We start from the raw sequence: 112,734 nt of genomic DNA, 5'->3' as shown, positions 1-112,734 counted from the left end.
GTCAGCCGCAACGGATGGGCCGCATCGATGCCCGCCGCCTTGAGCAAGCCAGCCGCCATGGCCTCACGGCTGGCGGCACTGGCCTGCTCGTCAGGGGAGGCGGCATAGCCAGGCATGTCCGGCAGCAGGCGCCAGGCGGGCAGCTCCCCCTGGCCGCTCACCTCCTCGGTCAGCCGCTGGCGATCGACGGCCATGCTCAGGGCCTGGCGCACCCGCACGTCCCGCAGCTCGGGCTTGCCCAGATTGAAACTGTAGAGATAGGTACCCAGCAGGGGCTGGCCCCAGAGCCGCTCGGGATGGCTGCTCCTGATGCTGTCATAGTACTCCTGGGAGACCCGATTGCTGAGCTGGAGCGTCCCCGCCTCGTAGCGCTGACGCTCCGCCTGCTGGGAGGCAAGGGGCAGGTAGCTGACCCTGTCTATCCGGCTGTGGACATCGTTCCAGTAGGCGGGATTGCGTGCGAGCTCCAGCCGCTCCTGGGGTCGCCACGCCATGAGCCGGTAGGCGCCGTTGCTCACCAGATGGCCGGGTTGGGTCCAGCCCTTGCCATATTCGGCAATCACTTGCCGCGGAACGGGCACGAAGGGGCGCTGGCTGATGAGCCGCAAGAAATAGGGCACGGGCCGCTCCAGGGTCACCTTGAGGGTCTGATCCCCCTCGGCCATCACCCCCAGGCTCTCCATCTCCAGGGCCCCGGCATAGATGGCGCCGGCATTGTTGATCCCGGCGGCCAGCAGCAGGCCCGCCGAGGGAGACGCCAGGGCGGGATCGAGCAGGCGACGCCAGGCGTAGACGAAGTCCTCGGCCTTGAGGGGCGCCCCGTTGGACCAGCGCAGATCGGGGCGCAGGAAGAAGCGCCATTCCAGGCCGTCCTGGCTCTGCTCCCACCTCAGCGCCTGGGCGGGCACTATCTTGCCCTCTCCGTCTTCGCTCACCAGCCCCTCGAACAGGTCGGTCAGGATCACTTCCCCGGGAAAGCCGCTGCGGATCAGGGCCGGATCCAGAGACTCAGGTTCGGCCCCGTTGCCCCTGGTGAGGGTCTGGGGCACGCTCGGCGCCGGGCCGGGCGGCAGCGGCTCGGCGAGGGCGTCCTGACTGAGGCTGGTGCCCAGCAACAGGCCGCACAACAGGGAGGAGACCCGGCGCCATGGCGCCGGGCGGGCAAGGGGGTGACACATACGACTGACCTCTTTTCACAATGCACAACCAACTGGAGGGGAAGGCCGACGGCGCGCCTGATGACGAATGCATGATGCCGTCCTTGTTATCCCCGAAAACGCCCCGTATTGTATCGGGCTTGCCCCGCGGAGGGAGTCCTGCGGGCTGTTTTTTTGGGAGTTTTTATGGGTTACGAATGGCTGGCACTGGCCGCCGCCAGTTTGTGGGCGATCGCGGCCCTGATTTCGGTCAAACCGGCCCGCCACCTGGGTGCCTTTGCCTACAGCCGCTGGCGCATGTTCCTGGTCAGCCTGATGCTGGGAGGCGCCAGCCTGGCGACCGGCGGCTGGCAGAGTCTCGACGCAGGCGCCGTGCCGCTGCTCATCCTCTCGGGCCTCATCGGCATCTTCATCGGCGATACCGCCCTGTTCGCCTGCATGAACCGGATGGGCCCCAGGCGCAGCGGCCTGCTCTTCTCCTGTCATGCGCTTTTTTCCGCCCTGCTCGGGCTCTGGCTGTTTGACGAAACCCTGACCGGCTGGCGCCTGGTCGGCGCCCTGCTGGTGTTCGGCGGCGTCATGCTGGCCATCCTGTTTGGCCGCCGCGGCCAGTCCCACGACTGGGAACAGGTGCGCGGCCCCATCGCCATCGGCATCGGGCTCGGCCTGACCGCGGCCCTGTGCCAGAGCCTGGGGGCCATCATCGCCAAGCCGGTGATGACGGGCGGCGCCGTGGATCCCGTCAGCGCCTCCGGGGTGCGCATGGCCAGCGCCCTGCTGGCCCACTGCGTGCTGCGCCTGCTGCGTCTGCCCCTCGCCATGCCGCTCAACCCCATCAACCGCCCCATCCTTGCCATGATAGGGGTCAACGGTTTCCTGGCCATGGCCCTGGGCATGACCCTCATCCTGGTCGCCCTGCGCCAGGGGGATGTGGGCATGGTGGCCATCCTCTCCTCCACCACCCCTGTGGTCTTGCTGCCGCTGCTGTGGTGGCATTCGGGCCAGCGCCCCAGCCTGCCCGCCTGGGCCGGGGCCCTGCTCGCCACCCTGGGCACCATACTGGTGCTGGGCATGAGTGGCAGCCATTAGGCCTCTGCCCCAAGTACCAGCAAAAACGGCGGGGCCTGCCAGGCCCCGCCGTGTTGCATCCGTTCGCCCCAATCCATCAGAACAGGGCTATCTCCTCGGCGGTCAGCTCGCGGTATTCGCCGGGAGCCAGCGTCTCGTCCAGGGCCAGGGCGCCTATCTGCTCGCGATGCAGCCCCACCACCTTGTTGCCGATGGAGGCAAACATCCGCTTGACCTGATGGTACTTGCCCTCGTGGATGGTGAGGCGCGCCTCGCACTCCCCCAGCAGCTCGAGCTGGGCGGGGCGGGTCTTGTCGGTCTCGTTGCGCAGGAAGACGCCGTCGGCAAACAGGGAGATGGCGTCCGGATGCACGGGGTCGGCCAGCCAGACCCGATAGGTCTTGGCGCACTCGTGACGGGGCGAGGTGATGCGATGGGACCACTGGCCATCGTCGGTCACCAGCACCAGGCCCGTGGTGTCGAGGTCGAGGCGACCCACCACATGGAGCTTGCCCATGGCCGGCTCGTCCAGCAGCTGGAACACGGTGGCGTGATCCGGATCCTCGTTGGAGCAGACGTAGCCTTCCGGCTTGTGCAGCATGAAGTAGCGATTGCCCTGGCTCAGGGTCAGCAGGACGCCGTCAAATTCCACCTGGCTCTGCTCGTTGATGTGAAAGGCGGGCTGCTTGACCACGATGCCGTCCACCACCACCTCACCCTGCCGGATCAGCTTGCCTGCCAAAGAGCGGGTCAAATCGGAACAATCGCACAGAAACTTGTCGAGCCGCATTCACTACCTCAATTGCCATCGGGAAAAGGGCGACATTATATCGGCCAAGCGTGACAACTCCAGCAATAACGCCCCATGGGCCTGTGATGGCGCCCGATCCGGGTGCTAGACTGGCGCCCATCTCGCTTCGAGTATCACGCAAGCCGGTACCCTATGTCTTCAACCTCCGCCCATCCCGTCATCGCCGTCGACGCGCTCACGCCCGGCATGTTTGTGGTCGCCATCGTCAGCCAGCGTGCCGGCCTGGAGATAGCCCAGAGCGGCCTGATCCACACCCGGCAGCAGATAGCCACCCTGAAGGCCCGTGGCGTGCTGACGGTGCGTATCGACCCCCATCGCAGCCAGGCCCCGAGCAGACCGGCGCCAGCGAGATCCCAGGCCAGCCCCCCGGTGCGGGCCGGTCAGCTCCCCCGCGCTCATGACGAGGGACGCGCCCCCAAGATCCGCCGCCTGTATCAGGAGGCCCGCGAGCTGCAAGGCAAGTTCATCCGCCACCTCAAGGCCGGGGAGCCCATCGATATCACGCCCCTGGCGGCGGTGGCCGAGGAGATGGTGGACACCATGTTCAGCCATGGCGACGCCATGCTCTGCCTGGCCCGCATTCGTGCCAAGGATGCCTACCTGATGGAGCACTCCATGAACGTGGCCATACTGCTGGCCAACTTCGGCCGCTACCTCGGCCTGGCGCGCAGCGTGCTCAAGGAGCTGACCCTGGGGGGCCTGCTCCATGATGTGGGCAAGATCATGACCCCCAATGAGGTGCTCAACAAGCCGGGCAAGCTGACCGATGAGGAGTTCGCCATCATGCGCGAGCATGTGGTGCACAGCCATGACATCCTCAACGCCACCAGCGGCATCACCCCCACCATGCTGGAAGTGGCCACCAACCACCACGAGCGGCTCGACGGCTCAGGCTACCCCCGCCGGCTCAAGGGGGACCAGCTCTCCCTCTATACCCGCATGAGCGCCATCGTCGATGTCTACGATGCGGTGACGGCAGACAGGGTCTACAAGCAGGGGATGCCGCCGACCCAGGCGTTTCGCATCCTGCTCAAGGGCGCCGCCAGCCACTTCGACGAGGGGCTGGTGACGCGCTTTATCAAATGCATGGGGGTCTATCCGGTGGGAACTCTGGTGCAGCTATCCAACCAGCGGCTGGCCATCGTCATGCAACGCAACGAGCAGCAACCGCTCAAGCCGCTGGTCAAGGTGATCTATCACGCCGGCCTGCGCCACTATCTCGATATCCAGTGGCTGGATCTGGCCAAGCCAGGTACCCAGGAGCGCATAGAGAGTACGGTGGATCCCAAGGACTACGGCATCAACCTCGCCAACTTCGTGTGAACCTCTGCCGTCGCCTGCGAGCGAAGGCGCCCGTGCGCCACTCTCTGGTGCCTCCTGCGGGCTCATATCGGCTCATCGGGATGCCTGTCTGGCCTGGCCCAGTGGCGCATCAGGAACTCCCCATCGAGGGGGGAGAGATCGAAGCGCAGACAGGCCTCCTCGATGGCATGGGGGTCGTTGGCGTGCCCCTGTGCCAGCCAGCGCACCGCCCGGCGCAGATCCTCACCATGGGGTAACAGGGCATGATCGCTCATTGGGAGCCTCCACTCGCGGCATGGCCCGCCGACTCGGGCCGATACGAATAGTTTAGCCCGCAGCCTCCTGATCAGCGCCCTGGCCTCGAGGCCCTTTGCCGGGAGCGAACACCCCATCCAGCAACCGCTCCCGATTGACGCCTGCCCCCCATTGGAGGTTATGCTCGGGGCCTGATCCCCTCGCCCGGGCACCCCAGGCCCCCATCTCGCACAAGGAAACCCAATGCAAACCAAGGACAAGTGTCTGGCCGCCCTGGTCATTCTCTGCTGGGGGCTCAACTTCGTGGCCATCAAATGGGGGCTGGAGGGCATACCGCCGCTGCTGCTGGGGGCGCTGCGCTTCGTCGGCGTGGTCTTCCCCGCCGTCTTGCTGGTGCCCAGACCCGCCATGCCCTGGCGCTGGCTGCTGGCCTATGGCGGCGCCATCAGCCTAGGACAATTTGCCTTTCTGTTTTGCGCCATGAAGTTCGGCATGCCGGCGGGCATGGCCTCCCTGGTGCTGCAATCCCAGGTGGTGTTCACCCTGCTGTTCGCCATGATCTGGCTGGGGGAGCGCTGGCAGCCCCACCACTGGGTGGCCCTGCCCCTGGCGGGAGCGGGTCTCTATCTCATCGCCACCCATGGCGAGGGCAACCTGACCCTGCTCGGTTTCGTGCTGACCCTGTGCGCCGCCGCCTGCTGGGGCCTTGGCAACGTCATCAACCGCCAGATTGGCCTGCGCTATCACACCTCCTTGCCGAGCCTGATCGCCTGGGGCGGCCTGGTACCGATATTACCGTTTTTCGCCCTCTCCTGGCTGTTCGAAGGGCCAGAGCTGATGGCCAGCAGCCTGCTCCACATCAGCTGGCAGGGGATCTTGTGCGTGCTCTACCTCTCCCTGGTCGCCACCTGGCTCGGTTATGGCCTGTGGGGACGGCTGCTGATGCGCTACCCGGTTGCCCAGGTGGCGCCGCTCTCCCTGCTGGTGCCCTGCGTCGGCATGGTGGCCGCCGCCCTGCTGCTCGACGAGCATCCCACCACCTTGCAGTGGCTGGGGGCGGGCCTGGTGCTGCTCGGCTTCGTGGTTCATCTGCTGGGTGGAAAAATGAGGTTGTTCAAGGCACAAGCCGAACATTGACCTCGATGGGGAAACTTCCCATCATGGGCCAAGCCCACTCGGGCCCCACATGTTGACCCGGCAGGACGCCCATCATCAGGAGAGCAAGGACATGCTGCACAATTCCCCCTCGGTCATCCCCTCTTTAGCGCGAGCCATGCGGGTCGCGGCCATGGTGCTCCCCCTCTGCTGGAGCGCCTTTGGCTGGAGCGCCACCCTGCCCCCCGATCTCGCCTGGGAGAGCAACGACACCGACCCCGTCTATGCCGATCCGGCCGCCAGGCGAGGCGGCACCTTTCACACCTTCATGACCAGTTTTCCCCTGACCCTGCGGCTGTACGGGCCCGACTCCAACGGCGGCTTCGCCGGCTATGTCAGGGAGACCAATCTGCCGCTGCTCAGCACCCACCCCCTCACCGGCAACCCCATGCCGATGCTGGCAAACCAGTGGGCCTTCGGCAGCGATCACAAGACCCTCTATTTTCGCCTCAACCCCAAGGCTCGCTGGTCGGACGGCAAGCCGGTGACCGTCGATGATTTCCTGTTCACCCTCAAGATGCTGCGCAGCAAGGAGATAAGCGACCCCTGGTACAACAACTACTACAGCACCCAGATCACCGAGGTCACCAAGTTCGATGAGCGCACCCTCGCCATCACCAGCGGCAGCGAGAAGAGCCGGCAGGACCTGCTGGAATCCCTGCCCTTTACGCCCGTCCCCAGCCACGCCATCAAGCTGACGGCCAACTGGGTCAAGGAGTACAACTGGAAGGTGCTGCCGGTCAGCGGCCCCTATCAGATTGGCGAGGTGAAGAAGGGCAAATCCATCACCTTCAAACGGGTCAAGAATTGGTGGGGAGACGGGGAGCGCTACTTCCAGCACCGCTTCAACCCGGATCGGATCGACGTCAAGGTGCTCAGGGATCAGAACATCGCCTGGCAGCACTTCCTGCGCGGCGAGCTGGATACCTTCGGCCTGGTCATGCCCAACTGGTGGCACGACAAGACCAGGACGGCGGAGTTTGAAAAGGGCTATATCGAGCGGCGCTGGTTCTACAACCAGACCCCGCAGTCCCCCATGGGGCTCTACCTCAATACCGCCGATCCCCTGCTAAAGGATCGCAATGTGCGGCTCGGCATCCAGCACGCCCTCCATCTCGACAAGATGCTCGCTACCCTGCTGCGGGGAGATTATCAGCGCCTTCACAGCTATGGCTCGGGCCAGGATGACTTTACCAATACCGAGATCAGGGCGCGCCCGTTCGATCCCAAGCTGGCACGGGACTACTTCGCCAAGGCCGGCTTCACCCAGGCGGGCCCCAACGGCATATTGCAAAACGGGCAGGGTCGCCCCCTCTCCCTCAGCATCACCTACACCACGGCGGAGCATGCCCAGCGCCTCACCCTGCTGCGGGAAGAGGCGAAGAAGGCGGGGCTCAATCTGGAGCTGAACCTGATGGATGCCTCCGCCGGTTTCAAATCCATGCTGGAGAAGAAACACCAGAGTGCCTGGATGGCCTGGAGCGGCGGCCGCTATCCCGCCTACTGGGAGTTCTTCCACAAAGTCAATGCCAACAAGCCCCAGACCAACAACATCATGAACATAGATGATGACGCCATCATGGCCCTGGTGGAGCAATACGACAAGGAATTCGATTTTGCCAAAAAGGCGGCGCTGTCACGGCAGATCCAGCAGCGCCTCTATGACCTCGCCAGTTTCGTGCCCGCCTATCAGGTGCCCTACACCCGGGAAGCGGCCTGGCGCTGGATAAAGCTGCCCAAGGTACCCGCCACCCCCAAGAGCGACCTGCTCTACTGGCCCCTGGACGGGGGCAACAGCGGCTACAGCTATGGCGGCCTGCTCTGGATTGACCAGGAGGCAAAAGCGCAGACGAAAGCCGCCATCAAGGCTGGCCAGGCCTTCCCGGCGGTCACCCTGACCGATACCACCTATCAGCACCAGTGAGGCGCCCCTGCGGGGCATCTGCACTACCGGCAAAACAAAAGACCCCGCCTGCTGGCGGGGTCTGTCGTTGCAACCTGAAGCGGGGCAATCAGCCGCGCTTGGCCTGCTTCTGGGCGATGGCATCGGCCACGTCGGCGGGCTCGAGCACTATGCCTTCCTGATCCGGGGTCGGGAACACGGCGACGCACAGCTCATCTTGCTCCATGCCGTCGACCCAGCGCTCCAGCCACACCTTGAGGGTGATGGACTGGGGCTTGCAATCGGCCCACTCCCCTTCGGCCCACGCCTTGGCGTATTCGGGGTGCGGCCAGACCGGGATGCAGTCTTCGTCTTCGGTGGTCAGCATCATGACGCCGTGCTCGTCGGTCAGGACAAACAGCTCTTCGTGCTCGACCAGCTTGCTGATGAAGTGATCAAAGCGGTAGTCGGCATTCAGTTGCAGCGCGGCATTGCGCTCGGTATCGGTCAGTTCATAGCTCATGATCAAGCCTCTTGTGGGTACTGGTGGGCGTGGCAGTGAGTCAATCGAGGACAGCAAAGACCCGGATCGGCGCCGCTCGCGCAATAAAGGGCGCCATGTTCACATCTTGCCGCTGTCTTGTCCAGTGACAGGGGGGATCCCGCCGCCTGGCGGCTCGGTCCCCCTCGCACCTTGCCCATCCACCCGAGCCTGGCGGGGGAGTTACTCAGCCAGCGCCGGGGTCAGCACCTCCACCCCTTCCTGCTCGCTCAGGCGCTGGCGCAGCCAGTAAGCCGATTCGACCTCGACGAAACAGAGCAGATCCCCTCCCTTGGCCGCCGCCATCAACTGGCTCAGTCTCAGCGCTTGTTGCTGCTCCCAGGCCGCCGCCAGCTTGGCGCCATGGGCCTCGTCCACCACCTCCCGGCGCAGCTCGAACAGGTTATCGGTGATCGGGTGATTGATCTTGGCGGGATGGCGCCAGTAGAGCTGCAGGTTCTCCTGCATCTCTTCGTCATAGCTGGCCAGGGCGTCCAGCTCGGGCGTGTCACCGCCGCCCGTGGCAAATTCGCACCAGCCGGGGGCCAGCGAGGCGAGCTCGCGCAGCATCCGGGAGGGGATGACCGCCTTCAGGGCCAACACATCCGCACTGACCAGAGGCGGCAACCACACCTCCCCCTCATGGTCCCGGATCAGCGGCACGAGTTGCGCCACCGGATAGATGGGGAAGCGGGGGGCGAGCTGATGAAGCAAGGAGATCAGGGTGATGCGGGTCATGATGGCTACCTTGGAAAGGAGATGATGGAACCAGGCTGGTGAGGCGCTATCCTACCACGGCGTGGAACAATGCTCATCTGTGCCAGCTGTTTGAAAAAACGCCATTCAACTTGCCCGCTTGCCGTAATGGCCAATAGTTTGACCCAGCGCCCACTAAACTCCCCTGGGGAGTGCTAATTTGCATACATCATTAGCGTAAGGAGCCTGTCCATGATTGGGATCGACCAGATTTCCGAAGAGTTTGTTCACGAGCTGAAAATACTGGCCTGCTTTGATCCGGCGAATATGAGCGTGGGGATCAAGTTACGCAGTGATATGAGCGATGCCCTGTGCCAGGCGGCACAACGCCTGCACAGCCAAGGCCTGATCAGTGCCATCGACGGCGGTTACCTGACCCCCTTTGGCATGACGATGGTGGAACACCTGCAACACCTGCTGGTCGCCCTCAAGCCGACGGCTTAGCCACCCAGAGCGCGAAGTCGAGCAACTCCCAACGCGCCCCCTGGCGCAGATGGCACGCAAACAGCAAAGGACCCTCGGGTCCTTTTACATTGCCGCCCACCCACCATTGCCCAACCTGAGCGGGTACGGGGCGGATCTCGATGCTGATGGGGTCTGTCTCAACGCCGAGGCGAACATGGACGAAGCGCAGGCAGGTCATCCTGGCTTGTTCGGCGCCAGCCAGATCAGGGTTGGCGGCGGTGCTCGGCTCAGGTGCCCTGAGTTCAGGTGCAGTGAGTGATGAAGGTGAAGCCTGGGCCGTCACGAGCACCAGACTTGCGGCCAACCAGGCTCCTCTCTTCACAGGCTCGCGCAAACGATCGCTCTCCTCTTCATCCCCCATGACATGGGGAGAGACGCGCCCGAGCTGGCGGGAGACACCTTGTTTTCCATCGCACTCTCCATCGCACTATAGAAAACCTGGAACCGGCTGCCTCCATCGCCCGCCAACGTGGCGAACCACACCATGGCGGCCGCCTGGATGCCAGGCAAACAAAAAGCCGTGATACCTGAGGCACCACGGCTTTCTTAAATTCTGTAACAATTACAGAGCGGTTACGTTCTCAGCCTGCGGGCCTTTCTGACCTTGGGTCACGGAGAACTGTACGCGCTGACCTTCAGCCAGGGTACGGAAGCCGTTACCTTGAATGGCGCTGAAGTGTACGAACACATCCGGGCCGTTTTCTTGCTGGATGAAGCCGAAGCCTTTGGTTTCGTTGAAGAATTTAACGGTACCGGTGATCATGTTAGACATATCTATAAACCTGTATTCAAAAATTACTCGTGCCTTGAAAGGCGGACAAAGCTTCGAAAGAGGGAGTGACTTATGAACAACAGGAAAAGATGCAAAACATCGTATTCATTGACATAAACATCGCCTTTTTCAAGCTCGATTGATTATACGTGGCTTTGCTCATTACGCAAACATATTTGTGCCCCGCCAACGCGGGGCACACCCACTAGCAACTCGCCGCCTCCAGCGCCTGCACCAACGCCTTGAGAAAGCGCGCCGCCTCACCGCCGGTGCAGGCCCTGTGGTCAAACGTCATCGACAATGGCAGCGCCCTTACCGGCCGCGCCTCTCCCTGCACGAACACCACCTTCTCGAACAGGGTGCCGGCCCCTATGATGGCGACCTGAGGCGGGGTCACGATCGGGCTGGCATAGCGACCGGCAATGGCACCGAAATTGGTGAGGGTGATGGTGGCTCCCTGCAGCATCTCCCTCGGCACGGCCCGCGCCTTGACGTCCGCTATCATGCGATCCAGCCCCTGGCGAATGTCGGCAGGCTCGCGCTCGACCACATTCTCCATCACGGGGACATAGAGCCCATGACGCGAATCCACCGCGATCGCCACATTGACCTCGTCAAACAGGCGCCGTGACAGGGTCTCGCCATCGAACCAGGCATTCATCGAAGGCTCGGCGCGGCAGGCGACCCCGATGGCCTTGATGAGACGCACGGTCACATCTTCATCGGCTCGCCAGGCACGCAGGTCGACCTCGTCCGTGATGCTGACCGGCACCACGGTGCGGTGGGAGTGTTCCATTGCCTTGGCCATGGCCCGGCGCGCCCCCTTGAGAAATTCGTTGCCGCTGCCTTGCTGGGCCTCGAACGCCTGCTGCACGTCCTGCTCCAGCACCAGACCACCGGCACCGCTGCCCTTGAGGCTGTTGATCTCCACCCCCAGCTGCTGAGCCAGCAGACGCACCGCAGGCATCGCCTGTACCAGCTGTCCGCCGGACGCCAGCACCCCGGCCACAAAGTGATCCTCCATGTGCTGCTGAGTGCTGCTCACCTTGCCGACCACTGTGCCGTCGTCCTCGCCACCCTCAAACTCCACCAGGGGGGCGCCGATATGCAATATGTCTCCCTCCTGGCCGCAGAGCCGGGCGATGACACCATTGACCGGGGAAGGCACATCCACCAGCGCCTTGGCGGTTTCCACCGAGAGCAGCACCTGATCCACCTCGACCTCATCACCGGCGGCCACCTTCCACTCCACGATCTCCGCCTCGGCCAGTCCTTCGCCAAGATCCGGCAATTTGAAATATTTCATGACCCGTTCTCCATCCACTGGGACATCACCACACGCTGAACACCCTCATGGCGCTTTGTTGACGGGCGGCCAGAGCGCCACACTGTGAAACATGTCATCGCCATTTGTTCTCCATCAGCTGGTGTGCCGCCTGGGCAATATCCTGTTCCGTGATGAGGTAGTGCTCCTCATTGCGGTAATAAGGCACGGCGGCATCGACGCCGGTCAGGCGCCTGGGGGGCGCCTTGAGACTGGGGAGCGCCTCCTCCGTGACCCTGGCCACTATCTCGGCGCCGACCCCAAAGCTGCCGCACGCCTCATGGACCACCAGCAAGCGACCCGTCTTGCGTACCGAGGCAAGGATGCTCGCCATGTCCAGGGGCTTGATGGTGGCCAGATCCAGCACCTCGCACTGGATACCCTCCTCACTGAGGATCTGGCTCGCCTTCATCACCTCCAGGAGGCAAGCACCCCAGGCCACCACCGTCAGATCATGACCGGATCGCAGGGTAAAACAGACGTCCAGCGGCAGGCCCACACCGTCGTCCACCACGTCGGATTTCATGGCGCGATAGATGCGATCCGGCTCGAAGAACATCACGGGATCCGGGCAGCGGATGGCCGACAGCAACAGGCCATAAGCCCGTTTGGGACTTGACGGTATCACCACCCTCAACCCGGGAATATGGGCAAATAGCGCCTCGACGCTCTCGCTGTGGTGTTCGGGCGAGTGGATGCCGGCCCCATAGGGGGAGCGATAGACGATGGGGCAGCTCAGGCGCCCCCGGGTGCGATTGCGCATGCGCGCCGCCTGACAGACGATCTGCTCCATGCCGGGGAAGACGAACCCCTGAAACTGGAACTCGGCCACCGGCTTGAGTCCCTGGGTCGCCATGCCGACCGCCACCCCGGCGATCAGGCCTTCCGCCAGGGGGGTGTCTATCACCCGCTTGAAACCAAATTTGTCACGCAGGCCGACGGTGGCACGAAATACGCCGCCGTTGACCCCCACATCTTCCCCCAGCACCACCACGTCCGGGTCGTGCTCCATCTCGTGATGCAGGGCCAGGTTGACTGCCTCGAGCAGGGTCATGTCACTCATGGCAGGCCTCCTCTTCGAGTTCGATGCGAGACGACGAGTCCATACCCAGGGCGAGCAGAGGGATGCCTGCCTGTGTCCTCGGCTTATTCATGAGATCGCCCTCCCTGCCTGGCCATGGCCTTGTCGATGATGCGCTGGCGCTGGCCGAGATAATCCCGGGGCAGCGCGGCAAACTGGTAATCGATGAGCGATTCCGGCGGCTGGGCCGTCATGGCCTCATAGGAGGCCACCGCCTGCTCCACCTGGCTGGCGGCCTCGCTCAGCAGGGCCTGCTCCCGGGACTCGTCCCACCAGCCGCGCTCGACCATGAACTGACGCAGCCGCTTGACCGGCTCCTTCGCCCAGGCCGCTTCGACTTCGGCGGCGTCGCGATAGCGGGTCGCATCGTCCGCCGTGGTGTGGTCACCGAGCCGGTAGCTGATGGCCTCGATCAGGGTGGGCCCCTTGCCGGCGCGAGCACGCTCCACCGCCGTCAGGGTGGCATCGTAGACGGCGAGCACGTCGTTGCCATCGACCTGGATGCTGGGCACCCCGGCACCAATGCCTTTCTGGGCCAAGGTGGGCGCACTCGATTGCAGCTTGCGCGGCACCGAGATGGCCCACTGGTTGTTGTTGATCACCATCACCATGGGCAGGTGCCAGACGCCGGCGCAATTGAGCCCCTCGAGGAAGTCCCCCTTGGAGGTGCCGCCATCGCCGATGGTGACCACGGCCACCCTGGGTTGATGGCGCAGCTTGAAGGCGGCCGCCACCCCGCAGGCATGGGTCACCTGTGTCGCGATGGGCACGCAGATGGGCAGATCTTCGGAGGGGGTGCCGTCTGGCTTGTTGAAGACGCTGCCCCGCTCATCGCCGCCCCAGTACTGGAGATTTTTTTCCATGGGCACGCCGCGCACGAACAGGGTCGGCATGTCACGGTAGTAAGGCACATAGACGTCCTGGGCCTGCATGGCGAGACCGACGCCAATCCCGACCGCCTCGGCCCCCAGGTGGGAGGGGAAGGTCCCCAGCTTGCCGGTACGTTGCAGCGCGATGGCTTTCTTGTCATAGCTGCGCACCATCACCATGTTGCGGTAGAAGGTGTGCAGCAGCTCCTTGTCCAGCCAGGTCGGTAGTGTGGCGACCGGGCGCCCTTCCTCATCGAGGTAACGAAGGAAAGGGATGTCGACATGGGTCATAACTGGCTCCTTGCCGTGGTTACGTCACCACCAGAGGTGACCCTTAAAATGTAAACAAGATGTTAACTAAAGCGCAATGTGGCAAAAGCAAATAACCCCAGCGATATCCTCTGTATTTTGGTTGAAAAGCAGCTAGTTGGTCTGACGAACGGCCAACAAAAAAGGAGCCCCTCCCGGCTCCTTTTTGCATCATGTGGCCGCAAGGCCGCTCCCCGCCAAGGGGAGCGCCCCCGGGGGATCAGGCATCCCACAACCGGGTCGGCACCACCAGCAGCACGGTGCGCTGGCCGATGGCGACATTGGCATTGGGGAAGACCACGGCCTCCCGCTCCTGCTCCACCACGTGGCGCAGTTCTCCATCTTCCGCCAGCACGAAGCCTTGCGGAAATTCGGTGAAATTGTCGACATCACTGGCAAACAGGAAGCGAAAATCCGCGGTGCGCTTGTTGATCACCCGATCGATGGTGAAGATGTTGAAATCCTCCGGTCGCCAGGGTTCCAGCCGGACACGCTCTTCGCAGACCAGCTCCTGCAACGCCTGTCTGGCCTCGATGAAGCGGGTCATGTCATTCTCGCCGAAGGGACGCACCTTGCCGAGCTCCACCGTGAAGCCATGGGCGCCATGCTGGTGGGCGCTGTAATAGCTGAAGGTGGTGGTGGGGCCGTTCGAGAGCAAGATGGTACGCACCCCGCAGGCGCCGAGGAAGCGGATCTGCTCCTGGCTGTAGGGGCGTTCGTGGGGGAAGGGGTAGACGGCGAACTTCTCGTGACGGGAGCCGCGGATGGCGGTGTGCAGATCATAATGCAGCCGCTCGGCCCCTGAGTCGGTGTAGAAGCGGGACACATACTGTTCGAGACGCATGGCGCGGATCCGCTCCCGGTTGCACAGCCCCTCCCCCTTGCTGTGGGCGCCGCTGAACAGCCGGTTCATGTTCTCCTCGACCTCCCGCCCCCCCAGGTTCATGGCCGCCGGGTTGCCAAACAGGAACAATACCCGGTGACGGGCGCTCAGCTCCCCGCCGAGCAGCTTGCCAAGCAGCTGGTTGCACAGCTCGATGGGCGCCGTCTCGTTACCATGAATGCCGCAGGAGAGCACTATCTCCTTGCCAGGGTCCGCGCGCAGGCCGTCGGCCGGCTCGATGCAGATCACCCCGGTATCCCACACCTGCGCCAGGGCGCCATCGGCCAGGGAAAAAGAGAAGGGATCGAGCTGCCATTCGTGGCGACGACTCAGCGCCAGGAAGTCATGTTGAGGGATCATCCGTTTCACCATCTTGTCACTGTCGATGGCGCAGATTATACGGCAGCACCCTGCCTTAAAAACAATTTTTTAAACAAATTCAATCATTAGCATAACAATGCAAGGGGAGATGACAGGCATGCAGTTACCAGACTGCGGGGCAGAGCAGGGAGGAAACGAGGGAGGATTCAGGGGAGCAGCCGGTTGGCCGGGGGCCGTCCAAGCGAGGAGAGAAACGAGGCATCCATGCCAGGTCAATCAACCACGCCAGAACGGCTTGCTGGTTTCCTGATAGCGATCGGCTTCGTTCAGGCCGATATCCTTGAGCAGATAGGCGGGCAGCTCGGAGAGCTGGCGACGGCTGCGGCTGCGTTCCAGCCAGGTCAGGAAGGTCTGTTTGGCGCGAGTCGCCAGGTTCAGCTCGCTGGACTGCTGGTAACCGGCTTGGGTGTAGGTCATGTTGGCCATGGTGCGGCTCCTCTCATTTAGTTGCCGCAAGCTTAGGAGCTGCCTCCCCCTGTCTCAATTGACGAATTTTGATACAACACATTAGGAAAACTAATAGCGAGAGCGTGGCGGAATTTAAATTTAACTAGTTGAATTTAAATGGTAAATAAAAATATGACCGCCCATTTCGGCGCAAACAGCAGATTGTGCTCTCCGACCCCGGGCTAACTATGCACTTTATATTGGCGCTTATGCAACCGCCGCGATCCGGACCGGATAGGGGGTGCCCAGAGCGCCGCCAACATGCTGCCAGCTTGATCGTAAACTGTTGCCAAATATCAACAAATGTACCATTTGATTACATATCAGGGCTCGCCCAAGCCGGTGTCATTTGACCCGCAGCTTATCCCTGTCTCCCTCGGCCCGCACCGCCCCTTGCTGACCATGATGGGCTTCATCATCCCAGGCCACAGCCCGCCGACATCCCCTGAGGCTGGCAATCCCGCCAGGCAAGTAACAAGACGCCTGCACAGTGTCGCAAAGCGGCGCCAGGGGCAGAGCGCAGTGACGGCCGCGCAGATGCCCCCTATCCCCATGAGGTTGAGCCCAGATGCACGCCACTGGCTGGCCACCCCGGCACTGGGCCGATCCCGACTCGGGTTGACACCAACCACTGTCTATTTATACAGTTAAGTGCAAACGCGCGCCGCATCGAGTGCGCCCTCTTCCCCTTTACCGAGAGTCGAACCATGGCCACCTTTACCCCGCAAGCCGCCCTGCGCCAGCAGATGAGCGAGCTGGAGAGCCTGCTGGCCGAGCTGGCGAACCGGATCGTCCGCCTCCCCCTGCTGGAGGCTCAGGTCTATCCCCTGCCTCCCGTGTTGCAGGGACAAGAGCATGATCCCATCAGCCAGATAGAGGTGGGGCTGCTCGAGGGAGAGGCGGCCCGGGAGGCCGCGCTCGCCGCCTATCGGCATCATGGCGCCCGCCCCGGCTGCTCGACCAAATCCACCCAGCGCCTGCCTGGCTGGCTGCGACTGCCGGCCGAGGCCGCTCCCCTGCTTGAGCCGCTGATCGAAGAGATAAACCGCTGCAAGCTGGCCTTCAAGGCGCTGGTACAGCAGGCGGGAGGCCGAGACGAGAAGTTCGAGCTGGTCCACGGCGCCCTGCCCGGGGTCATCACCTTGCAGATCTACCGTCAGCTCACCCTGCTGGCGGGGGATCTCCACTCCCTCGGCTTCACCTGGGCAGACAAGCAGACCATCAGCCGCCTCAGCCGGGAGCAGGTGATCGCCATGCTCGAGCGCAGTCGTCGCTATGTGCCCGCCCTCTCCCATCCAGAGCAGTGGCAGCAGATGGTGGACAAGGAGATCTACGATATCCGCCGCCTGCCCGCCGACAGCGAGCTGCGCATCCGGCGTCCGGTCAAGACCCACCCCATGATCAACCTGCTCTGGCGGGACAGGGAGCCGAGAAAGCAGCAGATCAAGGCGAGCCTCCCCCTGCTGCTGTGCGCCGACGCCTCCCCCGCCATCAAGCCCCTGGGCCACTATCCCCCCAAGCTGCGCCAGCCGAGGCGGGATCGCAAGATAGGGGAGCGCCCCCTCATAGAGCGGCTCCATCTCTATCTGTACGAGCGCCTCGACTGAGGCGGTGAGCATTCGCTACCGCGGCTGGACAACGCCCTTGCTGAAAGCGCAGACGTGAACAGAGCCGGGCAGTGGCGTCAGGAGTCAGCCTCCTGTCATCGCCACCCACCTGGGGAGCCGCGACCCGCTGGCGCCGGGCAAGGCAGCAGATGCAAAACGGCCCCCGCTGCCGCCACGCCGGGGGCGCAGGGCATCGGGGGCCGCACGGCCTTGCCATCACCCCATCAAGAGGGCGCGCAGGCTCTCCACATCCAGTCCCTTCACCTCGGACTGGCCGCTCAGCAAGCCATCGGCCAGGGCCCGCTTCTCGTCGTGCAGGGCCACTATCTTCTCCTCCACCGTCTGCTCGCACACCAGGCGATAGACGGTCACCGGCTGGGTCTGCCCCATGCGGTGGGCCCGATCGCTGGCCTGATCTTCCACCGCCGGGTTCCACCAGGGATCCAGGTGCAGCACCGTATCGGCCTGGGTCAGGTTGAGCCCTGTCCCCCCCGCCTTCAGGCTGATCAGAAACAGCGGCACCGGCTCGTTGCGAAAACGCAGAATAGACTCCTGACGGGACTTGGCGGAGCAGCCACCGTCCAGGTAGCAGTAATCCCAGCCCCGCTTGGCGATGCGATCCCGCAGCAGGCTGAGCAAGTCGACGAACTGGCTGAACACCAGCACCCGATGACCGCCGTCGATGGCCTCGTCCAGCAGGGCCATGGCCTCGTCCAGCTTGCTGTTGCTATGGGCCCAGGTCGGCATGATGAGGGAGGGAGAGCAGCAGAGCCGGCGCAGCCGGGTCAGGCCGCTCAACACATGCATCAGGGCGCGGCCGTCGGCACTTTGCACCTGCTGCACCACCTCGCGCCGGGTCGCCTCGTAGAGTTGACGCTCCTCGGCGGAGAGGCTGATGTGGTGCACTATCTCCGTCTTGTCCGGCAGCTCGGTCAGCACCTGCTGCTTGAGGCGACGCAGGATGAAGGGGCTGATCACGGCCCGCAGCAGCGCCATGTGTTCGGGATCCTTCACCGCCTTGCCAAAGCGGCGCTTGAACTCCCCGAGGCTGCCGAGCAGGCCGGGGTTGATAAAGGTGAACAGGCTCCACAGCTCCCCCAGGTGGTTCTCTATGGGGGTGCCGGAGAGGGCGAGGCGAAAATCGCCGTCGAGCTGGAACAGCAGCTTGGCACGCTGGGTGCCGGCATTCTTGATCTGCTGGGCTTCATCCAGCACCATGCTTGCCCAGTGACGCCCCTTGAGCGCCGCGGCCAAGCCCCCCAGCATGCCGTAGTTGACCAGCACCAGCTGGCCCGCCCTGGCGTTGGCAATCTGCCCCTCCCTATCCACCCCGGGCTCGAAGGTGATCACCTCCAGCTCGGGGGCGAAACGGGCCACCTCCTCCTGCCAGTTGGTGACCACTGACTTGGGCACCACCACCAGGGCCGGGCCCAGCTGCTGACGCATGCGCAGCACGATGAGCGCCTGCAGCGTCTTGCCAAGGCCCATGTCATCGGCGAGGCAGGCGCCAAAGCCGTGATGGGCCAGGGTCGCCAGCCAGCGCACCCCCTCCTTCTGATAATCCCGCAGCGGGGTGAGCAGCTCGGGGGGGCAGTCCACCTCCTGCTGCCACTCGGCCTGCAGCGCCTGCCAGGCGCTGTCCCCCTGGGTGCTGATCACCGAGAGCAATCGGGTCAGGGGATAGGCGAGCCGGGTGTTGACCCTCTGCTCCTCGTCGAGCATGGCCCCCAGCATGGTGAGCCGCTCCACCAGCTTGTCGCTCAGCACCAGACTGGTCTGCTCGTCGAGCTGGACGGTGCGCTGACCCGGGGTGAGCTGGCGCAGGATGAGGCGCAGATCCAGCACCTCGTGCTCATCCAGGCTGAGGGCCCCCTCGACCTGGAACCAGTCCTGGCGCCGTTCGATGCGCAGGCTCAGGGCCGCCTCGTCCAGGCTCTTGAGCCGGGCACTGTCCTGATGCCAGTGGATGCGCACCTGCCGCTCCACCAGTTCGGGCAGAGCATTGACCAGAGTGAGCGCCTGCTCCCCCTGCAGCAGCCATTCGGTGCCGGGCAAGTCCATGGGCAGCTGGTTGCGCAGCCACTGTGCCTCCCGCTTCTCCTCGGCCAGATCCCGCGCCCAGTAGAGGGACTCCTTCACCCCCTGGCGCACCACCGCCTCCCCCTTGCCAAGGGCCAGGGCGGAGACATCATCGAGCCGGGTGACCAGGCGAACCGCGAGCTGCCCCTCCTGCCAGTCCAGCTCCACCGAGGCCAACCCGGGCCAGGGCTTTAGCTCGGCATTGCCCTCGAGCCCAGGCACCTCGCTGTGCCAGGGCAAGCCCTGGATGCCATTGAGGGTCTGCTGCAAGGTGGCGAGCCCCTCCCCCGGCAGGGGCGGGATCGCCGACAGGGCGGGCAGCAGGGGCAGCAGACCGGGCGGCGTCAGCATCAGCTGCCACAAGTCCTGGGCCAGGGGCACAATGTGGGCCCCCTTGCCGGCCTGGGCCGGGCTGAGCACGCCGCGCATGCCGTCCCCCTCGGCCACTATCTGCAACAGGGGGGCGCTCAGGGCCAGTTGCAGCTTCTGCCCCTTGGCATTGAGCAGGCGGGGATGGGTGGCGAGCACGGGCCAGACCTCGTCCGGCAGCCGGTTCATGGTGCGCGGCAGCAACCGCACCAGGGCCCAGTCCGCCTCATCGAGCAGGGCCGCATACTGGCTGGAGAGCAGGGCGGGATCGACCCTGCGTCCCGCGGTCCACTCCCCCTTGGTGCTCTGCTTCTGGATCTTGCACTCGAGCTCGGGTCCCTCGGCATGGAGCAGCCACACCAGCTGCTCCTTGTTCTTGCGCACTCCGCTGGCGCGACCCAGTCCCTGCAGCCAGTTGAGCCAGCTCGCCGATGCGGCCCCCTTGCCTTCGTCCTCCTCCTCGTCCCCCTCCTGCGGGTCAGGTGGCAGGCGATCGAGGGGCCCCAGCCGGGCCTTTTTGCCCAGCAGCTGGCGCAACAAGTCCAGGCAAAAGCCCATCAATCGATGGCGGGGCGCGCTGGCGAGCAGCGCCTCCAGGTCCCACTTGTGCAGGATGGCCACCTGAGGGCTCTGACTGCCGTGACGGGCCAGGGCGCAGAGATCGAGCCAGAGGTAGCCCCAGTGCAGCTCCTCGGCGGGCAGTTGCAGGGTGTCAAACAGTCCCACCGCCTGGCCATGGCGCTCTCCCGCCCACTGGGCGATGAGATCCTGCAACAGGGCCTGTTGCGGCCCTAGGCTTTTCTGCCACTGCTTGCGTTCGGCATTGGCCAGCTCGGGATCGGCCTGTTGCAGCCAGCCGAGCCAGAGCAGGGTCAGGAAGTTCGCCGGATAACGCCCCTTGCCATGGCGCCCCTGCCACAGGCCGAGGGCGCTCATCAGGCTCTGCGCCAAGGGGGCATCACCGCCGGCAGCGGTCAGGGCCATCAGCTCGGGCCAGTGATGGGGATCATCGGGCAGATCGGTGAAGGGAGCCGCCGACCCCTGCTCCTCGCACAGCCAATGCCACTGGGCGGCCAGCTGGCGATGGGCGGTGGCCAGCTCGGGGGCGAGCGCCGCCCCGGCCAGGGGCCAGGGGCCGGGGGAGGCATCGAGGCTGGCCTGCAGGGCCAGGTGGTCGAGCAGCAGCCGCTGCCACTGGGGACTGGCCTCCGCCAGCAGGGCCTGGGCCTCGGGCAGCTCGAGCAGGGCCAGCAGATCGGCGCCATTGACATAGCCGGGCACCTCCCCCTCCCGACCCAGGCAGAGGGAGCGCACCAGGGCCTGACCCGGATCCTGACCGGTGAGGGAGGAGACCCGCGACCAGTCCGGCATGGGGCAGCGTCCCTGGCGCACCCCCAGAATCAACGCCAGGCAGCCCTCGGCACTCAGGCTCCAGAGCTGCTCGCCACGCTGCCGAATGAGGCCAAGGTCATGGAGTGCCGTCAACCTGTCGATCAATACCTGACCCAGCGGCAGCTGTTCCTGCAGATAGCGGGTACTGGCGGCGCGCTGCAACTGCAGCTCGCCGAGCAAGGCATAACAATCTGGAGACAAGGTTGGTGCAGACATCAAGACTCACGCGAAGGAGCAAAAGCGGAATTTTAACGGGAAAGCGCCGCCGGCTCGACCCTTAACCATGAAATAACGCAAATTAAATGCCTTGCGCTTCGAGTCGGCAGCATGGGAATGGCCCCAAGGCGCGGCGCCGGGTCAAGCGGGAGCTGGGGGGCGTCCGAGGGGCGCAAGGGCGGGAACAGCCCGACCGCCAGAGCGGGGCGAGAGAACTCATATGGTCCTCTCGCCAGAGAGGCGATCAGGCTCAGGCGCTGAGCGCATCCAGGCGCGCCGTCAGGGCCGCCACCTGATCCCGCAGCAGGCTCACCTCCTCTTCCAGAGAGCTCAGGCGCTCATGGAGGGGGGAGCCCTGGGTCGCCCCCTCGGGCTGGGCACGGACATCCAGCCCCTGCTCCAGGGCCGCACCTGTCACCTCGCCGCTGAACAGATGGGCGAAGCGGGACTCGCGTTTGCCGGGCTCGCGGGCCAGCTTGACCACATAGGGCCCCTGCTCGATGAGCCCGTTCAGGACGGCATCGACCTGGGTCACATCGTCGAACTGGCAGAGCCGGTTGGTGCGCGAGCGCAGCTCACCCGGTGTCTGGGGACCGCGCAGCAGCAGCTCGCAGACCACTCCCAGCTCCTGGGCATTGAACTTGAGATCGCCAAATTCGGTGTTGCAGAACCTGTGCTGATAACGGGGCACCCGGGCGTTGAAACCGGCGGTGTTGACCACCAGCCGCTTGCGGACCAGCTCGTCCACCACGGCGCGGATCTCCAGCTCGCCGAGCTCGAGCACAGGATCTCTGTTGCTCTTCTGGTTGCAGGCGTTGACCAGGGCGTTGAGGGACAAGGGGTATTGATCCGGTGTGCTGATCTCCTTCTCGATGAGGCAACCAATCACCCGGGCTTCTAATGGGCCTAATACCAACTCCATTGCAGACTCCCTTTATAAACAAGACATTAGCATTTGGCCCCTATCTTATCGCGGCCGCTCCCGGGATCCAGCCCGGCACCCCGATTTTGCGATAAGACCATGGCCTTGGCGAAACAAGCAGCATTGGGCCAGCGGCAGCGACGAGGGAAAGGCTTCTTATGGCGCCATGTTGAGGGGCGAGCGCGCCGGTGAAGCGCCGGGCGGGGCGGCCCGCTTCTCCAGCGCCCTGGCCACCGAGACCGACTTGCCCCGCAGCAGGGCATCGGTCGGATAAAGCACCAAGGCCTGCTGGCGCAGGGACTCGGCCTCCTCGCGCCGCCCCAGGGCCTCGAGGGCCACTATCATGTTGGCGTAGATGTTGGCGCGGGGGGTGTGGCGCACGAACGCCTCCCCCCAGGACAGATAGGCCGCCAGCTCCTGCCGGTTGCCCCCCTGCAACCCCACCGCCAGCCGCACCGAGTTGACGTCGAACTCGACCCGGGTGAGCCAGGCCATGGGGTTGATCACCTTCAGCAACAGGGCCGGCTCCTTGTAGCCTCCTCGCTCGTACTGGGTCACCACCCAGGCGGTGTGGATGGCGGTCAGCATGAAAGGCACCACCAGCAGGGGGATGCCGATGGCCAGAAAGCGCAGCAGCAGCCAGGGGCGATAGACACTCTGATGCCAGCCGGGGCTGGGGGCCTTCTCCTCTATCTCGCTGTCGATCTGGTAGATGATCAGCAGCAGCACCCACCAGTGGACGATGGCGTGGTAGAAGGGGTATTCGGTCTGGCTGTGCAGCAGTATAGGCAGGGCCAGGGCCAGCAGGGCCAGCCCCTGACGCCAGCGACTCTGGCCGAGACGCCACAGCAGGGCCGCCCCCATCAGCAGCATGCCCAGCATGGGGGCGATCCCCCCCTCCACCGCCCAGTAGAGAAACTCGTTATGGGGGTGATCCAGGTTGTATTCGATCTGCACCATCTCTGGTGCCAATGCCTTGTCGACCATGTATTGGTGCAGAAAGACGGACTCGAAGCTGCCATAACCCCATCCCGTCCAGGGGGAGTGCATGATGAGTTTGATGGCATAAGGCCAGTAGACGGAGCGCATGCCGCCGGACTGATAGACCTCGACCCCCCGCTTAGCCCCGGCAATCAGGTACTGGGATGCCAACCCGAACAGGAGACCGAGGGCGACCAGCAGCAGGACCCTGGCCGCCAGCTTGCGCTCTCGCAACATGGGCAGCAGGAGCAGCAGCCCCAGCAGGGCACCGAGCTGCCCCACCCGGGATTGCAGCACCACCAGCAGCAAGGGACAGGCCAGCAGCAGACCCTGGCGCAAGGCCCGCAACCCGCGCCCGGCGAGCCTCCCCTCCCCCTCCAGCCAACCAGCCAACACCAGACCGGTGGCCATGAAGCTCGCCATCACGTTGGGCTGCTGGAAGATGCCATAGGGGCGATTGGCCCGGGTGTCGTACCCGAGCCAGTTGCCCGGGGTCAGCAGATAGTATTCGACCAGGCCGAGCAGCGCCTCGATGGCGACTGCGCCGAGCACCAGATAGAGCAGACGCTCGCGGCGCTGGCCCGCTGGCGGCCATTGATAGAGGCAGGTGAGAAACAGCAGGCCGGCAAAGAGCCCGAGCAGCCTGGGGATGGCATAATCCTTGAGCGCAAAGCCGGGGTAGGCCATGGGCAGCAACAACAGCAAGCCGCCGACCCAGAGCCAAAGCAGCAGCGGTGACCAGACCAGACGCTGGTTCAGGGTGACTTGCCAGAGCCCGGCGCCGATGGCAAGGCTGGCAAACACCCAGCCCCAGGCGTTGAAGGGCAGATAGAGCCCGGCCCCCCCCGGGTTGTGCATGAAAAAATGCATCCCCAGCAGCAGATAGAGCGCGAAGAGCCCAAAAAATCCTTTTTCCAGCATCCGGCCAGTCCCCAGAGATTGTCTATCCACCCAGCATAACCCTTTGTCGCAAAAATAAAAAAGGAGGCTTGCGCCCCCTCGTATCATCACTAGCTTCGATTACTTGGCGCCGCCTTGCTCGCGAAAGGCGAAACGGACCAGCACTATGCCCATCCCCAGCATGCCGCCGAGCAGGGTGGCCAGCACCACCACCAGGGAACGCTTGGGTTTGTCCCGAGAGAGGGGCTCGCTCGGCGAGGCCTGATAGGCGAAGGAGTGGAACGGCAGCGCCTCCAGCTGGATGGCCTGCAGGCTGCTCAGCTGCAGACGCAGATCGCCGATGTTCGGATTCATGAACTCGGGGTTCTTGATCTCCTTGAGCACCTTGAGCTTCTCGGCCAGGGCCCGTGACCCCAGATCGATGGCGAAGCTGTCCTTGTTTTGCAAATTCTGCACCGGCGTCTCTATGCCCGCCGCCTGGCTGATGCGCAGGCTGTATTCGGTGCGCAGGATGTCATCTTGCAGCTGCTTGAGGGTATCGGCCCTGGCGCTCTCATACTGACTCTGCAGCGTCTTGATGCGGTTGCGCCAGAGGGTGTCCAGCTCCTTGCCCTTGGCGGCAGACTCCAGGCTCTGGATGAAGGCGATGTACTGCTCCAGCCGCGCCTTGGCCTCCTCAGCCGTGCCCGCGGCGAAGGAGAGGACGACATCCTCCTTCAGCTTGTCCGGCGCCTTGGCATCTATCCCCTCGGCCATCTTCTTGAGCAGCAGCCGCTTGCCCTTGCTATCCGTGACGTCGTGCTTGGCCGCTTCGGCATCCAGATAGCCCCTCTCCAGCAAGAATTGACGCTTGTTGTTGAAGCTGTTGAAGTTGTTGACGAAATCATGGTAGAGCGCCTTCTTCTCGAAGGCGGTGAAGGCACTCACCGGCACCTGAGCATTCATCAACTGGTTGATGTTAAGCTCAAGGGACTCGACCTCCTTGAGGGTGGGCTGCTTGATCTCGGCTTGGCTGACCCACACCTGGGGCGCCGTCAGCGCATAGGCGATGCCAGCCGCCGCAAACAGACCGGCAACGCAGAGGATCAGCAGCTTGCTGCGCCAGAGCGTCAGGATCAGCTCGCGCAAGTCGATCTCGTCGCTGGATCTGGCCGGCACCCAGCCTTGGGGCAGATCGGGCTGGGACTGGGTCAAGGTAGGTTCTTGATTGCTCATATTGTTATATTTCTCTTATTGGAAACTGGGTGGACGGGCCCGCCGCCAGGGTCGCGACGGGCCAGTCGGGGTCAGGCTTGCCGATAATAGTCACGATACCAGTCGACAAAGGTTTTCACACCCGCCGCCACTGTCATTTGCGGCTGGTAACCGACGGCATCGAACAGCCCCCGGGTATCGGCCCAGGTGGCATGTACGTCGCCCGGCTGCATCGGCATCATGTGCTTGATGGCGGGCTGGCCGATGGCCTGCTCCAGCGCCTCGATAAAGTCCAGCAGCCGCACCGGACTGCCATTGCCGATGTTGAACAGGCGATAGGGCGCCGAGCTCATGTCGGTGCGCCCCTGGCTCGGGGTCCAGCCCGGGCTGGCCTCCGGTACCTGATCCGCCACCCTCACTATCCCCTCGACGATGTCATCCACATGGGTGAAGTCCCGGGACAGCTGCCCCTGGTTGTAGACATCGATGGGTTCCCCCGCCAGGATCGCCCTGGTAAACTTGAACAACGCCATGTCGGGGCGACCCCAGGGGCCATAGACGGTGAAAAAGCGCAGGCCAGTGGTGGGAATGCCATAGAGATGGGCATAGCTGTGAGCCATCAGCTCGTTGGCCTTCTTGGTGGCGGCATAGAGGGAGATGGGGTGATCCACTGTGTCCGTGGTGGCAAACGGCATCTTGTCATTGAGGCCGTACACCGAGCTGGAAGAGGCATAGACCAGATGCCCCACCCCATGGTGGCGACACCCTTCCAGCACCGTCAGCTGGCCCACCAAGTTGCTGTCGGCGTAGGCGAACGGGTTGTCCAGGGAGTAGCGCACCCCGGCCTGGGCGGCCAGATGCACCACCCGATCGAAGCCCTGCTCGGCAAACAGCCGGGCCATGCCGGGGCGATCGGCCAGATCCAGCCTGATGAAACGAAACCCCGCCAGGGGGGCAAGCCGGGCCAGGCGCGCCTCCTTGAGGCTCACCTCGTAGTAGTCGTTGAGGTTGTCGATGCCGACCACCTCATGACCGTCAGCGCACAGGCGCTGCACCAGATGGAATCCGATGAACCCGGCGGCGCCGGTGACCAGATACTTCATAACACTGTCCTTCAAGACGGCGCATGGGGCGTCTGCAGGCGCCCCGTACACGGGTTAGTCGCTGCCAAACAGATCGCGGGTATAGACCTTGTCCGCCACATCGGCCAGCTCGCTGGCCATGCGATTGGAGAGGATCACATCGGAGATCTGCTTGAACTCCGCCAGATCGGTGATGACCCGGGAGTTGAAGAAGCTCTGCTCCTTGAGGGCAGGTTCAAACACCACCACCTCTATGCCCTTGGCCTTGATGCGCTTCATCACCCCCTGAATGGCGGAGGCGCGGAAGTTGTCTGAGCCCGACTTCATGATCAGGCGATAGACCCCGACCACCCTGGGGCGACGACGAATGATGGAGTCGGCGATGAAGTCCTTGCGGGTGGTGTTGGCATCGACGATGGCCCGCACCAGGTTGTTGGGCACATCGTCGTAGTTGGCCAGCAGCTGCTTGGTGTCCTTGGGCAGGCAATAGCCGCCATAGCCGAAGGAGGGGTTGTTGTAGTGAGTGCCGATCCGTGGATCCAGCCCCACCCCTTCGATGATCTGGCGACTGTCCAGGCCATGGGTCTGGGCATAGGTGTCCAGCTCGTTGAAATAGGCGACCCGCATGGCGAGATAGGTATTGGCAAACAGCTTGATCGCTTCGGCTTCCGTGCTGTCGGTCAAGAGCAGCGGCACATCCTGCTTGATGGCTCCCCCTTGCAAGAGGGCGGCGAAACGCTCGGCTCGCTCGGAACGCTCACCCACTATGATGCGCGAGGGGTGCAAGTTGTCATAAAGCGCCCGCCCCTCTCGCAAGAACTCGGGAGAGAAGATGAGGTTGTCGCACCCCAGCTCCTCGCGTATCGCCTTGGTGTAGCCCACGGGCACGGTGGACTTGATCACCATGACGGCCGTCGGATTGATGGCCATCACATCCCGGATCACCGCCTCCACCGAGCGGGTGTTGAAGTAGTGGGTGTCGGCATCGTAGTCGGTCGGCGTCGCTATGATGACGAAATCCGCCCCCTGATAAGCCTGATGCTTGTCCAGGGTCGCCGTCAGATTGAGGGGGATGTGGGCGAGATAGTGCTCCAGCTCGTTGTCTGCGATGGGAGACTTGCCCTGATTGATGAGCGCAACTTTCTCTGCCACCAGGTCGAGAGCGACCACTTCGTTGTGCTGGGCAAGCAGCACGGCATTGGACAGGCCGACATAGCCGGTTCCCGCTACGGCAATTTTCACCATGGGATTACCTGATTGATTAAATTAAGGTTCTGACTCTGAGCTGGCAATTGTGCCACAAGAACACGGACTTACCCTAATTCAGGGTGGCAGAAGCAGGGTGCCTTGGCATCCTTGGCGGACAGACGCAGCGCCACCCCGGCCAGCAGAGGCCAATCGATGGCCAGGGCGGGGGAGTCCCAGCGCAGGGTCTGCTCCCCGGCGGGATGGTAGTAATCGCTGCATCGATAGAGGAGATCGGCGACCTCGCTCAGCACATAGAAGCCATGGGCAAAGCCCGGAGGGATCCACATCTGGTGATCGTTTTCCTCTGACAGGAGCTGGCCGACCCACTGGCCATATGAGGCCGAATCGGGACGCACATCCACCGCTACATCAAAGACGCGACCGCGCACCGCCCTCACCAGTTTCCCCTGGGGCCTCTCCTGCTGATAATGGAGCCCACGCAGCGTCCCTTGCCAGGAGCGGCTGTGGTTGTCCTGCACCAGGGCGTAGGCGCCGCAGTGTCGCTCAAACTCATCCTGGCGCAGGGTTTCCATGAAAAAGCCCCGTTCGTCACTGTGACGAGTGGGGATCAGCAGTTTGACCTCTGGAATGGCAAGGGATTGGTATTTCATCTGAACGCCTTCAAATACAGCAAAAAGGGAACTGGCCCGGCACAGATAAATTCCGGGCGCAGCACTATGGGCTCCAGGATGACTGAGGATTGCCAGTTCATTCAAGCCGCATCAGATAAAGGACGAGGGGGGCTGACCCGGCCGCGACAAGGCTGGCGCCAACAGCTGTAACAGATACTCACCATAACCGCTCTTGAGCAGAGGCTCGGCCAACGCGGCGAGTTGTTCGTCCGAGATCCAGCCCAGACGCCAGGCTATCTCCTCAGGCGCCGACACCTTGAGGCCTTGCCGCTTTTCCAGGGTCTGAATGAAGCTACTGGCCTCCTGCAGACTGTCGTACGTCCCCGTATCGAGCCAGGCAGAACCTCGCCCCATCAGACAGACCTCCAGCGCCTCATCCCCGAGATAGCTCATATTGAGGTCGGTGATCTCCAGCTCTCCCCGGGCAGAAGGTTGCAAACGGTGCGCTCTGGCGCTGGCTTGCCCGTCATAAAAATAGATACCTGTGACGGCATAGTGACTCGGGGGCTCGACGGGTTTTTCGATCAGCGTCTGCACTCGACCCGAATCATCGAATCCCAACACCCCATAACGTTCGGGATCCTGTACATGATAAGCAAACAGGGTGGCGCCTTGCGTCTTGGCACTCGCGCGGAGCAACTGGCGGGAAAGATCGGCGCCATAGAAGATGTTGTCCCCCAGGATGAGGCAACAGGGGCTGCCGGCCAGAAAAGGTTCGGCGATGAGCAGCGCCTGGGCCAACCCGGCAGGCTCTTCCTGCACCGCGTAGCTGAATTGCATTCCCCATTGGTTGCCATCCCCCAGCAACAGCTCGAAGCGGGACAGATCCAGCGGCGTGCTGATGATGAGAATGTCACGGATACCCGCCTGCATCAGGGTTGAGAGGGGGTAATAGATCATGGGCTTGTCATAGACCGGCAGCAGTTGCTTGCTGATGGCCAGCGTCGCTGGATAGAGCCGGGTGGCAGATCCTCCGGCCAATATGATGCCTTTACGTTGGGTCATGACGTACCTTGGGTTGAATGAAGGAGAGCTATGGGAGAGGCGGTTCATCAGGCCCATCGGGTTGTGCCCCCTGGCTGGCCAGCCACTCCGTCATCTGCGCTTGCCAGGACGGCAGTGCGATGCCAAAAACGCTGGAGAACAATCGGCAATCGAGCCTGGAGTTCAGCGGACGACGGGCCGCCTGGGGCCAGCTCGCCGAAGGAATGGGTTTTATCGGAACGGGCCACGCCAGCAGACCAAGCCGACAACCTTCCGCTACCAGGGCCGAGGCAAAGCCATGCCAGCTCGTCTCGCCTGCGGGGCAGAGATGATAGAGGCCGCCCTTGTCTGGCGCCTTCACGATATGCGCCAGCGCCAGGAGAACGGACGTTGCCAGCCAGTGTACCTGAGTCGGCACTCCCCATTGATCCGCCACCACCTCAAGGGACTGGCCCTCTTTGGCACGGCGCAAGATGGTACGAGCGAAGTGCGGCCCCTCCCCGCCATAAAGCCAGCTGGTACGAATGATCAGATGATGGGGACACAGGCCCTGAATGGCCTGCTCGCCGGCCAGCTTGCTGGCGCCATAGACATTGAGGGGCGCAGGTTTATCCCCCTCCGTCCAGGGTGTATTGCCACTGCCATCGAACACATAATCGGTGGAAAAATGCACCAGCAGCGCCCCTCTGTCAGAGGCTTCCCGGGCAAGCCATGCTACCGCCTGATGATTGATGCGCTCTGCCAGCTCAGGCTGACTCTGTGCAAGGTCGACCGCCGTATAGGCCGCCCCGTTTAGGATCACATCCGGTTGATGGCGATCCAGGGCGCCAATCAGCGCACGGGGGGCGGTGATGTCACAATCCGCCCTGCCAAGGGGCGTCACCTGCCAATCGGGATAATCCCGGCAGAGGACAGAAAAAAGGGCTCGTCCCAACTGGCCACGAGCCCCGAGCAACAAAATCCGCATCGGGATTACCGCGCGCCAAAACCGGTCAGAATGGTGCGGATGGTCTTGAACACGATGAGCACATCCAGCCAGAGGGAGAAGTGCTTGATGTAGTAAAAATCGTGCTCGATCTTGATGCGGGTATCATCGGCATCGGCAGCATAACCGTGCACCACCTGCGCCCAACCGCTGATCCCGGGCCGCACGATATGACGGTACATATAAAAAGGAATCTCCCGTTCGAACTGATCGACGAAGGTGCGCTGCTCCGGCCTCGGTCCAATCAGACTCATGTCGCCCTTGAGGACGTTGAAGAACTGGGGCAGCTCGTCGATGCGCAGCTTGCGGATCACCTTGCCCACCCGGGTGACGCGCATGTCGCCATCCTGAGCAAACTGGGCGCCGGCTTTTTCCGAATCCTTGCACATGCTGCGAAACTTGTAGATGCAAAAATCCTTGTTGCCCTTGCCGACCCGATTTTGCAGGAACATCACGGGGCCCGGGCTCTCCAGCTTGATCAAGACTGCCGTCACCAGCATCAGCGGCGAGAACAGCGGGATGGCGATCAACGCAGCCAGTATGTCCATGCCCCGCTTGATGAAGGCATAGATTGGGGATGGCAACAGGGAGCCGAGCTGGTTTTCGTGCAGATGGTCGATCTTCACCCGACCGGTCAGAGTCTCGCTGATCTGCTTGATGTGATAGACGGGGATATGCGCCAGGGCGCAGCGCGCCAGGAAACGCTCCCACTCACCCGCCAGCTTCTCATCCCGAAGATCTGCCACCACGGCGTCATAACGCACGGCCCCGAGATCGGGTTTGTCCAGCAGACGCCACTGCACACACTCGTGCCGGGTCAGGGCCTGATAGTCCCCAAAGGGTAGCAAGGCGTATTTGGGGGTCCGGTAACGGCGGCCGATGAAGTAGGCGAGCCAGCAGCAAAGCAAGGCAACCAGATACGACTCAAACAATACCTGGCGGCTGTAAGGCAGCCGCAGGAAGAAGAGAACCCCCACCAAAGTACCGTAGAGCGTCGTGACAGTCGGGATCATATAGGCCACAGGACTCGCGCCCGGATAGCGCAGGAAGCGATGCAGCACAATCCCGGTCAGCAGAAACGCCACAAAGGCACCGCTCAGGGTATTGATCCGGACGGCATCGAGGTGATGCCAAAATTCCAGGCCCCATCGCTCAATGGCAGGCAGGCAAACCGCAAGCAAGGCCCCGAAGATGAACAAGGCAGGAGGGCTGAATAACACACGCTCATACCAGCGTGAGTGACGGCGTTGAAAGGACAAAGTTACCCCCAGAGATCGAAATAAAGGTCAAATAAATACATAACTTTCTAATTCTACTCGCGAATTCGTTTTTTCAACGCGATGACGACATAGCTGAGCCAATGATACAAACTATCTGGCAAACTTAACAACAACTTGTGCCGATAGATATGCCACTGCCATTTTGCTGCGGTCAATTTATTTGCAGATAATGAGTTTGAACTCAATCTATAACGAGCAACGATGTCTTGAACGCAGGCAGCCTTTTTTGCAACCTTCATTATTGCAAGCCACATCAGGTAATCTTCATGCCCACAGCGCTCTTGGTAAAATGTGCCAAGCAGTTCGCGGTTATATATTCCCGTCAGATTTCCGATCCGGTTGCTGTTCAGCATATCCTTGTAGCTGAATTCCATCGGACTGGTTCGCACTGCCACGGGGCGATCAATGTCATCAGAGAGAAAAGTAGAGTAATTGCCACACACCACAGCATACCCTTGCTCCAGCAAAGATATCTGTTTTTCCAGTTTGTTTGCTTCCCAGAGATCATCACTATCTAGAAAAGCAATATACTTGCCCTTGGCAGATTGAATGCCGACATTGCGGGCATTGGCTACACCACCATTATCCTTGAGCAGGATATATTCGATTCTATCATCATGGATATCTGCCACAACATTTGCTGTGTCATCTGTTGATGCATCATCAACAATATAGAGGCGCCAATCGCCAAATGATTGTGACAATACAGATTCAACACTATGCCTTATATATCTTGCCACATTATATGCGGGCATGATAATAGACACTGATTCAAATGGCATTTATATCAACCTCATCCACTGTTTGACAATGATCTCGGGTGAATAGCGTTCTGCTGCAGACAAGGCTGCGAGCTGCATGTTTCTTCGTTCATCATCCGAGTTCATTAAATAGACCAACTTGTCCTTGTATGCCTCCATGTCACCATCCAATACCAGGAATCCATCAACACCTTCGCTGATAATTTCTCTTGGCCCAGTCTTGCAATCAAATGCAACCGCTGGCAATCCAAAAGACTTCGATTCTATCAATACCAGAGGAAGGCCTTCATAATGGGAGGTCATCGCCAGAATGCTCGCATTGGCATACTCAATGTCAATGTTCTTGGCGGCGGGGAGCAAGGAAACTGTATCAGCAAGAGCATGATCATCGACAATCTTTTGCAACTTGCTGCGATCCTCTCCATCTCCGATGATACGCAGCTCCCACCCCTTCTTGTCGTCGATAGCAGCCCAGATATGCAATAAACGATCAAATGCTTTTTGATAGGTGAGACGACCAACCGCCAAGACGATTTTTTTCTTTTTATCCAGGCTATCTACTCCTTGCACCGGAAACGCACTGGCGTTGGAAATGACACTCACATTGGCTTTGACCTTTCCATCGAGAATGGATTGATCATGTTGTGTCAATAACACCAACTCATCGGCAAGATGATAGCTTAATCGTTTTAAAGCACGAATCCACGAAGGTGAGGTTTCATATGCAACGTGCTCGCTTAAAATTACCCTTCCTTTCAACCTAAATAGGGAATGCAGCAGTGATAACTTAAATGATAAACGCCCCATGGATACTGAAATAATCGTATCATCCTTATAACGTTTTAATTCCTCAACTAAATAAAACAAAGATGGTGACGTTAAAAAAATGCAGCGTACATCTACTGATAAAGAGTAATATGGTTGACCCTCTTTCCCATCTAAGGAAAGCAAGGTAATATGATAGCCTAATTTAGAAAGGCTATTGGAAATGAATGTCGCCACACGTTCAGTTCCTCCTGCCTTTGTTATATCCTGTATTACAATGACTACATTTTTATTCATTTAACACTCTATTTTTGATGGATTTACAGAAGAAATAGAACTTTCTTTTTCACAAGATTTTTTTTCACCTAGCAATAGATAACTAAAAAGAGAAAGCAAAATAAAATCTATAATTCCAAAAAAACCTATTGAATCAACAAAATACCTAGCGAACACAACCAAAACAAGTATGTTAACCATCAAATTACGAAAGAAGATTCGCTTATAAAGCATATACAAGTAAGTAATGAAAAGTATGATGAATGGGAAAACACCAAATCTTGAATGCATATTAATGAATGAGTTATGAGGATTTATTTTGAATGCTACTATTGTTTCACAACAAGACTTGAAATCAACCCCAAATAAAAAACCTTTCCAATCGGTCATAGACGAAATATATTCAGCCAACATTATGCTTCGCTCAGAATCTACTCCATGAGAAAAATTACTATTAGCAAAAAGACTTATCAATATATCTTGATAAAAATACACAATAATAATGCCTGCAAACACAATTGAGATTATATACACCTTATTTTTTTGTGCAACAGCAAGCAAAAACAAAAATATTGACAAAGCAATACCACTGCGACCGAATAAGAAGAAGCAACAGACTACTACCGTTGCAGGATAAATTAAATTAATATTTATCATTTCCTTTTTACAAGCAAACAAATAATAAGCTAAAAATATAACTAGATGTGCACTTATATAATTTCGGCTACCATCTAAAAGATTATTATACGCATCAGGATTATAGCCTATATGCAGAATGTGGTATATTGTCCAGCAAAGCGATAATGTAAGTAAAAATCTTGCAGCTTGATAAGAGAAATCAAACTCCCTAATTATATAGGAAATTTGAATTGCTAACGTGACATATATTACATATAAGAAGTAATTTTTATCATCTGACTCAACATGGTACAAGCCAAAAGCAATAACATACAGCAACATGAATAAATACATATACAATAAAATATTTCGTATTTTTATATCTCTAGAAAAGCACAACACAAAAGAAACACTAGAAAACAAAAAAGAAACCATTATAAAGATTGGGCTTCCAGTCAAAACCTTCAATAAAATAGAACCCAATGTCAATTGAATCATTAGTTTATGGAAATTTATCATTTTACCCCCCCATTTTAAATTTGAATATCAATTTACTTCGGATGGGAGGCAGATTCATTCAGCATCGAACTTGTATCCAATAGAATATTTCTAATATCATGATGCGAACTAAGATTTATTTGCACAGAACTATTAAATCCATAAACATTTATGTAATCATACTCATTTAATAAACTCAATATTTTACTTTCTGCTATTTCAAGCCCTTCAATACACTTGGCATATTCAAAGTGAAATTCTGTTTCTCTGGGATGAGGGATATAATAGCAATTTTCCCCCTTAACAAGGGCAGATAATTTTTTAATTAAACTTTTTTTATCTGAATTACTTAGTGACAGTTCATGAAATACCGGACCAAGCAATACATTTGCCACTGGCTTTTTATTTGTGATTGTAACGATATTATTCCGCGAAAAAAACTCGAATTCAACCTCCACTCTATTGGAAACAATGTTTTCTCGATTTTTATATATTGTGTAATGACAATTAATTGCCATTTTTGTTTTTTCCAAATCATAGCAACACCCAAGAAGCTTAAATAAGTTCTTTTTTAAGCAACTTCTTTGATCTACATAATAAGCAGAGTTTTCAATGAGATTTGCAGAGCCATCATCAAATGAGAAAAAATTTAAAAAATGAGAAAATGATAAAATACTATGGGTATAAACACTATCAACCGATGCGCTATATATATTTCTATACCTCCTCCCCTTAAAAACCCTTCTCATATCCAAAATATGATATGGAAATTTCTTGTTACTTATATAAAAGGTCGATTTACATGCCCTTTTTTTTAATAAGTCAAAATAAAAATTCATTTGATCAGTTTTTTTTGAAGAAAAATAAAATAACTCGAATTCATTAATAATTCCTTTATCAATCATGTTTTGAATCTGTAACACCTGAAAAGGTGTATTGCAAATAACTAAATCCATTTTACACCCTTTTATTTTTTAGCCATGGCATAGCCAAAACAGAATAAGAAAGCCACCAAGTCATCGCAAACTGCACCAACTTTGACAACACAAATGCCAATGCCGCACCAATTAAGCCATATCCATCTACCATCACGATCAACAGTAACAAATTTAACAAACCAGATGAGATAGTAATAACAGATAGTGCTCCTGTCTTTCTCACATAGAAAATATAGTTGGTCACCATCAAGTACATCCCACCAAATACTTGACCAAGGCAGAGCCAGCCGATAACGTCCCCTGCTGCACGGTACTCTTCACCTGCAATTAGAACTAACATCCAAGGTCCAATCAGGAAAGGTATAGGAGCAGCCAGTAGTAGCAATATAAAATAGAGATAGGTATACTTAACAACCTTACGTTTTTCGGCTAGTTTATTTCGCTTTAAAATATCAAACAGCCAAGGAACATAAGCTTTATTGATGGCATCAAATATAATATTCAATGCCATGCTCAACTGAACTGCAACCATATATATACCAGCTTGGCCAAGCCCTAACCTTTGATTGATAACAAAACGATCAACGGCGGAGAGAAGAAAAAAACCAAAAACATGGGGGATAAGTGGTATGCCAAACTGTAGTGCTTGTTTAATATAATCTAGGCGTAGGCAACGTAGATTAACTAATCTATCTTTAATCAGAAAATATATCGCAATGACCGCAGATATACCAGCCGCTATAACCTGGGCATCAACCCTTCCTTGAGCACCATAATGCAAGGTAACCACCAATAACAGTGATAGCCCCATATTAAATAGGCTATTGCTAATCTGCATTGCGCCAAATTTAAAAGCCTCACTCCGAACTTGCCACTGCCCTAAGCGCAGGTTTATTACAAAGCTTAAAACGCTAAACAATAAAGCACTGTAAATCCAATTGGAAGGAATAGACAAAAATTCAACAAAAAAATCAGAAAATAATGTGCACAAAATACATAGAGCTATACTTGAGCCTAGCAGTATTTGTAAACAAGCACCATTATATTTACTAAGTTCTTGTGGGCTGTTGTTATGATCATAAAATTTACGATTAGCGGCACCCACCGCATTTAAACCTACGAATGCAACCAAACCGGCGACTAAGGTTTGAAACATGGCTACTTGACCATACTCAGCAGGTGAAAGCAGCCGAGTCAATATTGGTAATAATAAAAATGGGATTAATGCATTGATAATATTTGAAATAAGATAAACTAAGGAGCTTTTAGCTAGAGACATATTTTATTGGGTGAAGCACAAGCTTCACCACCTTCTTAAATAAATTCAAATGATAACGGAGTTCCGCGTTTAATATCAACAATAGCCGTTTTACCAAGTACTTGCTCTAAATACTTCGGCGCCAAACCAAATCCGGGCCTAATGCTACGCACATTTTCATTACTTAATACATCCCCAGCTTTAATGTCTCGTATCGCATATAAAGATCGCCGAAATTTGACATTGCCTTTTTCAGCTTCGGTACGATTATAATTTACGCTACCTAATGCTGACCAGGCAGTTTTAGCATCTTTACATAACGCGGCTAGCTCATGAGGTTCGAGCGAGAAGCTATCATCAGCCCCTCCGCCATTTCTATCCATGGTGACATGCTTTTCGATTAAACAAGCCCCCAATGCTACCGCTGCCACAGCGGTGGCATTATCGATAGTGTGATCAGACAAGCCAGATAGCACATCAAAACGCTCAGCCATATCGGCAATGGTCCGCAGATTGTATTGATCCGCCGGAGCAGGGTAACCGCTAACACAGTGCAACACGACCAACTCTTGGCAACCATTGGACCGCGCAGTAGCAATCGCTTCGGTAATCTCTTCCTCATTGGCCATGCCGGTAGACATGATCATTGGCTTACCTGTTTGCGCCACACGTTTTATCAATGGCAAATCTATCAACTCAAAAGACGCTATCTTGTAGGCTGGTGCGTCAAGATCTTCCAACAAATCAACAGCAGTAAAGTCAAAAGGAGAACTGAAGATGGTGATCCCCAACTCTTTGGCTTTCTCAAACAACGGTTGATGCCACTCCCACGGCATTTGGGCCTCTTTGTAGAGTTGGTACAAATTTTTACCATCCCATAGCCCACCGTGAATTTGAAATTCCTCACTATCACATTCAAGAGTAATAGTGTCTGCGGTATATGTTTGGAGTTTTATTGCATCCGCGCCCGCTTTTTTCGCCTCTTCCATGATCGCAAAAGCACGATTGATATCGCCATTGTGGTTAGCGGAGAGTTCCGCAATAATATATGGTGGATAGCCAGGGCCAATCTTGCGGCCATTGATGGTAATAAATGGCTTGATTATTTTGTCCATAATGGTTCTCTTATAAATTTATCTGGCGCTACCTGCTGGTAGCCAGCGTTAGAAAAAAGGCGCTGCGATGCTATATTTTCGGTCAGTACAGTGGCATGAATCCTGATTCTTGGTAGGCATCTATCAAGTAATTTCAAACCTGTTAATCCAATACCCTGACCATGCTTGTTAGGAGCAACAAAAATTGAGATAAGATAATTGTCAGTATCTAGTTCATCTAGTCTAACTGCACCATAGGGTTCGCTATTTTCAGCATTAATTATCAAAAAGAAATAATCTTGCTGGCGCTGTATTTTTTTTTCCATCCAGCTTTTGTGCTCTACCCAACTAGGGGGATTGGGATTGAGAGCATAACGTCTGGTTACTGGATCAGATTGCCACTGATAAATCAGTAGAGTATCATCAATTGATACCGGTCTTAGCCTAAAACCTGATATTTCTGTATTAGCCATAATAGTATTAATGACTCGCTGCACCCCCTTGCCATCACACAACTCGAGATTATTATCTACGTATTTTTTATAATTATTTAACAAGTCATGCAGTGCAGGGATTAATCTACTTTCAATATCAGATTGTTGTACTAATAAAGCTGCTTGATGCGCCAACAATGCTTGGCAAATGGCCTGTTGGTTTGCTGCTATCGGAATTACTATATTTGGTAATCCCAGACAGGCTCGCTCCCAAGTGGTTGTCCCTGGAGCACCGATGGCCAGATCGTGCTCGCTCATCAAGATTGCCATATCTTGTATAAAATCGTGATGAACAACATTAACATGCTCATCGCACCACGTTTTAACTGCTTGATAGTGTGGTGCTCGAGGGCTTAACAGCACGGTAAATACAGCATTAAACTCACTTAACGCCATAAGTACCCTTAGCGTCACATTTGGCTCATCAATACCACCAAAGGAGAGTAAAACCCTAGGCTGACGACTAATAGGGGCTCGCAGTATCCCCTGATTTCTTATTTTTTCAAATTGTGAAGACAGCAATGCGTATGCAACTCCACTTAATACTACAGGCTGCTTTTCTGATATATTAAAACACTCAAAATAGACCTCTGGAGTGCGGTCAAGCGTTTGATCCAGAATAAAATCAGCATCATGGGGGCGCACCAAATCATCGATAGCCAAAAGTTTACAATTTAGCGACAGCCTTATTTCCCGTTCCCACTGAGCATTAATTCCATAATGATCAACTATCAGCCAGTCAGCGTATACCACACTTGCTAATACATCTGCAGCGTCTTGTTGCCATGGCACTTGCAACCAAGAAGAATAATCAGCACCATGCTCAGGTCTGATAGCAGTTGTCAGAGATGACAAGGCAAGCAGATTATGGTTACGCGCAGTAATCAAATCGAGCAAATCACCATCTTGCGGTCTACAAATAAATGTTACCTGATGACCTGCCGATTTTAAGCCATCGGCTAGCACTAGGCAGCGCATTACATGGCCGGAACCTATCCAACGTGATGCATCGGTGCGAATAAAAAACTTCATGGCTATTACCTTAGCGTAAATAGCTTCTCGGCACGCAGCCAATCATCCTGAGTATCAATATCTTGCACCCTGTGGCTAGGTAATAGAACTACCTGTGTATGCACGGCAAATATAGGTAATTTATTAAGCCAAGCATTAGCCTTTCCCCAATAAAATTGCCCCGCATCATGGTAGGCTTCCTCCAGATCTTGGGAACGAGTTAGTTGATACTCGGGATGAAACATACTCACCCAACCCGACTCATCAAGCTTGATAGCGCGTTGAATCGGAAACGAAAAGCGAGTAGCACTGAAGACAAACTGACATTCATTGTTGAACGTTAACAATTCTAATCCCTGGCATAAATCATCAGGCTCAACAAAAGGTGCTGTTGCATAGAGGCAGCATACGTTCTCCGGCATTTGTCCTTGCTGCTTTATTAACCAATTAATGGCATGGCTTATCACCTCACCAGTAGTGGCATAATCGTTAGCAATCTCTGCCGGGCGAATAAATGGCACTTCAGCACCATATTCGAGTGCAACAGCAGCAATTTCTGCATCATCGGTTGAAACAATTATACGTTCAAAACAACCTGCCTTCTTAGCAGCTAAGATAGACCATGCGATCATTGGCTTGCTATGAAATGGTTTGATATTTTTCCTAGGAATACGCTTACTGCCACCACGGGCAGGGATGATGGCAATATTCATTTATTTCCCTTCCAATATATCAGACAATACGCGTGCTACTTTATCTTGCTGCTCTTCTGTCATGCCGTGGAACATCGGCAAAGAAATAGCTTCACGATAATATTGCTCTGCCTCAGGAAAATCACCAGATTTGAATCCCAAGTCTTCGTAATAAGGCTGTGTATGTACAGGTATGTAATGAACATTCACCCCGATACCATTTTCACGTAACGCATCAAAAACCTCTCGGTGCGTTAATGAAATATTATTAAGTTGAAGACGAATAACGTAAAGATGCAATCCAGAATGGGTGTTTTCTAACTGAAATGGTAAGACTATCGGTAACCGCTTCAAAAGTCTGTTATAACGGTCAGCCAAGCGATGACGAGCAGCGATAAATTCATCAAGGCGTTGTATTTGAGTTATCCCTAATGCAGCTTGTAACTCGGTCATTCGGTAGTTAAAGCCCAAATCAATCTGTTGATAATACCAACCACCATGACTTTCGCCTTTCATCTGCCTTGTATCACGGGTGATACCATGGCTACGTAACAAGGCCATTTTATCAGCTAAATCTTTTTGGTTAGTTACCACTGCGCCACCTTCAGCAGTAGTGATAATTTTAACCGGATGGAAACTAAATACTGTAATGTCGCTGTATCGACAATTACCAATGGGTTCGTTTAAATAACTACCTCCGATAGCATGTGATGCATCCTCGATAACTTTAAAGCCATATTCAGTTGCCAGACGGGAAATCGCTACCATGTCGCAAGGTTGGCCACATAAATGAACAGGAACGACTATCTTGGGTAAGGTACCATTGGCTTTAGCTGCAATTAGCTTTTTCTCCAATTGCTTCGGACACAGATTATATGTATCTGGATCTATATCTACAAAATCGACTTTGGCGCCACAATACAAACCGCAATTAGCCGATGCAACAAAAGTAACTGGACTTGTCCATAAAACATCACCAGGACCAAGCCCCAAAGCCAAACAGGCAATGTGTAGTGCCGAAGTAGCACTATTTACAGCCAACGCATAAGCTGCGACAGTATGGGTTGTTAAATGTTTTTCAAATTCAGGGACTTTTGGTCCCTGAGTTAGAAAATCAGATTGTAACACCGCAACCACGCCATCAATATCTTGCTGAGTGATCTCTTGTTTACCGTATGGAATCACGTTTTATCTCACACTTCAAAGTTGGCATCTACATGAGTTTTTATCAATTCCCGCAGAGACTCCACGGTCTCCCACTCAGTGTTAGTACCTGAGTTATATTTGAAACCAAACGGTACTTTTACGGCATTATGATGCTTAATATAGTCTTCTTCTGTATGATTGAATGACACAGAAGGTAAAATTGCGTAATAGCGGCCCAAATCAATTGTGTTCAATGAATCGGTATCTGTAATCATTTCTTCATGCAGTTTTTCTCCTGGACGAATACCAACTACCTTCGTCTTGCATTCAGGAGATATTGCTGTTGCTATATCTAAAATACGATACGATGGGATTTTTGGCACAAAAATTTCACCACCGAGATGATGCTCCAGAGCATACATCACCATATTAACACCATCTTGCAGTGAAATATTAAAACGCGTCATTTCTTCATGGGTGATCGGCAACACACCTTCAGCACGTTTTTTCAAGAAAAATGGGATTACAGAACCCCGAGACCCCATTACATTTCCATAGCGAACTACACTGAATCTTATATTTCGCGAACCTTTGATATTATTTGCTGCTGTAAACAACTTGTCAGAAGTCAGCTTTGTCGCTCCATAAAGATTGATCGGCGCACAAGCTTTATCTGTTGACAACGCTACAACTTCTTTTACTCCACACTGCAAAGCAGCGTGGATAACATTTTCAGCACCATCGACGTTAGTGCGAATGCACTCTGTCGGGTTATATTCAGCTGTATCTACTTGTTTAATAGCTGCAGCATGAATAATGACATCGATTCCTTCGCACGCCTGAACCATTCGACTACGATCACGTACATCGCCAATGAAAAAGCGCAGTTGTGGATAATCTTTTTGCGGATAATTTAAACGTAATTCAGATTGCTTTAGTTCATCTCGAGAAAAAATGACAATACGCTTAACTTTGGGGTAGCGCTCAAGGATAGTTTTTATAAATTGTTTACCAAATGATCCCGTACCACCTGTGATTAATACTGTTTTATTATTCAGCATAACAATTCCTATATGTTCTCTCAAATTAAACAAGTTATCACTGCATTAGTGATTCCAATACTAAACTTATCAAAAATCAGTATTGCCTATTGGGATTAAAATGTCTTTGGATAATTGCAATGAATATTATCAATATTCATTGCGTTAGTTTTACAAACACCGCGGGCTATCTAAATACCATTGTACTGTTTTATACAATCCTGACTCAAAACTTTCCTGCGGCAGCCATTTCAATTCAGTGGCTATTTTTCCCGCATCGATAGCGTAACGACGGTCATGGCCGGGCCTGTCAGCCACATGGGTGATTAGATCCCGATAACTTTTCACCTTTCCCCCCGGCTCTTCTCCCTCAAGGGGACATGGGGACAAGGGCACCAATTCGTCCAGCAGATCACAGATGGTCTGCACCACCTCCAGATTGCGCTTCTCATTGTGGCCCCCGATGTTATAGGTCTCTCCTACCCGCCCCTTGATCAGCACCAGCAACAGCGCTCTGACATGATCCTCCACATAGAGCCAGTCACGGATCTGATCTCCCTGGCCATAAAGAGGGATCGGCTTGCCCGCCAGGGCGTGGGCGACCGTTTGTGGAATCAGTTTCTCCGCATGTTGCCAGGGCCCGTAGTTGTTCGAGCAGTTGGTCACCAGTACGGGCAGCCCGTATGTTCGGTGCCAGGCGCGCACCAGATGGTCGCTCGATGCCTTGGAAGCAGAATAGGGACTGCTCGGCGCATACGAGGTGTTTTCGGTAAAGAACGGCAGAGGAGCGCCGGGAGTCAATTCATCCGGGTGAGGCAGGTCCCCATATACCTCATCGGTGGAGACATGATGGAAGCGAAATGCTGCCTTGCGTGCCTCATCCAGCCCATTCCAGTAAGTGCGGGCCGCTTCCAGCAGCATATAGGTTCCCACGATATTGGTCTGGATAAAATCGGCAGGGCCGGTGATGGAGCGATCAACGTGGCTCTCTGCGGCCAGATGCATCACGGCATCGGGTTGATATGCTGCAAAGATGCGGGCCATGGTGCCACCATCACAGATATTGGCATGCTCAAAGTGGTAACGGGGGGAATCGCTACATTCAGCCAAGGCTGCTGGATTGGCGGCATAGGTCAATGCGTCGACATTGACCACTGTATCTTGCGTTTGCCTGATGAGATGACGCACAAGCGCCGAACCAATAAAGCCGCAACCACCAGTGACTAATATCTTCATAAATGCGTTATTGACCTACTGATCAAAATCAAGAATTGCATGTGGAAAAATGATATTTATTATCAATAAACTCAGCCTGAATATGCCCCGGCTCAACATAGCTGGCTCTCGAATGCCATAGCTACCGCCCCTGAGTTACAGCCCCCAGCTTGCTGCTTTTGACCGGATTGTGTGCGTGCAAGGATCATGGTGTTGACCTCAGGTGACGCTTAGCACTGCAGGAATTCGCATCGGGAACTCAGAGATGAGCAGATGCGCTCTGGGCTCTGGGCTCTGGGCTCTCCATGAAAAACACTCATGGACAGTCGTTAAAACAGCCTCGGATTCTATCACTTCCCTCCCGCCAAGAGATACCGAAAAGCAAATTGCCAGGGCCCGTTTGGTCGATTAACCCTCAACTAATAAGGTGTCATTAGAATCTAGCTTTATCCTCGACCGATGTATTGCCTCTACTCAGCCAGGAAGGCTCCTTCCTTTGGAACCGGCTAACGAAAAGAGGCAGCCATCGGGTGATGGCTACCTCTTAATATCAAGTTAACCAATAGATTACATCTGATCGATCATGTCCTGAGCGAACTGGGAACAGGAGCGCAGGGTGGCGCCTTCCATCAGTCGCTCGAAGTCATAGGTGACCGTCTTGTTGGCGATGGCACGCTCCATCCCCTTCACGACCAGATCTGCCGCCTCGGTCCAGCCCAGGTGACGCAGCATCATCTCGGCGGAGAGGATCAGCGACCCCGGGTTGACCTTGTCCTGGCCGGCATATTTCGGTGCGGTGCCGTGGGTGGCTTCGAACAGGGCAACGCCGTCGCCGATGTTGGCGCCAGGGGCGATGCCGATACCGCCGACCTGAGCGGCCAGGGCGTCGGAGATGTAGTCGCCGTTCAAGTTCATACAGGCGATGACGTCATACTCGGCCGGACGCAGCAGGATCTGTTGCAGGAAGGCATCGGCGATGACGTCCTTGACGACGATGGTCTTGCCGGTTTTCGGGTTCTTGAAGGAGCACCAGGGGCCACCGTCGATGAGCTGGGCATCGTACTCGTTCTGGGCCAGGGCATAGCCCCAATCCTTGAAGGCACCTTCGGTGAACTTCATGATGTTGCCCTTGTGCACCAGGGTCACGGAGTCGCGGTCGTTGTCGATGGCGTACTCGATGGCGGCGCGCACCAGACGCTCGGTACCCGCCTTGGACATGGGCTTGATGCCGATGCCGCAGGACTCGGGGAAGCGGATCTTCTTCACGCCCATCTCGTTTTGCAGGAAGGCGATCACCTTCTTGGCTTCCTCGCTGTCCGCCTTCCACTCGATGCCGGCGTAGATGTCTTCGGCGTTCTCGCGGAAGATCACCATGTCGGTCAGCTCGGGAGATTTGACCGGGCTGGGAGTGCCCTGGTAGTAGCGCACCGGGCGCAGGCAGACGTAGAGATCCAGCTCCTGGCGCAGAGCCACGTTGAGGGAGCGGATACCGCCGCCGACCGGGGTGGTCAGCGGGCCCTTGATGGCCACACAGTATTCACGGATGAAATCCAGGGTCTCGGCCGGCAGCCAGGCGCCTTCACCATAGACATGGGTGGACTTCTCACCCGTGTAGATCTCCATCCAGGCGATCGAACGCTCGCCTTTGTAAGCCTTCTCGACCGCAGCGTTGACCACGTTCAGCATGGCCGGGGTCACGTCAACGCCGATACCATCCCCTTCGATAAACGGAATGATGGGGTTGTTCGGCACGTTCAGCTTGCCATCGGCTGCAACGGTGATTTTCTGACCCTGGGTCGGGATTACTACTTTGCTTTCCATCGGCATCTCCTAACTTCCGTTTGTTATCAATCTGATCATTTCGCGCGGCCATCTTAGCCCATCCCTTTACATAATCAAATGGCGAGCACACAGCGCGGACCATAGTCGCGCACTGGATCACAATGCACCCGGGCCAGGATAAAGCAGGAGGCGCGCCCGCGCTTTACCCCCCTCCCCCGGCGACGCCCAAGCAGGGCGCCCCGATGCCAGTCGGCGTCATCTGCTGGATGAGTTGAGCCATAACAAGACCCATAAGGAGCACACATTGTGTCAGCGCCGCGCAAATGCTGTGCCTGAGGGGAGAGGGAGAGGACAAACCATGCAAAACCCCATTGCGTTTTGGCGATGAAATAGTAATAGTTCTCACTTTCCTTTTTCCGTCCATCCCCCCGAGGTTCCAACAAGATGTTTCGTTCCCCCCTGGCAAGGCTGCTGCTGCTTGGTCAGCTCACCCTGATGAGCTGGATGGCACAGGCCGCCGCCCCCGTTGAAGTGGAAGATGTGATGGGCCGCAAGGTCTCACTGAGCCTGCCTGCGAGCCGCATCGTGCTCGGATTCTATCCCGAGGATTACCTGGCCGTGGCCGGTGAGGGGGGCGCCGATCGCCTGGTGGGCATGTCCCGTGGCTGGTTCGTCAAGTCACGCCCCGCCATCTGGTCGCTCTATGTCGCCAAAGAGCCGCAACTGGCCAAGGTGCCGGACCTTGGCAACGTGCAGGATCAGAGCTTCTCCATCGAGAAGACGTTGGCGGTCAAGCCCGATCTGGTGATCCTGGCCCAGTGGCAATACGAGGCCCTGGCCCCGGATCTGCCGCGCCTCGAGCAGGCGGGCATCCCTGTGGTGGTGGTGGACTACAACGCCCAGACCCTGGCCCGCCACATGGCGAGCACCCTGCTGCTTGGCAAACTGACCGGCCAGGAGGCCCGCGCCCGCAAGATGGCCGACGAGTATCAGGCCAAGATTGAGACCATCACCTCGCGCATCGCCCAGGCGAAACGTCAGCCGCCCCGGGTCTACATCGAGCTGGGGGACAAGGGCCCGGCCGAGTACAGCTACACCTATGGCAAGGACATGTGGGGCGCCATGGCGCTGCTGGCCGGGGGTGACAACGTCGCGGCCCCCTTCGTCGATCGCTGGGGCACCATCCATCCGGAGCAACTGCTGGCGAGCAAACCGGAGGTCATCCTGATGGCGGGCTACGAGAGCGTGAGCAGCGCAGAGGCGATGCAGGTCGGCCAGGACATCTCCGCCGAGACGGTGCGCCAGCGCCTGCAGGGCTTTGCCGCCCGTCCGGGCTGGCGCGATCTGCCCGCGGTGCAGCAGGGTCGCCTCTACGCCGTCTATCACGGCGCCACCCGCAGCATCATGGATGCCGCCCTCATCGAGTTCATGGCCAAGGCGCTCTACCCGGATTTGTTCGAGGATCTCGACCCCCTGGCCACCTATCAGGGCTTCTACCAGGCCTATCTGCCCATTCGCCCAGAGGGCACCTTTATGCTGGGGGTAAACCCGCCCCAGGCGAACTGAGTCCCGAGCCGCAGACCACTGCGGCTCGCGCTGCCGTCAAGGCAGGCAACGCCTTCGCCCTCGCTTGTTACCCACAGGGCGCTTCATCAAGAGCGCCCGCGTCAGGATGGTTATCATGAATGATTTGGCTGCCCTCCAGCAGACCCTCACCCGTCAACGGCAACGGGAACGCCGCCGCTGGCACTGGCTGGCGCTGCTCAGCCTGGTGCTGTGCATTACCCTGGTGCTCGACATCGCCACCGGCCCCTCCCTGCTGCCCCTTGGCGAGGTGATCGATGCCCTGATCGCCCCCGCCCAGGCGGACGCCATGACCCGCACCATAGTCCATGACATGCGCCTGCCCATCGCCCTGATGGCTCTGGTGGTCGGTGCGTCGCTGGGCCTTGGCGGCGTGCAGATGCAGACCCTGCTGGACAACCCCCTGGCCAGCCCCTACACCCTGGGTCTCGCGGCTGCGGCCGGGCTTGGCGCCGCATTGGCGCTCTATACCGGCGGGCTCGGGCTCCCTCCCCTGATTGCCATTCCGGCCGGGGCCTTCATCCTGTGCATGGTGGCCGCCTGCCTCTTGTTTGGCCTCGCCATGATGCGCAACGTCAGCAGCCAGACCCTGATCCTGGCGGGCATCGCCCTGCTGTTCCTGTTCCAGTCCCTGCTCTCCCTGCTGCAGTTTCTCTCCTCCCCCGAGCTCAACCAGCAGATCATGTTCTGGCTGTTTGGCAGCCTGATGCGCACCACCTGGGATGCCCTGGCCATCACGGCCGCCGTCACCCTGATCTGCACCCTGCTCATCTACCGGGACGCCTGGGCCCTCACCAGTCTGCGCCTCGGGGAGGCCAGGGCTCGGAGCCTGGGGGTCAATGTGGACAGGCTGCGCATGAAGACCCTGATCCTGGTCGCCCTGCTCACCGCCACCGCCACCAGCTTCGTCGGCATCATCGGCTTCGTCGGCCTGGTGGCCCCCCACATCGCCCGCATGCTGGTGGGGGAAGACCAACGCTTCCTGATCCCGCTCTCCGCCCTGTGCGGCGCCTGCATGCTGTCGGCCGCCTCGGTGCTCTCCAAATCCATCGTACCCGGTTCCCTCTTTCCCATCGGCATCGTCACCGCGCTCATTGGCGTGCCCTTCTTCATCTGGCTGATCCTCGGCAGGGGGCGTAAACGTGCTTGAGATATCCCGACTCTCCCTCTCCCTCGGCCAGCAGACCCTGCTGCGGGACCTCGACCTCACCCTGCACCCGGGTCAGGTCCATGTGATCATCGGCCCGAACGGGACCGGCAAGACCTCCTTGCTGCGCACCCTGTTTGACGAGCTGACCCCGGCCGCCGGCGAGATCCGCCTGGCCGGGCAATCGCCGCGCCAGATGACCCAGGCAAAATGGCGCCAGCAATTTGGCTACATGCCCCAGAACATCCAGCTGGAGCTGGATTTGAGCGTCATCGAGGTGGTGGTGCTGGGGCGCCTCGACAGCCTCTCCATGCGCCTCGCGGACGAAGACATACTGGCGGCCGGCCGCGCCCTGCAGGCCCTCGGCATCGCCCATCTGGCGGATCGCCCCCTTTACTCCTTGAGCGGCGGCCAGCGCCAGATGGTGCTGTTCGCCCAGGTGCTGCTGCGTGACCCCCGCATCATGATGCTGGACGAGCCGGTCAGCGCCCTCGACCTGCACCACCAGATGCAGCTGATGGAGCACCTCTGCCAGCAGACTCGGGCCCAGCAGTGGATCACCCTGGTGGTGCTGCACGATCTCAACCTGGCGGCCCAGTTTGCCGATCAGCTGATCGTGCTGGCGGGGGGCGATCTGCAAGCCTTCGGCCCCCCCGCCCAAGTGCTCGACGCCGACCTCATCGAGCGCCTCTATCAGGTGCCGGTGCAGATCAGCCACGATCAGAGCGGCATCCCCTTCCTTCGTACCGTGCGCAGACAATCATGATGGCCATTAGAGCAAGTGCCCCGAGCCGCAGCCCGCAGCATCGGGCGCGCAGGTCCCACACCCGGAGCAATGGAGCATGAGCCGCGCCTCCTACTGGCGGGACTGGCAGGGCATGAGCCCGGCCGCCCGCCTGCTCATCATCAATGGCCTGGCGTTCAACCTCGGCTTCTACATGATGCTGCCCTTCCTAGCCCAGCACATGGGCAGCGGCCTTGGCCTCGCCGGCTGGGCCTGCGGCCTGGTCATGGGGATGCGGGTCTTCAGCCAGCAGGGGCTTTTCCTGCTGGGGGGGACGCTCGGTGATCGCATCGGCTATCACCCCGCCATCGTCTGGGGTTGCCTGGTGCGATCGGTCGGCTTCCTGCTGCTGGGCTGGGCCGAATCCCTGCCCATACTGCTGCTGGCCGCCGCCCTGACCGGCTTTGCCGGGGCCCTGTTCACCCCCTGCGCCCAGGCCTATCTGGCCAGCGAATGCGGCACCCCGAGCCAGCGCCAGCGCGCCTTCGCCCTTCACAATCTCGCCAGCCAGGCGGGCATGCTGCTCGGCCCCCTGGTCGGCCTGACGTTGACCCAGCAGAGCTATGCCCTGACCGGGCTCTTGGCGGCCAGCCTGTTCGCCCTGCTGGGGGTGCTGCAGTATCGGGTGCTGCCCAAACGCCCGGTGGCCAACCAGACTCCACGCGGCGCCATTCTCAGTCAGTGGGGTGCCATCGTGCGCCAGCGCCCCTTCATGATGTTCACCCTGCTGGCGGGCAGCTATCAGATCCTGTTCCACCAGCTCTATCTGGCCCTGCCCGCCCATATCCAGAGCCTGCCGGACGCCACTCACCTGCTCGGCGGCGTCTTCACCCTCTCGGCGGTGATCGGCGTCCTGCTCCAGCTGCCGGCATCCCGCCTGGTGGAGCGCCGCCTGGGGGTACCGCTCGCCATGGGGCTCGGCATCAGCCTGATGGGGCTGAGTTATCTGGCCCTGCCGCTGCTCTCCCCCTGGCCGACGGCGGGGGTATTGGCGCAGGTGGCCCTGCTCTCCTTGGGCTCCATCCTCTGCTTCCCGCTCTTTGCCGCCCAGTTGCCCCGCTACGCCCCCCCAGAGCAGCTCGCCAGCTACTACGGCTTCTATGCCAGCGCCGGGGGCTGCATGGCTCTCTTTGGCAACCTCTTCATCGGTTTTATGCTGGGGGACGCAGGCACCCGCCCCGCCACCGCCATCTGGCTGCTGCTGGCCCTGGTCGGCTTGCTGGCCGGGTTTGGCCTCTACACCCACCTCAGAGCAGCCGTGACCGCCGGCGCCACCTCTTCCCCGTGATGAGCACAACAACATGCTCATGGCCCTCCATGAAGATGGGCGAGCCGCAGGAGATGAGGCAGATCCCAGCCCCGAACAGCTGGGCTCAGCGATAGAGCGTTCTCCTGGCGTCAAGATCCCATGCTCTGCGCCTTGAAAAAAACCACCGCCCCGAATCGGGGCGGTGGTTTCTCTTATCTGCTCAACCGATGACCATCATGACATGGTCGTCGGGGGCTAGTGTTCTGCCGCTTCCGGCTGGGGGGCTTCGGTGCGTTCCCGCTGCAGCTCATCGACCCTGGCTTGCCACTTGTCATGGGCCTGCTTTTGCCCCTGTGACTCAAATTCCTGGCGCATGGTGTCGATTTGTTGGTCAAGTTTTTCCATCAGGATGTCTCCTTACATCTCGGGTTACACACTGGCTGACGGCTCTGCCCATATCAATGAAGCTGGCCAACCTACTCCCCCGATTGGACACCGAACCTTCCTCGATTGTCCAACTAAATAAACGATTGATTATGCAAAAACCAATCTAAAAAATGAACAAAAGCCTCTTGTGAGGCCCTTGATTTCATCCCTGAACCACACCAGAGGAAAGATTAATACTCCATATTTATCAATACATTAATCATAATTCATTCAGTTGCCTGACCCGCCCTCTCAGCGGCCTCTGGCTATGCACATTTTTTTCACGCAGCACCTCTCTGACATCCATGGCCAACCCACGAAGAGGCGCATTAAACATCGAATTAATGGATGGTAAGTTAGATTATTAATCAAAAAAATAGATGGACTGCGACCAAAAAACGCTCTTGCATGGCGCCATGCCATCTCATGGATCACGGCTCCCCTCGCCAAGGGAGAGCCTGCCTCCCCATTCCGGGAGACGCGCCGGTTCTGGTGGCCAAGAGGTTGTCGATTGCGACCCTATCTCGTACCATGGCCGACCATTGCGACTCACCTCTGTGGCCTGTTCTGCGAGGAGTGGCCAATCGACACCGAATGGATACCGCCTCCGATGAAAATTCTGATCTATGGCTCTGCGCTGGCCGCCGCCCTTGCCGCCGTGCCCGCCCTCGCCTCCGGCGACGGGGATGGCTGCCGCTTCTGGCTCACCGAGTGCCCGCTGCCCGCCTACCCGCTCTATCTCAATGACAACGACACCAAGGGCAATCTGCTGATGCTGCTCGCCGACCGGCAGCGGATTCCCCTCCCCTTCACCCTGCCGGCGGATCCGGTCAACGAGCGGGACAAGCCTCTCTTCTCCCTGATGCGCCTCCCCCAGCCAGAGGAGGTGGAAGACCCGGCGCTGCGCGAGCAGCTGGGCAGCAGGCTGGCCGCCCATGATCCCTCGCTCCCCCCGCTGCTCGAGCCCTACGCGGGCCGCGACTCCCTCTATGGGCACGCCATCTCCAACTCCCTCTCCTCGGTCAGCGCGTTTCTGGACGCCCTCGAGCAGAGCGAGGTAACCCCACAGCAGCGGGTGCCCCTGCTGCGCATGCGCCTGCTGATCCTCGGTCGGCAGGCCATCCCGCAGGAGGACGGGGTCGAGATGAGCGCCGCCGCCCGGGAGTGGCGCGACTATCTGCAGGCCGCCCAACACTTCTACGACGGCCGGTTTGACGAGGCCCGCGCGGGTTTTGCCGCCTTGCAGCAAGCCAGGGCCCCCTGGGTGGCCGAGAGCGCCACCTACATGGTGATGCGCACTGAGATCAACCTGGCGATGAAGGAGGCAAAAGACGAATACGGCGGCGAGGATGTGCGCAAGAGCGACAAGGCCGCCCTTCGCCGCGCCATGACCCAGGGTCGGGCCTATCTGGCGGCCTACCCGCAGGGGCGCTACGCCAGCTCGACCGAGGGGCTGTTCAGGCGCATCCAGTGGATGTCGGGGGACTGGTCTGCGCTGCGCGATGCCTACGCCGAAGCCATGGCCACTACCCGCAGCCTGCCTGCGCTGGAGGCCCTGGTGAACGAGATCGATCTCGCCCTGCTCAGTGCCGACGCCTATCGAAACGCCCCCGTCTACCAGGATAAAACCCAACCGGACCTGCTGTTTGCCAACGCACTGCGTGGCCTCAGAACCAACTATGACCAGAAACGCCATTGGAGTGATGCGCAGCTCGATGCCGCCATCACACAGTTGCATGAAGCGGGTAACACGCAAGAGGCCACCTATCTGCACGCCTACGCCCTGCTCCTGGACAAGGAGTTTGAGCAGGTGCTGACCCTGCTGCCGGCGTCGCCGGAACCGGATGTTTCGACCCTCGCCTTCAGCCGCCAGATCCTGCGGATCTGGGCCTGGCAGGGCATGAAGGCCTCTGACAAGGCCGAGCAGGCCTTGCTGGCGCTGGTGGCCTCCCCCCTTGGCAAGGCCCAGCAGGCGTTCGTGGAGAACCTGCTGGCGGATCACTGGGTGCGCACCGGCAACACGGCGGCCATCTTCCAGCCGGGCAGCCCCATCACCCAGCTGCGCATCCGCACCGCCGTGCTCAAACAGGCGGCCGATCCCGCCCTCTTGCGCCAGCAGGTCAGGCATGGCCCGAGCGCGGCGGAGCGCCAGATTGCGCTCCATACCCTGCTGGTGCGGGATCTCATCGCCAGCGACCCTGCCACCTTCTTGCAGGATCTGGCCCTCATTCCCGCCGATCACAAGGAGGTCGCCCCGCCCGCCGACGCCCCCTGGCAGCCCGTGCCCAACGGGGATGTGCGCCTCTCGGCGTTCCAGTGGAGCGGGGAAGGGACGCCCCAGGGCTACCACTGCCGGGATCTGGCCCAGACCCTCGGCACCCTGGTGCAGCGCCCCGAGGATGGCCATGCCCTCAACTGCTTCGGGGAGTACTTGCGCCACAAGAATCCCCATATCGACCCGTGGCAGGATAGCGAGATGATCTGGGGGTTGGCGCAAGAGGAGAGCGTCACGGCGCCGAGTCGGCTCGCCCTCTATCAGGCCGTGATGGCCAACCCCAAGGCGGAGCCCGAGGACAAGAGCTATGCCCTCTATCGCGCCATCCAGTGCTATGCCCCCTCCGGCTACAACGGCTGTGACAGCCAGGAGATCCCCAAGGGCACCCGGCAGGCCTGGTTCAATACCCTCAAGCAGCGCCATGGCAACTCGGTGTGGGCCAGATCCCTCAAATACTACTGGTGAGCCATGAGCAGACGCCTTGAACGCTCCCTGCTGGCGCTGCTGCTGGCGACCCTGGCCGCCCCCCTTGAGGCAGGGGTCGATGCCGGCGCCTATCAGGCATTCTGGCTCTGGTCCGCCACCCGCCCCCAGCCGGTCCTGGCGCAGGCGAGTACCCTCTATCTGCATCAGGGGGAGATATTGGGCAGGCCCGCCGGCCCCCGCTTTGTCAAGCTGGGGAGTGTCCCCTCCCCCATCAGGGCAGAGCAGCTCTGGCTGGTGGTGCGCGTCAATGCGCTGCCCCTCACCCGAGATCACGAGAAGGTGCTGGTGCACCTGTATGAGGCGTGGCGCCGGGCGGGCGCCGGGGTGACGGGGATCCAGATAGACTTCGATGCGGCCACCCATCGACTCGATCGGTACGCCGACGCCTTGCAGCGCCTCAGGCAGGTGTTGCCTGCCGGGTGCAAGCTCAGCGTGACGGGGCTGCTGGACTGGGCCAAGACGGGGGACCTGGCAGAGCTCAATCGCCTGCCGGTGGACGAGCTGGTGATCCAGACCTATCAGGGCAAACACACTGTGCCTGGCTATCAGGCCTATCTGCCCGCCATGCTCCAACTAACCCTCCCCTTCAAAGTCGGGCTGGTGCAGGATGGCGACTGGGATCCCGCCTGGCAGGCAACACTGGCCACCTCCCCCCACTACCGGGGGGAGGTGGTCTTTTTGCTCAATCCGTGACATGGGGCCCCCTCACAGCGGGTGGATGTCCTCTATCTGGGGATTGAGAGCCAAGTGGAGAAGGCTATGATGGCCGCCCATCCACAGCGGGTCTCATCATGACAACAGAGCGCACCACCCAACCCCTAAGCGAAATTCATCGCTGCGACCAATGCGGCGAGCGCACCCGCCATCTCGTGGTGCTGGTCGCCCGCGATCACACTCAAGACATCATGCCCAAGGAGCCGCGCAAGGCCTTCTGGCAAGCCTTTCGTGCCAGCAGCATCACCCACTGGGCATTCGGTGACACGCTGGCCTACCAGACCCCCCATGTAAGGCACCTGATCTGCGAGCGCTGCGGCGAGAAGTTTCTCGAGTATTGAGCCCTGATCCCAGTGAGGCGGGTGTTATCTCCCCCATGGCCCATGGGCCTGGGCCCCTGTGGTACACTCCGCCATCCCCTGTTTTTGGTAGGCATGCGATGAAACCTGATCGTCCCCGTCTCTCCCTCTCCGCCCGCCCTGAGGCAGGCCGCGCGGCCCGCGGGCCCGCCCCGGCGCGTCCATCCCAACGCCGGGAAACGCAGCCCCCTGAGAGAGTCAACGAGCGCAAACCAGCCCCCGCCCCGGCGGATCGCAAGCTGCTGCTCCTGAACAAGCCCTATATGGTGCTGTGCCAGTTCACCGACGAAGGGGGGCGCGAGACCCTCAAGGATTACATCACCGAGCCCGGCATCTATGCCGCCGGCAGGCTGGACCGCGACAGCGAGGGGCTCTTGCTGCTCACCAACGACGGCCAGCTGCAGGCACGCCTCACCCAGCCGGGGGAGAAGACCCCCAAGACCTACTGGGTGCAGGTGGAAGGGATCCCCGATGAAGCGAAGCTGGCGGCCCTGCGCGCCGGGGTGGTGCTCAACGACGGCATGACCCTGCCTGCCGGGGCGCGCATCATGAGTGATCCCGCTGTATGGCCGCGCAACCCGCCCATTCGGATGCGCAAGGCGATCCCCACCTGCTGGCTGGAGATAAAAATCGTGGAGGGGCGCAACCGCCAGGTGCGGCGCATGACAGCCCATATCGGTCACCCCACCCTTCGCCTCATCCGCTACGCCATCGGCGACTGGACCCTGGATGGTCTGGCGCCGGGGGAGAGCCGCGCCCTGACCAGCCAGGAGATGCCCTCCCCCGCCCGCCCCCCTCGCCCGGGGAGAGCCTCGCCAGGCAAGGCGCCAGCCAGAAGAGCAGCCCGCTCCGGGGCGAGCGACAAGAGCGGTAGCGGGGCGGACGGCAAGGGATCCGGGCGCGCCAGCGCCCGCCGCCCGGCCCGCAAGATCTGAACCCGGGCATGACAAAGGGGGCCCTGGCTATGGCGGGGCCATGGCGAAAAAGGGGCGCGGCGCATCTCTGGCCAAGGCGTTATCGCGGCCTGCCCCTTGCCTGAATCCATTCGGGCACGCCAACATGGGAAAGCGACGGCAAGGGCGCCCTCGGATCCCAGGCGGCGAGGCGGTGTATGACAGGCTGCGGGTGACAAGCCGGGCCGAACCCCCGATTATCGAAGCGAACTCAACTAACCCCCGGCACCGCGTTGTGCCCATCAGCAGGAGCCTTGTTATGGATCACCACTATCTGCCCGCCCGCCTCACGGTCGCCGCCCTGGTGCACTGGCAGGGACGCTTCCTGCTGGTCGAGGAAGAGATCCGCGGCGAGCGGCGCTTCAACCAGCCCGCCGGTCATGTGGAAGCAGGGGAGACCCTGATGGAGGCGGCCCGGCGCGAACTCAAAGAAGAGACGGGGCTTTGCGCCACCCCCAACGCCTGGCTCGGCAACTATCTGTTCAAACCCGCCGACAGCGAGGCCACCTTCCTGCGCACCGCCCTGGTGTTCGATCTGACCGAGGCGCCAGGCCAGCACCTGCCCGAGGATCCCGACGGCGACGTGCTCGCCTGCCACTGGTTCACCCTGGCCGAGATAGCAGAGCGTCGCCCGGCCCTGCGCAGCCCGTTGGTGTGGCAGTGCATCCAGGACTATCTGGCGGGTACCCGGTTGCCGCTGTCGGCGCTCCAGGCCTTCATCCAGGGCAGCTAGCCCCTGGCCCGGGGCGTTGGCAAGGGTCAGCCCTGCCGTTCTTGCCCGCCCCCTTGCCGACGATCGAGGCAAACGATTGCCGCGAAGGCGCGACCATGGCGCGGGACAAATGTGATATGTGACCGGGGCGACGAAACTCTGTTAGAATACGCCCCGTTTAAACGAACTGGTAACGACACTCAATGACAGATAACAGCCAAATCAAGGTGATCGTCGGCATGTCCGGCGGTGTGGACTCTTCCGTCTCGGCCTACCTGCTCCAGCAGCAGGGCTATCAGGTCGAAGGCTTGTTCATGAAGAACTGGGAAGAGGACGACACGGACGAGTATTGCTCTGCCGCCCAGGATTTGGCTGACGCCCAGGCGGTCTGTGACAAGCTGGGGATGAAACTCCACACCATCAACTTCGCCGCCGAATACTGGGACAACGTGTTCGAACACTTCCTGGCAGAGTACAAGGCGGGGCGCACGCCGAACCCGGATATCCTGTGCAACAAGGAGATCAAGTTCAAGGCGTTCCTGGAGTTTGCCGCCGAGGAGCTGGGGGCCAGCTACATCGCCACCGGTCACTATGTGCGCCGTGACGACAGCACGGGCCGCCCGCGCCTGCTGCGCGGTCTCGACAACAACAAGGATCAGAGCTACTTCCTCTATACCCTGAGCGAAGCCCAGGTGGGTCAGAGCCTGTTCCCGGTCGGGGATCTGGAGAAGCCGGAGGTGCGCCGCATCGCCGAGCAGCTCGACCTCATCACCGCCAAGAAGAAGGACTCCACCGGTATCTGCTTTATCGGCGAGCGCAAGTTCAAGGACTTCCTGGCGAAGTTCCTGCCCGCCCAGCCCGGCCCCATCGAAACCGTGGACGGCAAGGTCATCGGCGAGCATCAGGGCCTGATGTATCACACCCTGGGCCAGCGCAAGGGGCTCGGCATCGGCGGCATGAAGGATGCGACCGAAGAGGCCTGGTACGTGGTGGACAAGGAGGTGGAGCGCAATACCCTGGTGGTGGCGCAGGGGGATCACCCCCGCCTCTACTCCGATGGCCTGATCGCGAGCCAGCTGCACTGGGTGGATCGCACCCCCATCCGCGAGCCGCGCCGCGCCACCGTCAAGACCCGCTACCGCCAGCAGGATATCCCCTGCCTGATCCAGCCCATCGACGATGAAACCATCCGGGTCATCTTCGACGAGAAGCAGGCTGCGGTGACCCCGGGCCAGTCCGCCGTCTTCTACGACGGGGAAGTGTGCCTGGGCGGCGGCATCATAGAGCAGCGTTTCAGCCATCCGGTTTGAATCCTCAATAGAAGGCAGCAGACGTGAGCGACAAATTTCAAGGCCGGATCATGGCCTGCCACGGCATCGGCCGGTGAAAAAACAAAACAGGGCTGTGAAGCTATGGCCGACAAATTCCAGGCCGGGTCATGGCATCGGCCGGTGAATGTACAAAACAGGGCTGTGAAGATATGAGCGACAAATTTCAAGACAGAACCATGGCCTTTGCCGGCATCTGCCAGGCGGCCTATCTGGTGCAGAAGGTGGCCCGGGATGGCAGCTGTGACGAGGCCGCCCTGCGCGAGAGCCTGCAAAGCATACTGGTGACCGACCCCAAACAGCCCCTGGAAGTGTTCGGCAGCCACCTGGCCATTCGTGACGGGTACCGCGCCCTGGTGGAGCAGCTGGGGGCCGACGGCAGCCAGAAGAATGCCGAGCTGACCCGCTACGTGGTCAGCCTGATTGCACTGGAGCGCAAGCTGGCCAAGCGCAAGGACATCCTCAACATGCTGGGGGAGCGCATCGGTCAGATCGCTCGCCAGCAACAGCATTTCGATCTGCTGGACGAGCAGATCCTGGCCAACATGGCGAGCATCTACAGCGATCTCATCAGCCCCATCGGGCCGCGCATCCAGGTGGCAGGCACGCCGCTGTTCCTGCAGCAGCCCCTGGTGCAGCACAAGGTGCGCGCCCTGCTGCTGGCGGGCATCCGCGCCGCCGTGCTCTGGCGCCAACTGGGTGGCAGCCGCACCCAGATCATCTTCGCCCGCAAGAAGATGGTGGAACTGGCCAAACGTTTTTAATGTTCCGCTCACGCCCTGCCCCCAGGGCGTGAGCCGATGCTAACCCCCCACACACATCAGGAGTTCACCCCCATGGAGTTGTCAGCGCTGACTGCCGTATCCCCGATCGATGGTCGCTACGGCGACAAGGCCGATGCCTTGCGTCCTATCTTCTCTGAGTTCGGTCTGCTGCGTTTTCGCGTCGAGGTAGAAGTGCGCTGGTTGCAGAAACTGGCCAGCCACGCCGGGATCCCGGAAGTCCCGGCCCTGAGTGCCCAGGCCAACGCCCTGCTCGACGAGATCGTCAGCGGCTTCAGCGAGGCGGATGCCGCACGCATCAAGGCCATCGAGCGCACCACCAACCATGATGTGAAAGCGGTGGAGTACTTCCTCAAAGAGAAGGTGGAAGTGACCCCTGAGCTGGCCGCCGTCAGCGAGTTCATCCACTTCGCCTGCACCTCGGAAGACATCAACAACAACTCCCACGGCCTGATGCTGAAAACCGCCAGGGACCAGGTGATCAAGCCTTACTGCGACAAGCTCATCGGCGAACTCAAGCGCCTGGCCGCCGAGTACCGCGACATGCCGCTGCTGTCGCGCACCCACGGCCAGCCGGCCACCCCGAGCACCATGGGCAAGGAGATGGCCAACGTCGCCTACCGTCTGGAGCGCCAGCTCAAGCAGATCATGGCGGTCGAGATCCTCGGCAAGATCAACGGTGCCGTCGGCAACTACAACGCCCACCTCAGCGCCTATCCGGCCGTGGACTGGCACCAGTTCTCCGAGGAGTTCGTGACTTCGCTGGGCCTGACCTGGAACCCCTACACCACCCAGATCGAGCCCCACGACTATATCGCCGAGCTGTTCGACGCCCTGGCGCGCTTTAACACCATCCTGATCGACTTCGACCGTGACGTCTGGGGCTACATCTCCCTGGGCCACTTCAAGCAGCGCACCATCGCCGGCGAGATCGGCTCCTCCACCATGCCCCACAAGGTCAACCCCATCGACTTCGAGAACTCCGAAGGCAACCTGGGTCTGGCCAACGCCGTGTTCCAGCACCTGGCGAGCAAACTGCCCATCTCCCGCTGGCAGCGTGATCTGACCGACAGCACAGTGCTGCGCAACCTGGGTGTGGCGGTGGGTTACTCCCTGATTGCCTATCAGGCGACCCTCAAGGGCATCTCCAAGCTGGAAGCCAACGCGGACGCCATGGCTGCCGATCTGGACGCCAACTGGGAAGTGCTGGCCGAGCCCATCCAGACCGTGATGCGCCGCTACGGCATCGAGAAGCCCTACGAGAAGCTCAAGGAGCTGACCCGTGGCCGCCGCGTCGACGCCGAAGGCATGCGCACCTTTATCGACACCCTGGAACTGCCCGAGGACGTGAAGGTGGAGCTCAAGAAGCTGACCCCGGCCAACTACATCGGCGACGCCCAGCGTCTGGTGGATCTGCTGAAATAAGCCGATAACCTGATACACGGGGGCCCTGTGCAGCTGTTGCCACAGGGCCCCCGCTCTTTTCAAGCACCCGACAGGCCTTGCCCAAGCCCGCCTTGGGCAAGCCCTCTCACAAGATACGAGAAGCACCATGTACCAACTCAATCTGGATATCGCTCACTTCCTCGAGCACTACTGGCAGAAGCGCCCGCTCCTCATCAAGGGGGGCTTCAAAGACTTTCAGGATCCCATCAGTCCGGACGAGCTGGCGGGGCTGGCCATGGAGGACGTTATCGAATCCCGTCTGGTGACCCGCTTCAACAACCAGTGGGAGGCGTCCCACGGCCCCTTCGAGTCTTACGATCACCTGGGGGAGGAGAACTGGACCGTGCTGGTACAGGCCTGCAACCACTGGGCCCCCGAGGTGCACGAGCTGGCGCTGCCGTTCCAGTTCATTCCGGGCTGGCGCTTTGACGATGTGATGGTGAGCTTCTCCACCCCCCACGGCGGCGTCGGCCCCCATATCGACAACTACGACGTCTTCATCACCCAGGGCCAGGGCAAGCGCCACTGGCGGGTCGGCGATGCCAAGCCCCTCGGCGAGTTTGCCGCCCACGCCGCCCTGCTGCACTGCGAGCCGTTCGAGGCGATTATCGACGCCATCATGGAGCCGGGCGACATCCTCTACATCCCGCCCGGATTCCCCCACGAGGGCTACGCCATCGAGCCCTCCCTCAACTTCTCGGTGGGCTTTCGCGCACCTGACGCCAAGGCGCTCATCTCCTCCTTTGCCGATCACCTGATCGACAACGATCTGCGCACCGAGCGTTACGGCGACCCGGACCTCCAGCCTCGCGCCCGTCACGGCGAGATCCAGCCCCACGAGCTGCACCGCCTGCGGGAATTGATGCAGCAGGCCCTGGATGACGAGACCCTGTTCAAGGAGTGGTTCGGCACCATGATCTCCGAGGCCAAGCACGATCTGGACGTGAGCCCCATGGAGCCCGACTACGGCGCCGACGAGGTGGCCGATCTGCTGAGTCAGGGGGAGCCCGCCATCAAGGTGCCGGGGCTGCGCAGCGTCTGGTTCAGCGGCGAGAGCCGCACCTGCTACATCGACGGCGAGGCCTGGACTCTGCCAAGCGAGGATGCGGCCGCCATTTCCCTCTTGTGCGACAAGGACATGATCACCCAGGCCGACATGGTGGAACTGGCCGATCAGGCGGGTTTCCTGCAACTGCTGACCCGCCTCATCAACCGCGGTTACTGGTTCTTCGGCGACTGATCCCTGCGAGATGACAGAGACGAAAAAGGCGCCTGATGGCGCCTTTTTCACGGGCCAGGATCAGGCCTCTTCCGGCATCTCGTCAAACAGCGGATGGTAGAGAACCTCCCCCTGCAGGCCCGCCAGGCCTCCCGCTTGCAGCTCCATGGCCATAAAGTGCTCACTCGGCACCTCATAGCAGCAGTGCAGACCGAACTCGCTGGCGGGACGAAAGCCGAACCGGCCGTAGTAGGCGGGATCGCCGAGCACCACCACCGCCTTCCAGTCCATCTCCAGCGCCGTGTCCAGCCCCTCGCGGATAAGCTCCGAGCCTATGCCCTGACCCTGCCAGTCGGGATGCACCGCGACCGGGGCCAGGCCCAGCCAGGGGCCCTCCTGCCCATTGATGGTAACGGGACTGAGCAGCAGGTGGCCCATGAACTCATAGTCCTCCTCCTCCACCTGGGTCACCACGGCGGCGCCACACTCGCGCAGGCGATTGACCAGCTCGGCCTCATCGTGACGGCCAAAGGCGGCACTCACCAGTTCATAGACCGGCAGCATGTCGCCGGGGCGCTCGGTTCTCAGCATAAGACAGACTCCTGATACAACTTGCCGCCATTATTCCATATAACCGCCGCGGCGCCGGCACGGCTTTGTCGAGAAATGGGAGCCTCGCCCCAGGAAAACGATTGAGCGCCATGGACGCCGCGCCTCAGCCCTGGCTCCCGGGGGCGGCCAGCCGCCAGTGGCGCACCAGGCAATCGGGGCGAGACGCCAGGGCGCTCACCCCCAGATCCACCATGCCCAGCTTGGCCATCACCCGACCCGAGGCCAGATTGGCCGTCATGTGACAGGCGTTGATCTCGGGCAAGCGGGCGCGGCCAAAGGCAAAGTCGCGCACCAGTCGGGCGGCCCGGGTCGCCAGCCCCCGATGTTGCCAGGGCAGCCCCACCCACCAGGCCAGGCTGCCATCCTGGCCGAGGGAGAGGGTACCCACCGCCTCCTCGCCTCCTTCGTCATCCAGGGTGATGGCCCAGCTCCAGCCCTGCCCCAGGGCCTGCCTGCGCCAGCACAGGCGCAGCCAGTCCAGGGCCCCCTCATCGGGGTAAGGGTGGGGGATGTTGAGGGTATACCGGCTCAGGGCGGCGTCCCGGCAGTAGCGGCGGATCCAGGTCTCGTCCCCCGGCAGCAGGGGGCGCAGCGTCAAGCACGCTGACGAGGCAAGGCTCGGGGGTGACGGGGACGAAGTGGTGACTTCATTTGGGGTCGGCGTGAGCGAAGCGCTCACTTCGCTCAGGGTGGGGATGGTCAGGCGCTTGGCCAGCAACCGGGTCAGGGCCGGTCCCAGAGGGTCCCCTGGCGCCAGCTCCTGATCCCCAGCGCCCGGCCCCAGGGTCAGCAGCCCCAGCTCCCGGGCCAGTACCTGCAAGGAGAGGGAGCCGCTCAGCAGGATCTGCCGGTTCGGCGGCTGCGCCTCCTGGGCATGGGGGGCCGGGGCCAGCCAGTCGGCCAAGAGCTGGCTGGCCTCGAGCCAGCCATCTGGCTCACCACCTGGGGGGATGGCAGGGCCCTCTCTGTCTGGGCGACCCAGCAGCCACCAGCCATGGCCAGCCTGGCGCCAGCGGGCCAGCACCGGCAGCCAGTGGGGGGCGAGCAGCTCGCCATCGAGCAGCAGGCGCAGAGGAGAGAGCCTTGGCCAGGCGGCGGCCTTGTGAGCGGTCACTTGGCCTCAGGGCGCCAGTCTGTCTATCTGCCAGCCTGATCCTTCTCGCCGATAGAGGAAGCGGTCATGGAGCCTGTGCTCACCCCCCTGCCAGAACTCCACCGTGTCGATCACCACCCGGTAGCCACCCCAGAAGCTCGGCAGCGGCACCTCGCCATTGGCAAATTTCTGCTTGAGCTCGAGAAACTTGGCCTCCAGCACACCACGGGCACTGATGCGGGACGATTGCTGGGAGACCCAGGCCGCTATCTGGCTATCCTTGGGACGGCTGTGGAAGTACTTCATCACCTCCAGCGTGCCGAGCTTCTCCACCCGGCCCGTCACATGCACCTGTCTGTCGAGCATGTGCCAGGGGAAGAGCAGGCTGATGCGGGGGTTGCCCGCCAGCTGGCTCGCCTTGCGGCTGCCCATGTTGGTGTAAAACAGCATGCCGGCGTCGTCGAAGTGCTTGAGCAGCACGGTGCGCTGCCAGGGCTGCCCCTCGCCATCGACGGTCGCCACCACCATGGCGGTGGGATCGGAGAGCCTGGCCTCGCAGGCCTGCCCCAGCCACTTCTCGAACAGGGCCAGAGGCTCGGCGGGCAGATCCGCCCGGTGCAGCCCCCCCTTGATGTACTCACGGCGCAGATCGGCAACATCCATCATCTTGTTTTTCCTTCTTTATTTTTCCCATTCCCCGCCCCCATGGCGACGGGCATGTTCTGGCTGGCATTGTGCGACGAGCCCGCCCTCGCCACAAGCCTCAACTGCGAGGGGAGGCCCATGGCCTCCCCTCGCAGTTGAGGCTTGTGGCGGCGTCACTCCCCCTCATCGGCCGGGCAGATGAGTCAGCCGCTGACTGGCCTCTTTCTCCAGCGGCGCGCCATGACGACCTTATTTGCCCTCATCGGGCGGACAGTGGCCGAGCATCTGGCGGTTGTACTCGGCGGCGAACTCGGTCAGCGCCTGCTGCCTGGCCTCTTCCCCCGGCCTGACCATGTCCACCAGCCCCGTCAGATAGCGTATGCCGCAGCGGGCCTTGGCGGCCTGCTGCTGCTCCGCCGCGATGCCCGGCGCCATCTGGCCTCGTCCGGCCCGGATGATGAGGCGGTGATCGCCCCGTGCCAGGTGCTCGTCCAGAGCCTGGGCCAGATCCGGCACGACGACCTCTGGCACCGTCATATCAGGCTGGGCAACCCCCTGGGAGCTGGCATCGGCCTGGCAACCGGCGAGCAGGAGGAGCCCCAGGGGCCAGAGGGCCCTCATCGGGCCCCCCAACGCCGGGCGGCGCCCCCCAGGGCGAGCAGCAGCAACAGCCAGGGGCTGGCACTACCGCCGCCACCGCCGCCCCCATCCCCGCTCGAATCGACGATGGGCGTCGTCGGCGTGACCGGCTGGCTGACGCTGCCTATGGTGCTGCCGCTGCCCGCCAGCCGCAGCCTGGGGCTCATGGAGAAGAAGATGTTGTCGCTGCAGCTCAGCTTCAGTCGTCCCTGATCCGAGGCGGGCAGGGTGGGCAACAGCAGAGTGGCGGCGCCGCTGTTGGCGATGCCGCTCGCCAGCAGGCTCCAGGATTGGCCATCGTCGGCGCTCAGCGCCACGTCCACCTTGCCACAGGAGATGGGGGCAAACTGGCTGCCCGCCACCTGCCAGGCGATGGCCAGGGACTGCTGCTCCGCCAGGGTGCCATCCAGGGGGGCGGTCAGCCTGAAGCCTGAGCCGGTGTTGACCACCTGCACCTGCATCTCGTCGCTGACGACCCCGCCCTTGCCGTCGCGGGCCGTCAGGCGAAAGTTCAGGGTGCGGTTGGTGGTCGGCCAGGCTTCTCCCTTGGCCAGGGTGCCGCTTTGCAGGGAACTCAGGCTGGGCAGGAGCCGCTGGCTGGAGGAGCCGGGTGCCACGAAGGGGAAGATGGGGCGGCTGCCGTCATCGACCATGGTGGCCAGGCTGCTGGAGGCGGTGCCCAGATCGATCTGCTCCCAGTTGTAGGTCAGGCTGTCGCCATCGAGATCCGAACCGCTGCCGCTGAGCAGGAAGGGGGTGTTGGCCGGGATCACGTAATCCTTGCCCGCCGCGACCTGGGGCGCATTGTTGCTCAGCGCCTCCCCCGTGCCGCAGTTGGGGTAACGGGCCATGTGGACCCGCATCTGCTCGATGGACTTGCTGTGGAAATAGGCCAGGCTGCGACTGCCCAGGCTCTCCTCCCCGCACAGACCGGCATAGCCCATGATGGAGCTGCCGCTGCCCGGCTCCCAGGCCTGGCTGGCGCTGCGGCTGCCGCTGCCGCAATCCCCCGTGGTGCCGTTGAAGGTGTGCTCGGCCCCCAGCTGATGTCCGAGCTCGTGGGAGACATAGTCGATGAAGAAGGCATCCCCCACGGGATCCGAGGCCCCCGTCACCCCCTGGGATTTGGCGTTGGAGAGGCACAGGCTACCCACCACGGCCAGGCCCCCTCCCCCTGTGTTGAGCACATGACCGATATCGAACGCAGTGCCCCCCAGGGCCCCCGCCTGCACCGACTGGTTTTTGGTCATGTCGCTGCTGTCATTGCTGAAGGGGTCGGTGGCGGGATCCGTATAGATGATGAGGTCGTTGTTGGGAATGAGCTGGAAGTTCACCCCCAGATCCCGCTGGTAGACCTCGTTGACCCGGTTGAGCAGGGTGGCGATGGCCGCCAGGGCGCCGGCCTTGGTGCCGTTGTGATACTGGGTGTACTCCCCCGTGGCCGAGATGGCAATGACATAGCGCCTGCGCTCGTTGCCGCTCACCAGCACGGCCCGGGCGGCGGCCAGGGGCTGACCCAGCACCTCGTCGGCCTGCTGATCCAGCGGAGTCAGGGCGTCGCGCTGATCGTACACCACATAGCCGAGCCCATCGGCCAGGGGATCGACGAAGATGAGCCGACCCTGATGGCGGAACATGCCGTGAAAGCCGAGGGGCCCCAGCTCGAAGCGGCCGGTATCGCGCCCATCCTGCAGGCTCTGGCCGCTGAAGGTGAGGATCTCGGGATACCTGGCCGCCAGCGCTGCCGGCAGCAGATCATTGGCCGTCAGGGTGAAACCGACCTCGCCCCCCTCCGGCAGGGGCAGCATCAGGGTGCGGGCGCCATCGGCCAGCGCCGTCAGCTGGCCGCCGACCTCCTCAACCTGGCGAAAGGCCCGGGCCCGCACCTGCACGCCGGCGTCCTCCTGGCCCCTGGCCGCCAGGGTATGCCAATGGGGCGTCGACTGGGCCCACGCCTGGCCACAAAACAGGGGTATGCATAACAGAAGCATTCGCATCGACATCATCTGGATATCCTTATCGTCTGTGCCCTGGGCGAGCGCCAAAGGCGGCTGCGCCGACAAATAACGGGATCATGGCCGTTTATCAGGGGTGCGGCAAGCACCGCGGTTGCGCCAATCTGGTCTAACCCCTATCATTGCGCGGATTTCTTCGGCCAAGGTTAATCTCATGCTCAAGTCCCCACTGTTGCCCCGTTTCGGGGATCTGGTTGATGCCATTCTTGACGACGTACTGACCCAGGGTCTCACCCTGGACAGAGCCTACGCCCGTCATTTTTCCGGCATCGAACTCAAACCCCAAGAACAGGCAAGGATTGCCCTGGTCACCGGCGATCTGCTGCGTCGCCTCAGCCTCTACTGCAACCTGTCCGGCATTCAGGTGCGGCAGGCGGCGAAGAACGTCTGGCCGCTGCTGCTGGCCTGGCATGCGTTTCACAAGATTAGTATGCCCAACCACCCCAGTCTGGATCGCTTCAATGAAGAGGCATTTCGTCGCCGTCTGACCGAGGCCAAGAAGAATCCGGTGCTGATGGATGGCTGCCCCAGCTGGCTGGAGAAGCTGGGCAGCGAGCAGCTGGGGGACGCCTGGCCTGCCGAGCGCGCCGCCCTGGCCTGGATGCCCAAGCGCTACCTGAGGGTCAACCCCCTCAAATGCACCCGGGAGCAGCTGCAAGCCGCCCTGGCCAAGGAGCAGGTCAGCACCATCCCGGTCGAGGGAGTGGCGTCCGCCCTGCAGGTCACCTCCGACGCCGCCCTGTTCCGCACCAAGGCCTTCGCCGATGGCTGGTTCGAGCAGCAGGATGCCGGCTCCCAGCTGGTGGCCGCGGCCCTCGACGTCAAGCCCGGGATGCGGGTCATCGACGCCTGCGCCGGTGCCGGCGGCAAGACGCTGCACATCAGCGCCCTGATGGAGGGCAAGGGTCGCCTGCTCGCCATGGACGTGGAAGAGTGGAAGCTGGAGAACCTCAAGCAGCGCGCCCGCCGCGCCGGTGCCCACAACGTGGAGACCCGGGTCATCACCAGCAGCAAGACGGTCAAGCGCCTGAAAGAGAGTGCGGAGCGGGTGCTGCTGGACGTGCCCTGCTCAGGCCTCGGCGTGCTCAAGCGCAACCCGGATGCCAAGTGGCGCGACACCGCCGAGCGACTGCCCGTGCTGATGGCGCTGCAAGAAGAGATACTGCAACGCTACAGCCAGATGACCAAGGTCGGCGGCATGCTGGTCTATGCCACCTGCTCCATACTGCCGGCGGAAAACCGTCAGCAGGTAGACAAGTTCCTCGCCGCCAACGAGCACTTCCGCCTGCTGGATGACCATAACGTCAGCCCGAGCCAGACCGGCTTCGACGGCTTCTACATGGCCCGCCTGGAGCGCATCGCCTGATGCCTGAGCCTGAGCCCAGGGCAGCACAAGCCGCAAAAAAGGAGGGGAGCCACTGGCTCCCCTCCCTTTTTATGCTGGCAACATCCACCGCGCCGCGCCCTGAGGCCGCGCAAGGGATCCGCCTTATTCGGCGGCGGCGTCGTCCTGCTTGTGCTTCGCCGCCACTTCCTTGATCAGGGTCTGCAGCTCGCCCGCCTGGAACATCTCGATCATGATGTCACAGCCGCCGACCAGCTCACCTTCGACCCACAGCTGGGGGAAGGTCGGCCAGTTGGCAAACTTGGGCAGCTCGGCGCGGATGTCCGGGTTCTGCAAGATGTCCACATAGGCGAAGGGCTCGCCGCAGGACATCATGGCCTGGGAGGCCTGGGCAGAGAAACCGCAGCTCGGAAGCTTGGGGGACCCTTTCATGTAGAGAATGATGGGGTTCTCGGCCAGCTGCTGTTTAATCTTTTCAATAGTTTCCATAGGTGCCTCACTAGAGCGATTTCGGCGCTCATTCTACTGCAAAGTCCGCCGACCACAAACCGGCAAACCGCAAAGCCGCTGTTTATCTCTTCCTCAATACCGGACGGCTTGATCTCGATCATGGCAAGAATCAAGAGTTGTGACGCCATCTTTGATGCTGTTACAATCGTTCGGCCCATTGGGCGCCCGTCCTGGCCATGCGAGGACGCTTGCCCAATCACGTAAAATGATGCTTTTCGCCTGAGAAAAGCCGATGCAATGTCTTGCAACCGTCGCTTTCGCACGGCCAGCCAATGGAGAGTAGAAAATGGCTTTCGAACTTCCCGCTCTGCCCTACGCAATCAATGCTCTGGAACCGCACATCTCCCAGGAAACCCTGGAATACCACCACGGCAAGCACCACAACACCTATGTGGTCAACCTGAACAACCTGGTGCCGGGTACCGAGTTTGAAGGCAAGTCTCTGGAAGAGATCATCAAGACCTCCACTGGCGGCATCTTCAACAACGCCGCCCAGATCTGGAACCACACCTTTTACTGGCACTGCCTCTCCCCGAACGGTGGCAACGAGCCGACCGGCACCCTGGCCGACGCCATCGCCAAGCAATTCGGCTCCTTCGCCGAGTTCAAGGATGCGTTCACCAAGTCCGCCATCGGCAACTTTGGCTCCAGCTGGACCTGGTTGGTGAAGAAAGCCGACGGCTCCCTGGCCATCGTCAACACCTCCAATGCCGGCTGCCCGCTGACCGAAGCCGGCACCACGCCGCTGCTGACCGTCGACCTGTGGGAGCACGCCTACTACATCGATTTCCGCAACCTGCGTCCCAAGTACATGGAGACCTTCTGGGCTCTGGTCAACTGGGAATTCGTGGCCAAGAACCTGGCTGCCTGAGTCGCCGAGTCTTGCTGACAACACCCCGCACTGCGGGGTGTTTTGTTATGCAAGGCCGCGACCCCAAGATGAAAGAGGCGCCCGCGGGCGTAATGCCGATCAGTTAAGGATCCATTGACCGATCCTCCTGATGTGTAAAAATCCGAAACCTGTTGATTTGGTTTCGGATTCTTTATGCGTATCGAACAGGCTCTCGACTTCCTTCACGCCCGCAATATGGCCCAGTTTGAGTCACTCTCTGACCTCATTCCCCCCGCGCTCATCACCTCCCTGCTCGGCGAAGAGGGCGTCGCCACTCTGCGCCGTCGCCGCATGCCCATGGAGCGCCTGGTCTGGGCCATCATCGGCATGGCCATCTTCCGCAACGTCCCCATGACCCAACTGGTCAATCAGCTCGATATCCTGCTGCCCGGTGACCGCCCCTTCGTCGCCCCCAGCGCCTTCCTGCAAGCTCGCCAAAAGCTTGGCCACAAGAGCATTGAGCGGCTGTTTCACGAGACTGCCACAGGTTGGCACCAGCAGGCCAATCACCCCGGCTGGGCCGGACTGCAACTGCTCGCCGTCGATGGCGTGATGTGGCGCACGCCCAATACCCCGGACAATGCCGCCGCCTTTGCCAAGCCCGGCACCCAGCATGGCGAGACCGCCTATCCCCAGGTGCGCATGCTCTGTCAGATGGAGCTGACCAGCCATCTGCTGGTTCAGGCCGTGATGGAGAGTTGCGCCGTCAACGAGATGGCGCTGGCCGAGCAGCTCATCGAGCGCACACCGGACCACTCGCTGACCCTGTTTGACAAAGGCTTCTACTCCCTTGGCCTGCTCCACGCCTGGCACACCACCGGCAGCGAGCGGCACTGGTTGCTGCCGCTCAAGAAGGGCACCCAATACGAGGTGGTACGCAAGCTGGGGCGCCAGGATGCGCTGGTGCAGCTCAAGACCAGTCCGCAGGCGAGGAAGAAGTGGCCGCAGTTGCCAGAGGCAATAGAAGCCCGCTTGCTGACGCGCACTATCAACGGCAAGGAGCGCCAAGTGCTGACCTCGATGGTCGACCCGATGCGCTTCCCGGGGGCTGACATCGTGGAGCTGTATGGCCATCGCTGGGAAATCGAACTGGGGTATCGGGAGATGAAACACAGCCTGCAGCAGCACAGACTGACCCTGCGCAGCAAGAAGGCGGCGGGGATACGGCAAGAGCTGTGGGGCGTGCTGCTGGCGTACAACCTGCTGCGTAGCCAGATGGTGAAGATGGCGGCGAGCCTGAAGGGATACACGGCGAGTCAGCTGAGTTTTCACATGGCGTCGGTGTACCTCATCCATGAACTGAGCTGCATGCCGTATGTGTCACCGGGGAATATCCCGGGGCGGGTGGCGGAGCTGGAGAAGCAGGCGGGGCAGTTTGTGCTGCCGGCACGAAGAGAGCGAAGTTACCCTCGCTGCGTGAAGCCAAGACCACAGAAGTACAGTGTGAAAAAAGCCAATAAAAACAATGCCAGTCAGCCTTAACTGACTGGCATTACGCCCGCGGGCGCCTCTTTCTCTTTCAGGAAGAAGGGGGAATCACTGGTCGATCTCGTCCAGATAGTCGTCCAGATTGCCTTCATCCTGATCGCCACCGCGGGCGTCGCCCCCCTCGCCGAACGTCGCCTTGCGCCCCTCGACCTTGCTCTGGCCGTATTGCAGGTAGAGACCCTTGGTGAAGGCATAGGGGTCGAGGGAGTTGTCCACCACTCGCTCCTGATCGATGAGCTTGGAGCGAGTCCCCACTCCGTCCAGGGCCCAGTGCACCACCTTCATCGGGAAGGTCAGCAGGGCATAGGGGAAGTAGAGGGTGTCGATGGTGTCACCAATCAAGTCCCGGGTGGTGGTCGGGCCATAGATGGGGAACATCAGATAGCCCCCTTCCCCGATGTCGGCGCGGCCGATGAGGGTACTCATCTCCAGCATGTTGCGCTCCAGCCCCAGGTGTTTTGCCACGTCGAAGATGCCGAGCAGGCCGATCGTGGTGTTGAGGGTGAAGCGGCCCAGGTTGGTGCCGGCGCCGGACAGATCGCCGCTGATCAGGTGGTTGACCATGCTGCTCGGCTCATCGAAGTTGTTGACGAAGTTGTCTACCCCCTCCTTGACGCTGTCCGGCACATAGTCCGCATAGCTGTGGATCACGGGACGGGCGACATAGGGTTCCAGCACGTCGAAGTTGACCGCCCACATGGCGCGGTTGACGCCCTGGAAGGGATCCTGGGGATCATCGGCCGTGCTGGTGGCCCCGGGGGCGCTGTGATTGCTGAGCCCCAGATCCAGGCTCTGTGGGCCCGGTTTGGGAGGTCCGCCGGCACAGCCACCGAGCAGCAGTGCCAGAACCCAGGCTCCAAATCGTATTTGCATACTGATTTACCTTGAGAAAATCACTTTGAACAGTGTGATGATTATAAGCGGCTCGGCCCCATGGGGGCCGAGCAAAGATGACTATTAGAGGGCGCGATCGATACGGATGTCAATCGGCACTGTCGGAATTGTCGCTGTTGATACCGGGATCGATAAGCCTTCGAACGCCCCCTCCTTGTTCATGACGTTGCCCCCCTCGGAGAGGCGCGCCTTGAACTGCAGCTCAGGGTTGGCCTCGAGCTTGCTGCCCTCGATCATGGCATCCCCATCCCCGAGGGAGAGGGTGAGCGGCAGCCTGGGATCCTGGATACGTTTGACCGCGATCGGCATGGGTGAGCCATTGGGCACCACGGCAAACACGAACAGATAGGGATCCTTGGGCATCTGGATGCCGGGCGCCAGGGTGATGTGCAGGGGATACTCCCCCGCCTTCACCGCCGGGGCAGCTTCATCCTGAGCACGGGTCGCACTCGGCGCACGCTTGGCCAGCTGCTGCTGCGCATATTCGATGGAGCGCTGGATCATCACCTCCCGGTTCGATCCCTTCTCCATCAGGGGCAGCATGGCCTGCCAGCGGGCGATGGCCGTCTCGAAGTCCTCTTTTTGTAGCGCCATGAAGGCATAGGTGGAGCGCGCCTCCAGATCCTGGGGATCGCTGGCGATGGCCTGCCGGAGCAGGGTATCGGCCTTGTCCTCGTCGCCGCTCATCATCAGCGCCTGGGCATAGGGTACCGTCACCAGGCGTCTGTCCGGCGCCATCTTGTAGGCGCGCTCGAGGGCGCCGAGGGCGGTGTCGGGGTCGTTGCCATCCAGGGCCAGACGCCCCAGCAGCAGCCAGCCGCGGTAATCATCGGGCTCTTCGGCCAGCCGGGTTCGCAGCCCCAGCATGAAGTCCTGCAGATCCTGCTCGGTCACCTCGCTGTCCCGCTCGATCAGGATGCGGTTGCTGAGCTCGGGCAGGCGGGCATTGACCGACTGCCAGTGCCGCACCTCCTGCCAGGCACCGAGCTTGGCGTAGAGCCCGAGACTCACCACCACCAATACCAGGACGCCGGGGATCCAGAGCAGGCTGCGCCCGGCGCGGGCGGTCTGCTCCACATCCGGGATGTCGTCGAGCAGGCTGCGCTGCAGCTCCACCAGGGATTCCGCCTCCTCGGCCAGGATCCCCTGCTCGCGCTCCTCGCCGATTTCCAGCACCCGCTGGCGATAGAGCGCCTTGTTGAGGGCGGAACGGCTGATGGTGTGATGGCTGCCCGTCCGCAGCAGCGGCAGGGCCAGGGTCAGGCTCACCAGTGCCAGCAAGGCAATGATGGCAATCCAGAATGCGGTCATGGTTTTTCTTCCTCTTTGAGCAGCGCCGCCAGACGGTTGCGCTCCTCCTCACTCAATTCTTGCGGGGCGGCCTGTCTGGCCTTGGGCACCTTGCGGGCCCGCGCCAGCACCACCCCGAGGCCGATCACTATCACCCCGAGCGGACCCAGCCAGAGGATCAGGGTGGAGGCCATCATGGGCGGGTCATAGAGGATGAAGTTGCCGTAGCGCGCCACCATGTAATCGATGACCTCCTGCTTCTCCTTGCCCTGATGCACCATCTGGTAGGTCTTGTCCCGCAGATCCTTGGCCAGCCCCGCATTGGAGTCGGCGATGTCCTGGTTCTGGCACTTGGGACAGCGCAGCTCGCGGGTCAGCTCGCGAAAGGTCTGCTCCTGCTGTTCATTGTCGAACTGGTAGACGTCGATGGCCGCCAGGCCCAGGGCAGGGCTGAGCAGCGCCAGGGTCAGCAGCAGGGGAGTCAGGGTGGATCGCATCATTTCATCGCCTCATAGATGGGCCTGAGGGTGGACTGCCACACCTGGGGGTTGACGTCCCCCACGTGGCGATAGCGAATGATGCCCTGGCTGTCGATGAAGAAAGTCTCGGGGGCGCCGTAGACGCCGAGATCCAGCCCCAGCATGCCGTCCGGATCGTAGAGGTTGACCTGGTAGGGGTCACCCAGCTCGGCGAGCCATTTCAGGGCCTTGTCGCGCTCGTCCTTGTAGTTCATGCCGACGATGGCCACCCCCTGCCCCGCCAGCTCCTTGAGATAGGTGTGCTCGGCGTAACAGGTGGGGCACCAGGTGGCCCAGACGTTGAGCAGCATGGGGCGCCCCTTGAACAGCTGGCTGTCATGCTGCTTGTCGAGATCCTGCAGATCCTGCAGGGTGAACAGGGGCACCTCCTTGCCGACCATCACGGACTCCAGCTTGCGGGGGTCGGAATAGAGCCCCTTGAACAGAAACAGGGCCCCCAGCATGAAGATGATGAAGGGGATCAGAAACAACCAGGTCTTCTTGCTCATGGCTTGGCCTCCTCCTCACGACGGCCGAAACGATAGCGCTTGTCCAGCATGGCGAGTACGCCGCCGATGGCCATGAAGACGCCGCCAAACCAGATCCAGCGCACGAACGGCTTGTAGTAGATGCGCACCGCCCAGGCCCCATTGTCCAGGGGCTCGCCGAGCGCCGCATAGAGATCCCGGGTGAGGCCGGCATCGATGGCCGCCTCCGTCATCGGCATGCGGCTGACGATATAGTTGCGCTTCTCCGGCTTGAGCAGGGCCACCTGCTTGCCGTCGCGATGGACCTCCAATATGCCCTTGAAGCCTTCGTAGTTGGGGCCGTTCTTCTCCTGGATGCCGGCGAAGACGAACTCGTAATCGGCGAAGTGCACCCTGTCCCCGGCCTGCATGCGCAGATCCTTCTCGATGCTGTAGTTCTGGGTGCAGGCGATGCCGATGATGCTGACCGCCAGCCCCACATGACCCAGGATCATGGCCCAGTGGCTGTTGCCAAGGCGGCGCACCCCGGTGGCGAAGCCGTGCTTGTGGGTGGCCCGCACCCAGGTCTCCTGGATGCTGGTGATGATGATCCAGGCGCCGAGGCCAATGCCGAGCGCGGCCCAGGGCTTGAACGCCTCGGCGAAGAGCCAGGGCAGCAGCAGGGCGGCGGCCAGGCTCAGCACCAGGGCGAGGATCACCTTGCCCTTGAGCTCCCCCAGGGCCTGACGGCGCCAGCGAAACAGCGGGCCCAGCCCCAGCAGGGCGGCGAACGGAATGATGAGCCAGCTGTAGATATGGTTGAAGAAGGGGGTACCAATGGAGATGCTGCCAAGCCCCAGCTCCTTGTGCACCAGGGGCAGCAGGGTGCCCAGCAGCACGGCGAGCAGGCCCGCCACCAGCAGGACGTTGTTGCCAAGGAGCAGGGTCTCCCGGCTCCACAGCTCGTGCTTGCCGTGGCTCTTGACCTGGGAGCCCTTGAAGGCGAACAGCAGCAAGGAGCTGCCTATCACCGCCAGCAGGAAACCCAGGATGAAGAGGCCCCGGGTCGGATCCGAGGCAAAGGCGTGGACCGAGACCAGCACCCCGGAGCGCACCAGGAAGGTCCCCAGCAGGCTCAGGGAGAAGGCCGAGAGCGCCAGCAGCACTGTCCAGGCCTTGAAGGTGGCCCGCTTCTCGCTCACCGCCAGGGAATGGAGCAACGCAGTGCCCGCCAGCCAGGGCATGAAGGAGGCGTTTTCCACCGGATCCCAGAACCACCAGCCACCCCAGCCGAGTTCGTAATAGGCCCACCAGGAGCCGAGCACTATGCCCAGGGTCAGGAAGACCCAGGCCGCCATGGTCCAGGGTCTGGACCAGCGCGCCCAGGTGGCGTCCAGACGCCCCGTCATCAGGGAGGCGATGGCGAAGGCGAAAGCCACCGAGAAGCCCACGTAGCCCATGTAGAGCATGGGGGGATGGAAGATGAGGCCGGGATCCTGCAACAGGGGGTTGAGATCGCGCCCATCCACCGGGAAGTACGGCAGGGTACGGGTGAAAGGATCCGAGGTGAACAGCACGAAGGCGGTGAAGCCCACCGCGATGAGGCCGAGCACCCCCAGCACCCGCGCCACCGCATCGAGCGGCAGGCTGCGGCTGAACAGGGCCACGGCCGCGGTCCAGCCCCCCAGGGTCAGCACCCAGAGCAGCAATGAGCCCTCATGGGCGCCCCACACCGCCGATATCCGGTATTGCAGCGGCAACAGGCTGTTGGAGTTGCCGGCCACATACTGCACCGTGAAGTCGTTGTCGATGAAGGCCCAGGTCAGGCAGAGGAAGGAGAGCAGCAGCAGCAGGAACTGGGCATAGGCGAGCGGACGGGCCGCCTGCATCATGCCAATGCGTCCCCACTTGGCGCCAATCAAGGGGTAGCTGCCGAGCAGCAGCGAGGTGGCGAAGGCCAGGATCAGGGAGAACTGACCCAGTTCCGGGATCATTGGCTATTTCCTTTCGATGGCAGAGTGAAACGAGGCAAGCACCGGGCCGACGGGATCATGACTTGCTCCCCTGCAGCTGCGCCTCTGTGTATTCCGGCTTGTAGTGCTGCATCCCCTTGAGGGCATCGGCCACCTCCGGCGGCATATAGTTCTCGTCGTGCTTGGCCAGCACCTCGAACGCCGCCACCGTTCTGGCGTCCTCCAGGGTGCCCTGGGCCACTATGCCCTGCCCCTCGCGAAACAGATCCGGCAGTATGCCGTCATAGGTGACGGTGACCCGCTCGCCGCTGGCGTCGATGAGATCGAAGGCGACCCGCAGGCTCTGGGCGTCCCGCTTGACCGAGCCCGGCACCACCATGCCGCCGATGCGCAGTCGCTGCCCCTCCTCGGGTTTGACCTTGTCCGGCCCCTTGCCCTGCACCAGCTCCCCCGGGGTGTAGAAGAGGTCTATGTTCTGGCTCAGGGCATAGAGCATCAGGCCGATGGCGGCGGCAATGCCGGTGCTGATGGCCAGTATGATGGTCAGACGCTTCTTGCGGCGCGGGTTCATAACAGGATCTCCGTCGAAGATGAGGCGGGGAAAGGGGCCGGGAGGCTCACAGGGTATTCTCCATCTGCCGGGCCGCCTGGCGGCGGGACTCGCGAGCCTGCTTGTTGCGCAGCGCCTCCAGCAGGCTGCGTCGCTTGAGGCGCGTGCTCACTATGATGCCGATGAGGCTGAGCCAGGAGAGGCCGAAGGAGAGCCAGACATAGAAGCCGTAACCGCCCATGGCCAGAAAGTCGCTCAAAGAAGAGAAGTGCATGTCATTGCTCCCGCTCGGCCAGGGCCTTGACCCAGGGTCTGTGCCACTCGCGCATGATCAACTCGTTGCGAAAACGCATCAGGGTCAGGGCGCCGAGGAAGGTGGCGAACGCCACTATCATCACCAGCAGGGGCCAGAGCATGCTGGGGGCGATGGAAGGCTTGGCCAGCTTGGTGATGCTGGCGCCCTGATGCAGGGTGTTCCACCACTCCACCGAGTAGTGGATGATGGGCAGATTGATGACGCCGACCAGGGCCAGGATACCGGCGGCGCGGCCCGCCACCACCTTGTCGCTGAAGGCGTTGTAGAGGGCGATGACCCCCAGGTAGAGAAACAGCAGTATGAGTTCCGAGGTGAGCCTGGCATCCCATACCCACCAGGCGCCCCACATGGGCTTGCCCCAGGCGGCGCCGGTGAGCAGGGCGATGAAGGTGAACACGGCGCCGACCGGGGCGATGGCGGCTACCGTCATGTCCGCCATGCGCAGTTGCCACACCATGCCGATGAAGGCGGCGATGGCCATGGTGGAGTAGGCCCCCATGGAGAGAATGGCGGCGGGCACATGGAGATAGATGATCCGGAAGGAGTCACCCTGCTGATAGTCGGCGGGGGCGAAGGCCAGCCCCCAGACGGTGCCTATGATGAAGGCGAGCAGGCTGATCACGGCAAACCAGGGCAGTAGCCGACCGGCCAGGCGATAGGCCTGCTCCGGCTTGGCGTAGGGGTGCAACCATTTCCACATAGCTCACAAAACCTTTCTGTTATTGATATCGTCGGCGCCGCCTACCTTACTCACTGCTCCCGGCGTGCAAATACCCCGAAAGAAATAAGCGGCACTCTCCTTGATCCATCGCAACCTATTGGCCCGCAAAGGGCGGCGTCGGGCCCGGCCGGCGCGCGCATTATCCCCGACCAATGCCAACCCAGGGTGAACGGGGTCGGCGAAGAGGATCAATATTTCCTCATGCCCGTCAGTTCACACTCACTGCGCCGCCGAGATGGCGAACGGGGTCGACGAAGGGGATCCATATCTCCTCACCCCCGTCAGTTCACACTCACCCGCAGCGCCGCCGAGACCGCGAACGGGGTCATGGTCAGGGCCCCCGCCAGCATGGCCCCCAGGATGGCGAGCTGGCCGCTGTAGGGCAACCCCATGCTCGCCGCCTCGATGGCCGAGGTGGCAAAGATGAGCACAGGGATATAGAGCGGCAGAATGAGCAGGCTGAGCAGCACGCCCCCCTTGCGCAGCGCCACCGTCAAGGCCACCCCGATGGACCCCAGCAGGCTGAGGATGGGGGTGCCCAGGGCCAGGGTCGCCGCCATGGCGAGCCAGGTATGCATGTCCAGGGAGAGCAGCACGGCGATGAGGGGCGAGATGAGCAGCAAGGGCAGCCCGGTCAGCAGCCAGTGGGCCGTCACCTTGGCCAGGGCCAGCAGGCCCAGGGGATGGGGCATCAGCATCATCTGCTCCAGGGCACCGTCGGCAAAATCATCCCGAAACAGCCGCTCCAGGGAGAGCATGGCCGCCAGCAGGGCCGCCACCCAGATGATGCCGGGGGCAATGCGCGCCAGCAGCTGGGGCTCTGGGCCTATTCCCAGGGGGAAGAGGGTGATGACGATGAGGAAGAACCAGAGCGGATTGAGGATGTCGGCCCGCTGGCGAAACGCCATCAGCAGCTCGCGCCGGATCAGGGTCAGCACGGCGTTCAGCATGCGGCCTCCATGGGGCGAGACGCGAGGGAGAGGGTCTTGATCCGCCCCTGCATCAGGCTCATCTCCTGGTGGGTGGTGAGCACCACCATGCCGCCGCGCTCGGCATGGTCCAGCATCAGCCGCTCCAGCACCTTGACCCCCTGCTTGTCGATGGCGGTGAAGGGCTCGTCAAGCACCCAGAGCGCCGGGCGCTCGCTCAGCCAGAGCCGGGCCAGGGCCACCCGTCGCTGCTGCCCCGCCGAGAGCTGGGCGCTGGGGTAATCCTCGAAGCCGGCCAGACCCACCCGGGCCAGGATCTGCCACAGATCCGCGCCCTCGGCATCGGCCTGATGCAGCCGCTGGTAGAAGCCGAGGTTCTCGAGGGGGGTGAGCCCTCCCTTGACCCCGGGCTGATGGCCCAGGTAGAGCAGCTGGCCGTGATATTCGTCGCGGCAGTGGCGGATGTTCTCGCCATTCCAGCGCACCTCGCCGGCAAACGGCTGGGACAGGCCGATGAGCAGGCGCAGCAGGCTGGTCTTGCCCACCCCGTTCGGGCCCTCGATTTGCAGCAGATCGCCGGGGGAGACGGAGAAGGAGAGGTGCTCAAACAGGGTGCGATCTTCACGCACGCAGCCCAGATTGTGAACGTCAAGCAGCATGGGGACGGGTTCAGATGAAAAAGGAGCGGCCTGCATCTTAACACAGTATTGGAATGGGTCTTTTCAAAGATGGGCAGCCGGCGTCGGTTTTGTGGGGGAGATCCCGCTGCGGGCGATTCCCTTGCCGGCGAGCGCAGGGACAGGAGATCACGGCGGGAGAAAAGACAACGGGAAGGCCGCAGCCTTCCCGGGGATCAGGGTCGACCCTTTCGCAATGAGATCAACAACTCGGCTTCCGCCTTCGGCAGCTCGCACTCGTTCATCACCTCGTCCAGATCCGCCCCCAGCTCCACCATCTTGGCGGCGCGGCTGTAGAGCCGGCGATCCGGATCCTGCAGGGTCAGCTCCTGCTGGCGATCCCCCAGCTGCTGCGCCAGGGTCTCGACCCCTTGCAGCCGCTGGCCCATGCCGATGGCCCCGCTGTGCAGCTCCATCATCTGCTTGCGCAGACTCTCGAGCTGCCCCTGCAGGGCCGCCGCCTTCGCCTCGGACTCCTGCCCGGCCCGGCGCGCCTGGCGCCATCCGGCCAGTGCCACCCCCAGCGCCAGCAGGGACAACCCCAAGGCAATCGCTTCAACTATCAATGCGTCATCCTCATCTGCTCGCGCCAGGCTCAGCCCGGCGCACGGGCCGGCATCGCCCCGGCAAAGGGGATCAACCGACCTCATCCATTGGCCGCAGCCTTAGAGGGAGCCGATATCGTCCCACTCTTCGTCTGACAGCAGCTTGTTGAGATCCACCAGGATCAGCAGTTGGCCATCGCGATTGCTGACCCCCTGAATGAACTTGGCGCTCTCCTCGGTGCCCACGGCGGGCGCCGCGTCTATCTCGGAGGAACGAAGGTAAACCACCTCGGCCACGCTGTCGACCATGATGCCGATCACCTGCTTCTCCGCCTCTATGATGACGATGCGGGAGTTTTCACTCACCTCACCGCCGGGCAGACCGAAACGGGAGCGGGTGTCGATGACGGTCACCACGTTGCCGCGTAGGTTGATGATGCCGAGCACATAGTCGGGCGCACCGGGCACAGGGGCGATCTCGGTGTAGCGCAACACCTCCTGCACCTGCATCACGTTGATGCCATATGTCTCGTTCTCGAGCTGGAAGGTGACCCACTGCAACACTTCGTCTTCCGCCAGATTCTGGGCAATATTGCGCTTTTCTGTCATGTCTTGTTCCTTGTATGAAAACGTCTCGTTCCGGCGAAGGGTGGCGATCAGCGCCCCGTGATATTGACGCCCCGCGCCAGCAGTACCAGCAACTCCCTGACGTGAAGCAGGGCACACATCTTCTCCTTGACCATGCCGGCGAGCCAGGGGCGCTTGCCCTCCTGATGGCGCCACTTGACCTGATCCCGGTGCAACAGCTCGGTCCCTTTCAGGTGGTGGCAGGCCAGTCCCCAGTTGGACTCACCCAGCATGATCAGATATTGATAATCGGTCACCTCGAGATCCTGGTCCGGCATCACCCAGAGGGCGGTATCCACCACGCTCATCTGCTGCTCGCGCTGGGTCATGATGCCACGATACCACTTGGGCTGACCAAACAGGGCGCTGACCTCCCCCAGTTGATGAATGCCGCCAAGCTCCATCAGGGGCACGGCGAAGGTGACCCCGGCCACCTCGAAGAAGAGGGCCTGAAACTCGTTGCCCACCTCGATGTTCTGCCAGTCCTCCGGCGCCGGGGCGACCACGGCGGCCTCGAGGCTGGCGGTCTGCACCTCGGGCGGGGCAAGCGGCGCCGCCTCCATCAGCCCCTGGGGGAGCACTGTCTCGACCGCGGTCTCGATCTCCACCTTGAGCTCGGGCTGGGCCGCCAGCGCACTCGGCACAGGGCTAGCCTCGCTCGCCAGGGCGAAGGCATCGCTCTGCGCCTCCTGGCCCAGGGCATCCATGTCGACCCGCACCTTGCTCACCTGGGCCAGCAGCTCGCTCAGCTGGGCCCTGCGCTCGGGCTCCACCTCGGCATAGGGGGCGGCGGCGCGCTGGCGCAGCGCCAGGGGCTGACGGGCCGGGGCCAGGGTCGGCGCCTCCTCTTGCAGCAGCTCCTCTTGCAACAAATCATCGATCAACAGCGAATGGAAATAATCATCCATCGCCCGGGTCTGGGTGATTTCACTCATACCACCACCTCCTGCACCCGTTTACGCTCCAGGGCGTCCAGGTGGGTCAATAACGTCTGATAGGCATAACAACCCCGGCTGCCGGGGGCAAAGATCGAGGGCGGCATGTGCTGCAGGCTGGCATCCCGAAACTTGGTGTCGATGGGGATGACGGCATTCCACACCGCCTCGCCATACTGCTCCTTGATGGACTGCAACGTCATCAGGGAGGCCCGGGTCCGCTTGTCAAACATGGTCGGGATCACGGTGAAGCGGAACTTGTCGCGCTTGGAACGCTGCATGATCTCGAAGGTCTTCATCATCCGCTCCAACCCCTTCAGGGCCAGGAATTCGGTCTGCACCGGCACCAGGATGCGATCGCAGGCGGCCAGGGCATTGACCATCATGACCCCCAATACGGGGGGACAATCGATCAGCACATAATCATAGCTGTCCTGGATGCGCAGCAGCGCCCGTTTGAGCACCAGCCCCATCCCCTCCCGATTGCCCATCACCCTGTCCAGGGTGGCCAGGGTGATGGAGGCCGGCAGCAGGCTGATGTTGTCGAACCGGGTCTTGAGGGTCACCTTGTTGACCAGTTCGGCACTGGGCTTGACCACCTGGAACAGCTCGTAGAGGGTCCCCTCGAGCCGATCCGAGTCATAGTCGAAATAGGAGGTGAGGGAGGCATGGGGATCCGTGTCGATCAGCAACACCCTGTGCCCCTTCTGGGCGAGGATCCCGGCCAGTGAGACGACTGTGGTGGTTTTACCTACCCCACCCTTTTGATTGGCAACCGCCCAGACAATCACAGTGTTAATCCTGTCTCGTGGTAATTCGTATGCCGCCGCCCGGTAAGGCAATGACGTTGATGTCCTGTGCGTCCGGCCGAGGCGCCGCCGCTTCGCGCCTGGCCATGACGGGCTCGGGGGTCGGGGCGACCGGGGCCACCCAGCGCAGGCGGGAGATGGCCACCACCACCTGGCGATTCTTGGCCCTGCCGGCCTCGGTTTCATTGCTGGCGAAAGGGGAAAACTCGCCATACGCCTCGAAGGCCAGCCGCTCCGGCCGCACGCCCTCGGCAATGAGGGCGCCGAGCACCGCCTCTGCCCTGGCCGCGGACAGCGCCCAGTTGGAGCTGAAAATCTCATTATGGATCTGCTGGTTATCGGTATAGCCCCTCACCCTCACATAGTTATCGACCGGTTTGAGAATACTTGAGAGGCTATTGAGCAGGGGCGAGGCATTGGGCCCCATGAAGGCGCTGCCGCTCGAGAACAGCAGCGCCGAATCCAGGGCGATATTGAGCCACTCCTCGTCCCGCTTGATGTCGATGAGACCGGCATCCTGCAAGGGAGCCAGCGCCTTGCGCAACCGATCGTCCAGCTCGGCCAGGGGCTCTCCCTCCTGGGCGATGGGGACCCCGGAGATGGGGGCCAGGGCGCTCGCCTGGGCCTGGGCCGTCTCGGCAAGCAGGGGCTTGCCCGAGGCGCCGGCCGGGGGCAGGATGGCGGGGCCTTCCCGCTCCAGCAGCCCCTCCCCTTGCAGGGGGCGCCCCTCGAAGGCCTGGGTCATCCCCTCGATCACCGCCCGGTACTTGTCCTTGTCGACCATGGCCACCGAATAGAGCACCACGAACAGGGCGAAGATCAGGGTCATGTAATCGGCATAGGAGACCAGCCAGCGGTCCAGCTGCTCGTGGCCCCTCAGGTGAAGACGATAGCGCTTGCGCATGCTCACTCCCCCTTGAGGTAACTCTTGAGCCGCCGCTCCAGCTGCAGGCTGTTGTCGCCATGGGCGATGGCCAGCAGCCCCTCCAGGGTCATCTCCTGATAGAGGCCATAGTGGTAATGGAAGGCGCGCAGCCTGTTGCCCAGGGGCAGGTAGATCAGGTTGGCAAAGCCCACCCCGTAGATGGTCGCCACGAAGGCCACGGCGATGCCGGCGCCGAGCGCCGCCGGATCCTCCAGGTGAAACATGGCCTGGATGAGACCCAGCACCGCCCCTATGATGCCGATGGTCGGGCTATAGCCCCCCATGGCCTCGAACACCCGGGCCGCGTGTTCGTTGCGCTCCTGGCTGAGGTCGATGTCGGACTCGAGCAGCTGGCGCATCTGCTCCACCGCCACCCCGTCCACCAGCATGGCCAGCCCCTGGCGGGTGAAGGGATCCGTCTCCTCGTCCGCCGACGCCTCCAGAGCCAGCAGCCCCTGCTGGCGAGCCAGCTGAGCCCAGCGTTGCAGCCGCTCCCCCTGGCGGGCCAGATCCCAGGCCGGGGGATTGAACACCCAGCCAAGCTGGGCGCAGGCTTGCAACAGGTACTGGCGCGGGGTCTGCAGTATCACGGCACCCAGGGTGCCTCCCACCACGATGAGGAAGGCGGGACCGTCGAGCAGGGTCTGCAAGCTGCCCCCATGCCACCACTGGGCGAGGGCGATGGCCACCAGGGCCAGCAACAGACCGAGCCATCCCATCTAGCGGCCCAACTCGACCAGGATGCGCTGGGCGACCCTGTCCAGGGGCAGGGATTCGGAGGCGATGCCCGCCTTGGCGACCGCCTGGGGCATGCCGTAGACCACGCAGGAAGCCTCGTCCTGGGCCCAGATGGTGGCCCCCTGCTCCTTGAGCAGGCGAGCCCCGTCACGGCCATCGGCCCCCATGCCGGTCAGGACGATGGCCAGCACCTTGTCGCCATAGGTCTTGGCGGCGGAGGCGAAGGTGATGTCGACACAGGGCTTGTAGTTGACCTTGTCGTTGCCGTCGATGATGCGAAGACGGGCGCCGGCGCCGCGTCCCTCCAGCAGCATCTGCTTGCCCCCCGGCGCCAGATAGGCGTGACCGGGCTTGAGCACGTCGCCATCCTGCGCCTCCTTGACCCCGATCTGGCACAAGCCGTTCAAGCGCGCGGCGAAGGCGGCGGTGAAGGTGGCCGGCATGTGCTGGATCAGCAGGATCGGATGGGGGAAATCCAGGGGCAGCTTGGTCAGCACGTTCTGCAAGGCGACCGGGCCGCCGGTGGAGGTGCCGATGGCCACCAGCTGATAGCTCTTGCCGCTGCGCTTGAAGCTGGCGGCAGGCTGAGGCCGCTCCGCCAACGGGGGGCGTTCGGCCAGCGGGGAGCGCTCGCGCAGGGCGGTGGCGGGCGCCGCCTTGGCGATGGGGGCGCTCGCCACCGGTTGCGGGCGGGCGGACATCAGGAAGCGTTTGCGGGCTATCTCCTTGACCCGCTGCTGCAGCAGGCGGACCGCCTCGTCCTTGTCACGGGCGATGTCTTCGAACTTCTTGGGCAAAAAATCCAGGGCCCCGGCGTCCAGGGCATCCAGGGTGGAGCGGGCCCCCTCATGGGTCAGAGAGGAGAACATCAATATGGGGGTGGGGCACTTGGCCATGATCTCCCGCACCGCACTGATGCCATCGAGCACGGGCATCTCTATGTCCATGGTGATGACATCGGGGCGCAGGGCGATGGCCTTGTCCACCGCCTCACGGCCGTTCTGGGCCGTGTCGATGACGGTCAGCTGGGGATCCTGATTGATGATCTCGCTGACCCGGCGGCGGAAGAAGCTCGAATCGTCGACGACTAATACCTTGACTGCCATTGTTATTTTTCTAACTCCTTGGACCCGAAGGATTATTGTCTGCGCGCATAGGCCTTGAGCAGGCTGGGCACATCGAGGATGAGCGCGATGCCGCCATCACTGGTGATGGTGGCGCCCGCCATGCCCGGCGTGCCCTGGAGCAGGTTGTCCAGCGGCTTGATCACCACCTCTTCCTGCCCGATGAGATTGTCGACCACGAAGCCGACCTGCTGGGTCCCGATCTGGACGATGACCACGTGGCCCGACTCCTGGTTGCCCTGGCGTCTGGCGCCGCGCATCAGCCACTTGTGCAGGTAGAACAGGGGGATCGCCTTGTCGCGCACTATGATGGTGAGCTGGCCGTCCACCACATTGGCCTTCTTCAGATCCAGGTGGAAGATCTCGTTGACGCAGCCGAGCGGCAGCGCGAAGGTCTGCTCCCCCACTTCGACCATCAGGGTCGGCAGGATGGCCAGGGTCAGGGGTACCTTGATCTCGAGGCGGGTGCCCTTGCCGAAGGTGGAGTCGATGTGCACCGAGCCGTTGAGGCTGACGATGCTGGTCTTGACCACGTCCATGCCGACGCCGCGGCCCGAGATGTCGGAGATCTCGGCCTTGGTGGAGAAACCGGGGGCGAAGATCAGGTTGTAGGCATCGGTGTCGCTCATGCGCGCGGCGCTGTCGGCATCGAGCACGCCACGGCTGATGGCGATGGACTTGAGCTTCTCCGGATCCATGCCGGCGCCGTCATCCTCGATGCAGAGCAGGATGTGATCCCCCTGCTGGGAGGCGCTCAGGGTGATGGTGCCCTGACGGGGCTTGCCCGCCTTCTCCCGCACGTCCGGCATCTCGACGCCGTGGTCGCAGGAGTTGCGCACCAGGTGAACCAGGGGATCGGCCAGGGCCTCCACCAGGTTCTTGTCAAGGTCGGTCTCCTCCCCCACCATGACCAGTTCGATCTCTTTCTTCAGGCTGCGGGCGAGGTCGCGCACCACCCGGGGGAAGCGGCCAAACACCTTCTTGATGGGCTGCATGCGGGTCTTCATGACCGCCCCCTGCAGATCCGCCGTCACCACATCCAGGTTGGCGACCGCCTTGGACATCTCTTCGTCGTTGCTGGCGATGCCGAGGCTCACCAGGCGGTTACGCACCAGCACCAGCTCCCCCACCATGTTCATGATGACGTCCAGGGTCTTGGTGTCGACCCGCACCGTGCTGTCGCTCTGGACGGCGGCGGCGTTCTCGGGGGCCGCAGGCTTGGGCGCGGCCTTGCCGGCCAGGGGGGCCTGAGCGGCGGCGGGGGACGATGGCTGGACGGCCGCCTTGGCGGCCACCGGGGCCGGCGCGGCGGGAGACGATGGCTGGGCGGCCACCGGCTCGGCCCGAGTCGGGGCGGCCGGGGTCGCCGACTTCATGGTGACGGCGGGGCCCTGGCCACGGCCATGGAGCTCGTCGAGCAGGCGCTCGAACTCGTCATCATCGATGAGGGCATCCACCTCGCTTTGCACCGACTGCAGCGGATTGGGGGTCGGAGCCCCCAGATGCTGGCCCTGACCATGGAGTTGATCGAGCAGGGCTTCGAATTCGTCGTCGGTGATGTCGCCGCTGGCCGCGGGGGCCGGGGCGGGAGAAGGGGCGGCCTGGGTCGGCGCGCCGCCGGCTCCGTGCAGCTCGTCGAGCAGGCGCTCGAACTCGTCGTCGGAGATCTCGTCTATGGTGCCGCCACCGCCGGCCAGGGGCGCAGGGGCGATCTCGGGTTCGGGTTCGGGGGCGACCACAGGGGCCGCACTGACGCTGGAGACGCTCAGCAGCTGCTCCTCCCCCTGGGGCTTGCACAGCTCATGGAGGTCGTGCAGCAGCTCGGGAGCGGCGGCGCTGATCGGCTCACGGTTCTGGACCTGGGCGAACATCACATTGATGGCATCGAGGGCCTGCAGGATCACGTCCATCAGCTCGGCGCTGAGGGTTCGCTTGCCGTTGCGCAACATGTCGAACAGGTTCTCGGCCCCATGGCAGACGTCCACCAGCTCGGTCAGCGACAGGAAACCGGCGCCCCCCTTGACGGTGTGAAAACCGCGAAAGATGGCGTTGAGCAGGTTCTTGTCGTCGGGGCGCTTCTCGAGTTCGACCAGTTGTTCAGACAACTGTTCCAAAATTTCGGATGCTTCGACCAGAAAGTCTTGCAGTATGTCTTCATCAACTTCGAAGGCCATTCGTCACTCCATTAGAATCCGGGGTTGAACAACTGATCCGTCCCTGTCACAGGGGGCTCTGGGCGGAGGCTGCCGGCCTCGTCTCCCATCGGGACGCGGCAGACGGCACAACAGAGCCCTGTATCTCATCGAGCGCGAGCCCGGGCGGCAGACCGTTAAAATCCGAGGCTGGACAGCAGATCGTCCACATCATCCTGACCGTTGACCACGTCGCTGCGGGTATGCGGATTCATGATGGGGCCTTCCGCCTCAATGCCGTTGATGGGCGCCTTGGGGGCACTCGGTTCGGCCGAGGCGTCCCCGAACATGGTCAGCATCTCGATAAGCTTGGTCTCGACCTCCTGCACCAGGGTGATCACCCGGCGGATCATTTGGCCGGTCAAGTCCTGGAAATCCTGAGCCATCAGGATATCGGTCAGCAGTTGTCGTAATTTATCGGCATCGGATTCGGAAGCCTTAATAAAATCATCCAGTTGATGGCAGAGTGCCTTGAACTGTCCCAGGCCGAGTTCCCGCGACATCAGGGCCTGCCAGTTCGGCAGTACCAACTGGATATTGTCATTGAGGCGATCGGCGATGGGCAGGCTGGCCTCGACGGCATCCATGGTGCGATTGGCCGCCTTGTCCGTCATGTCGATGACATAGCTGAGCCGCTCGCGGGCATCGGGTATCTCCTCATTGGCGAGGGAGGGCAGCCTGGGGTCGAGCTGGAAGTCGCGCAGGGAGTCGTGCAACTGGCGGGTCAGCTGGCCGACCTTGTCGAACAGGGCGGCCGCATTGGGGGCGCAGATGTCGGCGAGCAGGTCGTCGGCCGACTCGAACTCGCCCTGTTCCAGGTGGGCGACCAGCCTTCTCGCCTGCTCGAGGGAGATAATGGCACTCGTTTTGGCCGTCATGGCGGACCCCTTAGCCGATCCGCTCGAAGATCTTGTCGAGTTTCTCTTTGAGGGTGGCGGCGGTGAACGGCTTGACGATGTAACCGTTGACGCCGGCCTGGGCCGCTTCGATGATCTGCTCGCGCTTGGCTTCGGCGGTGACCATCAGCACCGGCAGGTGCTTGAGCTTGTCGTCGAGGCGGATCGCCTTGAGCAGGTCGATGCCCTGCATGCCGGGCATGTTCCAGTCGGTGACCACGAACTGATAGTCGCCATTTTTCAGCATGGGCAGCGCCGTGTTGCCATCGTCCGCCTCATGGGTGTTATTGAAGCCGAGATCGCGCAGCAAGTTCTTGATAATCCGGCGCATTGTCGAAAAGTCATCGACGATGAGGATTTTCATGTTCTTGTCCAAATTTTCCTCCTAGATAGCCGCCAGGGCGGCTCACTCATATGATGCGTTAGCGCAGGTTGCAGGGTGCGGATTATGCCTGAGAGTCGGGGGCCAGTGTAGCCATGACGCGCTTATGCGTGCCAATCTCGCAGGCGAGCACGCAATCTGTGCATCGCCTGGCTGTGGATCTGGCTCACCCGAGACTCACTTACGTTCAATACTTCACCAATCTCGCGCAGGTTCAACTCTTCGTCGTAGTAGAGGGAGAGCACCAGGGCTTCCCGCTCCGGCAGACGGCCTATGTTCTCGGCCAGGGCCGCCTGGAAGCGCTCCGCCGCCAGCTCGTCGAAGCCGAGGTTGTTGCCCGCCTCCGGTCCGCCGATGACGTCTTCACTCACCCCCAGATCCTCGATGCCGATGATCTTGCCGCAGGAGACATCCTGCAGCATGGCGTGATACTCGCCAAGGCCCACCCCCATATAGGCGGCCACCTCGGTGTCGCGGGCATCGCGGCCATGGGCCTGCTCCACGTTCTCGATGGCGTCCGCTATGGTGCGGCTGTTGCGGTGAACCGAACGGGGCACCCAGTCGCCACGGCGGATCTCGTCGAGCATGGCGCCGCGAATGCGGATGCCGGCATAGGTCTCGAAACTGGCGCCCTTGCTGCCGTCAAAGTTGCGAGAGGCCTCGAGCAGCCCAATCATACCTGCCTGGATCAGGTCATCCAGCAAGACACTGCTCGGCAGACGAGCCAACAGATGCTGGGCGATCCGTTTCACCAACGGAGCGTGGCGCTCCACCAGCACATAGGAATCCTGATGACGCAGGTAGGCTTGGGCTTTATTCACGAGATCCTTCCTCTGTGATGGCCGGTTTTTGCAGCAGATTTTCCAGGAAGAACTCCAGGTGACCGCCCGGCTGGTGCGGGATGGGCCAGCTGGCCGCCTTGTTGGCCAGGGCGCGGAACGCCAGGGCGGCCGGCGACTTGGGGAAGGCCTCGACGATCAGTTTCTGCTTGCGCACCGCGGCACGCAAGTTGGTGTCATAGGGAATGCAGGCGACCAGCTCCAGGGAGGTATCGAGGAAACGGTCGGTCACCCGGGTCAGCTTGGCATAGAGCTCCTGGCCTTCTCGCAGGGAGCGCACCATGTTCGCCACCACCTTGAAGCGGAACACGCCGTGATCCTTGGAGAGGATCTTGATGAGGGCGTAGGCATCCGTGATGGAGGTAGGCTCGTCGCACACCACCACCATGATGTCTTGCGCGGCGCGGGTGAAGCTCAGCACCATGTCGGAGATGCCGGCGGCCGTGTCCACCAGCAGGATGTCGACCTGGGTCTTCATCTCGCTGAAGGCACGGATCAGCCCCACGTGCTGGGCCGGCGACAGCTCGACCATGGACTGGGTGCCCGAGGTGGCCGGCACTATCATCATGCCGTAGGGGCCCTCGACGATGATGTCGTCCAGGGTGCACTCCCCCGCCAGCACGTGGGAGAGGTTGCGGTGCACCCTCAGCCCCAGCATGACGTCGACGTTGGCCAGACCCAGGTCAGCATCCAGCACCATCACCCGCTTGCCCTGGGCCGCCATGGCACCGGCCACGTTCAGGGTGACGTTGGTCTTGCCGACGCCCCCCTTGCCACCGGAGACGGCGATCACTTTCACTCGGTTATTTGAACGCATTTTGCGCAGACCACTCGCCTGATCCATAGGTATGTTACTCATAAGAATCTGAATCCTCGCCCTCACCAAACCCCGCGCCCCAGAAGTAGGGCTCTTCGCTCTCCCGGTCCAGCGACCCCATGGCCGCGCCGACGAGCTGGGCCGCGTTGGCTATCTGAATATCTTCCGGAACCCGCTGACCATCTGTGATGTAGCTGATGGGCAACGCATTCTGGATGCACACATTGATCACTTCCCCCAGATTGATGCTCTCGTCCAGCTTGGTGAGGATGCAGCCGGAGAGGGGAATGCGGCGAAAGTGATCCATGGCCTCCTGCATGACCCGGCGCTGGGATGTCGCCGACATCACCAGGTAGCTGCGGATCTGCACCTTGGCACTCTTGACCAGGGTGTCGAGCTGTTCGGTCAACCTGACATCCCGCTGCCCCATGCCGGCGGTATCGATCAATACCAGGCGGCGGTGGCGGAATTGATAGAGGGCGCTGGCCAGCTCCTCGGCATCGCGCACCTGGCGCACCGGGCAGCCCATGATGCGCCCATAGGTTTGCAGCTGTTCGTGGGCGCCGATCCGGTAGTTGTCCGTGGTGATGAGCGCCACCTGCTCGGCGCCATATTTCATGGCAAAACGGGCCGCCAGCTTGGCGATGGTGGTGGTCTTGCCCACCCCGGTCGGCCCGAGCAACGCCACCGCGCCCCCCTGGCGCAGGATCTCGTCCTCGCTCACCTTGAGCTGGGCGGTCAGCACCTCGGCCAGCTGGGCCAGGGCCTGATGAATGGACATCTCTTCCGGGATGAGGCCCGCCAGCTGATCGGCGAAGGCATCATCGAACCCTATCTTCTTGAGCTCCTTGATGAGCAGGGCCCGCATCGGCTCGCGGCGTTCCACCTCCTGCCACATCAGGCCGGAGATCTGGTGCTCCAACAGCTTGCGGATGGAGGCCATCTCCTGGCGCATCCCTTCCATCTCCTGGTCGCGCTGGGGCTGGGGCGCCCGCGCCGGTGCGGGCCTGGCCCTGGGCTTGGCCGGTTGCGGGGCGGCCCAGTTGCCCTGCTCCGCCAGGGTACGGGGCGCCTCGGCCGCCTGGGGCGCCGGACGCCCTGCCCCCAGTCCGCTCGACTGGTTCGGGGTCAACTGCTGCTGGCGAGCCAGCAGGGCGGCCAGGGTATCGGCATACTGCTCATTGCGGCTCTGGCCGCCGGCGGGCGCCTCGCCGCGCCCAGGGGCCGGTCGCGCCACCTGACGCGCCGCAGACGAAATATTGACGCTCTCTTCGTTCAACTGGCGGCGAACCGGCACATCCCTCGGGATCGTGACCTGGGATTGATAGTCGATGGCGGCGACGATCTCGACCCCGCCGGTGACCTTTTTGTTGGACATGATGACGGCGTCCGGCCCGAGAGTCTCTTTGACCTCGGCCAGGGCCGTGCGCATATCCTTGGCAAAAAACCGCTTAATCTTCACCCGTCATCTCCGCTAACTAGTGCTGCCCTACCGCGCTGACAATACGGATCTGCTTGTCATCCGGTACTTCCTGATAGGACAGGACGCGCAATCCTGGAATGGCATTCTTGACAAACTTGGCCAGGGTATTTCTCAGGATCCCCGATGTCAGAAGCACCGCCGGTTGACCTTCCAATTCTTGCCGCTGGGTGGCCTCGAGCAGGGAGCGCTGCATCCGCTCCGCCAGGCCCGGCTCTATGCCGGCCCCTTCGCCCCCACCCGCCTGCAAGGATTGATGCAATATACGTTCCAACTCTGGCGCCAAGGTGATGACGGGCAGCTCGGGATCCGGGCCCGCTATCTCCTGCACGATGAGGCGACGCAGGGCGATGCGGCAGGCCGCGGTCAACACCTCGGGATCCGGGCTACGGGGTCCGTATTCCACCAGGGTCTGCAGTATGGTGCGCATGTCGCGAATAGGCACGCCCTCATTGAGGAGATTCTGCAACACCTTGACCAGGTTGCCCATGGTGATCACCTCGGGAACCAGCCCTTCCACCAGCTTGCCCTGATGTTTTCCTATCATGTCCAGCAGCTGCTGCACCTCGTCATGGCCGAGCAGCAGGGCCGCCTGGTTGGAGAGGATCTGGCTCAGGTGGGTGGCGACCACGGTGGCGGCGTCCACCACCGTATAGCCCAGGGTCTGGGCCTGGGAGACCTGATCCTTGCCGACCCAGACCGCCTCCAGCCCGAAGGCGGGGTCCTGGGTGGGGATGCCCTGGATCTGGCCGAACACCTGGCCCGGGTTGATGGCCATCTCCTTGTCGTGGTAGACGTTCGCCTCCCCCGTGCTCACCCCCATCAGGGTGATGCGGTACTGGTTCGGCGCCAGATCCAGGTTGTCGCGGATATGCACCGCCGGCACCAGGAAGCCCAGCTCCTGGGAGAGCTTCTTGCGCACCCCCTTGATCCGGTTGAGCAGCTCCCCGCCCTGGCTCTTGTCCACCAGGGGGATGAGCTGATAGCCGACCTCGAGGCCAATGATGTCCACCGGCATGACGTCGTCCCAGCTCAAGTCCTTCTGCTCCACGGGCGCATCCCCGTTGGCCGGCAAGAGTTCACCGCTCGCCGCCTTGGCCTGGTTCTGCTTCTCCCGGCGCAGCAGCCACCAGGCACCGGCCGCGGCCACGGCCCCCAGGCTCAGGAAGGCCAGGTGCGGCATGCCGGGCACCAGCCCCATCATCAGCAGGATGCTGGCGGAGATGACCAGGGCCTTGGGATTGTCGAACAGCTGGCCCAGCATGGCGGTGCCCATGTCCTGATCCGTGTTCTGGCGGGTCACTATGATGGCGGCGGCGATGGAGAGCAGCAGGGAGGGGATCTGGGCCACCAGGCCGTCACCGATGGCGAGCAGGGTATAGACCTCTGCCGCCTCGCCGAAGCTGAGCTGGTGCTGCATCATGCCGATGATGAAGCCGCCGATGATGTTGATGAAGAGGATCATGATGCCGGCGATGGCATCCCCCTTGACGAACTTGGAAGCACCGTCCATGGAGCCGTAGAAGTCCGCCTCCTGGGTCACATCGGCGCGGCGCTTGCGCGCTTCCTCCTGATTGATGAGGCCGGCGTTCAGGTCCGCATCGATGGCCATCTGCTTGCCGGGCATGGCGTCCAGGGTGAAGCGGGCGCTGACTTCAGAAATCCGCCCGGCACCCTTGGTGACCACCACGAAGTTGATGATGACCAGGATGAGGAAGACGATGATGCCCACCGCATAGTTGCCGCCGATCACCACGTTGCCAAACGCCTCGATCACATGACCGGCGGCGTCGCCCCCGTTGTGGCCCTCCAGCAGCACCACCCGGGTCGAGGCGACGTTGAGGGCAAGACGCAGCAGGGTCGCTATCAGCAGCACGGTCGGGAAGGCGGCAAATTCCAGGGGACGGCGGGTGTAGACGGCCACCAGCAGCACCACGATGGAGAGGGCGATATTGAAGGAGAACAGGGTATCGAGCATCAGGGGCGGGATGGGCAGCACCACCATGCCGAGGGAGGCCAACACCAGCAGCGGCGTGCCGAGCCCCTTGCCCACTATCCCGCGGTACGCTTTCAATCGGCCCAATGATGCCCGCACTGTCATGACGATTCTCAGTTCTTGATCCCAGATGAGGGGGATTAAAGCAAACATCGAGCCAATAAAGCAATTTACTGATTTGTAATGCTTTTATTTTGACTGTGTCAGAAGTTTGTCAGATGCGGCGTACTTGGCTGTCTTGCGGAGGAATAAGCGATCCCCAGGGCTGCGGGCGACGGCCCCGGCGTTAGTTGCGATATTCCGGAGGAGAAGTGAACAAGTCCCTGCCAAGAGGCTGTGGGCAGCGGCGTTACTTGCGATATTCCGATGGAGAAGTGAGCAAGCTCCTTGCCAAGAGGCTGCGGACAGCGGCCTCCGGCGTTACTTCCGATATTCCGGAGGAGATGTGAACAGGTCCTTGCCCAGGGGCGGCGGGCCCCGGCGTCACTTGCGATATTCCGGGGGAGAGGTGAGCAGGTCCCTGCCAAGAGGCTGCGGGCGACGGCCTCGGCGTTACTTGCGGTATTCCGGAGGAGATGTGAGCAGATCCTTGCCAAGAGGCTGCGGACAGAGGCGACGGCCTCGGCGTTACTTGCGGTATTCCGGAGGAATGGGCAGATCCTTGCCAAGAGGCTGCGGGCGACGGCCCCGGCCACGGCGGAACTTCTTGAGCTGATAGACATAGGCCAGCACCTGAGCCACGGCGGCAAACAGCCCCTCGGGGATCTCCTGGCCAATCTCGGCGCTGTGGTAGATGGCGCGGGTCAGCGCCGGGGACGGCAGTATGGGGATCTCGTACTCCCGGCCTATCTCGCGGATCTTGAGCGCGACCTCGTCCACCCCCTTGGCCAGCACCTTGGGCGCCGCCCCCGGCTTGCCCTGATCGTATTGCAGCGCCACCGAGTAGTGGGTCGGGTTGGTGATGATGACATCGGCCTTGGGCACGTCCCCCATCATGCGCCGCGCCGCCATCTCCATCTGCAGGCGCCGGATGCGCCCCTTCACCTCGGGCTTGCCCTCGGAGTCCTTGTACTCGTCCTTGACCTCCTGCTTGGTCATCTTGAGCTGACGGGCGTGGTTCCAGCTCTGGAAGGGGACGTCGATGGCGACGATGGGCAGCAGGGCGCAGCAGAGGATGATCAGCATCCACAAAAACAGCTCGAGGGCATCGATGATGCCGCCGGGAAAGGCCTCCAGGGAGAGGTTGAGCAGGTGATCGAACTGGCTCGACAGCATCCACCAGGCAAACAGGGTGATGAACAGGACCTTGGCGATGGACTTGACCAGCTCCACCAGGGATTGCACCCCGAACATCCGCTTGAGACCGGCGAGGGGGCTGAGCTTGCTCCACTTGGGCATCATGGCCTGACTGGAGAAGTTGAGGCCCCCGAGCAGGGTATTGCCGATGAAGGCCGCCAGGGCCACCAGGGCGAACAGCAGCCCCAGGGGGAACACCACCTCGCCGATCAGGGTTGGCACCATGGTCCACATGGCGCTGGGGTCGAACGCCTGCTCCCGCTCCAGGGTAAAGCCCATGGTCATCACCTTGAGCATGGCGGTGGCCAGGGACTCCTTGACCATCAGCAGACCGAACACGGCGGCCAGCAGCACGCTGGCGGTGCCCAGCTCCTTGGAGCGGGCGATCTGCCCCTTCTCCCGGGCCTGTTGTAATCGCTTGCCCGTCGCCTGTTCGGTACGTTCCTGATCGGTATCAGCCATGGTGGCCTGCCTCCCGTGAGCAGGGGGCCGTCAGGGCCAGGGTCAATGTCCCTCCTTCAACCATGGGCGCCCCCCAGACACTGGGTCTCGATGAGCTGGCAGCCGGTCTCCTGCACCCGCTGCCAGAGGGCATCGAAGTGGCCGAGGAAGCCGCCTATGGTGAGCCAGAGGATGAAGAGCCCCGAGATCATGCTGACCGCAAAGCCGATGCTGAAGATGTTGAGCTGGGGGGCGGCCCGGGTCATGACCCCGAAGGCGAAGTTGATGAGCAGCAGGGCGACGATGGCGGAGAGAGACATCACCAGGGCCGCCTGGAACATGACGCCGAGAAAGCCCGCCAGGGTGCGCAGGGAGGCGACCGAGAGGCCGCCATTGCCCACCGGCAGGGTATCGAAGCTCAGGATCACCATGCGCAGCATGATGAGGTGACCGTCCAGGGCGAGGAACACCAGGGTCGCCAGCATCAGGTAGAACTGGCCCACCACGGGGGCGGACTGGCCGTTCATGGGATCCACCAGGGAGGCGAACCCCAGGCTGGTCTGCATGGAGATCACCTGGCCCGCCATCACGAAGCTCTCCATCAGAAACTGGGTCATCAGGCCGAGGGCCACCCCGATCAGGATCTGCTGGCCGAGGATCAGGAAACTGCCCAGGGAGAAGAGCGCCACCTGGGGCATGGGGGGCAACAGGGGGGCGATGAGGAAGCTGATGGCCAGCGAGAGCCCCATGCGCACATGCATGGGGGCCAGCTTGCTGCCAAACACCGCCATCACCATCAGCAGGCTGCTGATCCGCGCCAGGGGCCAGAGCACGGAGGCGAGCCACTCCAGGATGAGCTGGCTGGAGAAGGTCACGACCCCTGCCCCGCGCCGCTCATCCCACCACCTCGGGGATCTGGCTCACCATCAGCACGAAGAAGTCCATCAGGCTCTGCAGACCCCAGTGGGCACCCGCTCCCAGGGCCAGCAGGGTCACCACCAGCCGGGGCAGGAAGCTCAGGGTCTGTTCGTTGATGGAGGTGGCCGCCTGGAAGATGGCGACCACCAGCCCCACCATCAGGCTGGGCAGGATCACGGCACACACCATGATGGTGACCAGCCAGAGCGCCTCTCGAAACACGTCGACGAAGGTTTCCGGTGACATGGCGCCTCCCTTATCCCGCGCCCAGGCCGAAGCTGTTGGCCAGGGATCCCAGGATGAGGTTCCAGCCATCCACCATGACGAACAGCATCAGCTTGAACGGCAGGGAGACCAGCATGGGAGAGAGCATCATCATGCCCATGGCCATCAGTATGCTGGCCACCACCAGGTCGATGACCAGGAAGGGCAGAAACAGCATGAAGCCTATCTGGAAGGCGGTCTTGAGCTCGCTGGTGACAAAGGCCGGGATCAGCACCCGCAGCGGCACCTCGGCGGGGGTCTCCACCTGCACGTTGGCTATCTCCATGAAGGTGTTGAGATCCTTGATGCGGGTCTGGGCCAGCATGAACTGGTGCAGGGGGAGCTGAGCCTTCTCCAGCGCCTCCTGGGTGGTGATGGTCTCGGCCAGATAGGGTTGCAGCGCCTCCTCGTTGATGCGATCCAGCACCGGGGACATGATGAAGAACGACATGAAGAGGGCGATGCCGATCAGCACCTGGTTGGAGGGACTCTGTTGCAGGCCGATGGCCTGTCTGAGGATCCCGAGCACCACTATGATGCGGGTGAAGGAGGTCATCATGATGACCACGGCCGGCAGGAAGGAGAGGGCCGTCATCAGCGCCAGCACCTGCAGGGTCAGGCTGTACTCCTGACTGCCGTCGGCCAGGGTGGTGACGGTCACCGCCGACATGCCATCCTGGGCCAGGGCCAGGGGCGAAAGCAGCAGCAACAGCCAGGGCCAGCGTCTCATCCCGGGGAGGCGGTTTGTCCCGTTACTCTTTGTCATGGCGTGCCATCAGCTTGCCCAGTTGCTGGGCGAAGGCCTGAGGCTGACGCTCATCGAGCGGCTCCTCCAGGCGATAGAGGAAATTGACCTGCTGGGGGGTGACGCCGATCAGCAGCTGCTGCTCCCCCACCTTGACCACCAGCAGCTTCTCCTTGTAACCGAGGGGCAGGCTGGCGATCACCTTCATCTGGCCGCCCCCGAGCTGGGCGGTCAGCTTGCTCTTCTTGAGCAAAAACCCCAGCACCAGGATGAGGCCGATGACCATGAGGCTCGACAGCAGCCAGGAGGTGAGGCTCGGCGCCGTGGCGTTGGCCTGCGCCAGGGCGGGCAGCGGCAACATCAGCAGGATGGCGGCTCGGATCATTTGAGTTTCTTGATCCGCTCGATCTGGCTGATGACATCGGTCAGCCGAATGCCGAACTTGTCGTTGACCACCACCACCTCGCCGTGGGCGATCAGGGTGCCGTTGACCAGCACGTCCAGGGGCTCGCCGGCCACCCTGTCCAGCTCCACCACCGAACCCTGGTTCAGCTGCAGCAGGTTGCGGATGCTGATCTGGCTGCGGCCCACTTCCATGGCGATGGTCACCGGGATGTCGAGTATGGTGTCGAGCTTGCGACGCTCCTCGGCACTGATGGGGGCATCGTCCCTCAGCTCCTCGAGGGGAGCCGGCTTGACCTCGGCGGTGACCTGCTCTTCCAGGGCCGCGGCCCAGGCATCGGCCATCAGATCCTGCTCGTCTTCGGGTGTGCTCATCTTACTTCCTTACGGTTCATGATTGGACGGGCCCCTGGCCTGTCATCGGTTTGGATCATCGATGCTGCGCTCGAGCTCTTCGAGCTCGGCCTCGCCATCGATGCGCACGCCGCCACGGGTGACCAGGTGCATCTCGGTCTTGACCCCGTCCGGTCGCTTGAGTTTGTCGACAATCTTGAGCGCCACATTCTCCTTGGTGCGCCCCATCTTGGCGTGGAAAGTAGGCAGGTCTTCCACATAGACCAGCAGGTTCTCGGGCATCTCCACCGGGATGATGTCGCCGGGTTGCAGCTCCATCAGCTCGCGCAGGGAGAGCTCTGTCTCCAGCAGCTTGGCCTTGAGCTCCACCTTGACGTCCATGATCTCGTCGCGCAGGGCCTTGCTCCAGCGCACGTCCGTGTCACCCTTGTCGCTCTGCACACCGGCATCGAGCAGCTCGCGGATGGGTTCGAGCATGGAGTAGGGCATGGCCACGTGGAAATCGCCGCCGCCGCCGTCCAGTTCGATGTGGAAGGAGCTCACCACTATCACCTCGGTGGGGCTGACGATGTTGGCCATGGCCGGGTTCACCTCGGAGTCGAGATATTCAAAGCCCACGTCCATCACCGGCGCCCAGGCATCCTTGTAATCCTCGAACACCAGCTTGAGCAGCATCTGGATGATGCGCCGTTCGGTGGGGGTGAATTCCCGCCCCTCGATCTTGGCGTGGTAGCGGCCGTCGCCGCCGAAGAAGTTCTCCACCAGGATGAAGACGAGGCGCGCCTCCATGGTGATGAGGGCCGTCCCCTTGAGGGGGCGAAAGCGCACCATGTTCAGGCTGGTGGGCACGAACAGGGTGTGGACGTACTCGCCGAATTTCAGCATCTGCACGCCGTTGATCGACACCTCGGCGGTGCGCCGCATCATGTTGAACAGGCTGATGCGCATGTGGCGGGCGAAACGTTCGTTCACCAGCTCCAGGGTGGGCATGCGGCCCCGGACGATGCGATCCTGGGAGGAGAAGTCGAACTGGGTGATGCCAGGATCCCCGGCTGCCCCTATCTCCTCCTCTTCGACATCGTCGACCCCGTGCAACAGGGCATCAATTTCGTCCTGACTTAACAGATCGCTCACGCTTCACCTACTGCATTACAAAGCCGGTAAACAGCACTTGTTCGATTACGGGGGAAGAGGTCAGATCCTTGAGGACCCGACGGCACTCTTCCAATGAGTCATTGCGCAATTTTTCCTTGCCCTCGAAGGTGACCAGCTGCTCGGCGCTGGCGGCGCTGAACACCCGCAGCAGGGTCCCCTCGATCAGGGGCACATGCTGCTTGGCGAGGGCTTCACTCGGGGCGCCACGCACCATCAGCTGCACCTTGATCTGCACCAACCGATCCCGGCTCTGGCCCGTCACGTTGAACACGAAGGGGCGCGGCATCCCTACATAGAGGGCGGGCTGGGTGGCCGGATCCTGGGGCTGGCCGTCGGTCTGGGCGCTGGTCTGGGCCTTGGCGGCCTCGTCACCGCCCGAGAGCAGCAACCAGGCGGCCACACCGCCGCCGATAAGCAACACCACCAGGATGGCGGCCAGGATGATCATCTTCTTTTTCTTGGCCGCCGCCGGATCCTGGAGCGTCAGTTCGCTATCGTCTGCCATCTCTTGTCCACCCTCAATCAAACTTGTTCGATATCATAAACTTAACTTGGGGCGCATCAAGCATAGAAATCAATTCCGCTCTCGTTTGCCGCATCCATGGACAAAGTGAGCCGGGTGACACCGGTTTCCCCCTCATGCAGGCCCGGCTGACGACCCTCGCCTCCCTGGCCCTGACCTCCCTGTTGGGAGAAGCCGCCCCCCTGGGTCTGCTGCTGTGATCCGGGCTGGCCCTGCTGCTGAGGCTGCTGTTGCACCGAGGTCTGACCGAGGGAGAGCCCCTGCCCCGCCAGCATCTCCCTGAGCCTGGGCATGGCCTGCTCCAGCATCTCGCGGGTCTGGCCATGTTGTACCACGAAGTTGACGCTGGCCTGGTTGTCCTGACCAAGCTGGATCTGGATCTTCATCTTGCCAAGGCCGAGGGGGTCGAGCTGGATCTCCGCCTGCTGCAACTTGTCGGCCAGCATGACGTTGACCCTCTGCTGCAACTCGGCCGGGGCATCCTGGCTCGCCAATTTCAGATGGGGCAAGGCGGCGGCCTCGGCCCTGGGCTGGCCGGTGGGCGCCGTGCCGATCCGGGTCTCCCCCACCGCGGCCTGGCTTGGCGGCTGGCCGGCGGCCTGGGCCTCCTCTTCCCGCTTCGGCTCGGCGCCGGCCTCGCCCCGGGTCAGGCTCGCCAGCCTGCCCCTGGCCCCCAGGGGGGCCCCTTTCTGAGCCTGGTTAGTGGCGCCATCCATGGCCGCGGCCGCGTCGCCCTGGGGCAGGCTGGCCAGGGGGGCCTGGCTGCCCTGGGACTGGGCCTGGGCCAGCACCTGCTGGGGCGCAGCCAGGGTCGGCGCCACCGCCGGGTTCGCTCCGGAGGCCGCCGGGGCCTGGGCTGCAATCTGGGGTGCGCCCCTCTCCTTGCCTGGCGCCTCCTGGCGAAGGCCGGACTCGATCTGGCTCAGGGCCTGCTCCCCGTCGGCGGCAGCCTGCTCCTGGCCCGCCTGCCGGGCGACGCGATTGCCGGCGGCATAGGCATCGGCCGGGGTGCTGACCTCAGGCTCAGGGGACATTTTTGGCCCCCTCTCTGGCGTCTTGTCGGCCGTCATCTCGGTTGTCTTGCCTGCGCCCTGATCGGCAGCCATATGGGTTGTCTCGTCGACGGCCACATCGGGCGTCTCGCCGCTCGTCATGCCGGTGACCATGCCGGTCGTCAAGGCGCCGTCCAGCCGGACGGCCTCACCCGCCCTGGGGGGAGCCTGCGTACCAGAGGCCTCGTCCGCTTCGCCGGCCAGGGCCTCGTGATCCCCTGCCGCCCCGAGCAGGGCTGAGGCCAGGGTTTCCTTGGTATCTTTGGTTTCCCTGGTTTCCCTGGTTGCCTGGGTTGCCTGATTTATCTCAGGGGCGCCCTCCCCCTGCCCAAGGCGTTTGGACTCACCATCGGCCTGGGCTGCCCCCCTGGCGGCAGGGAGCGCGGAGCCAGGCGGCAAGGCATTGCCATCGCGCTCCTCCCCAAGGCTCGCGGCCTCGCCCGGGGCGACCAGACGGGTGTCCTGATTGAGGGAGTCTTGCAGGTGAATGAGGAAGGGGTTGCCGGCCATGATGGCAGAGGCGTCATCCCCGGAGGAGCCAGGGGTGCGCCCGCCGTCGGCGTCGTCGGCCTGGCCGTCGGACGCCACCGGCACGGCGTCAGTCTCTTGACGCCCGGCAGCGGGCGGCAAGGCGCCCGGCTCACTGTCCGCGGCGGCCAGGGCCGCCTTCTCTTCCTTGACCTGCCCCTTGACCGGGGCGGCTTCACCCCCGTGTCGATACTGACTGATCAGCTCGGCAAAGTCGGCCTTGTCACCGTCCAGCACGGCGCCGTCAGCGGACCGCGCCAGCCCTGGCGCGGCAGGCTTGTCACCGCCGATCGGCGGGGAAGTGGGGGTCAACAGTGTCTGCATCATCCTGGATTCCGGGGTCTGGGCGCCGATAAGGCCTGGTTGCATCGAGATGGGGTCACGCTGGGCGCGCCATCGAACAAGACAAAGCAAGTTACAGGCCAGAATGCAGGGTTCGGCTGCGCAGGGCGAACTCATCCAGCATTTTCTGCTCCTGGCGCTGGGCCTGCTGCCGGGCCCGATCGGCCTGCTTGTCCAGCAGCAGGGCCACCGCCTTGCGCCGCTGCTGGGCCGCCAGCCACTCCTCCCGCCGCTGGCCCAGGGCCTCGCGGATCTGCAGCACCCCCTCGTACTGCTGGGTCGCCGCCTGCTCCAGCTTGTTGATGAAGGCGTGATACTGGGCATTCTGCTGGGCCTTGATCCCCTGCAGGCCGCGGTCGGTCCACTGCTGGTGATAGATCTGGCGGTACTGGTTGAGGGCATCCTGCTGCTGCAGGAACAGCTTGAGATCCTGCTGGGCCTTGGCCAGGGCCAGGGCGGCCTGCTGCTCGGCCGCCTCGAGGCGCTCGGCCAATAACATCAATCCCTTGCTCATCGACTACCTCATGCTGCTCGGCGCGGGGCGGATCCCCATTACTGCATCAGGGGCATGGCCACCAGTTGCAGGGCTTGCAGGCCATCGTCGTAGTGGATGACCTCGCGCATGCCTTGTTGCAAGAAGCGATCCAGATAGGGTTTCTGATTGATGGCCCGATCGATGCGCGGATCCGCCCCCTGGCTGTAGGCGCCGATGGTGATGAGATCTCGGTTCTGCTGGTAGAGGGAGTAGTACTGCTTGAGGGCCCGTGCCAGCCCCTGATGTTCGGCCGAGGTGACCTGGGGCATGACCCGGCTGATGGATTTCTCGATGTCGATGGCCGGGTAATGGCCCGAATCGGCGAGTTCCCGCGACAGCACTATGTGGCCGTCCAGGATGGCCCGGGCGGCATCGGCGATGGGGTCTTGCAGATCGTCCCCCTCGGTCAGCACGGTGAAAAAGGCGGTGATGGAGCCCTGGCCGTCGTTGCCGTTGCCGGCCCGCTCCACCAGCGCCGGTAATTTGGCAAACACCGAGGGCGGGTAGCCCTTGGTGGCGGGGGGCTCCCCCACCGCCAGGGCGATCTCCCGCTGGGCCTGGGCATAGCGGGTGAGCGAGTCCATCAAGAGCAGCACGTTGAGCCCCTGATCCCGAAAATACTCGGCGATGGCCAGTGCCGTCTCGCACCCCTTGAGCCGCATCAGGGGGGAGGCATCGGCCGGGGCGGCCACCACCACGGCGCGCTCGCGCCCCTCGGCGCCAAGGATCTCCTCGATGAACTCCTTCACCTCCCGGCCCCGCTCGCCGATGAGGCCGACCACCACCACGTCCGCCACCGAGCCCCGGGTCATCATGCCGAGCAAGACCGACTTGCCGACCCCGGAGCCGGCGAACAGCCCCATGCGCTGACCCTGACCCACGGTGAGCACCGCATTGATGGCGCGCACCCCCACGTCCATCGGCCTGTGGATGGGGCGACGGGCCAGGGGGTTGATGCGGGTCTGGGCAAATTGCACCGTCTGGGCGGCGAGGATGGGGCCCAGGCCATCCAGGGGCTGGCCTATGCCGTCGATGACCCGGCCGAGCAGATTCATGCCCACCGGGATGCCGTGCTCCTCGGTGACGGGCACCACCCGGGCGCCGGGAATGACCCCCTTGAGCTGTTCGCTCGGCATCAGGTAGAGGCGATCGCCGGAGAAGCCGACCACCTCCGCCTCCAGGGTGCCATCCTGGGTGTCGATGCGGCACAGGGCGCCGATGGCGGCCCGGCACCCCACCGCCTCCAGGGTCAGGCCCACCACCCGCGTCAACTTTCCGGCGACAGGGGTCTTGGGGGCGATCTCGCCGACCCGGTATCGTTGCAGTCGTTGGGAAAGGCTGTTGCTCATCACTCGATCCTCATGAAGGGGCCCAGGCTAGTCGTGCTGGTTTTCCCGCAGGAAGTTGCGCAGCAGCTGGTCGATGCGCCCCGAGAGGGTCAGATCCACGCTGGAGAGTTCGGTGGCGAGCTGAAGATCGCCGGGCAGCAGGGTGGGATCGCTCTCGAAGCGCCATTGGCGCCGCTCGCACTCCTCCTCGCCAAAGGCCGCCACCACCCGCTGGATGTCATCCGGATGCAGGGAGAGGGTGACCCCCTGGCGCGCGGCGGGCAGCAGGGCCAGCCCCTCCTTGAGGGCGCCCAGCAGCAGGGCAGGCGAGGTGGACGCCTCCTGCTTGATCAGGGCCCGGGCCAGCTGCATCACCAGGGCGATGAGCTGCTGCTCCACCCCGGCGTCCAGCTCGGCCAGGGGCTCGGCCAGGCGGGAGGCGAGCAGGCGCCAGTGGGCCTGCTCCTGCTCCACCTGCTCGCGGCCCAGGGCCAGCCCCTCCTCCTTGCCCTGGGTCATGCCCGCCTCGTGGCCCTGCTTGAGGCCCTCGAGCTTGCCCTCCTCCAGGCCCTTGGCAAAACCGGCGGCCTGGCCCTCGGCCATGCCCTCCTCCCAGGCGGCCTGGCGGATGGCCTCCAGCTCCTCGGCGGTGAGGCTGGGGGCGGGCTCGGGCGCCGGCTCCTCGGCTACGACCTCCTCCTCCTGGCGATACCAGTCCGGCGTCAGGCCGAGGGCATTGGTCTCCACCTCGGCGGCCACCTCCATCTCGGGCCAGCCCCAGGTCTCGATCTGGGTGCCCGCCGTATCCGGTCGCATGTAGCCGCGCAGCTTGCTGTTCTTGTCATTCATGCTCTAGAGGCACTCCCATCTGACACCCTTCATCGGGACTGGCGCCCCGTGCATCACGCCGTCATCACGCCATCGCCGCCAGGCGCAGAGCCTCAGGCAGCGGCCCGCTCATCCTCCAGGCAGCCCAGGCCGGACTTAGAGGAACTCCTCGCCGCCACCGGCCCCCAGCATGAGCTCGCCGGCATCCGCCAGACGGCGGGCGGTGGAGAGGATCTCCTTCTGGGCCGCCTCCACCTCGGAGACGCGGATCGGCCCCATGGCCTCCAGATCGTCCGCCAGCATCTCGGCGGCCCGCTTGGACATGTTCTTGAAAATCTTCTCGCGCATCTGATCGTCCGAGCCCTTGAGGGCCCGTTGCAGCAGATCCCCGGGCACTTCCCGCAGCAGGGTCTGGATGCCCCGATCGTCCACGTCGATCAGGTTCTCGAACACGAACATCAGGTCCTGGATCTGCTGGCTCATCTCCTCGTCGGAGTCGCGGATGGCATCCATCAGCTGGCCTTCGACGTTGGTGTCCAGGTAGTTCATGATGTTGGCCGCCGCCTTCAGGCCGCCCATCTTGGCCGCCTGGGCACCGGCGGCGCCGGCAAACTGCTTCTCCATGATGTCGTTCAATTCTTGCAGCGCCGCCGGTTGCACCTCTTCCAGGTTGGCGATGCGCATCACCAGATCCAGGCGCACCTGCTCCGGGAACTGGCTCAGGATCTCGGCGGACTGCTCCGGCTCCAGGTAGGAGAGGACGATGGTCTGGATCTGGGGGTGTTCGTTCTGGATGATGCTGGCCACCTGGCGCGCATCCATCCACTTGAGGGAGTCCAGACCCCGGGCACCCGAGCCCAGGATGATCTGATCCACCAGGTTGCTGGCCTTGTCTTCCCCGAGCGCCGCCACCAGGGCCTTGCGCACGAAGTCTTCGCTGCCGATGCCGATGTTGGTGTACTTCTGGATGTCGTCGATAAATTGACGATGCACCGCAGCCACCCTGTCGTGACTGAAATCCGACATGGAGGCCATGGACATGCCCAGGCGCTGCACCTGCTTGGGCTCGAGGTGGCGGAAGATCTGGGCGGCGTCCTCCTCGTTGAGGCTGAGCATCAGCACGGCGGCCATCTCGATCCCCGACATCTGGTCGAGGATCTGGCGCTGACCGTCGCTGATGTCGTTGCCGGTCACTTGGTTCTTATTCTCTTCAGGCATCTTTGGTTACCCATTCTTTAATGACCTGAGCGGCCAGATCCGGTTCGTTCGCCACCAGGGCCCGCACCGCCTTGAGCAGGTCCTCATCCCGATGGAGATCCGGCAGTTTCAGGTGACCATCGCGCACCCCGAAGATGGGCTCGGCCTCGGCCTGGGCCGCCAGCAGACTCAACTCGTCGTCGCCACCCAGCACTATGCTGTTGTCCAGATCCAGCTCGCTCTCGGGTTTGACATCCGGGTAGAGCAGGCGCTTGAGCATGGGCCGCACCACGGTGACGATGAGCACTATGATGACCAGCACGGAGGCGGCGATGCGCACCGCGCGCCAGAACCAGGGCTGCTCGTAGATGGGCAGGTCCGGCATCACGTCCAGCTCGGGGCGGTTGAACGGGATGGCAACCACCTCCAGGGTGTCGCCCCGGGTCACGTCAAATCCCAGGCCGCCACTGATGAGGCGACGCAGGGTGTCTATCTCGGCCTGGCTGCGCGGCTCGCGGCTGACGGCGCCATCGGCGCCGGTGACCGACTTGTAATCCACCGCCACCGACACCGTCATGCGGCGAATGCCCCCCATCTGACGGCGGGTGTGGCTGACGGTGGTGTCCAGTTCATAGTTGCGGGTCGCCTCCTTGCGGGAGCGGCCGGCGCTGGTGCCGCCCTCGCCCCCTTCCGCCTTCTCCGGGATGCCGGAAGCGGCGGGCGGCTGGTTGGAGAGGGCGCCGGGCACGCCGCCATTGGCGCCGCTGGCACTGTTCTCCTCCAGGGTCATCTCGGAGCGCACCGCGGGCAGGTCGGGGTTGTAGGTCTTGCGGGTCTGCTCCTGCTGGGAGAAGTCCAGGGCAAGATCCACCTCGGCGGTGTAGTTGTCCATGCCGAGCACGGGGATCAGGATGGCGTCTATCTTCTGCTTGTACTCCAGCTCCTGCTTCTGCTGCATGGCAAATTCTTTGCGGGTCTGGGCGGAGACGGGATCCTGGGAGCCGGAGTTGAGCAGGCGACCGCTCTGATCCGTGACCGTCACCCGGGTCGGCTCCAGGCCGTGAACCGCGGAGGCGACCATGTCGACGATGGAGTCCACCTCCCCCTGTCCCAGGGCGCTGCCCTTGAGGGTCAGCACCACGGTGGCGCTGGGCTTGCGCTCGTTGCGGGCGAACACATTGTCCTTGGGAATGGCCAGCAGCACCTGGGCCTTGCCCACGTTCTGGAACTGTTCGATGGCGCTCGCCAGCTGACGCTCGCGGCTGAGCTTGAGGCGTTCGGCCTCCATGCGCTGACTGACCCCGAAGCTGGAGTCCTTGAGCAGGATGGATTCACCGTCATTGCTGCTGACGCTGCTGGTGCCGAGCCCGGCCCGGGTCAGGCGCAGGCGGATGTCGCCGTAGTTCTCGGCGCTGACCAGCACGCTCCTGCCCTCGACCTGATAGGGGATCTTCTGCTGATCCAGGTAATCCAGGGTCGCGACCAGCTCCTCGGTGTTGTAGGTGCCAAGGGGCCGCATCTCCGGCTCCTTGCCCCACAACAGGATGAAGACGGCGATGGCCAGGCAGATGGCCAGTCCCAGGATCAGGGTGATCTGACGCAGCACATCGCTGTTGGAGAGGAACCCCAGTGCGGAACTCTTCTGTTCATGCTCATCGAGGGCGCTGGTCCCTTCGTGATTGATCAGCAGGTCGCCGTTTTGTTCGTTCGCCACAGATCAGGTCCTTATCTTCTGGTCGGGTCGCGGCATGCGCACCCTTATACCGGCATATTCATGATGGTCTTGTAGGCATCGACCATCTTGTTGCGCACCTGCACCGTCGCCTCGAAGGCGATGGAGGCTTTCTGGCCGGCGATCATCACATCGGAGAGATCCACCGACTTGTCGCCCATGTCGAGCCGGGTGCGCAGATCGTTGGCGTTCCCCTGCAGGCCATTGACGTGGCCGAGGGCCTGCTGCAACAGCTGGCCAAAATCCGAGCTGACCTGACCGGCCGGCTGGCTGATGGCCGGGATACCCGCTTCTACCTTGAGGGCCTGCATCTCTTGCATCAGGCTGCTTGCACTTATTTCCATCACCCTTCCCCAGACAAATCATTGACGCTGGCATCACTTAAGCAAATAAGGTGCCAACCAGGAGCGATGAGGGAGCCAACCAGGCACGCCTGGCTGCCGGGCAGGGCGAGCAGAGGCGCCGTGCCCGGCCATGAAAAAGAGGGCGAAAGGCCCTCTTCTACTGCGCGTCACGTCATTTAAACAGACCGCATTTCAATATGATACAAGAAACATTTCCCGCAGAGCCCGGGCGGCTACTCCTTGTTCAGATCGTCATCGAGCCAGTACTTGGAGCCCGAAATATTGGCATCGAGCAGCAGCCCTTTCTCGCCGATCTGATAGATGGCCATGCCGCCATTGTATTTGGCCGTCAGCTCGGCGCTCTCCTTGCCCGCCACGGCGCCCACCTCGGAGGTGGCCTCCCAGCCTTGATTGACGAAGGCATCGAACCTGGCCTTGTCCTCGAACAGGATCACCTGCTGGTAGAACTTGCCCCCCAGTCCGGCGGCCAGACCGGCACCAAACATCTTCATATAGGTACGGCTATCGTCCTGACGGTTGACCGCCACCCCGGATCCCTGGTTGGTGTGCACCATCAGGGAGAACTTGCGCGAGTCAAACACCGCATAGCCATAGGCCTGGTCAAACAGCAGCTTGGCGGAGGGTTGCTCGTTGAACAGCCGCACCAGGGCGGTGTCGGCCATGGTATCGAGGGCGGTTCTGGCCTCGGCCGGGGTCTTGGGTTCGAGCAGGGTGTCGAGCTGCTTGTCGGCGGTCTCCAACCATGCCTTGCCGGTCGTCACGCTCTTGTCGGTCCACTCCCCGGCGGTGTTGAAGGTCTCCTCTCCCCACCGGGAGACCGAGTCCCAGGTCTGTTTGGAGAAGTCCGTGACATCTTGCCACGCCTCCTTGCTGGTCTCGCTCACCGCGCTGCCGAGCTCGGTGGCGGCCTCCTTCACCTTGGCCCAATCCGCCAGCGTTGGGGCCGAAGCCAATGCCAGTGCCGTTGTCATGACCAGCAGTCGAATCTTCATGTTGCTCTCCATCACCCGTGATAAACCCTGGGTCACAGTAGCAGATTTGACTGAAACCGGAAAAGCCCGGGCTCACGGTACCGCTCCGAGGGCAGCGCCCAGGTCGGCACGCTGGCGCCACCACAAAGTTTGTTCTGCTCCGTTGCGCCCGCTGTATAGTTTTTGGTTAGCCATTCCGGTAAAATCCGCGCCCTTATAAGAGAGCCACCTAAGAGTGATTGAGCGATGTCCAACACAAAACAGGCCCCCAAAGTAGGATTCGTCTCCTTGGGTTGACCTAAGGTCGCAAGACCAATCCACATCTAATACAGTCAGGCTTGTGCTAGCGGTATCCCATCACTTAGCGCCGGTTATAATCCAAAACAAGCTGAGGCTGGGTTAGCATTACTTTACGAGGTCCAGCGACAAATGCATCCACCGCTGCGGCAAACCACGATGAGCGAAGAGCGGCGGTCTTCCGTTGGAAGACATCAAAGTTGAAGCAACTTGGCTCACACAACCTACAAAGATCAATATCGAATCTGTTCAGATAAGTTCAAGGTGCCGGTTAATCAATCCAAAATCAGCAACTGGTTCACACCCTTTCTCTGAAAACATCAGTGCACCTCGCCGCTGCTCTTTCAGATTTGCTATGGCCTGAAAAAAGCAACTCTCGCACAGGTGAACCTCGTAACTTTCGCCATCGTGCTGAGTTCCATAACCCCAGTGGGCACTCAATGTGCCAAACTCGATATTGCTAACAGCCCCCTCCGTTTGGCAACTCTCTTCACAAACATCACAGCGAATATCGCTGATTACCTCGACCTCTTTTTTGGTCATGATTTTCATATCCTGTTACTCCATTCATGCAGCATCTGCGAATCAACTGCATCGAGTCCGCAGGTTGACCACTCCTCTGCATTGATGATTGCGTGTGATGGTCTCTCTAACTTTGCTACTGCCGCTCTATGTGATTCACCCAAGGGCTGTAGACTGACTGTGGAATACCAAGCATTACTAATGATGCCCCTCCGAGATGAAGATCCGTATGAATTCCGACATCCCATGCCAGAGACTTGTTCAGACCTTCCTTAGCTCCTGAAGCTCCTGAGGTATCGGCCATTGCTCCTTAAAATCCATAAATTCGGCAACAAACGAAGCCATAACACCCTTAACAAATTCATCATATGTGGATTGATTAATAGTGACATGTAAGAATGACTCCACTCTCAGAGAATCTCCTACTGCGGCTAAGAAATCCGCGTTTTGAAAAATTAGTGTCACGGTGCTACTTTTTTGATTCTGACTCAAAACGATCTGTTGATTGGACATTTTTCACCCTCAAATGATGCTTATATGCAGTGTCATTATATGAGTGTACTCATAGCCGTGTACAGTGTGCCGTATAATGTAGACCATATCTCCTCTTGTGAGGAGATAACATGGATTCTGACGAGTTTGATCTTGCGGTGCTCGCAACTGCATTCGGTAAAAATGTACGGGAACTGCGGTCTGCACGCGGCATGCAACAGGAAAAACTTGCGCTAATTGCTGGTATAGATCGTGGTCACATGGGAAAAATCGAACGTGGGGAGACTAGGGTAACCTTGGAAAAAGTTTATCTGATCGCCAAAGCTCTTGGGGTCTCGCCTGCATCATTGCTGCCATAACCATAGCTGTTACTCTAACCAAATATTGCACGTTCCAGCATGGGGGGATTTTCTCGCTTGTCTAGGAGCCATAGCACAACGCATCCATCGACTTGAAGGTCAGATGGAGTCCGACGGGATCTGATTGTTCTGGGATTCAACGGGTGCAAGAAAACGATCTGGTTGTGACAACCTGCGACAGGCGCAGCAGAGAAGAGTTTGCATTGGTAAAACAATCATACTCTGCAAAAGCACGTTTTTTATTTCCGCCCAACATGGGCGAATATAGCCATATTTTATTGATACTATGTCTGCTTGTTGCCAAATCCAAAATGGTTCCATTATTTCCTCATTCAATGTGTCAGGTTATCAAAAATGAGCCGAACTAGCCCATCATTCGGCTCACTTTTAGAGCCGAATATAGCACATACTGCTCACCATAAGTGCCGGTAATGAGGGGGATGCTCCAGGCTGAAAAATCTCAGACCAGAGCTAACGAAAAACTGGATTTATTGCTGCTGGAATGCGCGACAGCAATTAGTAGATAAGCCAGGCGGGGTATCGGTACGGTCAGTATAAAAATGGATTGTGAAATGGGCTCTTAGGCGGGAACTCATTTTCGTTTCGGAGGGCTATTGTGAGCTTGCAGCTTACGCTGCATAAAGCCACGCCCAAGAAGGTACCATCGGGTTTGCTCATTCATGTGTTTAACGGTACACATCATGATGTCAATATATAGTATTGCTTATCCTCTCAGGATAATCTTAGCGAGTTTACACATCAATCATTAGCAAAAATCAAAGATCTTACAACCACCCCATTCTCTATTGGATTTAAAGGACCCAGCTTTCAAATTTTTCAATTGCAGCACGCATTTCCTCACTCATGGCCTGAGTCTTTAAGGCACTTATCCTTTGATTGAGATAATAGTCATCAGACGTGATAAAATGTGTGCCATTCACCAAGTCCAACATTCTAATATACTTTCCATCTTTATCGATACACTCGAAGTTATTGACGAATTTGTTGTAGGCTAAGAATGCCTCCTCATTTTCCTGCTGATGATGCATGTCAAAACCGAAATCAGCGATATATTTATTGTCAATGACAATACCATCAGTACTCATCCCACCAAATAACTCAACCTGAATGTAGAAACAGCTAGTAACAGAATGTACTTTTACGGATTTAACAGTTTTATATATTGTATCTCTGACCTCATTTCTTATATCTGTCTGATTGTAGTCAATGAAGCTTGGAGTTATAAGCATATATATATCTGGATTGATAGAGATCTCTTCATGACTTCTTTCAATGCTCAACTCTTCATTTAACTTTTTGCGCTCCCTAGATAGGCTATTTAATCGCTCAGTAAACAAAATATATATATCACCCTCTGTGGCAGCCTCAATAGATTGAAACGTACTCTTTATTTTTGAACTTATCGCATCTATTTTATTCTTTAGTAAAGCAACCTTATTCTCATTTTCATTTTTTTTGGGCTGAAGGATGACACTGCCAATCAGCAACATGAGTGCGTACTCAAAATATCGGTTATCAAATGTTGCAGCTGTGCAGCTTTTCACCGATGTATCTGATCTTCCGCTGCATTTATAACGAAGCTTTTCATCTTTTTTTCCCGCCTTACTGCGGTAGACCTGTAGTGAACTGCCACAATCCCCGCAAGTGGCGATACGCATTCCCGTAATGATGCCCGCAGCGCTTTTCAGCTTACTAGTAAATTGCTTTTTTTCACTACGCACATGCCTAGCTTGTGCGAATTCAGCCTCAGTGCATGCTAGGGGGTAATAGTTTTCCAATAGATGCTCACGACCATCAATATGAATTATTTTTTCACCTAAGACTGCCCGATCACTGATAACCTTTTTAATAAGGTTTATCCCCCACCCTTCCTTATTAGAATTTTGAGCTATTGTAGGGGGAGTATAGTTTTCATCTAAATATTTTTTTATTGTTATATGCCCCTTCCCTTCACGAATCATCGAAATGATTTCTTTAATCACGGGAAAATAATATGGATGAGGGCGAACAAATCCGGTTGTAGTATCAACCCAAAACTTGTTCTTTCCGAAACCATTAATCGCTGCCGGATAACCATCCGTATCGCGAACACCATCTAGGTGCCGCTTTAAAGCAACACGTGCAGCACCAGTAACTCGAGCAGAAAGCTTATTTGTATAATCATTACTACTTTCAAGCTTGACAAGTGCGAAAATGGCAGATGCCAAATTATCTTTTTGATATACCGCCCCATCAATCCAGGTATAAACAAAAACATTAGCAGCAAGTACACATGTTAAATACTCACTTGCTCTTGTTAACGCTAGGCGAGAGAAACGATCTATATTTTCCATGGCCAATACAGAGCCGGGGGCGATTTGACCTGAACGGCATAGTTCAATAAAATCGCCAAGACGTCCATGTTCAATATTTTCCCCTTTACTGGCTGACATGCCGTTATCTGACATATGAACAACAGGCATACTACTATATTTTGCCTTTGTTGCTTCAACCAATGCACCTTCAGTCTGACGTTGCACGCCAGTTTTATTACCAGCGGCTTGTTTTTCAGTACTTACACGACTATACAAATATAGTGTTGGTGCAGATGACATTAAATTCATAACATCTCCAAAAAATCGACTCTATGACGAAGATCTATATGCTAGATAAATCACTATATTTGTAAGCTATCTGTATGATTAGATTAAAAAACAGATATATGGCATCCAATAAAAATGAAGAACCACACCGATGATTTATATCACAGGGTGATCTCAGTCGGTTCTATTTTAATTTTAATGTTTTGAGGTGCTTAATGAAATCTGCTGGGCGAACACCGCACAGATTCGCAATATGCTGTTTTGATTTTGCGTGCTGTTTCGCCCTAATGGGGTGCATATCATCGCCGATCATGATATTGCGACAGCAGGGCTGCCACTCCTTGTTGCTCAATTGAAAGACATCCTTTGTATAGTGACCGTCAGGCATATCCAGACCAGCCCGCCGTCTACGATACAATAATTCAGCTCTTTTCATTTTCTCACTATCAACACTGTCACCGGATCCCTTCATATAGCCCTCGCCGACCTTTTGGTGGAAGATTATATCCGAAAACACTAGATATCAACCCCCACTAGAAAATATTTTCATCACCAGAATGGAATTATCCATATTCTCTAATATTTATTTTTACTTATATTTTTCAGGCTCAAAGTGGGGAGGGAATGATAAAGCCATGCGGTGTTAACGCTGACAACCTAGCGCCCCCCCCCAGAAGCGTCACTGGTTATTTTGCAACATTTCACAAACATATTGACAGGAGGTTTTTTTTCAGTTTCATGCAAAAAAAATATTGCGCAACTTCATTTTTCATGATAATTTAATGTTGTATTTTTTATCAAAAAAATACGCCATAGATGTCTTGTTTTTCACTTTCTTTATAAAGAATTTCTTCTTTTAACACCTTAAAACCTCACATCTTTAAATACCTGGTTCCTCTTCGCGCTGAAACGAAGTGAAAGCGCGGAATAGATATATATGTTTGAGAACAAAAAAAGCTTTTATATTTAAATTTTTAAATAAAACGAATTATGTCCAAATTGTTAAGCTTGCAACGTTTTTGTTACCATTTTCACCACCCAAGTGAGGTTAGCTGCATCTAGCCATCATAGTGTCAGTATCGTGCTGTCATTGCCCTTCCTGATTACCCATGACCCTCAGCCAGCTTCAAGAGCCGATATGGCATCGGAGGGCTTGCCACGACTGCATGCCCCAATTCAACCAACATGCTCTTGAGGTCAAAACGATGATTAAACCGGAAGCAGT

109 protein-coding genes and 2 pseudogenes (1 of these 111 only partly in view) are annotated in these 112,734 nt (G+C 60.5%); 24 read left to right on the top strand and 87 right to left on the bottom strand.

From position 1 onward, the window contains the following. A protein-coding gene (locus tag ACLHZ1_RS05965; protein WP_427261346.1) for a peptide ABC transporter substrate-binding protein crosses the window boundary here: on the bottom strand, positions 1–1,178 show its 5' portion. The gene continues 481 nt to the left of window position 1, outside the view; 1,178 of the gene's 1,659 nt are visible here — the first part of the coding sequence; its start codon is at positions 1,176–1,178; the stop codon falls past the left edge of the window. Positions 1,179–1,343: 165 nt separating this feature from the next. Between ACLHZ1_RS05965 and ACLHZ1_RS05960 the strand changes: the two genes are divergently transcribed. Beyond that, a complete protein-coding gene (locus ACLHZ1_RS05960) occupies positions 1,344–2,246 on the top strand; it encodes a DMT family transporter (RefSeq protein ID WP_427261345.1) in 903 nt (300 codons plus the stop codon). A 76-nt stretch (positions 2,247–2,322) separates the two neighbouring features. Here the strand turns inward: ACLHZ1_RS05960 and rsuA are convergent, their stop codons facing one another. Next, positions 2,323–3,015: a 16S rRNA pseudouridine(516) synthase RsuA gene (gene rsuA / locus ACLHZ1_RS05955; RefSeq protein WP_408796616.1), complete on the bottom strand. Its 693-nt coding sequence runs from the start codon at positions 3,013–3,015 to the stop codon at positions 2,323–2,325. A 153-nt stretch (positions 3,016–3,168) separates the two neighbouring features. Between rsuA and ACLHZ1_RS05950 the strand changes: the two genes are divergently transcribed. Further along, positions 3,169–4,359 carry an HD-GYP domain-containing protein gene (locus ACLHZ1_RS05950; protein ID WP_427261344.1) on the top strand — a complete coding sequence of 397 codons (1,191 nt, stop codon included), beginning with the start codon at positions 3,169–3,171 and terminating at the stop codon, positions 4,357–4,359. 62 nt (positions 4,360–4,421) lie between these two features. On the opposite strand, the gene ACLHZ1_RS05945 is transcribed toward ACLHZ1_RS05950, so the two are convergent. Next, the gene (locus tag ACLHZ1_RS05945; RefSeq protein WP_427261343.1) at positions 4,422–4,613 is read right to left on the bottom strand and encodes a hypothetical protein; all 192 of its coding nucleotides are present in this window, start codon (positions 4,611–4,613) and stop codon (positions 4,422–4,424) included. A 223-nt stretch (positions 4,614–4,836) separates the two neighbouring features. On the opposite strand from ACLHZ1_RS05945, the gene ACLHZ1_RS05940 reads away from it, so the two are divergent. After that, positions 4,837–5,730: an EamA family transporter gene (locus tag ACLHZ1_RS05940; RefSeq protein ID WP_427261342.1), complete on the top strand. Its 894-nt coding sequence runs from the start codon at positions 4,837–4,839 to the stop codon at positions 5,728–5,730. Positions 5,731–5,866: 136 nt separating this feature from the next. Continuing rightward, the gene (locus ACLHZ1_RS05935; RefSeq protein WP_427261374.1) at positions 5,867–7,672 is read left to right on the top strand and encodes an extracellular solute-binding protein; all 1,806 of its coding nucleotides are present in this window, start codon (positions 5,867–5,869) and stop codon (positions 7,670–7,672) included. A gap of 88 nt (positions 7,673–7,760) precedes the next feature. On the opposite strand, the gene ACLHZ1_RS05930 is transcribed toward ACLHZ1_RS05935, so the two are convergent. Together ACLHZ1_RS05930 and ACLHZ1_RS05925 are read right to left on the bottom strand one after the other, a co-directional pair. Beyond that, a complete protein-coding gene (locus ACLHZ1_RS05930) occupies positions 7,761–8,153 on the bottom strand; it encodes a DUF2750 domain-containing protein (protein ID WP_041996162.1) in 393 nt (130 codons plus the stop codon). A 201-nt stretch (positions 8,154–8,354) separates the two neighbouring features. Then, on the bottom strand, positions 8,355–8,909 hold the full coding sequence (locus ACLHZ1_RS05925) for a hypothetical protein (RefSeq protein WP_427261341.1): 555 nt from the start codon (positions 8,907–8,909) through the stop codon (positions 8,355–8,357). Between the two features lie 210 nt (positions 8,910–9,119). Between ACLHZ1_RS05925 and ACLHZ1_RS05920 the strand changes: the two genes are divergently transcribed. Continuing rightward, entirely contained in the window at positions 9,120–9,371 is a 252-nt protein-coding gene (locus ACLHZ1_RS05920; RefSeq protein WP_427261340.1) for a TIGR02647 family protein, read from the top strand. Here the strand turns inward: ACLHZ1_RS05920 and ACLHZ1_RS05915 are convergent. From ACLHZ1_RS05915 to ACLHZ1_RS05885, 7 genes are all read right to left on the bottom strand, one after another. Continuing rightward, positions 9,355–9,696: a hypothetical protein gene (locus ACLHZ1_RS05915; protein WP_427261339.1), complete on the bottom strand. Its 342-nt coding sequence runs from the start codon at positions 9,694–9,696 to the stop codon at positions 9,355–9,357. The two genes, ACLHZ1_RS05920 and ACLHZ1_RS05915, sit on opposite strands and share 17 nt — an antisense overlap. Positions 9,697–9,954: 258 nt before the next feature. Beyond that, positions 9,955–10,164 (bottom strand): cold-shock protein, encoded by a 210-nt coding sequence (locus ACLHZ1_RS05910; RefSeq protein ID WP_005302803.1) that lies wholly within the window; start codon positions 10,162–10,164, stop codon positions 9,955–9,957. Between the two features lie 205 nt (positions 10,165–10,369). Next, positions 10,370–11,470: a dihydrolipoamide acetyltransferase family protein gene (locus tag ACLHZ1_RS05905; RefSeq protein ID WP_427261337.1), complete on the bottom strand. Its 1,101-nt coding sequence runs from the start codon at positions 11,468–11,470 to the stop codon at positions 10,370–10,372. 94 nt (positions 11,471–11,564) lie between these two features. Continuing rightward, positions 11,565–12,551: an alpha-ketoacid dehydrogenase subunit beta gene (locus ACLHZ1_RS05900; protein ID WP_427261336.1), complete on the bottom strand. Its 987-nt coding sequence runs from the start codon at positions 12,549–12,551 to the stop codon at positions 11,565–11,567. Positions 12,552–12,634: 83 nt separating this feature from the next. Then, the gene (pdhA, locus tag ACLHZ1_RS05895) at positions 12,635–13,729 is read right to left on the bottom strand and encodes a pyruvate dehydrogenase (acetyl-transferring) E1 component subunit alpha (protein WP_427261335.1); all 1,095 of its coding nucleotides are present in this window, start codon (positions 13,727–13,729) and stop codon (positions 12,635–12,637) included. A gap of 238 nt (positions 13,730–13,967) precedes the next feature. Continuing rightward, positions 13,968–14,990, bottom strand: coding sequence for a succinylglutamate desuccinylase (gene astE, locus ACLHZ1_RS05890; protein ID WP_427261334.1), 1,023 nt, complete (start codon positions 14,988–14,990; stop codon positions 13,968–13,970). 237 nt (positions 14,991–15,227) lie between these two features. Further along, entirely contained in the window at positions 15,228–15,437 is a 210-nt protein-coding gene (locus ACLHZ1_RS05885) for a DUF1127 domain-containing protein (RefSeq protein ID WP_111872899.1), read from the bottom strand. A 728-nt stretch (positions 15,438–16,165) separates the two neighbouring features. Between ACLHZ1_RS05885 and ACLHZ1_RS05880 the strand changes: the two genes are divergently transcribed. Then, the gene (locus ACLHZ1_RS05880; RefSeq protein ID WP_427261333.1) at positions 16,166–17,065 is read left to right on the top strand and encodes a DNA replication terminus site-binding protein; all 900 of its coding nucleotides are present in this window, start codon (positions 16,166–16,168) and stop codon (positions 17,063–17,065) included. 216 nt (positions 17,066–17,281) lie between these two features. Here the strand turns inward: ACLHZ1_RS05880 and ACLHZ1_RS05875 are convergent, their stop codons facing one another. The 10 genes from ACLHZ1_RS05875 to ACLHZ1_RS05830 all read right to left on the bottom strand — a co-directional run bounded on the left by ACLHZ1_RS05875 (position 17,282) and on the right by ACLHZ1_RS05830 (position 31,062). Continuing rightward, positions 17,282–21,121, bottom strand: coding sequence for a DEAD/DEAH box helicase (locus ACLHZ1_RS05875; protein WP_427261332.1), 3,840 nt, complete (start codon positions 21,119–21,121; stop codon positions 17,282–17,284). A gap of 250 nt (positions 21,122–21,371) precedes the next feature. Next, positions 21,372–22,043, bottom strand: a complete 672-nt coding sequence (locus ACLHZ1_RS05870; protein ID WP_427261331.1) for a YceH family protein — start codon at positions 22,041–22,043, stop codon at positions 21,372–21,374. Positions 22,044–22,199: 156 nt separating this feature from the next. Further along, positions 22,200–23,945 carry a Wzy polymerase domain-containing protein gene (locus tag ACLHZ1_RS05865; RefSeq protein ID WP_427261373.1) on the bottom strand — a complete coding sequence of 582 codons (1,746 nt, stop codon included), beginning with the start codon at positions 23,943–23,945 and terminating at the stop codon, positions 22,200–22,202. Positions 23,946–24,044: 99 nt separating this feature from the next. Continuing rightward, positions 24,045–25,139 carry an LPS O-antigen chain length determinant protein WzzB gene (locus ACLHZ1_RS05860; RefSeq protein ID WP_427261330.1) on the bottom strand — a complete coding sequence of 365 codons (1,095 nt, stop codon included), beginning with the start codon at positions 25,137–25,139 and terminating at the stop codon, positions 24,045–24,047. Between the two features lie 71 nt (positions 25,140–25,210). Beyond that, entirely contained in the window at positions 25,211–26,221 is a 1,011-nt protein-coding gene (locus ACLHZ1_RS05855) for an NAD-dependent epimerase (RefSeq protein WP_427261329.1), read from the bottom strand. Positions 26,222–26,275: 54 nt separating this feature from the next. Beyond that, on the bottom strand, positions 26,276–27,445 hold the full coding sequence (locus ACLHZ1_RS05850; protein WP_427261328.1) for a nucleotide sugar dehydrogenase: 1,170 nt from the start codon (positions 27,443–27,445) through the stop codon (positions 26,276–26,278). 68 nt (positions 27,446–27,513) lie between these two features. Then, entirely contained in the window at positions 27,514–28,059 is a 546-nt protein-coding gene (rfbC, locus tag ACLHZ1_RS05845) for a dTDP-4-dehydrorhamnose 3,5-epimerase (protein ID WP_427261327.1), read from the bottom strand. Positions 28,060–28,170: 111 nt separating this feature from the next. Beyond that, on the bottom strand, positions 28,171–29,085 hold the full coding sequence (gene rfbA / locus ACLHZ1_RS05840) for a glucose-1-phosphate thymidylyltransferase RfbA (RefSeq protein WP_427261326.1): 915 nt from the start codon (positions 29,083–29,085) through the stop codon (positions 28,171–28,173). Between the two features lie 28 nt (positions 29,086–29,113). Beyond that, positions 29,114–30,031, bottom strand: a complete 918-nt coding sequence (gene rfbD, locus ACLHZ1_RS05835) for a dTDP-4-dehydrorhamnose reductase (RefSeq protein ID WP_427261325.1) — start codon at positions 30,029–30,031, stop codon at positions 29,114–29,116. 5 nt (positions 30,032–30,036) lie between these two features. Next, positions 30,037–31,062: a sugar transferase gene (locus ACLHZ1_RS05830; RefSeq protein WP_427261324.1), complete on the bottom strand. Its 1,026-nt coding sequence runs from the start codon at positions 31,060–31,062 to the stop codon at positions 30,037–30,039. Positions 31,063–31,101: 39 nt separating this feature from the next. Here ACLHZ1_RS05830 and ACLHZ1_RS05825 point away from each other — a divergent pair, with 39 nt between their 5' ends. Then, entirely contained in the window at positions 31,102–31,266 is a 165-nt protein-coding gene (locus ACLHZ1_RS05825; protein ID WP_225315731.1) for a hypothetical protein, read from the top strand. A 95-nt stretch (positions 31,267–31,361) separates the two neighbouring features. On the opposite strand, the gene ACLHZ1_RS05820 is transcribed toward ACLHZ1_RS05825, so the two are convergent. From ACLHZ1_RS05820 to icd, 12 genes are all read right to left on the bottom strand, one after another. After that, entirely contained in the window at positions 31,362–32,111 is a 750-nt protein-coding gene (locus ACLHZ1_RS05820) for a glycosyltransferase family 2 protein (RefSeq protein ID WP_427261323.1), read from the bottom strand. Continuing rightward, a complete protein-coding gene (locus tag ACLHZ1_RS05815) occupies positions 32,112–33,152 on the bottom strand; it encodes a glycosyltransferase family 4 protein (RefSeq protein WP_427261322.1) in 1,041 nt (346 codons plus the stop codon). Then, a complete protein-coding gene (locus ACLHZ1_RS05810) occupies positions 33,153–34,091 on the bottom strand; it encodes a hypothetical protein (protein WP_427261321.1) in 939 nt (312 codons plus the stop codon). 209 nt (positions 34,092–34,300) lie between these two features. After that, on the bottom strand, positions 34,301–35,203 hold the full coding sequence (locus tag ACLHZ1_RS05805) for a glycosyltransferase family 52 (RefSeq protein WP_427261320.1): 903 nt from the start codon (positions 35,201–35,203) through the stop codon (positions 34,301–34,303). A gap of 1 nt (position 35,204) precedes the next feature. After that, positions 35,205–36,464: a lipopolysaccharide biosynthesis protein gene (locus tag ACLHZ1_RS05800; protein ID WP_427261319.1), complete on the bottom strand. Its 1,260-nt coding sequence runs from the start codon at positions 36,462–36,464 to the stop codon at positions 35,205–35,207. 35 nt (positions 36,465–36,499) lie between these two features. Continuing rightward, positions 36,500–37,534 (bottom strand): pseudaminic acid synthase, encoded by a 1,035-nt coding sequence (gene pseI, locus ACLHZ1_RS05795; RefSeq protein WP_427261372.1) that lies wholly within the window; start codon positions 37,532–37,534, stop codon positions 36,500–36,502. An 11-nt stretch (positions 37,535–37,545) separates the two neighbouring features. Then, complete coding sequence (pseG, locus tag ACLHZ1_RS05790) at positions 37,546–39,063, bottom strand: UDP-2,4-diacetamido-2,4,6-trideoxy-beta-L-altropyranose hydrolase (RefSeq protein ID WP_427261318.1); 1,518 nt, start codon at positions 39,061–39,063, stop codon at positions 37,546–37,548. Positions 39,064–39,068: 5 nt separating this feature from the next. Then, the gene (pseF, locus tag ACLHZ1_RS05785; RefSeq protein WP_427261317.1) at positions 39,069–39,755 is read right to left on the bottom strand and encodes a pseudaminic acid cytidylyltransferase; all 687 of its coding nucleotides are present in this window, start codon (positions 39,753–39,755) and stop codon (positions 39,069–39,071) included. Next, a complete protein-coding gene (gene pseC / locus ACLHZ1_RS05780; RefSeq protein ID WP_427261316.1) occupies positions 39,756–40,919 on the bottom strand; it encodes a UDP-4-amino-4,6-dideoxy-N-acetyl-beta-L-altrosamine transaminase in 1,164 nt (387 codons plus the stop codon). An 8-nt stretch (positions 40,920–40,927) separates the two neighbouring features. Further along, positions 40,928–41,941, bottom strand: coding sequence for a UDP-N-acetylglucosamine 4,6-dehydratase (inverting) (gene pseB / locus ACLHZ1_RS05775; protein ID WP_427261315.1), 1,014 nt, complete (start codon positions 41,939–41,941; stop codon positions 40,928–40,930). A gap of 150 nt (positions 41,942–42,091) precedes the next feature. Then, positions 42,092–43,156, bottom strand: a complete 1,065-nt coding sequence (gene rfbB, locus ACLHZ1_RS05770) for a dTDP-glucose 4,6-dehydratase (RefSeq protein WP_427261314.1) — start codon at positions 43,154–43,156, stop codon at positions 42,092–42,094. A gap of 546 nt (positions 43,157–43,702) precedes the next feature. Continuing rightward, positions 43,703–44,956: an NADP-dependent isocitrate dehydrogenase gene (gene icd / locus ACLHZ1_RS05765; RefSeq protein WP_427261313.1), complete on the bottom strand. Its 1,254-nt coding sequence runs from the start codon at positions 44,954–44,956 to the stop codon at positions 43,703–43,705. Between the two features lie 405 nt (positions 44,957–45,361). Here icd and ACLHZ1_RS05760 point away from each other — a divergent pair, with 405 nt between their 5' ends. From ACLHZ1_RS05760 to ACLHZ1_RS05745, 4 genes are all read left to right on the top strand, one after another. Beyond that, the gene (locus ACLHZ1_RS05760; protein ID WP_427261312.1) at positions 45,362–46,483 is read left to right on the top strand and encodes an ABC transporter substrate-binding protein; all 1,122 of its coding nucleotides are present in this window, start codon (positions 45,362–45,364) and stop codon (positions 46,481–46,483) included. A 115-nt stretch (positions 46,484–46,598) separates the two neighbouring features. Further along, positions 46,599–47,651: a FecCD family ABC transporter permease gene (locus ACLHZ1_RS05755; RefSeq protein WP_427261311.1), complete on the top strand. Its 1,053-nt coding sequence runs from the start codon at positions 46,599–46,601 to the stop codon at positions 47,649–47,651. After that, positions 47,644–48,414, top strand: coding sequence for an ABC transporter ATP-binding protein (locus ACLHZ1_RS05750; protein WP_427261310.1), 771 nt, complete (start codon positions 47,644–47,646; stop codon positions 48,412–48,414). Before ACLHZ1_RS05755 ends, ACLHZ1_RS05750 begins: the two co-directional genes overlap by 8 nt. 76 nt (positions 48,415–48,490) lie before the next feature. Beyond that, positions 48,491–49,720: an MFS transporter gene (locus tag ACLHZ1_RS05745; protein ID WP_427261309.1), complete on the top strand. Its 1,230-nt coding sequence runs from the start codon at positions 48,491–48,493 to the stop codon at positions 49,718–49,720. Positions 49,721–49,936: 216 nt separating this feature from the next. Here the strand turns inward: ACLHZ1_RS05745 and ACLHZ1_RS05740 are convergent, their stop codons facing one another. Beyond that, complete coding sequence (locus ACLHZ1_RS05740) at positions 49,937–50,086, bottom strand: hypothetical protein (RefSeq protein ID WP_427261308.1); 150 nt, start codon at positions 50,084–50,086, stop codon at positions 49,937–49,939. A gap of 631 nt (positions 50,087–50,717) precedes the next feature. Here ACLHZ1_RS05740 and ACLHZ1_RS05735 point away from each other — a divergent pair. The 9 genes from ACLHZ1_RS05735 (at position 50,718) to ACLHZ1_RS05695 (ending at position 60,402) form a co-directional block, all read left to right on the top strand. Next, complete coding sequence (locus ACLHZ1_RS05735; RefSeq protein WP_427261307.1) at positions 50,718–52,847, top strand: hypothetical protein; 2,130 nt, start codon at positions 50,718–50,720, stop codon at positions 52,845–52,847. 3 nt (positions 52,848–52,850) lie between these two features. Continuing rightward, positions 52,851–53,561 (top strand): DUF3142 domain-containing protein, encoded by a 711-nt coding sequence (locus ACLHZ1_RS05730; RefSeq protein WP_427261306.1) that lies wholly within the window; start codon positions 52,851–52,853, stop codon positions 53,559–53,561. Between the two features lie 98 nt (positions 53,562–53,659). After that, complete coding sequence (locus tag ACLHZ1_RS05725; RefSeq protein ID WP_427261305.1) at positions 53,660–53,923, top strand: hypothetical protein; 264 nt, start codon at positions 53,660–53,662, stop codon at positions 53,921–53,923. Between the two features lie 98 nt (positions 53,924–54,021). Further along, a complete protein-coding gene (locus ACLHZ1_RS05720; protein WP_427261304.1) occupies positions 54,022–54,876 on the top strand; it encodes a pseudouridine synthase in 855 nt (284 codons plus the stop codon). Between the two features lie 277 nt (positions 54,877–55,153). Next, positions 55,154–55,627, top strand: a complete 474-nt coding sequence (locus ACLHZ1_RS05715) for an NUDIX hydrolase (protein ID WP_427261303.1) — start codon at positions 55,154–55,156, stop codon at positions 55,625–55,627. A 182-nt stretch (positions 55,628–55,809) separates the two neighbouring features. Further along, entirely contained in the window at positions 55,810–56,916 is a 1,107-nt protein-coding gene (gene mnmA, locus ACLHZ1_RS05710) for a tRNA 2-thiouridine(34) synthase MnmA (protein ID WP_427261302.1), read from the top strand. A 170-nt stretch (positions 56,917–57,086) separates the two neighbouring features. Next, positions 57,087–57,698: a high frequency lysogenization protein HflD gene (hflD, locus tag ACLHZ1_RS05705; RefSeq protein WP_408797349.1), complete on the top strand. Its 612-nt coding sequence runs from the start codon at positions 57,087–57,089 to the stop codon at positions 57,696–57,698. Between the two features lie 72 nt (positions 57,699–57,770). Then, a complete protein-coding gene (gene purB, locus ACLHZ1_RS05700) occupies positions 57,771–59,141 on the top strand; it encodes an adenylosuccinate lyase (RefSeq protein ID WP_427261301.1) in 1,371 nt (456 codons plus the stop codon). A 127-nt stretch (positions 59,142–59,268) separates the two neighbouring features. Next, entirely contained in the window at positions 59,269–60,402 is a 1,134-nt protein-coding gene (locus ACLHZ1_RS05695; protein ID WP_427261300.1) for a JmjC domain-containing protein, read from the top strand. A gap of 60 nt (positions 60,403–60,462) precedes the next feature. On the opposite strand, the gene ACLHZ1_RS05690 is transcribed toward ACLHZ1_RS05695, so the two are convergent. From ACLHZ1_RS05690 to ACLHZ1_RS05670, 5 genes are all read right to left on the bottom strand, one after another. Further along, a complete protein-coding gene (locus tag ACLHZ1_RS05690; RefSeq protein WP_408797353.1) occupies positions 60,463–60,972 on the bottom strand; it encodes a GNAT family N-acetyltransferase in 510 nt (169 codons plus the stop codon). Between the two features lie 124 nt (positions 60,973–61,096). After that, a complete protein-coding gene (locus ACLHZ1_RS05685) occupies positions 61,097–62,107 on the bottom strand; it encodes a GNAT family N-acetyltransferase (protein WP_427261299.1) in 1,011 nt (336 codons plus the stop codon). Between the two features lie 6 nt (positions 62,108–62,113). Then, complete coding sequence (gene pdxH, locus ACLHZ1_RS05680; protein ID WP_427261298.1) at positions 62,114–62,752, bottom strand: pyridoxamine 5'-phosphate oxidase; 639 nt, start codon at positions 62,750–62,752, stop codon at positions 62,114–62,116. Between the two features lie 228 nt (positions 62,753–62,980). After that, positions 62,981–63,352, bottom strand: a complete 372-nt coding sequence (locus ACLHZ1_RS05675) for a hypothetical protein (protein ID WP_427261297.1) — start codon at positions 63,350–63,352, stop codon at positions 62,981–62,983. Beyond that, the gene (locus ACLHZ1_RS05670; RefSeq protein ID WP_427261296.1) at positions 63,349–65,361 is read right to left on the bottom strand and encodes a reprolysin-like metallopeptidase; all 2,013 of its coding nucleotides are present in this window, start codon (positions 65,359–65,361) and stop codon (positions 63,349–63,351) included. Before ACLHZ1_RS05670 ends, ACLHZ1_RS05675 begins: the two co-directional genes overlap by 4 nt. Positions 65,362–65,539: 178 nt before the next feature. On the opposite strand from ACLHZ1_RS05670, the gene ACLHZ1_RS05665 reads away from it, so the two are divergent. Beyond that, entirely contained in the window at positions 65,540–66,751 is a 1,212-nt protein-coding gene (locus ACLHZ1_RS05665) for an RsmB/NOP family class I SAM-dependent RNA methyltransferase (protein ID WP_427261295.1), read from the top strand. A gap of 123 nt (positions 66,752–66,874) precedes the next feature. Here the strand turns inward: ACLHZ1_RS05665 and ACLHZ1_RS05660 are convergent, their stop codons facing one another. Then, a complete protein-coding gene (locus ACLHZ1_RS05660; protein ID WP_408797359.1) occupies positions 66,875–67,219 on the bottom strand; it encodes a Grx4 family monothiol glutaredoxin in 345 nt (114 codons plus the stop codon). A gap of 307 nt (positions 67,220–67,526) precedes the next feature. Here ACLHZ1_RS05660 and sodB point away from each other — a divergent pair, with 307 nt between their 5' ends. Beyond that, positions 67,527–68,111, top strand: coding sequence for a superoxide dismutase [Fe] (gene sodB / locus ACLHZ1_RS05655; protein ID WP_427261294.1), 585 nt, complete (start codon positions 67,527–67,529; stop codon positions 68,109–68,111). Between the two features lie 174 nt (positions 68,112–68,285). Then, a complete protein-coding gene (locus tag ACLHZ1_RS05650) occupies positions 68,286–69,614 on the top strand; it encodes an IS4 family transposase (protein ID WP_427261293.1) in 1,329 nt (442 codons plus the stop codon). Between the two features lie 54 nt (positions 69,615–69,668). On the opposite strand, the gene ACLHZ1_RS05645 is transcribed toward ACLHZ1_RS05650, so the two are convergent. The 43 genes and pseudogenes from ACLHZ1_RS05645 to ACLHZ1_RS05435 all read right to left on the bottom strand — a co-directional run bounded on the left by ACLHZ1_RS05645 (position 69,669) and on the right by ACLHZ1_RS05435 (position 108,568). Continuing rightward, a complete protein-coding gene (locus ACLHZ1_RS05645; protein WP_427261292.1) occupies positions 69,669–70,493 on the bottom strand; it encodes an MlaA family lipoprotein in 825 nt (274 codons plus the stop codon). A gap of 84 nt (positions 70,494–70,577) precedes the next feature. Continuing rightward, on the bottom strand, positions 70,578–71,825 hold the full coding sequence (gene ccmI / locus ACLHZ1_RS05640) for a c-type cytochrome biogenesis protein CcmI (protein ID WP_427261291.1): 1,248 nt from the start codon (positions 71,823–71,825) through the stop codon (positions 70,578–70,580). Further along, positions 71,822–72,301, bottom strand: a complete 480-nt coding sequence (locus ACLHZ1_RS05635) for a cytochrome c-type biogenesis protein (RefSeq protein WP_427261371.1) — start codon at positions 72,299–72,301, stop codon at positions 71,822–71,824. Before ACLHZ1_RS05635 ends, ccmI begins: the two co-directional genes overlap by 4 nt. Continuing rightward, on the bottom strand, positions 72,301–72,831 hold the full coding sequence (locus tag ACLHZ1_RS05630) for a DsbE family thiol:disulfide interchange protein (RefSeq protein ID WP_408797362.1): 531 nt from the start codon (positions 72,829–72,831) through the stop codon (positions 72,301–72,303). The genes ACLHZ1_RS05635 and ACLHZ1_RS05630 overlap by 1 nt, the downstream gene beginning before the upstream one ends. Beyond that, positions 72,828–74,783: a heme lyase CcmF/NrfE family subunit gene (locus tag ACLHZ1_RS05625; RefSeq protein ID WP_408797364.1), complete on the bottom strand. Its 1,956-nt coding sequence runs from the start codon at positions 74,781–74,783 to the stop codon at positions 72,828–72,830. Before ACLHZ1_RS05625 ends, ACLHZ1_RS05630 begins: the two co-directional genes overlap by 4 nt. Before the next feature lie 55 nt (positions 74,784–74,838). After that, a complete protein-coding gene (gene ccmE / locus ACLHZ1_RS05620) occupies positions 74,839–75,333 on the bottom strand; it encodes a cytochrome c maturation protein CcmE (RefSeq protein WP_408797365.1) in 495 nt (164 codons plus the stop codon). Positions 75,334–75,379: 46 nt separating this feature from the next. Then, on the bottom strand, positions 75,380–75,586 hold the full coding sequence (ccmD, locus tag ACLHZ1_RS05615) for a heme exporter protein CcmD (protein WP_408797367.1): 207 nt from the start codon (positions 75,584–75,586) through the stop codon (positions 75,380–75,382). Between the two features lies 1 nt (position 75,587). Next, positions 75,588–76,328, bottom strand: coding sequence for a heme ABC transporter permease (locus ACLHZ1_RS05610; protein WP_041993945.1), 741 nt, complete (start codon positions 76,326–76,328; stop codon positions 75,588–75,590). A 302-nt stretch (positions 76,329–76,630) separates the two neighbouring features. Further along, positions 76,631–77,299, bottom strand: coding sequence for a heme exporter protein CcmB (gene ccmB, locus ACLHZ1_RS05605; RefSeq protein WP_408797371.1), 669 nt, complete (start codon positions 77,297–77,299; stop codon positions 76,631–76,633). Next, positions 77,293–77,937 (bottom strand): cytochrome c biogenesis heme-transporting ATPase CcmA, encoded by a 645-nt coding sequence (gene ccmA / locus ACLHZ1_RS05600; RefSeq protein WP_427261290.1) that lies wholly within the window; start codon positions 77,935–77,937, stop codon positions 77,293–77,295. Before ccmA ends, ccmB begins: the two co-directional genes overlap by 7 nt. 194 nt (positions 77,938–78,131) lie before the next feature. Continuing rightward, positions 78,132–78,518: a DUF2802 domain-containing protein gene (locus tag ACLHZ1_RS05595; protein ID WP_084205269.1), complete on the bottom strand. Its 387-nt coding sequence runs from the start codon at positions 78,516–78,518 to the stop codon at positions 78,132–78,134. A gap of 102 nt (positions 78,519–78,620) precedes the next feature. Next, positions 78,621–79,109, bottom strand: a complete 489-nt coding sequence (locus tag ACLHZ1_RS05590) for a chemotaxis protein CheW (RefSeq protein ID WP_041993956.1) — start codon at positions 79,107–79,109, stop codon at positions 78,621–78,623. Between the two features lie 47 nt (positions 79,110–79,156). Further along, the gene (locus ACLHZ1_RS05585) at positions 79,157–80,062 is read right to left on the bottom strand and encodes a chemotaxis protein CheW (RefSeq protein WP_427261289.1); all 906 of its coding nucleotides are present in this window, start codon (positions 80,060–80,062) and stop codon (positions 79,157–79,159) included. After that, a complete protein-coding gene (locus ACLHZ1_RS05580; RefSeq protein WP_427261288.1) occupies positions 80,059–80,853 on the bottom strand; it encodes a ParA family protein in 795 nt (264 codons plus the stop codon). Before ACLHZ1_RS05580 ends, ACLHZ1_RS05585 begins: the two co-directional genes overlap by 4 nt. Positions 80,854–80,857: 4 nt before the next feature. Beyond that, positions 80,858–81,775 carry an OmpA family protein gene (locus ACLHZ1_RS05575; RefSeq protein ID WP_427261287.1) on the bottom strand — a complete coding sequence of 306 codons (918 nt, stop codon included), beginning with the start codon at positions 81,773–81,775 and terminating at the stop codon, positions 80,858–80,860. Between the two features lie 2 nt (positions 81,776–81,777). Beyond that, positions 81,778–82,515 carry a flagellar motor protein gene (locus ACLHZ1_RS05570; protein WP_427261286.1) on the bottom strand — a complete coding sequence of 246 codons (738 nt, stop codon included), beginning with the start codon at positions 82,513–82,515 and terminating at the stop codon, positions 81,778–81,780. Continuing rightward, positions 82,516–83,640 carry a protein-glutamate methylesterase/protein-glutamine glutaminase gene (locus ACLHZ1_RS05565; RefSeq protein ID WP_427261285.1) on the bottom strand — a complete coding sequence of 375 codons (1,125 nt, stop codon included), beginning with the start codon at positions 83,638–83,640 and terminating at the stop codon, positions 82,516–82,518. It lies immediately after the preceding gene. A gap of 32 nt (positions 83,641–83,672) precedes the next feature. Next, positions 83,673–85,832, bottom strand: a complete 2,160-nt coding sequence (locus ACLHZ1_RS05560; RefSeq protein ID WP_427261284.1) for a chemotaxis protein CheA — start codon at positions 85,830–85,832, stop codon at positions 83,673–83,675. Between the two features lie 155 nt (positions 85,833–85,987). Then, positions 85,988–86,728 carry a protein phosphatase CheZ gene (locus ACLHZ1_RS05555; protein WP_427261283.1) on the bottom strand — a complete coding sequence of 247 codons (741 nt, stop codon included), beginning with the start codon at positions 86,726–86,728 and terminating at the stop codon, positions 85,988–85,990. A 10-nt stretch (positions 86,729–86,738) separates the two neighbouring features. Beyond that, positions 86,739–87,110 (bottom strand): chemotaxis response regulator CheY, encoded by a 372-nt coding sequence (gene cheY, locus ACLHZ1_RS05550; protein WP_425320766.1) that lies wholly within the window; start codon positions 87,108–87,110, stop codon positions 86,739–86,741. Between the two features lie 122 nt (positions 87,111–87,232). Beyond that, positions 87,233–87,949 carry an RNA polymerase sigma factor FliA gene (locus ACLHZ1_RS05545; protein WP_408797386.1) on the bottom strand — a complete coding sequence of 239 codons (717 nt, stop codon included), beginning with the start codon at positions 87,947–87,949 and terminating at the stop codon, positions 87,233–87,235. Next, entirely contained in the window at positions 87,942–88,826 is an 885-nt protein-coding gene (locus ACLHZ1_RS05540) for a MinD/ParA family protein (RefSeq protein WP_041993984.1), read from the bottom strand. Before ACLHZ1_RS05540 ends, ACLHZ1_RS05545 begins: the two co-directional genes overlap by 8 nt. Next, on the bottom strand, positions 88,819–90,246 hold the full coding sequence (gene flhF, locus ACLHZ1_RS05535; protein ID WP_408797391.1) for a flagellar biosynthesis protein FlhF: 1,428 nt from the start codon (positions 90,244–90,246) through the stop codon (positions 88,819–88,821). The genes ACLHZ1_RS05540 and flhF overlap by 8 nt, the downstream gene beginning before the upstream one ends. A gap of 16 nt (positions 90,247–90,262) precedes the next feature. Beyond that, on the bottom strand, positions 90,263–92,365 hold the full coding sequence (gene flhA, locus ACLHZ1_RS05530) for a flagellar biosynthesis protein FlhA (RefSeq protein WP_427261282.1): 2,103 nt from the start codon (positions 92,363–92,365) through the stop codon (positions 90,263–90,265). 522 nt (positions 92,366–92,887) lie between these two features. Continuing rightward, the gene (gene flhB, locus ACLHZ1_RS05525) at positions 92,888–94,018 is read right to left on the bottom strand and encodes a flagellar biosynthesis protein FlhB (protein ID WP_427261281.1); all 1,131 of its coding nucleotides are present in this window, start codon (positions 94,016–94,018) and stop codon (positions 92,888–92,890) included. 56 nt (positions 94,019–94,074) lie between these two features. Further along, a complete protein-coding gene (fliR, locus tag ACLHZ1_RS05520) occupies positions 94,075–94,872 on the bottom strand; it encodes a flagellar biosynthetic protein FliR (protein ID WP_408797394.1) in 798 nt (265 codons plus the stop codon). A 19-nt stretch (positions 94,873–94,891) separates the two neighbouring features. Beyond that, positions 94,892–95,161: a flagellar biosynthesis protein FliQ gene (fliQ, locus tag ACLHZ1_RS05515; protein WP_041993999.1), complete on the bottom strand. Its 270-nt coding sequence runs from the start codon at positions 95,159–95,161 to the stop codon at positions 94,892–94,894. A 10-nt stretch (positions 95,162–95,171) separates the two neighbouring features. Continuing rightward, positions 95,172–95,945: a flagellar type III secretion system pore protein FliP gene (fliP, locus tag ACLHZ1_RS05510; protein WP_427261280.1), complete on the bottom strand. Its 774-nt coding sequence runs from the start codon at positions 95,943–95,945 to the stop codon at positions 95,172–95,174. Beyond that, a complete protein-coding gene (gene fliO / locus ACLHZ1_RS05505; protein WP_427261279.1) occupies positions 95,932–96,309 on the bottom strand; it encodes a flagellar biosynthetic protein FliO in 378 nt (125 codons plus the stop codon). Before fliO ends, fliP begins: the two co-directional genes overlap by 14 nt. Further along, positions 96,306–96,701 (bottom strand): flagellar motor switch protein FliN, encoded by a 396-nt coding sequence (fliN, locus tag ACLHZ1_RS05500; protein ID WP_041994010.1) that lies wholly within the window; start codon positions 96,699–96,701, stop codon positions 96,306–96,308. The genes fliO and fliN overlap by 4 nt, the downstream gene beginning before the upstream one ends. 42 nt (positions 96,702–96,743) lie before the next feature. Beyond that, positions 96,744–97,814: a flagellar motor switch protein FliM gene (gene fliM, locus ACLHZ1_RS05495; protein ID WP_041994013.1), complete on the bottom strand. Its 1,071-nt coding sequence runs from the start codon at positions 97,812–97,814 to the stop codon at positions 96,744–96,746. 7 nt (positions 97,815–97,821) lie between these two features. Then, positions 97,822–98,340, bottom strand: coding sequence for a flagellar basal body-associated protein FliL (gene fliL, locus ACLHZ1_RS05490; protein ID WP_427261278.1), 519 nt, complete (start codon positions 98,338–98,340; stop codon positions 97,822–97,824). Positions 98,341–98,396: 56 nt separating this feature from the next. After that, on the bottom strand, positions 98,397–100,265 hold the full coding sequence (locus ACLHZ1_RS05485; protein ID WP_427261277.1) for a flagellar hook-length control protein FliK: 1,869 nt from the start codon (positions 100,263–100,265) through the stop codon (positions 98,397–98,399). An 88-nt stretch (positions 100,266–100,353) separates the two neighbouring features. Next, positions 100,354–100,794, bottom strand: coding sequence for a flagellar export protein FliJ (fliJ, locus tag ACLHZ1_RS05480; protein ID WP_408797403.1), 441 nt, complete (start codon positions 100,792–100,794; stop codon positions 100,354–100,356). A gap of 38 nt (positions 100,795–100,832) precedes the next feature. Further along, positions 100,833–102,164, bottom strand: coding sequence for a flagellar protein export ATPase FliI (gene fliI, locus ACLHZ1_RS05475; protein WP_392444400.1), 1,332 nt, complete (start codon positions 102,162–102,164; stop codon positions 100,833–100,835). Between the two features lie 27 nt (positions 102,165–102,191). Continuing rightward, entirely contained in the window at positions 102,192–102,992 is an 801-nt protein-coding gene (gene fliH / locus ACLHZ1_RS05470; RefSeq protein ID WP_427261276.1) for a flagellar assembly protein FliH, read from the bottom strand. 135 nt (positions 102,993–103,127) lie between these two features. Then, a complete protein-coding gene (gene fliG, locus ACLHZ1_RS05465) occupies positions 103,128–104,189 on the bottom strand; it encodes a flagellar motor switch protein FliG (RefSeq protein ID WP_427261275.1) in 1,062 nt (353 codons plus the stop codon). Further along, on the bottom strand, positions 104,182–105,882 hold the full coding sequence (gene fliF / locus ACLHZ1_RS05460; protein ID WP_408797409.1) for a flagellar basal-body MS-ring/collar protein FliF: 1,701 nt from the start codon (positions 105,880–105,882) through the stop codon (positions 104,182–104,184). The genes fliG and fliF overlap by 8 nt, the downstream gene beginning before the upstream one ends. Positions 105,883–105,926: 44 nt before the next feature. Then, positions 105,927–106,244: a flagellar hook-basal body complex protein FliE gene (fliE, locus tag ACLHZ1_RS05455; protein WP_041997821.1), complete on the bottom strand. Its 318-nt coding sequence runs from the start codon at positions 106,242–106,244 to the stop codon at positions 105,927–105,929. 233 nt (positions 106,245–106,477) lie between these two features. Further along, the gene (gene befA / locus ACLHZ1_RS05450) at positions 106,478–107,257 is read right to left on the bottom strand and encodes a beta cell expansion factor BefA (protein ID WP_427261274.1); all 780 of its coding nucleotides are present in this window, start codon (positions 107,255–107,257) and stop codon (positions 106,478–106,480) included. Positions 107,258–107,782: 525 nt separating this feature from the next. Continuing rightward, the gene (locus ACLHZ1_RS05445) at positions 107,783–108,085 is read right to left on the bottom strand and encodes a hypothetical protein (protein WP_042019790.1); all 303 of its coding nucleotides are present in this window, start codon (positions 108,083–108,085) and stop codon (positions 107,783–107,785) included. A gap of 42 nt (positions 108,086–108,127) precedes the next feature. Beyond that, positions 108,128–108,236: pseudogene (locus tag ACLHZ1_RS05440) on the bottom strand (IS630 family transposase); the annotation flags it as partial. Between the two features lie 80 nt (positions 108,237–108,316). After that, entirely contained in the window at positions 108,317–108,568 is a 252-nt protein-coding gene (locus ACLHZ1_RS05435; RefSeq protein WP_017778755.1) for a hypothetical protein, read from the bottom strand. Positions 108,569–108,678: 110 nt separating this feature from the next. Here ACLHZ1_RS05435 and ACLHZ1_RS05430 point away from each other — a divergent pair, with 110 nt between their 5' ends. After that, positions 108,679–108,906 (top strand): helix-turn-helix domain-containing protein, encoded by a 228-nt coding sequence (locus tag ACLHZ1_RS05430; protein WP_042019791.1) that lies wholly within the window; start codon positions 108,679–108,681, stop codon positions 108,904–108,906. A gap of 812 nt (positions 108,907–109,718) precedes the next feature. Here ACLHZ1_RS05430 and ACLHZ1_RS05425 read toward each other — a convergent pair. From ACLHZ1_RS05425 to ACLHZ1_RS05415, 3 genes and pseudogenes are all read right to left on the bottom strand, one after another. After that, entirely contained in the window at positions 109,719–111,530 is a 1,812-nt protein-coding gene (locus tag ACLHZ1_RS05425; RefSeq protein ID WP_427261273.1) for a recombinase family protein, read from the bottom strand. A gap of 163 nt (positions 111,531–111,693) precedes the next feature. Then, on the bottom strand, positions 111,694–111,981 hold the full coding sequence (locus ACLHZ1_RS05420; RefSeq protein ID WP_234579911.1) for a hypothetical protein: 288 nt from the start codon (positions 111,979–111,981) through the stop codon (positions 111,694–111,696). A 631-nt stretch (positions 111,982–112,612) separates the two neighbouring features. Then, positions 112,613–112,734: pseudogene (locus ACLHZ1_RS05415) on the bottom strand (IS1595 family transposase); the annotation flags it as partial.

It is taken from the genome of Aeromonas sobria (assembly GCF_050266975.1).
GTDB lineage: Bacteria > Pseudomonadota > Gammaproteobacteria > Enterobacterales > Aeromonadaceae > Aeromonas > Aeromonas sobria_B.
The sequence above is the reverse complement of the archived record's forward strand: the minus strand, read 5'-3'. Positions and strand labels throughout refer to the sequence as shown.

Coding starts and splice junctions, on each gene's coding strand:
- ACLHZ1_RS05960 (WP_427261345.1), top strand. CDS start 1,344: ATGGGTTACGAATGGCTGGCACTGGCCGCCGCCAGTTTGTGGGCGATC.
- rsuA (WP_408796616.1), bottom strand. CDS start 3,015: ATGCGGCTCGACAAGTTTCTGTGCGATTGTTCCGATTTGACCCGCTCT.
- ACLHZ1_RS05950 (WP_427261344.1), top strand. CDS start 3,169: ATGTCTTCAACCTCCGCCCATCCCGTCATCGCCGTCGACGCGCTCACG.
- ACLHZ1_RS05945 (WP_427261343.1), bottom strand. CDS start 4,613: ATGAGCGATCATGCCCTGTTACCCCATGGTGAGGATCTGCGCCGGGCG.
- ACLHZ1_RS05940 (WP_427261342.1), top strand. CDS start 4,837: ATGCAAACCAAGGACAAGTGTCTGGCCGCCCTGGTCATTCTCTGCTGG.
- ACLHZ1_RS05935 (WP_427261374.1), top strand. CDS start 5,867: ATGCGGGTCGCGGCCATGGTGCTCCCCCTCTGCTGGAGCGCCTTTGGC.
- ACLHZ1_RS05930 (WP_041996162.1), bottom strand. CDS start 8,153: ATGAGCTATGAACTGACCGATACCGAGCGCAATGCCGCGCTGCAACTG.
- ACLHZ1_RS05925 (WP_427261341.1), bottom strand. CDS start 8,909: ATGACCCGCATCACCCTGATCTCCTTGCTTCATCAGCTCGCCCCCCGC.
- ACLHZ1_RS05920 (WP_427261340.1), top strand. CDS start 9,120: ATGATTGGGATCGACCAGATTTCCGAAGAGTTTGTTCACGAGCTGAAA.
- ACLHZ1_RS05910 (WP_005302803.1), bottom strand. CDS start 10,164: ATGTCTAACATGATCACCGGTACCGTTAAATTCTTCAACGAAACCAAA.
- ACLHZ1_RS05905 (WP_427261337.1), bottom strand. CDS start 11,470: ATGAAATATTTCAAATTGCCGGATCTTGGCGAAGGACTGGCCGAGGCG.
- ACLHZ1_RS05900 (WP_427261336.1), bottom strand. CDS start 12,551: ATGAGTGACATGACCCTGCTCGAGGCAGTCAACCTGGCCCTGCATCAC.
- pdhA (WP_427261335.1), bottom strand. CDS start 13,729: ATGACCCATGTCGACATCCCTTTCCTTCGTTACCTCGATGAGGAAGGG.
- astE (WP_427261334.1), bottom strand. CDS start 14,990: ATGATCCCTCAACATGACTTCCTGGCGCTGAGTCGTCGCCACGAATGG.
- ACLHZ1_RS05885 (WP_111872899.1), bottom strand. CDS start 15,437: ATGGCCAACATGACCTACACCCAAGCCGGTTACCAGCAGTCCAGCGAG.
- ACLHZ1_RS05880 (WP_427261333.1), top strand. CDS start 16,166: ATGGCCACCTTTACCCCGCAAGCCGCCCTGCGCCAGCAGATGAGCGAG.
- ACLHZ1_RS05875 (WP_427261332.1), bottom strand. CDS start 21,121: ATGTCTGCACCAACCTTGTCTCCAGATTGTTATGCCTTGCTCGGCGAG.
- ACLHZ1_RS05870 (WP_427261331.1), bottom strand. CDS start 22,043: ATGGAGTTGGTATTAGGCCCATTAGAAGCCCGGGTGATTGGTTGCCTC.
- ACLHZ1_RS05865 (WP_427261373.1), bottom strand. CDS start 23,945: ATGCTGGAAAAAGGATTTTTTGGGCTCTTCGCGCTCTATCTGCTGCTG.
- ACLHZ1_RS05860 (WP_427261330.1), bottom strand. CDS start 25,139: ATGAGCAATCAAGAACCTACCTTGACCCAGTCCCAGCCCGATCTGCCC.
- ACLHZ1_RS05855 (WP_427261329.1), bottom strand. CDS start 26,221: ATGAAGTATCTGGTCACCGGCGCCGCCGGGTTCATCGGATTCCATCTG.
- ACLHZ1_RS05850 (WP_427261328.1), bottom strand. CDS start 27,445: ATGGTGAAAATTGCCGTAGCGGGAACCGGCTATGTCGGCCTGTCCAAT.
- rfbC (WP_427261327.1), bottom strand. CDS start 28,059: ATGAAATACCAATCCCTTGCCATTCCAGAGGTCAAACTGCTGATCCCC.
- rfbA (WP_427261326.1), bottom strand. CDS start 29,085: ATGACCCAACGTAAAGGCATCATATTGGCCGGAGGATCTGCCACCCGG.
- rfbD (WP_427261325.1), bottom strand. CDS start 30,031: ATGCGGATTTTGTTGCTCGGGGCTCGTGGCCAGTTGGGACGAGCCCTT.
- ACLHZ1_RS05830 (WP_427261324.1), bottom strand. CDS start 31,062: ATGATCCCGACTGTCACGACGCTCTACGGTACTTTGGTGGGGGTTCTC.
- ACLHZ1_RS05825 (WP_225315731.1), top strand. CDS start 31,102: ATGCAGCACAATCCCGGTCAGCAGAAACGCCACAAAGGCACCGCTCAG.
- ACLHZ1_RS05820 (WP_427261323.1), bottom strand. CDS start 32,111: ATGCCATTTGAATCAGTGTCTATTATCATGCCCGCATATAATGTGGCA.
- ACLHZ1_RS05815 (WP_427261322.1), bottom strand. CDS start 33,152: ATGAATAAAAATGTAGTCATTGTAATACAGGATATAACAAAGGCAGGA.
- ACLHZ1_RS05810 (WP_427261321.1), bottom strand. CDS start 34,091: ATGTTGCTGTATGTTATTGCTTTTGGCTTGTACCATGTTGAGTCAGAT.
- ACLHZ1_RS05805 (WP_427261320.1), bottom strand. CDS start 35,203: ATGGATTTAGTTATTTGCAATACACCTTTTCAGGTGTTACAGATTCAA.
- ACLHZ1_RS05800 (WP_427261319.1), bottom strand. CDS start 36,464: ATGTCTCTAGCTAAAAGCTCCTTAGTTTATCTTATTTCAAATATTATC.
- pseG (WP_427261318.1), bottom strand. CDS start 39,063: ATGAAGTTTTTTATTCGCACCGATGCATCACGTTGGATAGGTTCCGGC.
- pseF (WP_427261317.1), bottom strand. CDS start 39,755: ATGAATATTGCCATCATCCCTGCCCGTGGTGGCAGTAAGCGTATTCCT.
- pseB (WP_427261315.1), bottom strand. CDS start 41,941: ATGCTGAATAATAAAACAGTATTAATCACAGGTGGTACGGGATCATTT.
- rfbB (WP_427261314.1), bottom strand. CDS start 43,156: ATGAAGATATTAGTCACTGGTGGTTGCGGCTTTATTGGTTCGGCGCTT.
- icd (WP_427261313.1), bottom strand. CDS start 44,956: ATGGAAAGCAAAGTAGTAATCCCGACCCAGGGTCAGAAAATCACCGTT.
- ACLHZ1_RS05760 (WP_427261312.1), top strand. CDS start 45,362: ATGTTTCGTTCCCCCCTGGCAAGGCTGCTGCTGCTTGGTCAGCTCACC.
- ACLHZ1_RS05755 (WP_427261311.1), top strand. CDS start 46,599: ATGAATGATTTGGCTGCCCTCCAGCAGACCCTCACCCGTCAACGGCAA.
- ACLHZ1_RS05745 (WP_427261309.1), top strand. CDS start 48,491: ATGAGCCGCGCCTCCTACTGGCGGGACTGGCAGGGCATGAGCCCGGCC.
- ACLHZ1_RS05740 (WP_427261308.1), bottom strand. CDS start 50,086: ATGGAAAAACTTGACCAACAAATCGACACCATGCGCCAGGAATTTGAG.
- ACLHZ1_RS05735 (WP_427261307.1), top strand. CDS start 50,718: ATGAAAATTCTGATCTATGGCTCTGCGCTGGCCGCCGCCCTTGCCGCC.
- ACLHZ1_RS05730 (WP_427261306.1), top strand. CDS start 52,851: ATGAGCAGACGCCTTGAACGCTCCCTGCTGGCGCTGCTGCTGGCGACC.
- ACLHZ1_RS05725 (WP_427261305.1), top strand. CDS start 53,660: ATGACAACAGAGCGCACCACCCAACCCCTAAGCGAAATTCATCGCTGC.
- ACLHZ1_RS05720 (WP_427261304.1), top strand. CDS start 54,022: ATGAAACCTGATCGTCCCCGTCTCTCCCTCTCCGCCCGCCCTGAGGCA.
- ACLHZ1_RS05715 (WP_427261303.1), top strand. CDS start 55,154: ATGGATCACCACTATCTGCCCGCCCGCCTCACGGTCGCCGCCCTGGTG.
- mnmA (WP_427261302.1), top strand. CDS start 55,810: ATGACAGATAACAGCCAAATCAAGGTGATCGTCGGCATGTCCGGCGGT.
- hflD (WP_408797349.1), top strand. CDS start 57,087: ATGAGCGACAAATTTCAAGACAGAACCATGGCCTTTGCCGGCATCTGC.
- purB (WP_427261301.1), top strand. CDS start 57,771: ATGGAGTTGTCAGCGCTGACTGCCGTATCCCCGATCGATGGTCGCTAC.
- ACLHZ1_RS05695 (WP_427261300.1), top strand. CDS start 59,269: ATGTACCAACTCAATCTGGATATCGCTCACTTCCTCGAGCACTACTGG.
- ACLHZ1_RS05690 (WP_408797353.1), bottom strand. CDS start 60,972: ATGCTGAGAACCGAGCGCCCCGGCGACATGCTGCCGGTCTATGAACTG.
- pdxH (WP_427261298.1), bottom strand. CDS start 62,752: ATGATGGATGTTGCCGATCTGCGCCGTGAGTACATCAAGGGGGGGCTG.
- ACLHZ1_RS05675 (WP_427261297.1), bottom strand. CDS start 63,352: ATGAGGGCCCTCTGGCCCCTGGGGCTCCTCCTGCTCGCCGGTTGCCAG.
- ACLHZ1_RS05670 (WP_427261296.1), bottom strand. CDS start 65,361: ATGCTTCTGTTATGCATACCCCTGTTTTGTGGCCAGGCGTGGGCCCAG.
- ACLHZ1_RS05665 (WP_427261295.1), top strand. CDS start 65,540: ATGCTCAAGTCCCCACTGTTGCCCCGTTTCGGGGATCTGGTTGATGCC.
- ACLHZ1_RS05660 (WP_408797359.1), bottom strand. CDS start 67,219: ATGGAAACTATTGAAAAGATTAAACAGCAGCTGGCCGAGAACCCCATC.
- sodB (WP_427261294.1), top strand. CDS start 67,527: ATGGCTTTCGAACTTCCCGCTCTGCCCTACGCAATCAATGCTCTGGAA.
- ACLHZ1_RS05650 (WP_427261293.1), top strand. CDS start 68,286: ATGCGTATCGAACAGGCTCTCGACTTCCTTCACGCCCGCAATATGGCC.
- ACLHZ1_RS05645 (WP_427261292.1), bottom strand. CDS start 70,493: ATGCAAATACGATTTGGAGCCTGGGTTCTGGCACTGCTGCTCGGTGGC.
- ccmI (WP_427261291.1), bottom strand. CDS start 71,825: ATGACCGCATTCTGGATTGCCATCATTGCCTTGCTGGCACTGGTGAGC.
- ACLHZ1_RS05635 (WP_427261371.1), bottom strand. CDS start 72,301: ATGCGATCCACCCTGACTCCCCTGCTGCTGACCCTGGCGCTGCTCAGC.
- ACLHZ1_RS05630 (WP_408797362.1), bottom strand. CDS start 72,831: ATGAGCAAGAAGACCTGGTTGTTTCTGATCCCCTTCATCATCTTCATG.
- ACLHZ1_RS05625 (WP_408797364.1), bottom strand. CDS start 74,783: ATGATCCCGGAACTGGGTCAGTTCTCCCTGATCCTGGCCTTCGCCACC.
- ccmE (WP_408797365.1), bottom strand. CDS start 75,333: ATGAACCCGCGCCGCAAGAAGCGTCTGACCATCATACTGGCCATCAGC.
- ccmD (WP_408797367.1), bottom strand. CDS start 75,586: ATGCACTTCTCTTCTTTGAGCGACTTTCTGGCCATGGGCGGTTACGGC.
- ACLHZ1_RS05610 (WP_041993945.1), bottom strand. CDS start 76,328: ATGTGGAAATGGTTGCACCCCTACGCCAAGCCGGAGCAGGCCTATCGC.
- ccmB (WP_408797371.1), bottom strand. CDS start 77,299: ATGCTGAACGCCGTGCTGACCCTGATCCGGCGCGAGCTGCTGATGGCG.
- ccmA (WP_427261290.1), bottom strand. CDS start 77,937: ATGCTGCTTGACGTTCACAATCTGGGCTGCGTGCGTGAAGATCGCACC.
- ACLHZ1_RS05590 (WP_041993956.1), bottom strand. CDS start 79,109: ATGACAGAAAAGCGCAATATTGCCCAGAATCTGGCGGAAGACGAAGTG.
- ACLHZ1_RS05585 (WP_427261289.1), bottom strand. CDS start 80,062: ATGAGTGAAATCACCCAGACCCGGGCGATGGATGATTATTTCCATTCG.
- ACLHZ1_RS05575 (WP_427261287.1), bottom strand. CDS start 81,775: ATGCGCAAGCGCTATCGTCTTCACCTGAGGGGCCACGAGCAGCTGGAC.
- ACLHZ1_RS05570 (WP_427261286.1), bottom strand. CDS start 82,515: ATGGGATGGCTCGGTCTGTTGCTGGCCCTGGTGGCCATCGCCCTCGCC.
- ACLHZ1_RS05565 (WP_427261285.1), bottom strand. CDS start 83,640: ATGGCAGTCAAGGTATTAGTCGTCGACGATTCGAGCTTCTTCCGCCGC.
- ACLHZ1_RS05560 (WP_427261284.1), bottom strand. CDS start 85,832: ATGGCCTTCGAAGTTGATGAAGACATACTGCAAGACTTTCTGGTCGAA.
- ACLHZ1_RS05555 (WP_427261283.1), bottom strand. CDS start 86,728: ATGACGGCCAAAACGAGTGCCATTATCTCCCTCGAGCAGGCGAGAAGG.
- cheY (WP_425320766.1), bottom strand. CDS start 87,110: ATGAAAATCCTCATCGTCGATGACTTTTCGACAATGCGCCGGATTATC.
- ACLHZ1_RS05540 (WP_041993984.1), bottom strand. CDS start 88,826: ATGAGTAACATACCTATGGATCAGGCGAGTGGTCTGCGCAAAATGCGT.
- flhA (WP_427261282.1), bottom strand. CDS start 92,365: ATGACAGTGCGGGCATCATTGGGCCGATTGAAAGCGTACCGCGGGATA.
- flhB (WP_427261281.1), bottom strand. CDS start 94,018: ATGGCTGATACCGATCAGGAACGTACCGAACAGGCGACGGGCAAGCGA.
- fliQ (WP_041993999.1), bottom strand. CDS start 95,161: ATGTCACCGGAAACCTTCGTCGACGTGTTTCGAGAGGCGCTCTGGCTG.
- fliP (WP_427261280.1), bottom strand. CDS start 95,945: ATGACAAAGAGTAACGGGACAAACCGCCTCCCCGGGATGAGACGCTGG.
- fliO (WP_427261279.1), bottom strand. CDS start 96,309: ATGATCCGAGCCGCCATCCTGCTGATGTTGCCGCTGCCCGCCCTGGCG.
- fliN (WP_041994010.1), bottom strand. CDS start 96,701: ATGAGCACACCCGAAGACGAGCAGGATCTGATGGCCGATGCCTGGGCC.
- fliL (WP_427261278.1), bottom strand. CDS start 98,340: ATGGCAGACGATAGCGAACTGACGCTCCAGGATCCGGCGGCGGCCAAG.
- ACLHZ1_RS05485 (WP_427261277.1), bottom strand. CDS start 100,265: ATGATGCAGACACTGTTGACCCCCACTTCCCCGCCGATCGGCGGTGAC.
- fliJ (WP_408797403.1), bottom strand. CDS start 100,794: ATGAGCAAGGGATTGATGTTATTGGCCGAGCGCCTCGAGGCGGCCGAG.
- fliI (WP_392444400.1), bottom strand. CDS start 102,164: ATGAGCAACAGCCTTTCCCAACGACTGCAACGATACCGGGTCGGCGAG.
- fliH (WP_427261276.1), bottom strand. CDS start 102,992: ATGAATGACAAGAACAGCAAGCTGCGCGGCTACATGCGACCGGATACG.
- fliG (WP_427261275.1), bottom strand. CDS start 104,189: ATGCCTGAAGAGAATAAGAACCAAGTGACCGGCAACGACATCAGCGAC.
- fliE (WP_041997821.1), bottom strand. CDS start 106,244: ATGGAAATAAGTGCAAGCAGCCTGATGCAAGAGATGCAGGCCCTCAAG.
- befA (WP_427261274.1), bottom strand. CDS start 107,257: ATGAAGATTCGACTGCTGGTCATGACAACGGCACTGGCATTGGCTTCG.
- ACLHZ1_RS05445 (WP_042019790.1), bottom strand. CDS start 108,085: ATGAAAATCATGACCAAAAAAGAGGTCGAGGTAATCAGCGATATTCGC.
- ACLHZ1_RS05435 (WP_017778755.1), bottom strand. CDS start 108,568: ATGTCCAATCAACAGATCGTTTTGAGTCAGAATCAAAAAAGTAGCACC.
- ACLHZ1_RS05430 (WP_042019791.1), top strand. CDS start 108,679: ATGGATTCTGACGAGTTTGATCTTGCGGTGCTCGCAACTGCATTCGGT.
- ACLHZ1_RS05425 (WP_427261273.1), bottom strand. CDS start 111,530: ATGAATTTAATGTCATCTGCACCAACACTATATTTGTATAGTCGTGTA.
- ACLHZ1_RS05420 (WP_234579911.1), bottom strand. CDS start 111,981: ATGAAGGGATCCGGTGACAGTGTTGATAGTGAGAAAATGAAAAGAGCT.